Origin of the sequence: Ferrimonas futtsuensis DSM 18154, assembly GCF_000422645.1 — a bacterium.
In the GTDB taxonomy this organism is placed as follows: domain Bacteria; phylum Pseudomonadota; class Gammaproteobacteria; order Enterobacterales; family Shewanellaceae; genus Ferrimonas; species Ferrimonas futtsuensis.
Window position 1 is genome coordinate 1 of the sequence record NZ_AUGL01000016.1, and the last position, 111,713, is coordinate 111,713.

Annotated in this window: 105 protein-coding genes, 1 tRNA gene, 1 rRNA gene, 1 other RNA gene and 1 pseudogene (1 of these 109 running past the window's edge); 58 read left to right on the plus strand and 51 right to left on the minus strand. The window is 61.4% G+C overall.

Features of this window, described 5'->3' with window-relative positions; translation table 11 throughout:
• Positions 1-152 precede the first annotated feature (152 nt).
• From rrf to G505_RS0111280, 3 genes are all read left to right on the plus strand, one after another.
• A 5S ribosomal RNA gene (gene rrf / locus G505_RS0111270) occupies positions 153-267 on the plus strand.
• Positions 268-327: 60 nt separating this feature from the next.
• Positions 328-403, plus strand: a tRNA-Thr gene (locus G505_RS0111275).
• Between the two features lie 124 nt (positions 404-527).
• On the plus strand, positions 528-1,829 hold the full coding sequence (locus G505_RS0111280) for a CinA family nicotinamide mononucleotide deamidase-related protein (protein WP_028109644.1): 1,302 nt from the start codon (positions 528-530) through the stop codon (positions 1,827-1,829).
• Here the strand turns inward: G505_RS0111280 and G505_RS0111285 are convergent.
• The 3 genes from G505_RS0111285 to argE form a co-directional block, all read right to left on the minus strand.
• The gene (locus tag G505_RS0111285) at positions 1,826-2,386 is read right to left on the minus strand and encodes a YceB family lipoprotein (RefSeq protein WP_028109645.1); all 561 of its coding nucleotides are present in this window, start codon (positions 2,384-2,386) and stop codon (positions 1,826-1,828) included. The genes G505_RS0111280 and G505_RS0111285 overlap by 4 nt on opposite strands.
• A gap of 43 nt (positions 2,387-2,429) precedes the next feature.
• Positions 2,430-5,072 carry a phosphoenolpyruvate carboxylase gene (gene ppc, locus G505_RS0111290; protein WP_028109646.1) on the minus strand — a complete coding sequence of 881 codons (2,643 nt, stop codon included), beginning with the start codon at positions 5,070-5,072 and terminating at the stop codon, positions 2,430-2,432.
• A 99-nt stretch (positions 5,073-5,171) separates the two neighbouring features.
• Positions 5,172-6,332 carry an acetylornithine deacetylase gene (gene argE, locus G505_RS0111295; protein ID WP_028109647.1) on the minus strand — a complete coding sequence of 387 codons (1,161 nt, stop codon included), beginning with the start codon at positions 6,330-6,332 and terminating at the stop codon, positions 5,172-5,174.
• 205 nt (positions 6,333-6,537) lie between these two features.
• On the opposite strand from argE, the gene argC reads away from it, so the two are divergent.
• The 5 genes from argC to argH are packed head-to-tail and all read left to right on the plus strand — an operon-like array spanning position 6,538 to position 12,332.
• The gene (gene argC / locus G505_RS0111300) at positions 6,538-7,545 is read left to right on the plus strand and encodes an N-acetyl-gamma-glutamyl-phosphate reductase (protein WP_028109648.1); all 1,008 of its coding nucleotides are present in this window, start codon (positions 6,538-6,540) and stop codon (positions 7,543-7,545) included.
• Positions 7,542-8,321, plus strand: a complete 780-nt coding sequence (argB, locus tag G505_RS0111305; RefSeq protein WP_028109649.1) for an acetylglutamate kinase — start codon at positions 7,542-7,544, stop codon at positions 8,319-8,321. Before argC ends, argB begins: the two co-directional genes overlap by 4 nt.
• A 1-nt stretch (position 8,322) precedes the next feature.
• Complete coding sequence (locus tag G505_RS0111310; protein WP_028109650.1) at positions 8,323-9,225, plus strand: ornithine carbamoyltransferase; 903 nt, start codon at positions 8,323-8,325, stop codon at positions 9,223-9,225.
• A gap of 10 nt (positions 9,226-9,235) precedes the next feature.
• Complete coding sequence (locus G505_RS0111315) at positions 9,236-10,444, plus strand: argininosuccinate synthase (protein WP_028109651.1); 1,209 nt, start codon at positions 9,236-9,238, stop codon at positions 10,442-10,444.
• A gap of 1 nt (position 10,445) precedes the next feature.
• Positions 10,446-12,332 (plus strand): argininosuccinate lyase, encoded by a 1,887-nt coding sequence (argH, locus tag G505_RS0111320; RefSeq protein WP_028109652.1) that lies wholly within the window; start codon positions 10,446-10,448, stop codon positions 12,330-12,332.
• 64 nt (positions 12,333-12,396) lie between these two features.
• Here the strand turns inward: argH and G505_RS0111325 are convergent, their stop codons facing one another.
• Positions 12,397-14,949, minus strand: a complete 2,553-nt coding sequence (locus G505_RS0111325) for a penicillin-binding protein 1A (RefSeq protein WP_028109653.1) — start codon at positions 14,947-14,949, stop codon at positions 12,397-12,399.
• 163 nt (positions 14,950-15,112) lie between these two features.
• Here G505_RS0111325 and pilM point away from each other — a divergent pair, with 163 nt between their 5' ends.
• The 9 genes from pilM to G505_RS0111370 all read left to right on the plus strand — a co-directional run bounded on the left by pilM (position 15,113) and on the right by G505_RS0111370 (position 23,745).
• Positions 15,113-16,006 carry a type IV pilus biogenesis protein PilM gene (pilM, locus tag G505_RS21370; protein ID WP_051216112.1) on the plus strand — a complete coding sequence of 298 codons (894 nt, stop codon included), beginning with the start codon at positions 15,113-15,115 and terminating at the stop codon, positions 16,004-16,006.
• Positions 16,003-16,554: a PilN domain-containing protein gene (locus G505_RS21375; protein WP_035385344.1), complete on the plus strand. Its 552-nt coding sequence runs from the start codon at positions 16,003-16,005 to the stop codon at positions 16,552-16,554. The genes pilM and G505_RS21375 overlap by 4 nt, the downstream gene beginning before the upstream one ends.
• Positions 16,551-17,141, plus strand: coding sequence for a type IV pilus inner membrane component PilO (locus G505_RS0111340; RefSeq protein WP_028109654.1), 591 nt, complete (start codon positions 16,551-16,553; stop codon positions 17,139-17,141). The genes G505_RS21375 and G505_RS0111340 overlap by 4 nt, the downstream gene beginning before the upstream one ends.
• Positions 17,138-17,653, plus strand: coding sequence for a pilus assembly protein PilP (locus G505_RS0111345; RefSeq protein WP_028109655.1), 516 nt, complete (start codon positions 17,138-17,140; stop codon positions 17,651-17,653). Before G505_RS0111340 ends, G505_RS0111345 begins: the two co-directional genes overlap by 4 nt.
• Positions 17,650-19,650 carry a type IV pilus secretin PilQ gene (locus G505_RS21380; RefSeq protein WP_035385345.1) on the plus strand — a complete coding sequence of 667 codons (2,001 nt, stop codon included), beginning with the start codon at positions 17,650-17,652 and terminating at the stop codon, positions 19,648-19,650. Before G505_RS0111345 ends, G505_RS21380 begins: the two co-directional genes overlap by 4 nt.
• A 147-nt stretch (positions 19,651-19,797) precedes the next feature.
• A complete protein-coding gene (gene aroK, locus G505_RS0111355) occupies positions 19,798-20,313 on the plus strand; it encodes a shikimate kinase AroK (protein WP_028109656.1) in 516 nt (171 codons plus the stop codon).
• Between the two features lie 23 nt (positions 20,314-20,336).
• Positions 20,337-21,419 (plus strand): 3-dehydroquinate synthase, encoded by a 1,083-nt coding sequence (aroB, locus tag G505_RS0111360; RefSeq protein ID WP_028109657.1) that lies wholly within the window; start codon positions 20,337-20,339, stop codon positions 21,417-21,419.
• Positions 21,412-22,881: an SPOR domain-containing protein gene (locus tag G505_RS0111365; RefSeq protein WP_028109658.1), complete on the plus strand. Its 1,470-nt coding sequence runs from the start codon at positions 21,412-21,414 to the stop codon at positions 22,879-22,881. The genes aroB and G505_RS0111365 overlap by 8 nt, the downstream gene beginning before the upstream one ends.
• Positions 22,882-22,920: 39 nt before the next feature.
• Positions 22,921-23,745, plus strand: coding sequence for a Dam family site-specific DNA-(adenine-N6)-methyltransferase (locus G505_RS0111370; protein ID WP_028109659.1), 825 nt, complete (start codon positions 22,921-22,923; stop codon positions 23,743-23,745).
• A gap of 40 nt (positions 23,746-23,785) precedes the next feature.
• Here the strand turns inward: G505_RS0111370 and G505_RS22750 are convergent, their stop codons facing one another.
• The 3 genes from G505_RS22750 to G505_RS22470 form a co-directional block, all read right to left on the minus strand.
• Positions 23,786-23,959, minus strand: coding sequence for a DUF2970 domain-containing protein (locus G505_RS22750; protein ID WP_084643960.1), 174 nt, complete (start codon positions 23,957-23,959; stop codon positions 23,786-23,788).
• A 5-nt stretch (positions 23,960-23,964) separates the two neighbouring features.
• On the minus strand, positions 23,965-24,219 hold the full coding sequence (locus G505_RS21385; protein ID WP_035385346.1) for a hypothetical protein: 255 nt from the start codon (positions 24,217-24,219) through the stop codon (positions 23,965-23,967).
• 151 nt (positions 24,220-24,370) lie between these two features.
• The gene (locus tag G505_RS22470) at positions 24,371-25,012 is read right to left on the minus strand and encodes a TorF family putative porin (RefSeq protein WP_051216114.1); all 642 of its coding nucleotides are present in this window, start codon (positions 25,010-25,012) and stop codon (positions 24,371-24,373) included.
• A gap of 190 nt (positions 25,013-25,202) precedes the next feature.
• Between G505_RS22470 and rpe the strand changes: the two genes are divergently transcribed.
• From rpe to trpS, 3 genes are read left to right on the plus strand one after another with little or no spacing between them, the layout of a single operon-like run.
• On the plus strand, positions 25,203-25,877 hold the full coding sequence (gene rpe / locus G505_RS0111390; RefSeq protein WP_028109661.1) for a ribulose-phosphate 3-epimerase: 675 nt from the start codon (positions 25,203-25,205) through the stop codon (positions 25,875-25,877).
• On the plus strand, positions 25,877-26,581 hold the full coding sequence (locus G505_RS0111395) for a phosphoglycolate phosphatase (protein ID WP_028109662.1): 705 nt from the start codon (positions 25,877-25,879) through the stop codon (positions 26,579-26,581). Before rpe ends, G505_RS0111395 begins: the two co-directional genes overlap by 1 nt.
• Positions 26,574-27,575, plus strand: a complete 1,002-nt coding sequence (gene trpS / locus G505_RS0111400) for a tryptophan--tRNA ligase (RefSeq protein WP_028109663.1) — start codon at positions 26,574-26,576, stop codon at positions 27,573-27,575. Before G505_RS0111395 ends, trpS begins: the two co-directional genes overlap by 8 nt.
• 58 nt (positions 27,576-27,633) lie before the next feature.
• Here trpS and dolP read toward each other — a convergent pair whose 3' ends face one another.
• Genes dolP through G505_RS0111420 form a run of 4 tightly spaced genes read right to left on the minus strand, consistent with a single transcriptional unit; the run spans position 27,634 to position 30,955 of the window.
• Complete coding sequence (dolP, locus tag G505_RS0111405; RefSeq protein ID WP_028109664.1) at positions 27,634-28,194, minus strand: division/outer membrane stress-associated lipid-binding lipoprotein; 561 nt, start codon at positions 28,192-28,194, stop codon at positions 27,634-27,636.
• Position 28,195: 1 nt separating this feature from the next.
• Positions 28,196-28,786 carry a phosphoheptose isomerase gene (locus G505_RS0111410; RefSeq protein WP_028109665.1) on the minus strand — a complete coding sequence of 197 codons (591 nt, stop codon included), beginning with the start codon at positions 28,784-28,786 and terminating at the stop codon, positions 28,196-28,198.
• 10 nt (positions 28,787-28,796) lie between these two features.
• On the minus strand, positions 28,797-29,132 hold the full coding sequence (locus tag G505_RS0111415) for a YraN family protein (protein WP_028109666.1): 336 nt from the start codon (positions 29,130-29,132) through the stop codon (positions 28,797-28,799).
• Positions 29,129-30,955 carry a penicillin-binding protein activator gene (locus tag G505_RS0111420; protein WP_051216116.1) on the minus strand — a complete coding sequence of 609 codons (1,827 nt, stop codon included), beginning with the start codon at positions 30,953-30,955 and terminating at the stop codon, positions 29,129-29,131. Before G505_RS0111420 ends, G505_RS0111415 begins: the two co-directional genes overlap by 4 nt.
• Before the next feature lie 87 nt (positions 30,956-31,042).
• Between G505_RS0111420 and rsmI the strand changes: the two genes are divergently transcribed.
• Together rsmI and rnpB are read left to right on the plus strand one after the other, a co-directional pair.
• Positions 31,043-31,882, plus strand: coding sequence for a 16S rRNA (cytidine(1402)-2'-O)-methyltransferase (gene rsmI / locus G505_RS0111425; RefSeq protein ID WP_028109668.1), 840 nt, complete (start codon positions 31,043-31,045; stop codon positions 31,880-31,882).
• A 19-nt stretch (positions 31,883-31,901) separates the two neighbouring features.
• An RNA gene (rnpB, locus tag G505_RS22475) (RNase P RNA component class A) lies at positions 31,902-32,279 on the plus strand.
• A 267-nt stretch (positions 32,280-32,546) separates the two neighbouring features.
• On the opposite strand, the gene G505_RS0111430 is transcribed toward rnpB, so the two are convergent.
• The 3 genes from G505_RS0111430 to G505_RS0111440 form a co-directional block, all read right to left on the minus strand.
• Positions 32,547-35,009, minus strand: coding sequence for a S9 family peptidase (locus tag G505_RS0111430; RefSeq protein WP_028109669.1), 2,463 nt, complete (start codon positions 35,007-35,009; stop codon positions 32,547-32,549).
• A gap of 86 nt (positions 35,010-35,095) precedes the next feature.
• The gene (locus tag G505_RS0111435) at positions 35,096-35,674 is read right to left on the minus strand and encodes an anthranilate synthase component II (protein ID WP_028109670.1); all 579 of its coding nucleotides are present in this window, start codon (positions 35,672-35,674) and stop codon (positions 35,096-35,098) included.
• 324 nt (positions 35,675-35,998) lie between these two features.
• The gene (locus tag G505_RS0111440) at positions 35,999-36,430 is read right to left on the minus strand and encodes an autonomous glycyl radical cofactor GrcA (protein ID WP_028109671.1); all 432 of its coding nucleotides are present in this window, start codon (positions 36,428-36,430) and stop codon (positions 35,999-36,001) included.
• Positions 36,431-36,705: 275 nt separating this feature from the next.
• Here G505_RS0111440 and G505_RS0111445 point away from each other — a divergent pair, with 275 nt between their 5' ends.
• From G505_RS0111445 to G505_RS0111465, 5 genes are all read left to right on the plus strand, one after another.
• Positions 36,706-37,791: an HDOD domain-containing protein gene (locus tag G505_RS0111445; protein WP_157509181.1), complete on the plus strand. Its 1,086-nt coding sequence runs from the start codon at positions 36,706-36,708 to the stop codon at positions 37,789-37,791.
• Positions 37,792-38,129: 338 nt separating this feature from the next.
• The gene (locus G505_RS0111450) at positions 38,130-39,341 is read left to right on the plus strand and encodes an aspartate aminotransferase family protein (RefSeq protein ID WP_425402182.1); all 1,212 of its coding nucleotides are present in this window, start codon (positions 38,130-38,132) and stop codon (positions 39,339-39,341) included.
• A 39-nt stretch (positions 39,342-39,380) separates the two neighbouring features.
• Complete coding sequence (astA, locus tag G505_RS0111455) at positions 39,381-40,403, plus strand: arginine N-succinyltransferase (RefSeq protein ID WP_028109674.1); 1,023 nt, start codon at positions 39,381-39,383, stop codon at positions 40,401-40,403.
• Positions 40,404-40,413: 10 nt separating this feature from the next.
• Positions 40,414-41,874, plus strand: a complete 1,461-nt coding sequence (gene astD / locus G505_RS0111460; RefSeq protein WP_028109675.1) for a succinylglutamate-semialdehyde dehydrogenase — start codon at positions 40,414-40,416, stop codon at positions 41,872-41,874.
• A 9-nt stretch (positions 41,875-41,883) separates the two neighbouring features.
• Positions 41,884-42,681, plus strand: a complete 798-nt coding sequence (locus tag G505_RS0111465; protein ID WP_028109676.1) for a DUF1338 domain-containing protein — start codon at positions 41,884-41,886, stop codon at positions 42,679-42,681.
• 112 nt (positions 42,682-42,793) lie between these two features.
• Here the strand turns inward: G505_RS0111465 and crp are convergent, their stop codons facing one another.
• The 7 genes from crp to G505_RS0111500 form a co-directional block, all read right to left on the minus strand.
• Entirely contained in the window at positions 42,794-43,429 is a 636-nt protein-coding gene (gene crp / locus G505_RS0111470) for a cAMP-activated global transcriptional regulator CRP (protein WP_028109677.1), read from the minus strand.
• A 211-nt stretch (positions 43,430-43,640) separates the two neighbouring features.
• The gene (locus G505_RS0111475) at positions 43,641-44,555 is read right to left on the minus strand and encodes a phosphoribulokinase (RefSeq protein WP_028109678.1); all 915 of its coding nucleotides are present in this window, start codon (positions 44,553-44,555) and stop codon (positions 43,641-43,643) included.
• 73 nt (positions 44,556-44,628) lie between these two features.
• Complete coding sequence (locus G505_RS0111480; protein ID WP_028109679.1) at positions 44,629-44,880, minus strand: YheU family protein; 252 nt, start codon at positions 44,878-44,880, stop codon at positions 44,629-44,631.
• A gap of 2 nt (positions 44,881-44,882) precedes the next feature.
• Positions 44,883-45,830 carry a DUF3187 family protein gene (locus tag G505_RS0111485; protein WP_028109680.1) on the minus strand — a complete coding sequence of 316 codons (948 nt, stop codon included), beginning with the start codon at positions 45,828-45,830 and terminating at the stop codon, positions 44,883-44,885.
• A gap of 63 nt (positions 45,831-45,893) precedes the next feature.
• On the minus strand, positions 45,894-46,865 hold the full coding sequence (locus G505_RS0111490) for a hydrolase (RefSeq protein WP_342662887.1): 972 nt from the start codon (positions 46,863-46,865) through the stop codon (positions 45,894-45,896).
• A gap of 102 nt (positions 46,866-46,967) precedes the next feature.
• Positions 46,968-47,468, minus strand: a complete 501-nt coding sequence (locus G505_RS21395; RefSeq protein WP_051216118.1) for a TIGR02444 family protein — start codon at positions 47,466-47,468, stop codon at positions 46,968-46,970.
• Positions 47,469-47,471: 3 nt separating this feature from the next.
• Positions 47,472-49,373, minus strand: a complete 1,902-nt coding sequence (locus G505_RS0111500; protein WP_028109682.1) for an ATP-binding cassette domain-containing protein — start codon at positions 49,371-49,373, stop codon at positions 47,472-47,474.
• A gap of 67 nt (positions 49,374-49,440) precedes the next feature.
• Between G505_RS0111500 and G505_RS0111505 the strand changes: the two genes are divergently transcribed.
• Positions 49,441-49,650 carry a YheV family putative zinc ribbon protein gene (locus tag G505_RS0111505; RefSeq protein ID WP_245568367.1) on the plus strand — a complete coding sequence of 70 codons (210 nt, stop codon included), beginning with the start codon at positions 49,441-49,443 and terminating at the stop codon, positions 49,648-49,650.
• 51 nt (positions 49,651-49,701) lie between these two features.
• Here G505_RS0111505 and lpoB read toward each other — a convergent pair whose 3' ends face one another.
• Genes lpoB through G505_RS0111525 form a run of 4 tightly spaced genes read right to left on the minus strand, consistent with a single transcriptional unit; the run spans position 49,702 to position 52,412 of the window.
• On the minus strand, positions 49,702-50,295 hold the full coding sequence (gene lpoB, locus G505_RS0111510; RefSeq protein WP_028109684.1) for a penicillin-binding protein activator LpoB: 594 nt from the start codon (positions 50,293-50,295) through the stop codon (positions 49,702-49,704).
• 14 nt (positions 50,296-50,309) lie between these two features.
• The gene (locus G505_RS0111515) at positions 50,310-51,659 is read right to left on the minus strand and encodes a COG3014 family protein (RefSeq protein ID WP_028109685.1); all 1,350 of its coding nucleotides are present in this window, start codon (positions 51,657-51,659) and stop codon (positions 50,310-50,312) included.
• On the minus strand, positions 51,656-52,198 hold the full coding sequence (def, locus tag G505_RS0111520) for a peptide deformylase (protein ID WP_028109686.1): 543 nt from the start codon (positions 52,196-52,198) through the stop codon (positions 51,656-51,658). Before def ends, G505_RS0111515 begins: the two co-directional genes overlap by 4 nt.
• Before the next feature lies 1 nt (position 52,199).
• Positions 52,200-52,412, minus strand: a complete 213-nt coding sequence (locus tag G505_RS0111525) for a SlyX family protein (protein WP_028109687.1) — start codon at positions 52,410-52,412, stop codon at positions 52,200-52,202.
• A 142-nt stretch (positions 52,413-52,554) separates the two neighbouring features.
• Here G505_RS0111525 and G505_RS0111530 point away from each other — a divergent pair, with 142 nt between their 5' ends.
• Positions 52,555-52,911 (plus strand): YacL family protein, encoded by a 357-nt coding sequence (locus tag G505_RS0111530; protein ID WP_028109688.1) that lies wholly within the window; start codon positions 52,555-52,557, stop codon positions 52,909-52,911.
• 58 nt (positions 52,912-52,969) lie between these two features.
• Here G505_RS0111530 and G505_RS0111535 read toward each other — a convergent pair whose 3' ends face one another.
• Complete coding sequence (locus tag G505_RS0111535) at positions 52,970-53,593, minus strand: response regulator (RefSeq protein ID WP_028109689.1); 624 nt, start codon at positions 53,591-53,593, stop codon at positions 52,970-52,972.
• On the minus strand, positions 53,586-55,286 hold the full coding sequence (gene narQ / locus G505_RS0111540) for a nitrate/nitrite two-component system sensor histidine kinase NarQ (RefSeq protein ID WP_028109690.1): 1,701 nt from the start codon (positions 55,284-55,286) through the stop codon (positions 53,586-53,588). The genes G505_RS0111535 and narQ overlap by 8 nt, the downstream gene beginning before the upstream one ends.
• A gap of 406 nt (positions 55,287-55,692) precedes the next feature.
• Between narQ and nrfA the strand changes: the two genes are divergently transcribed.
• The 4 genes from nrfA to G505_RS0111560 all read left to right on the plus strand — a co-directional run bounded on the left by nrfA (position 55,693) and on the right by G505_RS0111560 (position 60,024).
• A complete protein-coding gene (nrfA, locus tag G505_RS0111545; RefSeq protein WP_051216120.1) occupies positions 55,693-57,042 on the plus strand; it encodes an ammonia-forming cytochrome c nitrite reductase in 1,350 nt (449 codons plus the stop codon).
• A gap of 224 nt (positions 57,043-57,266) precedes the next feature.
• Entirely contained in the window at positions 57,267-57,605 is a 339-nt protein-coding gene (gene glnK / locus G505_RS0111550) for a P-II family nitrogen regulator (protein WP_028109692.1), read from the plus strand.
• 12 nt (positions 57,606-57,617) lie between these two features.
• Positions 57,618-58,868: an ammonium transporter gene (locus tag G505_RS0111555; protein WP_028109693.1), complete on the plus strand. Its 1,251-nt coding sequence runs from the start codon at positions 57,618-57,620 to the stop codon at positions 58,866-58,868.
• A gap of 211 nt (positions 58,869-59,079) precedes the next feature.
• The gene (locus tag G505_RS0111560) at positions 59,080-60,024 is read left to right on the plus strand and encodes a Dyp-type peroxidase (RefSeq protein ID WP_035385348.1); all 945 of its coding nucleotides are present in this window, start codon (positions 59,080-59,082) and stop codon (positions 60,022-60,024) included.
• A gap of 61 nt (positions 60,025-60,085) precedes the next feature.
• Here the strand turns inward: G505_RS0111560 and argR are convergent, their stop codons facing one another.
• Positions 60,086-60,556, minus strand: a complete 471-nt coding sequence (gene argR, locus G505_RS0111565; protein WP_028109695.1) for a transcriptional regulator ArgR — start codon at positions 60,554-60,556, stop codon at positions 60,086-60,088.
• Between the two features lie 211 nt (positions 60,557-60,767).
• On the opposite strand from argR, the gene mdh reads away from it, so the two are divergent.
• Positions 60,768-61,706: a malate dehydrogenase gene (mdh, locus tag G505_RS0111570; protein WP_028109696.1), complete on the plus strand. Its 939-nt coding sequence runs from the start codon at positions 60,768-60,770 to the stop codon at positions 61,704-61,706.
• 92 nt (positions 61,707-61,798) lie between these two features.
• On the opposite strand, the gene ispB is transcribed toward mdh, so the two are convergent.
• Positions 61,799-62,767 carry an octaprenyl diphosphate synthase gene (gene ispB / locus G505_RS0111575; RefSeq protein ID WP_028109697.1) on the minus strand — a complete coding sequence of 323 codons (969 nt, stop codon included), beginning with the start codon at positions 62,765-62,767 and terminating at the stop codon, positions 61,799-61,801.
• A 276-nt stretch (positions 62,768-63,043) separates the two neighbouring features.
• Here ispB and rplU point away from each other — a divergent pair, with 276 nt between their 5' ends.
• From rplU to G505_RS0111610, 7 genes are all read left to right on the plus strand, one after another.
• On the plus strand, positions 63,044-63,355 hold the full coding sequence (gene rplU / locus G505_RS0111580) for a 50S ribosomal protein L21 (RefSeq protein WP_028109698.1): 312 nt from the start codon (positions 63,044-63,046) through the stop codon (positions 63,353-63,355).
• 17 nt (positions 63,356-63,372) lie between these two features.
• Positions 63,373-63,630, plus strand: coding sequence for a 50S ribosomal protein L27 (gene rpmA, locus G505_RS0111585; protein WP_028109699.1), 258 nt, complete (start codon positions 63,373-63,375; stop codon positions 63,628-63,630).
• Between the two features lie 125 nt (positions 63,631-63,755).
• Positions 63,756-64,922: an Obg family GTPase CgtA gene (gene cgtA / locus G505_RS0111590; protein ID WP_028109700.1), complete on the plus strand. Its 1,167-nt coding sequence runs from the start codon at positions 63,756-63,758 to the stop codon at positions 64,920-64,922.
• Between the two features lie 174 nt (positions 64,923-65,096).
• Positions 65,097-65,804 (plus strand): threonine/serine exporter family protein, encoded by a 708-nt coding sequence (locus tag G505_RS0111595; RefSeq protein ID WP_245568369.1) that lies wholly within the window; start codon positions 65,097-65,099, stop codon positions 65,802-65,804.
• Positions 65,801-66,262 carry a threonine/serine exporter family protein gene (locus G505_RS0111600; protein ID WP_028109702.1) on the plus strand — a complete coding sequence of 154 codons (462 nt, stop codon included), beginning with the start codon at positions 65,801-65,803 and terminating at the stop codon, positions 66,260-66,262. The genes G505_RS0111595 and G505_RS0111600 overlap by 4 nt, the downstream gene beginning before the upstream one ends.
• Positions 66,263-66,423: 161 nt before the next feature.
• The gene (gene folA, locus G505_RS0111605; RefSeq protein WP_028109703.1) at positions 66,424-66,915 is read left to right on the plus strand and encodes a type 3 dihydrofolate reductase; all 492 of its coding nucleotides are present in this window, start codon (positions 66,424-66,426) and stop codon (positions 66,913-66,915) included.
• A gap of 127 nt (positions 66,916-67,042) precedes the next feature.
• Entirely contained in the window at positions 67,043-67,432 is a 390-nt protein-coding gene (locus G505_RS0111610) for a DUF3718 domain-containing protein (RefSeq protein ID WP_028109704.1), read from the plus strand.
• A gap of 62 nt (positions 67,433-67,494) precedes the next feature.
• On the opposite strand, the gene G505_RS0111615 is transcribed toward G505_RS0111610, so the two are convergent.
• The 7 genes from G505_RS0111615 to lptD all read right to left on the minus strand — a co-directional run bounded on the left by G505_RS0111615 (position 67,495) and on the right by lptD (position 76,316).
• Complete coding sequence (locus G505_RS0111615; RefSeq protein WP_028109705.1) at positions 67,495-69,519, minus strand: methyl-accepting chemotaxis protein; 2,025 nt, start codon at positions 69,517-69,519, stop codon at positions 67,495-67,497.
• A 119-nt stretch (positions 69,520-69,638) separates the two neighbouring features.
• On the minus strand, positions 69,639-70,457 hold the full coding sequence (locus G505_RS0111620) for a symmetrical bis(5'-nucleosyl)-tetraphosphatase (RefSeq protein WP_028109706.1): 819 nt from the start codon (positions 70,455-70,457) through the stop codon (positions 69,639-69,641).
• Between the two features lie 2 nt (positions 70,458-70,459).
• Positions 70,460-70,834 (minus strand): Co2+/Mg2+ efflux protein ApaG, encoded by a 375-nt coding sequence (apaG, locus tag G505_RS0111625; protein ID WP_028109707.1) that lies wholly within the window; start codon positions 70,832-70,834, stop codon positions 70,460-70,462.
• Positions 70,835-70,841: 7 nt separating this feature from the next.
• Positions 70,842-71,642, minus strand: a complete 801-nt coding sequence (rsmA, locus tag G505_RS0111630) for a 16S rRNA (adenine(1518)-N(6)/adenine(1519)-N(6))-dimethyltransferase RsmA (protein ID WP_028109708.1) — start codon at positions 71,640-71,642, stop codon at positions 70,842-70,844.
• Positions 71,639-72,625: a 4-hydroxythreonine-4-phosphate dehydrogenase PdxA gene (gene pdxA, locus G505_RS0111635; RefSeq protein WP_028109709.1), complete on the minus strand. Its 987-nt coding sequence runs from the start codon at positions 72,623-72,625 to the stop codon at positions 71,639-71,641. Before pdxA ends, rsmA begins: the two co-directional genes overlap by 4 nt.
• Positions 72,622-73,911, minus strand: a complete 1,290-nt coding sequence (gene surA, locus G505_RS0111640) for a peptidylprolyl isomerase SurA (RefSeq protein ID WP_028109710.1) — start codon at positions 73,909-73,911, stop codon at positions 72,622-72,624. The genes pdxA and surA overlap by 4 nt, the downstream gene beginning before the upstream one ends.
• A gap of 83 nt (positions 73,912-73,994) precedes the next feature.
• Positions 73,995-76,316: an LPS assembly protein LptD gene (gene lptD, locus G505_RS0111645; RefSeq protein WP_028109711.1), complete on the minus strand. Its 2,322-nt coding sequence runs from the start codon at positions 76,314-76,316 to the stop codon at positions 73,995-73,997.
• 278 nt (positions 76,317-76,594) lie between these two features.
• Here lptD and G505_RS21400 point away from each other — a divergent pair, with 278 nt between their 5' ends.
• The 6 genes from G505_RS21400 (at position 76,595) to G505_RS0111675 (ending at position 83,246) form a co-directional block, all read left to right on the plus strand.
• Positions 76,595-77,590, plus strand: coding sequence for an aminoglycoside phosphotransferase family protein (locus G505_RS21400; protein WP_051216121.1), 996 nt, complete (start codon positions 76,595-76,597; stop codon positions 77,588-77,590).
• Positions 77,587-78,258: an N-acetylmuramate alpha-1-phosphate uridylyltransferase MurU gene (gene murU, locus G505_RS0111655; RefSeq protein ID WP_028109712.1), complete on the plus strand. Its 672-nt coding sequence runs from the start codon at positions 77,587-77,589 to the stop codon at positions 78,256-78,258. The genes G505_RS21400 and murU overlap by 4 nt, the downstream gene beginning before the upstream one ends.
• Complete coding sequence (gene djlA / locus G505_RS0111660) at positions 78,242-79,003, plus strand: co-chaperone DjlA (protein ID WP_028109713.1); 762 nt, start codon at positions 78,242-78,244, stop codon at positions 79,001-79,003. The genes murU and djlA overlap by 17 nt, the downstream gene beginning before the upstream one ends.
• A 4-nt stretch (positions 79,004-79,007) precedes the next feature.
• Complete coding sequence (locus G505_RS0111665; RefSeq protein ID WP_028109714.1) at positions 79,008-80,042, plus strand: hypothetical protein; 1,035 nt, start codon at positions 79,008-79,010, stop codon at positions 80,040-80,042.
• Positions 80,043-80,248: 206 nt separating this feature from the next.
• Positions 80,249-81,202 carry a D-2-hydroxyacid dehydrogenase gene (locus tag G505_RS0111670; RefSeq protein WP_028109715.1) on the plus strand — a complete coding sequence of 318 codons (954 nt, stop codon included), beginning with the start codon at positions 80,249-80,251 and terminating at the stop codon, positions 81,200-81,202.
• A 103-nt stretch (positions 81,203-81,305) separates the two neighbouring features.
• The gene (locus tag G505_RS0111675; protein ID WP_028109716.1) at positions 81,306-83,246 is read left to right on the plus strand and encodes an exoribonuclease II; all 1,941 of its coding nucleotides are present in this window, start codon (positions 81,306-81,308) and stop codon (positions 83,244-83,246) included.
• A 69-nt stretch (positions 83,247-83,315) separates the two neighbouring features.
• Here G505_RS0111675 and G505_RS0111680 read toward each other — a convergent pair whose 3' ends face one another.
• Both G505_RS0111680 and G505_RS21405 read right to left on the minus strand, forming a co-directional pair.
• Positions 83,316-85,649 (minus strand): zinc-dependent metalloprotease, encoded by a 2,334-nt coding sequence (locus G505_RS0111680; protein WP_028109717.1) that lies wholly within the window; start codon positions 85,647-85,649, stop codon positions 83,316-83,318.
• Between the two features lie 73 nt (positions 85,650-85,722).
• Positions 85,723-86,106, minus strand: a complete 384-nt coding sequence (locus tag G505_RS21405; protein WP_169628213.1) for a YbaN family protein — start codon at positions 86,104-86,106, stop codon at positions 85,723-85,725.
• A 171-nt stretch (positions 86,107-86,277) separates the two neighbouring features.
• Here G505_RS21405 and G505_RS22755 point away from each other — a divergent pair, with 171 nt between their 5' ends.
• Positions 86,278-86,421: a DUF3149 domain-containing protein gene (locus G505_RS22755; protein ID WP_084643962.1), complete on the plus strand. Its 144-nt coding sequence runs from the start codon at positions 86,278-86,280 to the stop codon at positions 86,419-86,421.
• A gap of 90 nt (positions 86,422-86,511) precedes the next feature.
• Here G505_RS22755 and G505_RS0111695 read toward each other — a convergent pair whose 3' ends face one another.
• The 3 genes from G505_RS0111695 to G505_RS0111705 form a co-directional block, all read right to left on the minus strand.
• On the minus strand, positions 86,512-86,931 hold the full coding sequence (locus G505_RS0111695; protein ID WP_051216124.1) for a YbaN family protein: 420 nt from the start codon (positions 86,929-86,931) through the stop codon (positions 86,512-86,514).
• Entirely contained in the window at positions 86,928-90,599 is a 3,672-nt protein-coding gene (locus tag G505_RS0111700) for a response regulator (RefSeq protein ID WP_028109720.1), read from the minus strand. Before G505_RS0111700 ends, G505_RS0111695 begins: the two co-directional genes overlap by 4 nt.
• Before the next feature lie 123 nt (positions 90,600-90,722).
• Positions 90,723-92,114: a PhoH family protein gene (locus tag G505_RS0111705; protein ID WP_028109721.1), complete on the minus strand. Its 1,392-nt coding sequence runs from the start codon at positions 92,112-92,114 to the stop codon at positions 90,723-90,725.
• Between the two features lie 193 nt (positions 92,115-92,307).
• On the opposite strand from G505_RS0111705, the gene rapA reads away from it, so the two are divergent.
• Positions 92,308-95,214 (plus strand): RNA polymerase-associated protein RapA, encoded by a 2,907-nt coding sequence (gene rapA / locus G505_RS0111710; protein WP_028109722.1) that lies wholly within the window; start codon positions 92,308-92,310, stop codon positions 95,212-95,214.
• Between the two features lie 50 nt (positions 95,215-95,264).
• On the opposite strand, the gene G505_RS0111715 is transcribed toward rapA, so the two are convergent.
• A complete protein-coding gene (locus tag G505_RS0111715; protein WP_028109723.1) occupies positions 95,265-95,537 on the minus strand; it encodes a hypothetical protein in 273 nt (90 codons plus the stop codon).
• A 140-nt stretch (positions 95,538-95,677) separates the two neighbouring features.
• Between G505_RS0111715 and G505_RS0111720 the strand changes: the two genes are divergently transcribed.
• Positions 95,678-96,274, plus strand: a complete 597-nt coding sequence (locus tag G505_RS0111720) for a DUF3530 family protein (RefSeq protein WP_028109724.1) — start codon at positions 95,678-95,680, stop codon at positions 96,272-96,274.
• Positions 96,275-96,479: 205 nt separating this feature from the next.
• Positions 96,480-97,823, plus strand: coding sequence for a magnesium transporter (gene mgtE / locus G505_RS0111725; RefSeq protein WP_028109725.1), 1,344 nt, complete (start codon positions 96,480-96,482; stop codon positions 97,821-97,823).
• Between the two features lie 47 nt (positions 97,824-97,870).
• On the opposite strand, the gene G505_RS0111730 is transcribed toward mgtE, so the two are convergent.
• A complete protein-coding gene (locus G505_RS0111730; protein WP_028109726.1) occupies positions 97,871-99,691 on the minus strand; it encodes a serine/threonine protein kinase in 1,821 nt (606 codons plus the stop codon).
• A gap of 175 nt (positions 99,692-99,866) precedes the next feature.
• Here G505_RS0111730 and G505_RS0111735 point away from each other — a divergent pair, with 175 nt between their 5' ends.
• Together G505_RS0111735 and G505_RS0111740 are read left to right on the plus strand one after the other, a co-directional pair.
• Positions 99,867-100,226, plus strand: a complete 360-nt coding sequence (locus G505_RS0111735; RefSeq protein WP_028109727.1) for a hypothetical protein — start codon at positions 99,867-99,869, stop codon at positions 100,224-100,226.
• 60 nt (positions 100,227-100,286) lie between these two features.
• The gene (locus G505_RS0111740) at positions 100,287-100,940 is read left to right on the plus strand and encodes a thiopurine S-methyltransferase (RefSeq protein ID WP_028109728.1); all 654 of its coding nucleotides are present in this window, start codon (positions 100,287-100,289) and stop codon (positions 100,938-100,940) included.
• A 16-nt stretch (positions 100,941-100,956) separates the two neighbouring features.
• Here the strand turns inward: G505_RS0111740 and G505_RS0111745 are convergent, their stop codons facing one another.
• Positions 100,957-101,859 (minus strand): LysO family transporter, encoded by a 903-nt coding sequence (locus tag G505_RS0111745; RefSeq protein WP_028109729.1) that lies wholly within the window; start codon positions 101,857-101,859, stop codon positions 100,957-100,959.
• A gap of 242 nt (positions 101,860-102,101) precedes the next feature.
• Here G505_RS0111745 and G505_RS0111750 point away from each other — a divergent pair, with 242 nt between their 5' ends.
• Positions 102,102-103,421, plus strand: a complete 1,320-nt coding sequence (locus G505_RS0111750) for a DEAD/DEAH box helicase (protein ID WP_028109730.1) — start codon at positions 102,102-102,104, stop codon at positions 103,419-103,421.
• Between the two features lie 48 nt (positions 103,422-103,469).
• Here G505_RS0111750 and G505_RS0111755 read toward each other — a convergent pair whose 3' ends face one another.
• The 6 genes and pseudogenes from G505_RS0111755 to prmA all read right to left on the minus strand — a co-directional run bounded on the left by G505_RS0111755 (position 103,470) and on the right by prmA (position 107,371).
• Positions 103,470-103,826, minus strand: a complete 357-nt coding sequence (locus G505_RS0111755; RefSeq protein WP_028109731.1) for a ribonuclease E inhibitor RraB — start codon at positions 103,824-103,826, stop codon at positions 103,470-103,472.
• Between the two features lie 102 nt (positions 103,827-103,928).
• A pseudogene (locus G505_RS21410) lies at positions 103,929-104,138 on the minus strand (RNA-binding S4 domain-containing protein); the annotation flags it as partial.
• A gap of 106 nt (positions 104,139-104,244) precedes the next feature.
• Positions 104,245-104,664 carry a glutaredoxin family protein gene (locus G505_RS0111765; RefSeq protein WP_028109732.1) on the minus strand — a complete coding sequence of 140 codons (420 nt, stop codon included), beginning with the start codon at positions 104,662-104,664 and terminating at the stop codon, positions 104,245-104,247.
• A gap of 334 nt (positions 104,665-104,998) precedes the next feature.
• Complete coding sequence (gene fis, locus G505_RS0111770) at positions 104,999-105,304, minus strand: DNA-binding transcriptional regulator Fis (RefSeq protein ID WP_028109733.1); 306 nt, start codon at positions 105,302-105,304, stop codon at positions 104,999-105,001.
• Between the two features lie 25 nt (positions 105,305-105,329).
• The gene (dusB, locus tag G505_RS0111775; RefSeq protein WP_028109734.1) at positions 105,330-106,289 is read right to left on the minus strand and encodes a tRNA dihydrouridine synthase DusB; all 960 of its coding nucleotides are present in this window, start codon (positions 106,287-106,289) and stop codon (positions 105,330-105,332) included.
• A gap of 197 nt (positions 106,290-106,486) precedes the next feature.
• A complete protein-coding gene (gene prmA / locus G505_RS0111780; RefSeq protein ID WP_028109735.1) occupies positions 106,487-107,371 on the minus strand; it encodes a 50S ribosomal protein L11 methyltransferase in 885 nt (294 codons plus the stop codon).
• A gap of 256 nt (positions 107,372-107,627) precedes the next feature.
• On the opposite strand from prmA, the gene G505_RS0111785 reads away from it, so the two are divergent.
• From G505_RS0111785 to G505_RS0111795, 3 genes are read left to right on the plus strand one after another with little or no spacing between them, the layout of a single operon-like run.
• Positions 107,628-108,326 (plus strand): fumarate reductase cytochrome b subunit, encoded by a 699-nt coding sequence (locus G505_RS0111785; RefSeq protein WP_028109736.1) that lies wholly within the window; start codon positions 107,628-107,630, stop codon positions 108,324-108,326.
• A gap of 11 nt (positions 108,327-108,337) precedes the next feature.
• Complete coding sequence (locus G505_RS0111790) at positions 108,338-110,287, plus strand: fumarate reductase flavoprotein subunit (protein WP_028109737.1); 1,950 nt, start codon at positions 108,338-108,340, stop codon at positions 110,285-110,287.
• Positions 110,284-111,015, plus strand: coding sequence for a fumarate reductase iron-sulfur subunit (locus G505_RS0111795; RefSeq protein WP_028109738.1), 732 nt, complete (start codon positions 110,284-110,286; stop codon positions 111,013-111,015). Before G505_RS0111790 ends, G505_RS0111795 begins: the two co-directional genes overlap by 4 nt.
• A gap of 52 nt (positions 111,016-111,067) precedes the next feature.
• On the opposite strand, the gene G505_RS0111800 is transcribed toward G505_RS0111795, so the two are convergent.
• A complete protein-coding gene (locus G505_RS0111800; protein ID WP_028109739.1) occupies positions 111,068-111,448 on the minus strand; it encodes a MaoP family protein in 381 nt (126 codons plus the stop codon).
• A gap of 205 nt (positions 111,449-111,653) precedes the next feature.
• Between G505_RS0111800 and G505_RS0111805 the strand changes: the two genes are divergently transcribed.
• On the plus strand, positions 111,654-111,713 hold the beginning of the coding sequence (locus G505_RS0111805) for a DUF3302 domain-containing protein (protein ID WP_028109740.1). The gene runs 279 nt beyond the window's last position; only the first 60 of its 339 coding nucleotides appear in the window; it begins with the start codon at positions 111,654-111,656; its stop codon lies off the right edge, out of view.

The following is a 111,713-nucleotide window of genomic DNA, read 5'->3' on the forward strand; positions in this document are numbered from 1 at the left end:
GGCTTAACCATACAACACCCAATGGGTTTTGAAGTCCCAGATATAGAAAGCGCTTGCGAAAATGCAAACGAGAAACAGCTTGTGCGAATTGGTCTGATTTGTTCCATACAAATCCAGACATTTCCTCCATCCTTGGAGGTCATCCAAATTCGTCTGACGACCATAGCGCTGTGGTCCCACCTGATCCCATGCCGAACTCAGCAGTGAAACACAGTAGCGCCGATGGTAGTGTGGGAGTTCCCATGTGAGAGTAGGTCATCGTCAGGCACCAATTCCTTGATGTGAGAGCGCCAATCAGGCTCTTGCGTCAGGCACCAAATACAGCGTGCTGATATAGCTCAGTTGGTAGAGCGCACCCTTGGTAAGGGTGAGGTCCCCAGTTCGACTCTGGGTATTAGCACCAGATAAAGCACACACCGAAAGATCGGGGCTTTTTTGGTTTTTACGCACCTATCTTTCTGATTCACAGCCAGTCTATTGCCATCCCCCTGTGGCTGCTCTAGTGTGAGTCTCACAAGGAGGAGCCTATGAAGATTGAGATGATCTGCACCGGTGAAGAGGTGCTGTCCGGCCAAATTGTTGATACCAATGCTGCCTGGGTGGCCAACACCCTGATGGAGAGTGGCTATGAACTCAGCCGTAAAACGACGGTCGGCGACAGGCTCGATGACCTGGTGGGGGCGTTCAGAGAGAGCGCTGCCCGGGCGGATCTGGTGATCGTCAACGGTGGCCTGGGGCCAACCAGCGATGATTTGAGTGCCGCCGCCGCGGCCCAGGCCCTGGGAGAACCTCTGGTGATGTTCGATCAGTGGCGCACGGTGATGGAGCAGATGTTTGCTGCCCGGGGCCGCACCATGACCTCAAGCAATCTGAAGCAGGCGATGCTGCCCGCCTCTGCGGTGGTGGTGGATAACCCGGTGGGCACCGCCTGCGGCTTCAGAGTGAAGTTGGACGGCGCCTGGCTGTTCTTCACCCCTGGGGTTCCCCACGAGCTGTTCCGCATGATTAAGGAGCAGTTGCTGCCTTTCCTGGTCGATCTGGACCCCCTAAATGGGGGCACGGTCAGTGTGCATAAACTGCTGACCCTGGGGCAGGCAGAATCTGCCATGGCCAACGACATTGACGATATCCCCATGGCCTGCCCCGATGGCGTGACCATTGGCTATCGCGCCTCCATGCCTCATATCGAGGTGAAGCTGTTCCACCGGGCGCGGGTAGATGAGCCGCAGTGGCAGGCGTATCTTTCTCAGGTGAAGGCGACTCTGGGGGACTCCCTGGTGGGGGAGAATCAGAAGAACATGGGGGAGATCGTCCATCGGCTGATGGTTGAGCGGGGTGAGACCCTGGCCCTGGCCGAATCCTGCACCGGGGGCATGGTGGCGGATCAGCTGGTGACTCTGGCGGGAAGCTCAGCCTATCTGCTGGGCTCTCTGGTGACCTACAGCAACAGTGCCAAGCGCTCACAGTGTGGCGTGAAGACGCAGACCCTCGACCAGTTCGGGGCGGTGTCTCTGGAGACGGTGGTGGAGATGGCTCAGGGGGCCCGCCGGGCGCTTGGCAGCGACTTTGGGATCAGCATCAGTGGCATCGCTGGCCCAGACGGGGGCACAGAGGAGAAACCTGTGGGTACTGTCTGTTTCTGTGTCTGCAGCGATCAGGGCCATTGGAGCCAGACCCTGGCGTTTGGCAGTGGTGGAAACCGCTCCCGTACCCTGGTGCGTAAGCTGTCATCCGCGGTAGCCCTGGATATGCTCAGACGCCACCTTCTGGGGCTCGACCCCATCGCCGACTACCCATTCCTCACACGGGTCGAAGCCCGCCACTCCTAGTTGGTGCCACCCTCCAGGTGGAAGCGAATGATGCCGGGTTCTATGGTGATCTCCCGGCCAAAGCGGCCCAGCAGATCCTGGGCCCAGTCACTCTCATCCAGGGTGTAGATCGGCTGGTTGGCCAGGAACAGTTTCACGGCTGCCAGGCTCTCCTTACCTAAGCGCTCCAGGGGCAGAGTCAGGTCATCTGGATAGGCTTTCACCTCCACCAGAGTCAGATCCTTCAGGTAGATCCCCCGATCTTCCGGCCGGTACCAGGGGGTGGCGGCCAGAGTTGCGGTCAGGGAGGCCCTCAATGGCAGCAGCGGTGTACGGATGACAAACTCCGACAGGGTCGTCACCCGAATCTGCTGCTGATCGTGGCGCCCAATCTCCACATCGATGCGGTTGAGGTTGATTTCGGTATCCAGTGCCGGGATGGGGGAGTGGCGCTCCTCTATGGTGAGTTTCTCCTGGAGATACCCCTCCACCTCCCGCTCATTGAGGGTATAGCTGGTGGCACAGCCGGCCAGGGCCAGGGCCAGCCCCACGGCCGGGACGTATCGCAAATGCCTCATGACTCTCTCCCATAAAAAAGCGGGCCGCAGCCCGCTTGTTTCGTTACCCGGTATTGCGCATACCGGCGGCGATGCCGGCGATGGTGACCATCAGCGCCTGTTTGATGTCGTCCAGCTCCTCCTCCTTGCCTCGACAGCGGCGCAGCAGCTCCGCCTGCAGGAAGTTAAGGGGGTCGATGTAGGGGTGGCGCAGTTCAACGGACTCCCGATTCCAGGGGGTGTGCTCCATCAGAGTCTGCTCCTGGGTCAGTTGCAGCACGGTACGGATGTCCTGCTCCAGCTGGCTGCGCAGTTGATGACCCAGACCATGGAGCTCCTGTGGCACCAGGACCCGGTCGTAGTAGGCGGCCAGGTGGGGCTCCGCCTTGGCGTACACCATCTCCAGCATGGAGAGACGGGTTCGGAAGAAGGGCCAGGACTGGAACATGGCGGTCAGCGTCGGTTGTTCACCGGCGTCGATCGCCTCCTTGAGGCCGGCGCCGGCACCCAGCCAGGCGGGCAACATCAGCCGGTTCTGAGTCCAGGCAAAGATCCACGGGATGGCACGCAGAGATTCCACACCGCCGTCGGCGCGGCGCTTGGCGGGGCGGCTGCCAAGGGGCAGATCCGACAGCTCCTGCTCCGGCGTGGCAGCACGGAAGTAGGGCACAAACTGTGGCTCTTCCCGAACGATGTTGCGATAGGCGGTCACCGAGGTGTCGGCAATGCGATCCATCAGGTCACGCCAGGCCTGCTTGGGCTGCGGCGGGGGCAACAGGGTGGCTTCCAGCACCGCAGAGGTGTAGAGCGCCAGGCTCTGCACCGCCACCTTGGGCAGGCCGAACTTAAAGCGGATCATCTCACCCTGCTCGGTGACTCGCAGTCGACCGTCCACCGAACCAGGGGGCTGAGACAGGATCGCTTCGTGAGCGGGGCCGCCGCCACGACCGATGCTGCCGCCGCGACCGTGGAACAGGGTCAGGGCCACATTCGCTTCCTTACACACCTCGACCAGGGCTTCCTGGGCGCGGTACTGCGCCCAGGAGGCGGCCATTACGCCGGCGTCTTTGGCGGAGTCGGAGTACCCGATCATCACCTGCTGCTTGCCGCGGATGTAACCCAGGTACCAGTCGATGGCCAGCAGCTGCTCGACACAGTTGGCGGCATTTTGCAGATCATCCAGGGTTTCGAACAGGGGGACGATGGGCATGGCAAACTGACAGCCACACTCCTTGAGCAGCAGCGCAACCGCCAACACGTCGGACGGGGCACTGGCCATGGAGATGACGTAGGAACCCAGGGCTTCCGGATGCTGCTGGGCAATAAGCTTGCAGGTGTCCAGCACCTCCCTGGTGTCCTCGGTCGGTGACCAACTGCTGGGCAGCAGAGGGCGACGATTGGCCAGCTCTCTGAGCAGGAACGCCTGTTTCTCCTCCTCCTGCCAGTGCTCGTAGTCGCCGAGGCCCAGATAGCGGGTGATCTCGGCCAGGGCACTGGTGTGGCGGGCGGAGTCCTGACGAATGTCCAGGCGGATCAGGCCAACACCGAAGCAATGCAGGCGGCGCAGGGTGTCCAACAGCAGGCCGTTGGCGATCAGGCGCATTCTGGATTGCAGCAGGCTGTCGTAGATGAGTTGCAGTGGTTCAAGCAACTCGGCCTTGCTGGTGATCTTCTGCTCAGGCTCCAGGTAGGGGGGGTAACCGTCGAGACAGGCGTGTACCTCTTCCAGGTTGATGACCAGCTTGTCTCTCAGCTGTCTCAGGGCAACTCGGTAGGGCTCGTTGGTCTCCCCCGCCAGTTGGCGCAGTTCGTCGGAACACTCCTCCATGGAGAGCTCACTGATCAGGGTTTTGATGTCGGCCAGGTACAGGTTCAGGGCGATTTTGCGATTTTTCAGCAGAACCCTGGAGGTGACCTTGGCGGTAACATTGGGGTTGCCGTCCCGGTCGCCACCCATCCAGCTGGAGAACTTCACCGGTACGGTGTCCGGTGGCAGTTGCACGCCAGCATGGGCTTCCAGGCGATCGTTCACCTGACGCAGGAAATCGGGTACCGCCTGCCACAGGCTGTCTTCAACGGCGGCCCAGCCCCAGCTCGCCTCATCCTCAGGGGTGGGGCGCTGGGTACGAATTTCGTTGGTGTGCCAGATTTGGGCGATCAGCTGGCGCAGGCGAAGCCGCTGCTGCTGAAGTTCCCGTTCGCTGAGCTGGGGGTTTTCCAGTTCGGCCAGACACTCGATGATGGCACTGTATTTGGTGATCAGGGTACGACGGGTCACCTCGGTGGGGTGAGCGGTCAGTACCAGATCGATCTCCAGACGACCCAGCTCTTCCAGCAGCTTCTCGGGCTCAAGCTGGGCCTTGCCGTTGAGCAGTCGACCCAACAGCATGTCCACCGGATCGGGGACGCACACCAGCTGATCGCAATTGCGGGAGATGGTGTGGAACTGTTCCGCCAGGTTGGCCAGGTTCAGAAACTGGTTGAAGGCACGAACAAAGGGAACAAGCTCTTGATCGCTCAGTTGGTCCAATAGCTCCAGCATCTTATGACGTGCACCGGATTCGCGTTTCCTGGAGGCCTTGGAGAGCTGACGAATGGTCTCCACTTTGTCGACGAAACCCTCACCCAAATGGTCGCCGATGGTCTCCCCCAGCAACTGTCCCAACATGCTGATGTTGGCCTTGAGTGGTGCGTTGATGTCGCTCATGGTGATGTTTCCCCTCTGCATAAATACCGCACTGCAATCGATCAAAGTATCACGAATGACCGGGCTCAGATAGTCCGGCCAGTTAGATTAAACAGACGTTTACTCCCCTGATAAGCAAAATTTATTAATGAAGTGGCCAAGCAACCTGGGTGTTGAGGTGAGATATTCCATGGATAGATATTCATCAGGCTGGTGGGCCTGCTCGATGCTTCCCGGCCCCAGTACCAGGGTCTGACAACCCAGTTGGTTGATGTAGGGCGCCTCGGTGGCGTAGTTCACCGCCCGGGCTTCCTCTCCGCACAACTGGCCAGCCAGCTTGAGCAGGGTGTCTTCACCCCGATAGGCAAAGGGTTCTGAGCCTGGGTAGAGGTGGCTGAGGGCGACTGCGTCAGGATAGCGATCGGTAACCGGTTTGAGCGCCTGACGCAGCAGTTGCTCCAGCCGTTCCAGGCTCATCCCTGGCAGGGGGCGCAGATCCAGATTGAGGGTGCAGCAGCCGCAGATGCGATTCACCGCGTCGCCGCCGTGGATGTGTCCCAGGTTGAGGGTGGGATAGGGTACGGAGAACTCCTCCTGACGGAAACTCTGCGCCAGGGTCTGTTTCAGCTGGATAAGCTGAGTAATGATCAGGTTCATTACCTCGATGGCGTTGAGCCCTTTGTCCGGATCCGAGGAGTGGCCACTGCGGCCGGTGACCCGAATGCCCAGGGCGGCATGCCCCTTGTGCATGTGTACCGGCTTGAGTCCTGTGGGTTCGCCAATCAGGGCGTACTCCGGGGAGATGCCGGCACCGGCGGCAAAGGCCTTGGCGCCTGCCATGGTGGTCTCCTCGTCGGCGGTGGCCAGTATATAGAGCGGGCGGGTGAGATTGCCCAGCTCCACAGAGACTGCGGCTTCCAGCACCAGGGCAAAGAACCCCTTCATGTCACAGGTCCCCAGGCCATACCAGCGGTTGTCCCTCTCCTCCAGGGTGAAGGGGTCACGGCTCCAGCGCCCCTCATCGAAGGGCACGGTGTCCGTGTGGCCAGCCAGCAGCAGCCCGCCGGGCAGGTTTGGGCCGATGCGGGCCAGCAGGTTGGCTTTGCCTGGTTGACCCGGCAGGGGCAGCACCTCACATTGAAATCCCAGTTGGCTGAACCAGCCGTGCAGCAACTCGATGACCGGCAGGTTGCTCTGGTCCCATTTGGCGTCCAATGCGCTGATGGAGGGCGTGGCGATCAGTTGCTGGAATCTCTGCTTCAGTTCTGGAATCTTTTTCATAATTAATAATTCAAAAAGGTTGCATAACTATGTCGGGGTGGTAGTCTATCAAGGTCGCAGCCGTTAGACGATAGCCAAGGTTATGAAAATTCAAATCAGGACAGTACATCCCCACCTCCTACGACGACGATAAATTCAGATCGTCGCCGCCCCTGCTGGCGCCTCTTCGCTACCCTTATATTTGCTAGTTAACGGACACAACCTCATGACCACTATAGCTGTAATCGGCGCCACCGGGTATGCCGGTGCCACCCTGGCCAAACTGATTGCCCTGTCGCCAGCCCTGACCCTGGGCGGCCTATATGTTTCTGAAAACAGCCTGGATGCGGGCAAACCGCTGAGTCAGCTCTATCCCGAGATGTTGGGTCTGGTGGACGAGACGGTTCTGGGATTGGGGGCCGAGGCCCTGGCGGACCTGTGCAGCCAATGCGATGGCGTCGCCCTGGCCACCGAACACCTGGTGTCGGCCTCGCTGGTGCCACAACTGCTGCAGGCGGGCTTGTCGGTGTTTGATCTCTCCGGTGGTCACAGGTTCAAGGACGCCAGCATCTATCCCAGCTATTACGGATTCGAGCACCCCCATCCTCAATTGCTGCTGGAGGCGGAGTATGGCCTGGTGGACTGGTACCCTCACACTCTCAAGGGCAGCAAGCTGATTGCCGTGCCCGGTTGTTATCCCACCGCTTCGTTGCTGGGGCTCAAGCCTTTGAAACAATCAGGTTTGTTGCAGGAGTCCTCGATGCCGGTGATCAACGCGGTCAGTGGCGTCAGTGGTGCCGGTCGCAAGGCCCAGCTGACTACCCATCTGTGTGAGGTGAGCCTGACGCCCTACGGCGTCCTGGGCCACAGGCACCAGCCTGAGATTGAGACCTACCTGGGGCAGCAGGTGGTGTTTACCCCCCACCTGGGGAATTTCAAGCGAGGCATCCTGGCCACCATCACCTGCCAGATGAAGCCGGGCACCACAGAGGCGGATGTTGCCCAAGCCTTTGATGTTTATCAGGGCAGTGACAAGGTGAAGCTGATGCCTGCCGGCAGCTGGCCTAAAATCGATGATGTGGCGGGCAGCGATCGCTGTCTGCTGGCGTGGAAGCTGGATCCCCTGCGCAACGTTCTGGTGGTGGCCAGTGCCATCGACAATTTGATGAAGGGGGCTGCCAGTCAGGCCCTTGAGTGCATAAACATTCATTTTGGTCATGAGGTGTATTCATGAAGTTGATGGTGATCAAGGTAGGGGGCGCCCTACTGGAGTGTGATAAGGGGATGACCCGGCTGTTTGACACCCTGACCAAGCTGACCGCTCAGGGCTGGCAGCCCGTGCTGGTGCACGGTGGCGGGGTACTGGTGGAGCAGCAGCTCAGTGCCAATGGCATGGTCTCCACCAAGCATCAGGGACTGCGGGTCACGCCGGAGGAGCAGATGCCCATCGTCGCCGGCGCCCTGGCGGGCATTGCCAACACCAAGCTGGTGGCGGCGGCCAAAGCGTCCGGACTGACCCCTGTAGGGCTGACCCTGGGCGACGGTGACATGGTGACGGCTCAGGTGCTGGATCCCAAGTTGGGGTTCGTTGGCCAGGTGGTGCCCAAGAGCGACGCCCTGCTGTCGGCACTGCTGACTTGCGGCATGTTGCCCATCATCAGTTCCATTGCCGCGGATGACCAGGGGCAGCTGCTTAACGTCAACGCCGACCAGGCGGCCACCGCCGTCTGCCAGCTGCTCAAGGCGCCGCTGACCCTGCTCTCCGATGTGTCCGGTGTGTTGGATGGCAAGGGGCAGTTGATTCCCGAACTGACGCCGGAACTGGCCCAGGAGCTGGTGCGCAGCGGCGTCATCGAGGGCGGAATGAAGGTCAAGGTGGAAGCGGCCCAGGCGGCGGCCCAGACCATTAACAACAAGGTGACGGTGGCCAGTTGGCGCCACCCGGAACAGCTGGCCGGTCTGGTGGATGGCCACAGTGTCGGCACTCAGATCTATCCCAAAGGAGCATAGGATGCAGCATCTGTTAACTCTGAAACATTGGAGCAGCGCCCAGATTGAGGCGGTGCTGGAGAAGGCCCTGACCCTGAAGGCGGACTACACCCCTCACCATGAAGCGCTGAAGGGGAAGAGTGTGGCCACCCTGTTTGAGAAGCCCTCCCTGCGTACCCGGGTGAGTTTCGATGTGGGGATCAATAAGCTGGGTGGCCACGCGGTCTACCTGGATCAGCAGAACGGCGCCCTGGGGCAGCGGGAGTCGGTAAAGGACTTCGCCCAGAACCTGTCGCGCTGGTGCGACGCCATCGTCGCCCGGGTGTTTGATCATGCCACCCTGGAGGAGCTGGCGGCCCACGCCACGGTGCCGGTGGTGAACTCCCTGTGCAACCTCTATCACCCCTGTCAGGCGATGGCGGACATGCTGACCCTGAAGGAGCAGTATGGAAACCTTCAGGGCAAAACCCTGGCCTATGTGGGGGATGGCAACAACGTCACCCATTCGCTGATGATCATCAGCGCCAAGCTGGGAGTGAACATGGTGGTGGTCTGCCCACCCGGCCATTTCCCCGATGGTCAGCAGGTAGTGGAGGCCCAGGCCCTGGCGGCGGAACACGGCACCACCCTGACCCTGAGCAGCGATTTGGCCGCCCTGAAGGGGGTGGATGCCATCTATGCCGATACCTGGATCTCCATGGGGGACAGCACCCCCATCGAGCAGATCAAAGCCAAGTTCGCCCACTACCAGGTGAACGCCAAGATGATGGCCGACAGTGGCGCAAGCTACTTCCTCCACTGTCAGCCAGCCCACCGCGAGGTGGAAGTGACTTCAGAGGTGATGGATTCGGAACAATCCCTGGTGATGGACCAGGCGGAAAACCGGATGCATGCCCAAAACGCCATACTTCTGACCCTGATTTGAGGACCCCCCTATGACAAGTATTAAAAAAGTCGTGCTGGCCTACTCCGGCGGCCTGGACACCTCCGCCATCATCCCCTACCTGAAGGAGCAGTATGACTGCGAGGTGGTCGCCTTCGTGGCCGATGTGGGCCAGGGGGCTGACGAGCTGGAAGGGGTGGAGGAGAAGGCCCTGGCCTCCGGTGCCTCCAGTTGCCACGTGGTGGACCTCAAGGATGAGTTTGTGGCCGACTACATCAACCCCATTCTCAAGACCGGCGCCCTGTATGAGGGCACCTACCTGCTGGGCACCGCCATGGCCCGGCCCATCATCGCCAAGGCCCAGGTGGAGCTGGCGCTGCAAGTGGGGGCCGATGCGGTGTCCCACGGCTGTACCGGCAAGGGCAATGACCAGGTGCGCTTCGAGTCCACCTACGCCGCCCTGGCGCCTCAGCTGAAGGTGATCGCCCCCTGGCGCGACTGGACCATGAAGTCCCGGACCGATCTGCTGAACTACCTGGCCAGCAAGAACATCCCCACCACCGCCAGTGCCGAGAAGATCTACAGCCGGGATGCCAACTGCTGGCACATCTCCCACGAGGGGGGCGAGTTGGAGGATCCTGCCTGTGAGCCTACCGAGCAGGTGTGGACCTGGAGCGTCTCCCCGGAGCAGGCCCCGGATAAGGCTGAGTACGTCACCCTGGCGTTCGAGGCCGGTGTGCTGACCCAGGTCAACGGCGAGGCGATGACCCCCTACAACGCCCTGGTGCTGTTGAACGAGCTGGGTGCCAAGAATGGCGTCGGCCGCATCGACATCGTCGAGAACCGGCTGGTGGGGATGAAGTCCCGTGGCTGCTATGAAACTCCCGGGGGCACCATAGTCAATGCCGCCCTGCGTGGCCTGGAGACCCTGGTGCTGGACAAGTCCGCCTTTAAGTTCCGTGAGCAGGTGGGCCTGGAGTTCTCCCATGTCCTCTATGACGGCCGCTGGTTTACCCCGGTGTCCAAGGCGCTGCTGGCGGCGGCCACCAGCCTGGCCGAGCCCCTGACCGGTGAGATCACCGTCAAGCTGTACAAGGGCCAGGCGGTGGTGGTGAAGCGCTCCAGCCCCAACAGCCTCTACTCCGAAGCCTTCTCCACCTTCGAGGAGGATGAGGTGTACAACCAGAAGCATGCCGAAGGCTTTATCCGGCTGTTCTCCCTCTCCAGCCGGATCTCGGCCCTGCATAAGGAGCAAAACTGATATGGCGCTATGGGGTGGACGGTTCAGCGGCGCAGCAGACAGCCGCTTCAAGCAGTTTAATGACTCCCTGCCGGTGGATTACCGCCTGGTGCAGCAAGACATCACCGGGTCCATCGCCTGGGCCGGTGCCCTGGTGCAGGTGGGAGTGCTCGATGAGTTGGAGCACGGTCAGCTGATCCGTGCCCTGCACCAACTGGCCGAGGAGGTGACCGATGAGCAGATCCTGGCGTCCGGTGCCGAGGATATCCACAGCTTTGTGGAGCAACAGCTGATCGCCAAGGTGGGCGATCTGGGCAAGAAACTGCATACCGGCCGCTCCCGTAACGACCAGGTGGCCACGGATCTCAAGCTGTGGTGCAAGGACCAGGGCCAGGAACTGGTTGAAGCCCTGGTCAAGGCCCAGCAGCAGTTGCTGACCCTGGCAGAGCGGGAAGCGCAGACCGTGTTGCCCGGCTACACCCACCTGCAGCGGGCTCAGCCCATCACCTTCGGCCACTGGTGCCTGTGCTATGTGGAGATGCTGGAGCGGGACCTGACCCGGCTTAAGGACGCCCTGACCCGGCTGGACACCTGCCCCCTGGGCTGTGGCGCCCTGGCGGGCACCGCCTACCCGGTGGATCGTTTCGCCCTGGCGGCGGAGCTGGGGTTCCGGGGGCCGGTGACCAACAGCCTGGACGCGGTCTCCGACCGGGATCACGTGGTGGAGCTGTGCAGCGCCGCCGCCACCTCCATGATGCACCTGTCGCGGATGGCGGAGGACCTGATCTTCTACAACAGCGGTGAAGCGGGCTTCATCGAACTGTCCGACGCGGTGACCTCAGGTTCCTCGCTGATGCCTCAGAAGAAGAACCCTGATGCCCTGGAGCTGATCCGCGGTAAGGCGGGCCGGGTCTACGGTGCGCTGATGGGGATCCTGACCACCATGAAGGCCCTGCCCATGGCGTATAACAAGGATATGCAGGAGGACAAGGAGGGGCTGTTCGACGCCATCGACTCCTGGCTGATGTGTCTGGATATGCTGACCCTGGTGCTGGAAGGGGTGAAGGTGAACAGCCAGCGCACCCTGGCGGCGGCGCAGCAGGGGTATGCCAATGCCACCGAGCTGGCGGACTATCTGGTGGCCAAAGGGATCCCCTTCCGGGAGGCCCACCACATCGTTGGCGAGGTGGTGCTGGGGGCCATCGCCCAGGGCAAGGCCCTGGAAGATTTCACCCTGCAGGAGCTGCAGGAGTACAGCGACACCATCGAATCCGATGTCTACCAGCACCTGACCATCGAGGCGACCCTGGCCAAGCGGGAAGCCCTGGGCGGCACCTCCATCAAGCAGGTGCAGCAGGCCCTGGCGCTGCAGACCGTGTCTCAGATCGAGGTGCCCGCCATCGAGGAGGCCCTGGGAGCCAGTCAGCAGCGGCTCAATGCCCACGTGGCGGAGATGCTGATGGTTCGTCCCGCCCGGCTCTCCGATGTGGACGCCATCACCGGCATCAACGATCACTGGGCGGAGAAGGGGGAAACCCTGCCGCGCAGCCGGGATCAGGTGCTGCGGGACATTCTCGACTTTGCCGTGGCGGAAACCGACGGCCAGGTGGTGGGGTGTGCCTCTCTCTACATCTACGAAACCGGGTTGGCGGAGATGCGCTCCCTGGGGGTCTCCAATGAGCACCAGGGGCATGGTCAGGGCAAGGCCCTGGTGGATTACATGCTGCAACGGGCGCGCGAGCTCGAGTTGCAGCGGGTGATTGTCCTCACCCGGGTGCCCAAGTTCTTTGCCAAGTCCGGCTTCCAGCTGACCGAGATGGAGAGTCTGCCGGAGAAGGTGATGAAGGATTGCGAGCTGTGTCCGCGCAAACACGCCTGTGATGAGGTGGCGATGGAGTACACCTTCTGATTCCGCACCGGATACACAGAAAAGGGGACGCCAATGCGTCCCCTTTTTTATGGCTTAATCCGGATCAGAACAGTTCTTCGGTTTCCTGCTCGAACACCGGCTGCTCGCTCTGCTGAGACTCGGCGTACTCTGTCGGCTCGGTGCCGGCGATGAAGAACTCGAACATGGAGCTGTAGTCGTTACGCCGTGACAGCTTGCCGCTGTCCAGATCGATGCGGGCGGTGACCACCCCTTCCGGCGGCGTGCGGCTCTCGCCGGGAACCCCCTCGAGGTAATGGTACATAAACTGGTTCCAGGCAGGACCCGCGGTCTTGGCGCCGGACTCGGCGCCGGTGATCTGGCCCCGTGGGCCGTAGTTGTCCCAGGCGGTGCGGCCCAGTTCGCGGCTGTGATCGTCGAAGCCCACCCAGGCGGTGGCGACGATGCCCGGGCCGTAGCCGGAGAACCAGGTGTCCCTGGACTCGTTGGTGGTGCCGGTCTTGCCGCCGATGTCCCGGCGCTTGATCAGTTGGGATGCCCGCCAGGCCGTGCCGTTCCAGCCGGTGCCCTTGCTCCAGTCGCCGCCGCCCCAGACCACGCTGCGCAGGGTGTCTTTGATCAGGAAGGCCACCTGGGGTGAGAGGATCGCTGGCGCCAGCTGTCCCTCTGGGATGGGGCAGATCGCCGCCAGGCTGTTCTCCTCGAGCTGGGCGGGGTGCGCCAGGGCCTTCTGACAGTCGCCGCAGGCAATTCTGGGTTGGGACTGATAGAGCACCTGATCCAGGGCGGAGTCCACCCGCTCAATGATGTAGGGGTCCACCTTGAAGCCACCGTTGGCGAAGGTGGCGAAGCCCCGTACCACCTCGAGGGGGGTGGCCACGGCACTGCCCAGGGCCAGGGACTCGTTGCGGGGCAGGTCGTTGCGGCTGAAACCGAACTTCTGCAGCTGGTCGATGGCGCCGTCGATGCCCACATGGCGCAGGGTGCGCACCGCCATGACGTTGACCGACTGGCCCAGCCCCTTGCGTACCCGGGTCGGACCGGTGTAGACGTCTGGCGAGTTCTTCGGGCGCCAGGCGGTGCCCTGGCTGCGATCCCACTGGTTGATGGGGGCGTTGTTCACCAGAGTGGCCAGGGTGTAGCCATTTTCCAGGGCCGCCGAGTAGATGAAGGGCTTGATGTTGGAGCCCAGCTGCCGCTTGGCCTGGGTCACCCGGTTGTACTGGTTGTTGCGAAAATCATAGCCACCGACCAGGGCCTTGATCGCCCCTGAGCCCGGATGCATCGCCACCAGGGCGCTGCTCACTTCCGGCACCTGGGCCAGCGCCAGGTGGTCAGACAGTTGCCTTACCCAGATCAGATCGCCGCGGCTGAGCACCTCAGTGGCGCTCTTGATCGCCGGCCCCTGGCGGGTATCGCTGATGAACTCGCGGGCCCAGTTCAGTCCCTTCCAGGGGATGAGCTTGTGCTGGCCGTCGCCGGTCATCACCCAGGCCTGCTTCTCCTCCACGCCGGTGACCACCGCCGGCAGCAGGTCTTCCACCGGGGTCACGCTGGCCAGCTTCTCCAGGATCTGTTCCCGGGTCCAGGTGGGGTCTGCGGTCCCAGCAGCCTGTGGCTGTGCCTCTGCGCCCTCTTCGTCTGCGGGGGCATCTGGCATCTGCCACAGGGAGGCGATGGGGCCCCGGTAGCCGTGGCGTCGATCGTAGGCGTAGAGGTTATCCCGCACGGACTGCTGAGCCATGCCCTGTGCCTTGGCGCTGATGGTGGTGTACACCTTGTAGCCGCCGGTGTAGGCCTCCTCTTCGCCGTAACGCTGGACCATGAAGTCTCTGGCCATCTCGGCCACATAGGGGGCGCTCAGCTCGATCTCCGCACCATGATAACGGGCGGTGACCGGCTCCAGCCGGGCCAGCTCATACTCCTCTTCGGTGATGGAGCCCACCTCCAGCATCCGTCCCAGCACCACGTTTCGGCGCTTGGTGGCTCGTTGGGGGTTGCGGATGGGATTGGCGGCAGAGGGGGCCTGGGGCAGACCGGCGATCATCGCCATCTGGGCCAGGTCCAGTTCGCCCACCTCCTTGCCGTAGTACACCTGGGCGGCGGCGCCGACCCCATAGGCCCGGTTCCCCAGGAAGCTGCGGTTGAGGTAGAGCTCGAGAATCTGTTCCTTGCTCAGCAGTTGCTCAATCTTCAGGGCGAGGAAGATCTCCTTCACCTTACGGATGTAGGTCTTCTCGCGGGTCAGGAAGAAGTTTCGGGCCACCTGCATGGTGATGGTACTGGCGCCCTGGGCTTTACGCCCGGTGGTGATCAGCACCACGGCGGCGCGGACCACGCCGATGGGGTCCACCCCCTTGTGCTCGAAGAAGCGGGCATCCTCGGTGGCCAGGATGGCATTCACCAGCTGGGCAGGGACATCCTCGTAGCGGACCGGGATGCGGCGCTTTTCACCGAACTGGGAGATCAGCTTGCCATCGACGCTGTAGATGCGCATCGGGGTCTGCAACTGCACCGTTTTCAGGCTGGCGACATCGGGCAGGGTGGGCGCCACCCAGAAGTAGAGTCCGGCGATCCCCGCCACACCCAGGAGTCCACAAACCAGGAATATCCAGAAAATTCGCTTTAACCAGCTCACCAGCCACCTACATCAGGGTTAATTTAAGCCCACCAGTATAACGGCTCGGAGCCGATGCTCAAAAAACAACTAGAGGGAAAATCTGGGCTGAAGCTCAAATATTCGCCGCTGTGCTACGCTCAAGGTACGCAAACGGATTTGCGAAGCAACAGGATAAGCACGGATGTTTTCTCTGTTTTCCCGGTCGACCTCCTCACTGGTGGGGGTCGACATCGGTTCCACACACCTTAAGGCGGTGATGCTGCAGCAGGATGGCAGCGGTTATCGCCTTTCCCTGGCCCACGCCATTCCCATGGAGTCGGACTCCCCTCTGGTGGCCATGTCCCGGCTCAAATCTCTGCTGCCCAAAGGGGCGACCCGGGCGGCGGCTGCAGTCAGCGGCGCCACGGTGATGACCAAGGTGATCACCATGGATGCCACCCTCTCCGATGAGGAGCTGGAGACCCAGATAGAGATCGAGGCGGACAACCTGATTCCCTACCCCCTGGATGAGGTCAACCTGGACTTCGAGCCCGTGGCCAATGCTGCCGAGGCAGGGCCGATGGAGGTGCTGCTCAGTGCCTGTCGCCGGGAGGATGTTCAGTCGCGGGTGGATGCCTTGGCGGAAGCGGGCCTGGTGACCGAGGTGGTGGATGTGGAGGGGTACGCCCTTGGGCGGGCACAGGCCCTGTTGGAGGACGGTCAGCAGGGCGATGTGGCCCTGGTGGAGGTGGGCGCCTGCAAAAGCCTGCTGGCGATCAATCAGGGTGGGGAGACCCGGTTTGTCCGGGAGGTCTCCCTGGCCAGGGGCGGGGCCGATGGGCAGATGCCCTGGGTGGACCAGTTGGCTCAGCAGCTGCAGCGCAGCATCCAGATCTATCTGGGCGGGGCAGAGGGGCGCCGGGTCGAGAGGGTGGTGGTCTGCGGCCACCAGCCAGAGCCGTTGGCTCCTTTGCTGCAGGTGCGCCTGGGGCTGCCCTGTGAATGCGCCCGGGTAAAGTGCATGGAAGGGATGGATCTGATTGAGCCGGCCCAGTTTCTGCTGGCGGCCGGATTGGCGATGCGGGAGGCCCCATGAGCCGCATCAACCTGCTGCCCTGGCGGGAAACCCTGCGCCAGCGCCAGAAGCGCGACTACCTGATGTTGTTGGCCCTGGTGGCCGGCGCCGCCGCAACCCTGGTGTTGGGGGTTCATCTGCTGGTTTCCGTTCAGGTGGAGGCTCAACTGGCCCGGAACCACTATCTGCAGCAGGAGATCGCCAGAGTTGAGGCCAGGATCCGGCAGATGAGTGAGATTGAGCAGCAGAAGAGCGAACTGAATCAGAGGATGGGGTTGATCGTTCGGCTGCAGCAGGAGCGTAATCTGCCGGTGCACTTGCTCAATGAGCTCCACCGGGTGGTGGTGCCCGGAGTGATGTTGACCCGGCTGAGGTTGGAGGGCGGACAGCTGCATCTGTCCGGATATTGTGAGTCCAACAATCAACTGGCGGAGCTGCTGAGAAGAATGGAGGCCTCGCCCTGGCTGATCCGTCCCCGGGTACAACGGGTGCAGGCGGCCGACCAGCAGGCGGTGCGTCGCCACAGCTTCGAGCTGACCCTGGCGATGAAGCGGGAGGTGTCGGGATGACCCTGGAGGAACTGAAGTACCTGGATCTGGAGGGGATAGGTCAATGGCCGCGCCAGGTCAAATGGGCGGTGGCGCTGACTCTGGCCTTCATTGTGGGGGGCCTGGGGGGGCATTTTCTGGTGGGGGAGGATCTCAGCCGGCTCAGGGCTGAACAGCAGCAGGAGCAGCAGCTCAGGCAGGTATTCCGGGACAAGTTTCTGTTTTCCGCCCATCTGGAGCGTCATCAGCAACAGCTGGTGCAGGCCCAGTTGGCCCTGGAGGAGATGCTGGGGATGCTGCCCAAACAGGATGAGATGCCTGGGCTGCTGGATGACATCACCTACCTGGCGACCAGAACCGACCTCAGGATCCTCAGTATCGGCTGGTTGCCGGAGCAGCCCGGCGAACTCTACGTCACCCTGCCGCTCAAGGTGGAGCTCTCCGGCCACTATCCCCAGTTTGGGGAGTTTGCCGCCAGCCTGGCGGCGCTGCCGAGGATCGTCAACCTGCAGGACCTGTCCCTGAGCCGGGGAGAGGCCGGGTTGGCCATTGAACTGGTGGCACGAACCTACAGGCTGGCACCGGATTCCCGGGAGGAGGAGCCATGAAGCGAGGGGTGCTGCTCTGTCTCGGATTGCTGGCGGGCTGTGGGGGTGACCTGACCGATCTGGAAGCCTATGTGCGCCAGGTCCAGGCCAATCCGCCCCCCTTCCAGGGGCAATCCCCCACCATGCCCAGCTTCCATCGGGTGAATTATGAGCCGGGGGGACGCCCCAGCCCCTTCGTGGATGTCGCCCGCCCGGGGTCCGAGGCCAGGGCCGGCCGTCCGGGGTGCCTGGGGCCGCTGCCCGGGCCGGTGCCCCCTCTGGCTCGGGTGGCGTTGGATTCCCTGTCGATGCGCGGCACCCTGATGGAGGATGAGCAGCGCTGGGCCCTGATTCAGAGCAGCGACGGCCGCATTCACAGAGTCAAGGTCGGAGACCGGCTGGGCCTGTTCGGGGGCCGGGTGGAGCGCATCGGTGAGGCCAGTATCGAGCTGACGGAGCGGGTTGAGCAGGGGATGGGATGTTATGTGGAGCGGCAGGCCAGCCTAAGCCTGCCTGAGGGAGAGAGTCTATGAGTCGTGCGGGTGTCTGGCTGATGGGGTTGTGGCTGTGGGTGCTGCCGGTGCAGGGGGCGGAGTTGCTGGAGGTGCGGGCATCAGACCTGCCGGGGAGCCGGTTGTCGCTGTATCTGGTGTTTGACCAGCCTGGCCCGGCACCGCAGATGGTCCTGTCTGAGGAGGGGGCCAGCCTCAGTCTGTGGTTTCCCCAGAGCCGGACGCAACTGACCTCTCAACCGATCCCGGTGGCGGCCCCGGAGGTGACATCCCTGACCGCCCGTAATCAAGGCGAGGGGGTGATGGTGACCCTGGCGCTGGAGCGCAGCGGGCCTTATCGGGGACAGTGGCAGGGCAGTGACTATCTGCTTACCTTTGCCGACCGCTCCATGGTGGCCGCAGCCCTGAAGCAGGAGACGGAGCAGGCGCTGCCGCTGGCCCGGGTTGAGTCGGTCCGTTTCCAGCCCAGGGGCAAGGGGGGGGAGCTGATCCTCAGCCTGGATCGCCCGGCGGGCAAGGCCCAGGTGGCTCAGCAGCCCGGGCGCCTGTCCCTGATTCTGCCTCACAGTCAGCTTCCGCCACAGGCCCAGCGGGTGATGGACCTGTCGGAGCTGGGCACCCTGGTGCGCAGCTTTGAAACCTTCAGTGAGCCGATGCAGACCCGGGTGGTGCTGCAACTGGATGGGGATCTGGCCAGCAGTGAACAGCGCCGGGGGAACCAGCTGGTGCTGTCTCTGACTCCGACAACCTCGTCCAAGGCTCCCCGGGGGTTTCGTGGCGATCGCATCTCCCTCAATTTCCAGGATGTCCCGGTGCGCAGTGTGCTGCAGATCCTGGCGGAACATAAACAGCTCAATCTGATCACCAGCGATTCGGTGGATGGCAACCTGACCCTGAGGCTGGACTCGGTGCCCTGGGATCAGGCTCTGGCGTTGGTGCTCAAGGTCCGGAGTCTGGCCAGCCGCCGTGAAGGCAATGTGCTGTTGGTGGCGCCCCGGGAGGAACTGGCAGCCCAGAAGCAGGCGGAGCTGCAACTGCAGCAGGAGGCCCAGCAACTGGCATCGCTGGTTTCCCGTCATTACAAGATCAACTACGCCAAGGCCGACGATATCGCCAATCTGCTTCGCGGAGAGTCGGGCAGCAACCGCCTGCTCAGTGATCGCGGTTCGGCCACCGTGGATGAACGCACCAACATTTTGTTGCTGCAGGACACGCCCCGCCGGCTGGCAGAGGTGGAAGCCCTGATTCAGGTGCTGGATGTGCCAGTTCGTCAGGTGGTGATTGAATCCAGGATGGTGAACGTCCGCGACAATGTGGACAGTGAGCTGGGGATCCGCTGGGGGGTCTCCTCCGGCCAGAGTGACGGCTCGGTGTCCGGCTCCATCGAAGGCAACGACAGCATCAGGCAGGGGGTGGTGCCGGCCATCGGTGATCGCCTCAACATCAACCTGCCTGCTGTGAGCAGCAACGCCTCCAGCTTCGCCTTCCAGGTGGCCAATCTGGGTGATGAGTTCATCCTGGACCTGGAGTTGTCCGCCCTGGAGGCGGAGGATAAGGGGGAGATCATCGCCAGTCCGCGCCTGACCACTTCCAACCAGTACACCGCCTTTATCGAGCAGGGGGAGGAGATCCCCTACGAGGAGAGCACCTCCAGCGGCGCCACCTCCATCGCCTTCAAGAAGGCGGTGCTCAGTTTGACCGTCACCCCCAGAATCACTTCCGACGACAAGGTGGTGCTGGACCTGCTGGTCACCCAGGACACCCGGGGGCGGGAGAGTTCCACCGGGGAGGTGGGGATCAATACCCAGAGAATCTCCACCCAGGTGCTGGCAAAAAATGGTGAAACCGTGGTCCTGGGCGGGATTTTTCAGCAACAGGAGCTGAAGACAGTCAGCAAGGTTCCGGTGCTGGGAGACATCCCCTACGCGGGCTGGTTGTTCCGCAATACCCGCAATACCGCCATCAAGTCTGAGCTGCTGATTTTCGTCACTCCGAGGATAGTAGTGGAGAGCTTTTAACCTGAGCCGCCACCATAGCGGGCACCTCTATTGCCTTCACCGGGCCTTCCTTGCGATAATCGTCCACCAAATTTATGTCACAGTGGTGTTTTAAAGCCATCTGCTGATGGTCGACTAATTGAAGATTTGAGTATTTAGACGTAGAAAATGGCTGAAAAAAGAAACATTTTCCTTGTGGGACCCATGGGTGCAGGCAAGAGTACTATTGGCCGTCACCTGGCCGGAATGCTGCATCTGGACTTCTATGACTCCGATCAGGAGATCGAGGCACGCAGTGGCGCCGACATCGCCTGGGTGTTCGATGTAGAAGGCGAAGAGGGCTTCCGCGTCCGTGAAGCACGTGTTATCGAAGAGCTGACCGAGAAGCAGGGCATTGTCCTGGCGACCGGTGGCGGCTCCGTAAACAGTAAGGAAATCCGCAACCGCCTGTCCGCCCGTGGTATTGTGGTCTATCTGGAGACCACCATCGACAAGCAGGTTGCCCGTACCCAGCGTGATAAGCGCCGTCCTCTGCTGCAAGTGGACGATCCACGTCAGGTGCTGGAAGATCTGGCGGAAGAGCGCAACCCCCTGTACCAGGAGATTGCCGACATCGTTATCCGCACCGATGACCAGAGTGCCAAAGTGGTGGCCAGCCAGATCGTAGAGAAGCTCGGCTTCTAAGGTTTGCTTATTTCGGGGGATGCATGGAACAGATTCAGGTTGACCTGGGGGCGCGTAGCTACCCCATTATGATCGCCGAGGGGGTGCTGACTCAGCCCGCCCTGTTCCAGCCCTACGTCGAAGGCCGCCGCCTGTTGGTGGTCAGCAACGATGTGGTGGGCCCCCTCTACCTCTCTGTCCTGACTGAGACTCTCGGTCAGGCCGGTGCCCAGGTGGAATCTCTGGTGCTGCCCGACGGTGAGCAGCACAAGAACCTGGAGCACCTGAACGCCATCTTTACCCGCCTGCTGGAGGCCAATTTTGGCCGGGACACCCTGCTGGTGGCCCTGGGGGGCGGTGTGATCGGCGATATGGTGGGCTTTGCCGCCGCCTGTTACCAGCGCGGTGTGCCCTTCCTGCAGGTGCCCACCACCCTGCTGTCGCAGGTGGACTCCTCCGTGGGCGGCAAGACGGCCATCAACCACACTCTTGCCAAGAATATGATCGGTGCCTTCCACCAGCCCCAGGCGGTGTTCATCGACACCCGGTGTCTCTCCACTCTGCCGGAGCGGGAGTTTGCTGCCGGGATGGCGGAGGTGATCAAGTACGGCATCATCTGGGATACCCCCTTCTTCGACGAGCTGGAGCAGAATGTGGACGCCTTGCGTGCCCTGGCGCCAACCGGGATAGCCCGCATCATTGCCCGCTGCTGCGAAATCAAAGCGGAGGTGGTGGCCGAGGATGAGACCGAGCGTGGGGTGCGTGCCCTGCTCAATCTGGGACACACCTTTGGCCACGCCATCGAAGCGGATCAGGGCTATGGCGTCTGGTTGCACGGTGAGGCGGTGGCCGCCGGTACCGTCATGGCCGCCAGGCTGGCCCACAGCCGCAATCAGATGACCGCCGAGGAGCTGGATCGCATCATCGCCATCCACCAGGCCTATGGTCTGCCGGTGGTGCCCCCTGCCGAGATGACCCTGGAGCGTTTCCTGGCCCCGATGCAGAAGGACAAAAAGGTGGTGGCGGGTACCCTGAGATTTGTGCTGCCTCGCCATATCGGTGAGGCGGAGCTGGTGGCGGACGTCACCCAGGACGAACTTGCCGCCCTTATCGCCGCCGATGAGTGATACCGCCCCCTCTCTGCTTCCCAGCCAGCAGGTGCTGCTGGAGCGATTGAAGTACCTGATTGAATACGGTGATCACGCCATCCTGCTTCACGGTAAGCCGGGTGTGGGCAAGAGTACCCTGGCCCAGGCGTTGCTGGGCACCAGCGAAGGTTTTAACCAGGGGATGGTGCTCTGTCCTGTCCAGGCGGATCCCGCCCAGTTGCGGGTGGATATCCTCCATCAGCTGTTTACCGATCCCCTGTTTGACCCCCATGAGCCACTGATCGACAGCTTCGAGCGTCTGCTGAAAGAGAGCGAGCAGCGGCTGTTGCTGGTGATCGATGATGCCCACTGCCTGCCCCAGGTGATTTTGGCGGAACTGCTGGCGATGTTGCTGGAGCAGGGGGAGCGACGCTGGCGGCTGACGCTGATCCTGGTGTCCCAGCCTAAGCTGGTGCAGCACCTGCTGGCGGAGCTGCCGACCGAGTGTCAGCAGCACCTGCTGCCGATCACCATTGATCCCCTCTCATTGAGCGAGCAGAAACAGCTCTATCGGGCCCTGACCGCCGATCGTCCCCTGTCCCGTTTTATCAACCAGCTGGGCATCGAGCCTCTGTTGCAGAAATCCGACGGCAGTGCCCAGGCGGTGGTGGACCTGGTGACGGGCAAGGGTGAGGAGACCCCGGCCAAGGCCGGTCTGCTGCGGCACCGAAGCTTGATCCTGGCCCTGCTGGGTGTGGTGGCTGCCCTGGCGGTGTGGATTGCGGTGGACCCGCTTGGGCCTGAGTTGCAGCAGGACGCCCAGGGGCGCTCCGACAGCGTGCGCCTGGTGGAGGTGGCGCCAGGGCTGGCCGGGCCGGAATCGGCTCAGCCGGAGGCGGTAACCGAGACTCGGCCCGACTCGCCACGGGACAATGGCGACGAGTTGGGGCTGGCCGGTGAGTGGCAGGCGATCAACACGCCTCAACCCAGGCCGGCGCCCCAGCCCGAGGATCCCCTGCTGCGATCCGCCCGGGAGGGGCTGGTGGACCTCGAGCAGCAACTGGCGGCCAAGCAGGCGGTGGAGAACCCGCCGCAACAGCCGCCAGAGCCCCAGGCGGAGCCAGCCGAGCCACAACCTGAGCGTAAAACCAGGTCGGCGCCTGAGGCAAAACCGCTGCCACTGGCGGAGCAACCTCTGATGGCACGCCCCGGAGACAGCTACACGCTGCAGTTGGCGGTTTACTCCTACCCCAGCCTGGCGGCTCAGTATCTGAAGCAACTGCCTCTGAAGCAGGGCCTGGCCCTCTACGTCAACAACCGCCAGCCCCGCCCCTGGCATGTGGTGGTCTACGGCGGTTTCGAGAGCAAGGCGGCGGCTCAGGCGGCGGTCTCCTCCCTACCGGACGCGATCCGAAACAACAGTCCCTATGTCAAACCGATGCAAGACGTGCAAAAGGAGTTGGTAGAGCAACTCGATTTAGCTGCGTTTTTATCGGAGTGACGGTAGAATCCTATCTTTTCCACGGTGGTCGGCGAGCCAATGACAAAGAAAACAAGGGCTTTTTTGAAATGGGCAGGGGGCAAGTTTGCCCTGGTCGAGGAGATCGCCCGCCGTCTGCCGGATGCCGACAGACTGGTAGAGCCCTTTGTGGGAGCCGGCTCGGTGTTCATCAACACCGATTACCCCTCCTACCTGCTGAGCGACATCAACCCGGATCTGATCAACCTGTATCAGACCCTCAAGCACGATGCGGATCACTACATCCGTGAGTCCAGGAAGATGTTTGTACCCGAGTGGAACGACAAGGAGGCCTACTACAAGGCCCGTCAGAGGTTTAACGACACCAACGATCAGTTCGAGCGGGCGGTGCTGTTTCTCTACATGAACCGCCATGGCTATAACGGTCTGTGTCGTTACAACAAGAAGGGCGGGTTTAATGTGCCCTTTGGCTCCTACAAGCGCCCCTACTTCCCTCAGAAGGAGATGGAGTTCTTTGCCGAAAAGGCCCAGCGCGCCACCTTCCTGTGTGCGGATTACCACACCACCTTCGCCCAGGTTCAGACCGGGGACGCGGTCTACTGCGATCCTCCGTATCTGCCTCTCTCCAGCACGGCCAGCTTCACCAGCTACGCCAGTGGCGGCTTCAATATGGAGGCCCAGCATACCCTGGCCGAGTGCGCCAGAGAGGCGGCATTCAAAGGGGCCAGCGTACTGATCAGCAACCACGACACCCAGGATGCCCGTAAGATCTACCATCAGGCGGATCGCCAGGAGTTCCTGATGGTCAAGCGCACCATCAGCCAGAAGGGCAACGGTCGTAAGAAGGTCAATGAGATCTTCGCCGGCTATGGGGCCAGTCGCTGAAGCCGCGTCTGGCGGGTCAGCCCCAAGGGAGACACCGGTCTTAGAGGGCCAGCACCCAGTTCACCAGGGCGATCAGCCCCAGCACAAACAGACTCACCAGCAGGATACCGGTCAGGATAAAGGGCAGGGGAGAGGAGTGACTGAAGTCCCGCTGACGGTTGGCTTCACTCTGAACGCCGAACAGGGCCGCCAGGACGCTGGCGACCACCTTCATCGGGCTCACTGTTGGTCCATGAAGGCGTTTTGTTTCTCCTGCTTGTCATCGTGGGTGGCACGATACAGCAGTTCCAGAAGATCGATGAAGTGATACTGGCTTGAGCCGCTGCTGCCCACCAGCCAGGTACGCCACTTAATGGAGGCGATCTCGGTGTGGTCGCAGTCTAGGCCACATTGATGCAGGTTCCAGGCAACCGTGCCTCCCAGCGGAAGCGACAGGGCCAACGCGAACAGCCAAATTTTCCTTTTTTTCAGCATGATGACGTATTCCTGGAACACACAAGTTTCTTGAGTATAACAGTGAGATGAGAAATTGAACAGCCCCGCAACAAGCGGGGCTGTGATCTCCATCGCTGAGACCAAATGCGCTAAAAAACTCGACCAATTCTGCCGTTTAGCGCAGTCGCTATCAGAAGTAGACCGACACACCCACCAGGTAGGCCTCGTCCTCCTCTTCGTGGTGGGCAATGCCACCGTAGAGATCGACGTTGTCGTTGAGGCTGTAGTTCAGGGTGGCCATCAGGTCGTAGGCACCGTCACCTTTGTCGGGCTCGGCGTAGCCGCCGTGCAGGCTCAGGGTCAGTGGCTCGGTCAGGCTGATGTCGTAGTTGGCTTCACCGTACCAGGACTCCAGAGTCTGGTCGTAGTGCAGGGCAGTGCCGATGCCGTAGAGATCCAGGCCCAGGTGCCACTCGGTAGTGTGGCCGCCCACATCGGCGTAGTAGTAGCGCACGCCGCCAATGTCGACACTGACGTCGTCACTCAGGTTGAAGCTGTAACCGGCGTACCAGTCTACCTCGATCTCGGAGTCGCCGCCGTTGTCGTAACTGGACGCCCAGATACCTGCGTAGAGGCCGCTATTGTGGGCATAATCCACACCGCCCTGGATCGCCGGATCGTCATCGGACAGGGTGACGCCACGGAAGATGTAGTTGCTCACCAGGCTGGCGTTAAAGCTCACCTCATGGCCACCTTCGAACTCAGCAGCGGATACGGAAGTTGAAGCCAGAACCAGTGCGGCAATGGCGGAAGTTTTGAACAGAGTTTTCATGTGTCCAGACCCTTATTAATTAACCGGCGGATTTTGCCATATAAAACGTAAAAAGGAGTCGGACCTGGGGGGGTCTTTTTGAAACTAATCACTTTTGGCGCCCTTGGCAAGGTATTTGCCGCTTGGGTCGCGTCCCTATAGGGGCTAAAATATGCGCCAGTTATCTGACTATACCGAATAAGGAATGGTGATGAGTAAGTTTCTGATTGCGCCCTCTATCCTCTCTGCCGATTTTGCCCGCCTGGGTGAAGAGGTGGAAAATGTCCTGGCTGCCGGTGCCGACGTAGTCCATTTTGATGTGATGGACAACCACTACGTGCCCAACCTGACCATAGGTCCCATGGTGTGCCAGGCCCTGCGTGACTATGGCATCCAGGCCCCCATTGATGTGCACCTGATGGTGAAGCCGGTGGATCGTATCATCCCCGACTTTGCCAAGGCCGGCGCCTCCATCATCACCTTCCACCCCGAGGCGTCCGAGCACGTGGATCGCTCCCTGCAGTTGATCAAGGACCACGGTTGCCAGGCTGGTCTGGTGTTCAACCCGGCCACTCCGCTGCACTACCTGGATTATGTGATGGACAAGGTGGACGTGATTCTGCTGATGAGTGTCAACCCTGGCTTTGGCGGTCAGTCCTTCATTCCGGCCACCCTGGATAAGATCCGCGAAGTGCGTCGCCGCATCGAAGCCAGCGGCCGAGATATCCGCCTGGAGATCGACGGTGGCGTGAAGGTGGATAACATCGCCGAGATCGCCGAAGCCGGTGCCGACATGTTTGTGGCCGGTTCAGCCATCTTTGCCAAGGACGATTACAAGGCGGAGATCGACAAGATGCGCGCCGAACTGGCTAAGGCTGCCGGCTAATGAGTGATCTCTCCGCCATTCGCGCCATCGCCTTCGATCTGGACGGCACCCTGGTCGACAGTGTGCCGGATCTGGCCGTGGCCTGTGACCGAGCCTTGACGCAGCTGGGACATGCCGGCTGCGATGAGACCCAGGTACGCAACTGGGTCGGCAACGGTGCCCGGGTGCTGATGCAGCGGGCCCTGGCTTCGGTGGGCATCGACGCCGATGAGGCTCAGTCCGATGAGGCCCTGGCGGCCTTTCAGCATCACTATCGGCAACATTTGAGCGGCGGCAGTCGCCTTTACCCCGGAGTGTCTGATACCTTAGCCTGTCTGGCCCGGCGCGGTTACCGAATGGCGGTGATCACCAACAAGCCGATGGAGTTTGTTCCCGGACTGCTCCAGGCTCTGGAGATTGACGGTTACTTCGACCACTGTTTCGGTGGTGACTCCCTGGCCCAGAAGAAGCCGTCGCCCCTGCCCCTGAACCATGTGCTGGGCCTGTGGCAACTGGCCCCGGAGCAGATGCTGATGGTGGGGGACAGCCGCAATGACATCCAGGCTGCCCAGGCCGCCGGTGTGGCCAGTGTTGGCCTGAGTTATGGCTACAACTACGGAGAAGATATCCGCGACAGCGATCCGACCCTGGCCATAGACCAATTTGAAACCCTGCTGGCGCACCTGCCGGCACTGAACCAAGAAGAGACCACTGAACATGAGTAAACCTGTAGTATTGAGCGGCGCCCAGCCCTCCGGCGAACTGACCATCGGCAACTACATGGGTGCCCTGCGCCAGTGGGTCAAGCTGCAGGAAACCCATGACTGTCTGTTCTGCATCGTGGATCAGCACGCCATCACAGTGCGTCAGGATCCCGAAGCCCTGCGCAAGGCCTGCCTGGACACCCTGGCCCTCTACCTGGCGGTGGGCATCGACCCTCAGAAGAGCACCGTATTCGTCCAGTCCCACGTGCCTGAGCACGCTCAACTGGCCTGGGTGTTGAACTGCTACACCCAGATGGGTGAGCTGAACCGGATGACCCAGTTCAAGGACAAGTCCCAGAAGCACGCCAGCAACATCAACGTGGGCCTGTTCAGCTACCCCACCCTGATGGCGGCGGATATCCTGCTGTATCAAGCCGATGAGATCCCGGTGGGCAGCGACCAGAAGCAGCACCTGGAACTGACCCGGGACATCGCCACCCGCTTCAACAACGTCCACGGAGACATCTTTACCGTGCCAGAGCCCTTCATCCCGCCTGTGGGTGCCCGGGTGATGAGCCTGCAGGATCCCACCAAGAAGATGTCCAAGTCCGACGACAACAACGCCAACGTCATCGGCCTGCTGGAGGACCCCAAGAAGGTCACCAAGAAGATCAAGCGTGCGGTGACCGATTCCGACGAGCCGCCAGTGGTGCGTTTCGACGTGGACAACAAGCCCGGCGTGTCCAACCTGCTGAGCATCCTCTCCGGCGCGTCCGGCAAGAGCTTCGAGGAGCTGGAGAAGGAGTTCGAGGACAAGATGTACGGCCACCTGAAAGGGGCCACCGCCGAGGCCGTGGTGGCCATGCTGGAGCCGCTGCAGGAGCGCTACAACACCATCCGTAACGACCAGGAGTACCTGGAGAAGGTGATGCGTGACGGCGCCGCCGAGGCTCGAAAGCGTGCCGCCAAGACCCTGAAGCAGGTCTACCAGGCGATCGGTTTCCCTGTTCTCTAAGAGCAGAGTTCCATAAAAAAAGCCGGGCAACTGCCCGGCTTTTTTGTGCCTGATGCGATCAGAGCATCTCGAACACCTTGACCACCTTGCGCACGCCGCTGGTGTTGCGGGCGATCTCCACCGCCTGGGCGGCCTCTTCCCGGGTGACCAGCCCCAGCAGGAACACCTCGGCGTTCTCGGTGATCACCTTGACCCGGGTGCTGTCGAAATTGTCATCCGCCAGCATGCGGCTCTTCACCTTGGTGGTGATCCAGCTGTCGTTACTGATGGTACTGAAGCCCACCGGATTGCCGATGCGGATCTGGTTGTGCACCATGCGCACCCCGTCCACGGCCCGCGCCTTGGCCACGGCACGATCCCGCAGCATGGTGTTGGGGGCCTGGCCCACCAGCAGCACAGACTGGTTCATGCTGGTCACCGAGATGTGGGTCTGGTTCTTGATCCCCTCATCGTCGTCCATGGCACGACGAATCTGTACCTCCAGGGTCTGATCGTCAATCTGGCTGCCGACGCTGCGGCGGTCGTTGACCATCATGGCACCGCCGACGGTGCCCAGCATCACCGCACCGGCACAGCCGTTGAGGATAAGCAGAATCAAAGCGGTTACGGCCCAGCGCATATCAATCCTCCTGCTGAGGGAACAGAGTGCGATCGATGGCGTCGCACAGGCAGTGTATGGCCAGCAGGTGCACCTCCTGAATGCGGGCGGTGCGGTTGCTGGGCACGCGGATCTCCTCGTCACGGTCGGAGAGCAGCCCGGCCATGGCGCCGCCATCCTTGCCGGTGAGGGCGACGATGGTCATGTCGCGGTTTACCGCCGCTTCCATCGCCTTGATGACGTTGTCGGAGTTGCCACTGGTGGAGATCGCCAGCAGTACGTCGCCGGGCTGGCCCAGGGCACGCACCTGCTTGGAGAACACCTCGGAGTAGCTGTAATCGTTGGCGATGGAGGTCAGGGTTGAGGAGTCCGTGGTCAGGGCGATGGCGGGCAGGCTGGGGCGCTCAGTCTCGAAACGGTTCAGCAGCTCGGAGGAGAAGTGCTGGGCATCGCCGGCACTGCCTCCGTTGCCACAGGTCAGGATCTTGTTTCCGTTGAGCAGGCACTGAACCATGATGTAGGCGGCCTTCTCCAGACTCTCGGGCAACGCCTCCAGGGCATCGATCTTGGTCTGGATGCTCTCAGTAAAACTCTCTTTGATCCGCTCTAACATTGGAACCTCATTAAAATGCGTTTTGAATCCAGTCGATGTGTCCGTTTTCCACGGTGACCACATCGAAGCGGCAGGGGCGTTCGCTCCAGCCCTGCTGCTGCAGATAGAAGGCAGCGGCGCGCCGCAATTTCTGCTGTTTGTTTGGGGTGACGGCGGCGAGGGCGCCGCCATAACCTGGTGTTTGCCGGTATTTTACCTCAACAAACACCAGCTCGTTACCCTGGGTCATCACCAGGTCCAGTTCGCCAAAACGGCAATGGACGTTGCTGGCCAGGGGCGTCAGCCCCTGTTTGGCCAGCCAACCCTGGATCTGCTGCTCGACGATATGACCCTTGCTGCGGCTCATTGTTCTGCGCGCAGTCGTCCGCGGCGATACTGGGCCCAGCCCAGCTGTCGGCTCAGCACCCCATCATCGGCCACGGCCAATTGACCGGAGAGCCCCTGGATGCGGTAGCCGGAAAAGACCCGCATCTGCGCCAGGCGATCGATCAGGGCCCAGCTGTCGTGCCCCATGGCGTAGAGGCGCAGCTGACTGTCACTGCGTTCCGGCCACAGCTCACTGACCTTGCTGCGTACCGGGGTTTCCCCCAGCAGCCAGGGCATGTCACTGATGTAGAGCCGGTCCAGATCGCGTCGTTCCTGGCCATTGTCCGCCTTGGCGTTGGCCCGGCTGCTGGTATAGAGCTGGGGTGGCTGGGCGAACACCGAAATGTTTACATCGATGAAGGGCTTGAGCAGCCGGATCTCGCCGGAGTCGGCGATGATGAAGATCGCGTCCACATCGCCTCGGGAGCGGAAGTCTGCCTTGGTGGTTCGGCCGAATGCCTGCCTCACCGACTTGATTCGCTCCAGGCTGGCGTCCACCTGCAGGGCGCCGCGCACCGAGGCCTGCATGGTGTCGGTGCGGTCGAAGTAGTGTACCTCGGCAGGCTCCTCGGTCAGAGTCAGCCAGGTGGCCTCAAACTCCCGGGCCATGCGCCGTCCCAGGGAGGAGGCGGGAGCCAGCACCAGAGGGTGCTGACGACCGTCCTGATACAGCTTCTCGGCCACATGCATCGCCTCCTCCTCGGGGGAGAGGGCGAAGAAGTAGTGGTGCTCCTCGGCCTGTGGCAGGTTGGCCGGTTGATTCAGCAGCAGCATGGGCATCTGGGGGTCGGCCACGGCCACCACCTTGTCCACATTGCTCTTAAGCAGGGGACCGATGATGAACTCGGCACCCTCGGCCACCGCGGTCTGATAGGCCTCGGCCGCATCCAGGCTGCCGGTGTCATAGAAACGGATTTGCCGGCCACTGTCCTGCTCCAGGGCCCGGGAGAGCAGTCCATCCTGAATCGCCTTGGCCTGGGCGGCCACCCGGCCGGACAGGGGCAGCAGCACGGCCACCGACTGAGGTCGGTAGGGCTGCACCGTCAGGGCACGCTGGAGGTCCGCCGGCAGGTTTTGAGCGGCGGGGTGGGCGGGGTTGCTGCGCTGCCAGCGAGCCAGTTCGCCCACCAGGGTGGAGGGCTGGATGGCAAAGTGCTTCGCCAGCCAGGCGAGCTCAAGCCAGCCTCGCCACTGGGGATCCTGACTTTGGCTGACCGCCTCCAGCAGCGCCTGCTCATCCACCTGACCCAGGTTGTGCCACAGGGCCTCGAAGCTCAGTTGCTGATCGTCGGCACTCTGGTATTTTGACAGGGTGTAGAAGGCCGCAGATGCAGGCAGAGGGGCGGCGGAAAGCTGGTAGAGCTCGCCTTTCAGCCGGTAGTAGTGTTGCCATTGAGCGCGGTCCAGGGGCCAGTCCAGGGGCCAGTCCAGCAGGGCCAGGGCGTAACTGCGTTTCTGCTCCTCCTTGGCCTGTTCCGCCATCAGCAGCCGGTACTCCGCCTGCAGAGTCGGGGCCTCGGCCAGATTCTCTTCCAGAGAGCTGAGCAACTGGGCGGCAGAGGCCATATCACCCTGCTCGGTGTAGGCGCGGGCCGCCAGCAACAGCCATTGCTGACGCAGCTCACCCTCACTGGCGGAGGCCTGCTGCAGATACTGGGACGCACTCTGGGTGACCAGACCCATCTCGATTTTGGCCTTGGGCGCCTTGGGCGCCGGTGCCGGGCCGCTGGCACAGGCGGCCAGCAGGGCGGTCAACAGCAGAGGCACTGCCCTTTTGGTCAGTTTGCATGAGAAGTTTTTCAACAGCCAAACCCACTCTGATAAAATCACAGCCAATAGTGTAACCCCCTGTCGATGCTAAACCAATCAACAGACACCAAGAGATTTTCCATGGAATCCACTGCAACTCTCTATATTGTGCCCACCCCCATAGGCAACCTGGCGGACATCACCCAGCGGGCACTGACCGTGCTGGAGCAGGTGGATCTCATCGCCTGTGAAGACACCCGCCACAGCGGCAAGCTGCTCAGCCACTTCGGCATCGGCACCAAGACCGTGGCCATTCACGATCACAACGAGCGCCAGCGGGCCCAGTGGGTGATCAGCCGTCTGCAGCAGGGGGAGTCCATCGCCCTGGTCTCCGACGCCGGTACCCCGCTGATCTCCGACCCCGGCTATCATCTGGTGACCCAGGTGAGAGACGCGGGCCATCCTGTGGTGCCGCTTCCGGGGCCCTGTGCCGCCACCACCGCCCTGTGCGCCGCCGGTCTGCCGTCGGATCGCTTCAGTTTCGAAGGCTTTCTGCCCGCCAAGGGCAAGGGACGGATGGATCGCCTGAGTGCCCTGGCCAAGGAGCCGCGCACCATGATCTTCTATGAGTCCCCTCGCCGGGTGCTGGATACCATCGCCGACATCGTCGCGGTGATGGGGCCGGAGCGCCCGCTGGTGCTGGCCCGGGAGCTGACCAAGACCTTCGAAACCATCGAGGGTCAGCCGGCTGCCGAGCTGCTGGCCTGGCTCAAGGAGGATGACAACCGTACCCGGGGCGAGATGGTGCTGATGGTTCACGGCCATAAGCCTGTGGAGAATGAGCTGGATGGTCAGACAGTTAAGGCCCTGGAATTGCTGGCTAAGGAGCTGCCATTGAAGCGGGCGGCGGCGATCACCGCCGAGATCTTCGGTCATAAAAAGAACGCCCTGTACAAGTACGGCTTGGAGCAGGGCTGGTAGCGGGTTATACTCCGCCTCCGGAGTCGGCCAGACAATCGCTGCCTTGTCGTTGTGCAGGTTTACCTGCAGACGGGCAAGGGGGAGGAAAGTCCGGGCTCCACAGGGCAGGGTGCCAGGTAACGCCTGGGGGGTGAAAGCCTACGACCAGTGCAGCAGAGAGCAAACCGCCGATGGCTCCTTCGGGAGCACAGGTAAGGGTGAAAGGGTGCGGTAAGAGCGCACCGCGCGGCTGGTAACAGACCGTGGCACGGTAAACTCCACCCGGAGCAAGACCAAATAGGCCCCCATTGGCGTGGCCCGCGTTGGGGGCGGGTAGGTTGCTTGAGCCCAGGAGCGATCCTGGGCCTAGAGGAATGATTGTCCACGACAGAACCCGGCTTATCGGCCGACTCCGACCTACAGCATAGATAACCCGCATTGCCGAAAGGTGATGCGGGTTTTTCTTTATCTAAAGCATCGGTGCCCGCAGGTAACCGCTGTGGTGGGTTGGATGACGGGATGCTTCTTCCACCTCTGCTGGAAATAAAACGCCCCGCCAGTTCCGTGGCGGGGCGAAAAGGACGAACACAACCATTCAAGGTAGTCACATCGCAAGTGACTCTTTCAACTTAGCCTTGGGTGGTGAATTATTCAACAAATTTGAATAAATATTACTCGGCTTCGGTCAGGGGTTGAGGTTCTGCTCGAACAGGCGGTAGATGCGGCGGTACTCATCCAGCCAGCTGGAGGGCTGACGGAAGCCGTGGGGTTCGACCGGATAGATGGCGGTCTCAAACATCGGCTTCTCCAGTTCGATCAGCCTCTGCACCAGGCGCACACTGTCCTGGAAGAAGACGTTGTCATCCAGCACGCCACTCATGATCAGCAGGGGTTTCTGTAACCCCTGGGCAAACTCGATGGGGGAGCTGCGCTCATAGGCGATGGGATCCACATCCGGGGTATTGAGGATGTTGGAGGTGTAGCCGTAGTTGTAGTGGGCCCAGTCGGTCACCGGCCGCAGGGCGGCTCCGGCCTGGAAGCGTTCCGGCTCGGTGAACAGCGCCATAAAGGTGAGGAAGCCGCCGTAGGAGCCGCCGTAGGTGCCCACCCGCTGCGGGTCCACCCCCAGGGAGGCGGACATCCAGTCGATGCCGTCGAGCATATCCTCCACTTCGCTGTGGCCCATGTTGCGGTAGATGGCGGTGCGCCAGTCTCGGCCATAGCCCTTGGAGCCGCGGTAGTCGATGTCCATCACCACGTAGCCCTGTTGGGCCAGCAGGTTGTGGAACATGAATTCGCGGAAGTATCCGGACCAGCCGAAGTGGGCGTTCTGCAGGTAGCCGGCGCCATGGTTGAAGATCACCGCGGGGTATTGGCCATCGCGCTTCTTGCTGTCGTTCAGGGGGCGGAAGATGCGGGCGTAGACCGGCTTGGCCTGATGGCTGGAGGGGATCGCCACCACTTCAGGGGCCTGCCAGGGGTACTCCAGGAAGGCCTGGCTGGTGGTGTGGGTCAGCTGAGCGGGCTGAGCGCCCAGAGGCTGCAGGAACAGCTCCGGCGGCCTGCTGCGGCTGGAGGCGGTCAGCAGCAGCTGGGTTTCATCCGGGCTGAGGCGATACTCCAGGCCACCCTTGAGATCGGTTTCCTGACGCAGTTCGCCGCCGTCACTGGCGACGCTGAACACCTCATACTGGCCGGGGTGATGGCGGTTGGCCTTGAAGAAGAAGCGGCTGCCGTCGCGGCTCTGGGTCAGGTTGCTGACCACAAACTCGCCCCGGGTCAGCGCCCTGGCCTTGCCATTCAGTGGCTTGAGGTAGAGGTGGGAGTAGCCGCTCTCCTCGGAGAGGTAGTAGAGACTCTGGCCATCCCGGCTCCAGCCAAATTCGTTGTGGGTGTAGTTCACCCAGGCCTCATCGTGGAGGCGATGTTCGGTGGCGAGGCTGCCCTTGGCAAGGTCCACCCTTGCCAGCCAGCGATCCTTGTTGTCCGCCTGGGACTCCAGCATCACCGCCAGCTTGTCGCCCCGGGGAGACCACTGGATCGGGCTCTGCTTCCAGCCCCAGTCCTGCATCAGGGTGATCACCCGCAGCGCCTTTTCACTCTGGTAGGTGTCGCCGCGCTTCTCGGCGTTTTCCGCCTTGACCCTGGCCAGCACATCCTCATCGAAGCCGGTCAGTCCTTCCCAGCTGATGTGGGTCACGCTGCCGTTTTGGCTGTCCAGCAGCACCAGCCGGTGGGCCTTCACCTCGGCTTCGGCGACCCGGGCACGGGCGGGCTGGGCGGCCACATAGCCCTTCTTGTCCAGGTAGTTGGGCATGATGTCGTGATCTTTGCGCCAGCTGCCCTCCTTGTCGGTGACCACCGCCAGGATATGGCGACCGTCGGGGGAGGGGCTGAGGGTCACCAGTCGCTCACTGGCATTCAGGTAGAAAGGCGCCGGCGCCAGGCTGGCATCGGCCTGACGACGTTGTGCCTGACGGGCAGTCTGTTCGGCGGCGTCTTTGTACTGATTGTCCACGTACTGGATCAGCCGTTTTTGCTGCTTGGCCAGGTAGGTGTCGGCCACTTTGGCGCCGTCTGGCTTCTGACCAAACACCAGCTCGGCGTGCAGCAGGGTGCGGCCACTCTGGGGCTCGATGCGAAACAGCTTGTTGCCTCGTTGCACCAGCAACTGGTTGTCCAGGGTGAAGCTGAACTGGTCGATGGCACTGCTGTCCCGGGTCAGCTGACGAGGTTGGTCGCCGGGGCGGGCCACAAACAGGTTGCCCTCATACAACCAGGCGGCCAGGGTGCCGTCCGGGCTCAGGGTCTTCTCCTCGGCCAGGGCCCAGTCGCTGAAGGCCAGGGGCTGGGGGGGGCCCTTGGCGTCGACCTCGAAGGCACGGCTCAGCTTGGAACCCTGCTCCTTCTGCCAGTAGTAGACCCGCTGGCCATCCAGAGACCACAGGGGCTGCTGAGGCGCGTTCCCCATCCAGTCCGGGTCCGCCATGATCTGTTTCAGGGTCAGTGGCTGTGCCGCGTCAACTATGGGCAACGGGGCCATCAGCTGAGGTGGAGATTGGGTGACCGCGGTGGGGGCGTCGGGCGCGGTGACCGCGCAGGCGCTCAGCAGGCTGAGGGAGATGCCCAGACTCATCCATTTTTTCATTGTTGTAGGGATCCTTGGCGTGTGTTTGACCGTGATTTATATCACAGTGACTCCCCGGCATCAGCCAGCAGAGAGGCGTGGGGCGTTCAGTTTTGTTTCAAGAAGTTATCCAGCAGCGCCAGCCCCTGCTCGGTGAGCACGGACTCGGGGTGGAACTGTACGCCCTCCAGGGGCAGGGAGGTGTGGCGCAGGCCCATGATCTCCGGCTGCCCCAACTGGTTGTGGCACCAGGCGGTGACCTCCAGACAGTCGGGCAGGGTGTCCGGGTCCACCACCAGCGAGTGGTAGCGGGTGACCCTGAGGGGGTCCGGCAGTCCCTGAAACACGCCGAGGTTTCGGTGGCGAATGCTGGAGGTCTTGCCGTGCATCACCCGGTGGGCCCTCACCACCTGAGCGCCCAGGCTCTGGGCGATGGTCTGGTGGCCCAGGCAGACGCCGAGGATGGGCAGCCGGCCGCAGAAGTGCTTCACCAGTGACAGGGAGAGTCCCGCTTCGTTGGGGCTGCAGGGCCCGGGGGAGATCACCAGATAGTCGGGATTCAGCGCCTCGATCTCCGCCAGGCTGGTGGCGTCGTTTCGACGGACCACGACCTGTTCACCCAACTGCTGGAAATACTGCACCAGGTTGTAGGTAAAGGAGTCGTAGTTGTCGAGCATCAGCAGCATGGAGGGTCCCTGTCGGCTTAGGCGAAGCGCTGGCATTCTACCCCCATGGGCCGAAGAGATCATCCCGGATGGAGGGGATCTCCTGTGCGGGAGAGGGATCGCTGCGGTGAGGTGGGGCTATTCAGATGATTCTTCCAAGGTGAGAGCGGGTGTCTCTGTGGCTGGCGGTAACGGCGTCCCATGCCGGGACCTGAGACTGGTTTGCACCTTGGGTGGCTTTCGGAACATTTTGCCCGGCTCTCAATTGGGGGGTGTGCTTAATCCACAGAAACAACAACGCCGCTCAGGGAGCGGCGTTAACAGGCGAAGGGCGCGTTGGCGTCCTTACAGGCTGTCGGTGAAGGTCCGGGCCACAACGTCGCGCTGCTGTTCCAGGGTCAGGGAGTTGAAGCGAACGGCGTAACCGGAGACGCGGATGGTCAGTTGGGCGTTGTCGCTGATCAGAGCGTAGTCATCGTCGTTGGCGGAACCGGCTTCTACACGCTCACGGGCGTCCATCAGCTTCTGCAGGACGTCACGCTGCAGTACGTTCACGTTCAGGTGCTGACCGCCTTCGCGACCGGCAGGGTTGGCGGACTCAACAGGCAGTTCACGGGACTCGTACTCACCCAGGTCGGTCAGGGCAACAACCTGGTCGGCTTCATACTTCTCTTTCGCGGCAACACAGCGGGCTTCGCCAGCAGCCTTGTCAATCAGCCAGATGCTGCCTACCAGGGCGGTGTCGGCGGATTGAGTGATCTGAATTCCTGTTACCATCTTCGTACATCCTATTGTGATAGTGAGAACTGGCTTCAGATTACGCCATCCCAATCCCGTTGACACATGACTTATTTCATGGTGGTCAATGAAACCCGCTCATGCGGGGTGGTTTTCTGTGATCTGGATCTGTGGTAGGGCGGTAAAACTGCCGCGCGGAGTTGCACCCTAATGGTGCGTGTGAATTTCCTCTGAGGAAAAACTGCTTCCGCAGGGCGGAAATTCCCTAAGTGCTTGTGATATAAAAGTCAAAAAGGCACAACCATTAGATAACAGTGAATACCCAACTTCCAAAACCTCAGATGCTGGAGCAGCTCGAACAGCAGTTCTGGCAGTATCAGAGTCTCTCTGAACCTGTCCACGCTCCGATGACCACCATGGAGGACGAGGTCGCCTTCGTCTGGCGCCACAAGCTGGCGGTAGAACGGGCAGCGGAGTTCAAGCGGATCCAGAAGAACCTGAAGCGCAATGAGGAGCAGGAGAAACTGAAGCAGTTCTTCTGCCGCGCTTATGAGACGGAGCTGGGGCGTTTAATGGCTCAGCCCGAGGGGCTGCAGAGGGTGCTGGGCATCGAAGTGGCTCAGCTGGAGATGCTGGAGCTGCTGCTCAACCCCGATGGCGACGTTCGCCGGCTGACCCGGTTTATCGAAGCGGACCCTTGGCTCAGCCAGGCGCTGATCCGCCACATCAACTCCAATCGCTCCGAGTATCGCCGCGCCAGTGGCCTGCAGGATGTGCATCTGGCGATCAACTACCTGGGGTATGAAAAACTGGCTCAGCTGATTCCCGGTCTGGTGTTTGAACACTGGAGCTGGTCACCGGATCAGAGTCAGGGGCTGCATCAGCGTAAGTTGTGGCGCTGGTGCCGGTTGCTGAAATCCAAGGCGGAGCACTGGCTCAGGGAGGAGGGGGAGAACCCCGATCATGCCCGCATCTACGCCTGTCTGTTTGCCCTGGGCCCCATACTGATCCACCGTAAGGCGACGCACCTCTATCAGCGAATGAGGGGGGAGTGGATGAATCAGGCCAGGCTGGAGCCCGGCGGTGAGCTGTATGAGGCGCTGCGCTACCTGCGTTTGCCCTGCGAGCCTGTGGCGGAACACCTGCAACAGCACCTGGTCATAGGTCGTCGTTTCCTGGAGGGAATTGGCTATCAGGGGCGCCTGCTTGAGTTGATGGGCTCTCTGGAGCAACCCTGGTTGCGCGCCGAGCCGGCCGCCCGAGCCATGAGCCGCGCCTTTGGCGAGGTGGTCTATCTGACCCTGTCTGGCAGGGTAATGAAAGAGGTGGACGGACTGGAGGTGATCAGCGGCTATTACCAGATCCCGGAAGCCAGAGTGAAGGCCCAGAGCCGGCGTTAACAGGTTTTTTTCGGTGAATGGGGCGGCGATAATGCTGCATAGATAACGTAAAGAGGGGTTTGGTTGGTAAAAATCTTCAGAATGCGCAATTACTTAGTAAAACCCTAGGATACTATTAAATTACAATGGGTTAATTATTGTTTTGCCACTATATATGGATGTATCAGTGTCTTTAATGGTGAATAATTACCCTATTTTTGCGCTTTTGTCCGGCACTCCACCATTTTGACTGCAAAGCGACAATTTTATATGGTTGGTTGTTATCAGAATGATAATTAGGTCACATTTGTGCCTCACACTCGGGGGACACAAAGAGTAAGACCAAGGAGAACATGACAATGCAATCACAGCTCAACCGCGCCCTGTTTGACCAGGTAATGGTCCCCAACTACAACCCCTCCAGTGTTATCCCTGTTCGTGGCGAAGGCGCCCGGGTGTGGGACCAGGAGGGGCGCGAGTTTATCGACTTCGCCGGCGGCATCGCCGTTAACTGCCTCGGTCATTGCCATCCCGCGCTGGTCGGCGCCCTGAAGGAGCAGGGGGAGAAGCTGTGGCACCTCTCCAACGTGATGACCAACGAGCCCGCTCTGCAGCTGGCCAAGACCCTCTCCGACAGCACCTTCGCCGATCGGGTCTACTTCGCCAACTCCGGTGCCGAAGCCAACGAAGCGGCTCTGAAGCTGGCCCGTCGCTGGGCCCTGGAGAACGGTGGCGAAGAGAAGAACCAGATCATCGCCTTCACCAAGGCGTTCCACGGCCGCACCTTCTTTACCGTGACCGTGGGGGGGCAGCCCGCCTACTCCGATGGCTTCGGCCCCAAGCCACAAGGTGTTGATCACATTGAGTTCAATGACCTGGCTGCTCTGGAAGCGGTGATCTCCGACAAGACCTGCGCCGTGATGATGGAACCCATTCAGGGCGAGGGCGGCATCATCCCCGCCACCCAGGAGTTCATGGATGGCGTGCGCGCCCTGTGCGATAAGCACAACGCCTTGCTGATTTTCGATGAGGTTCAGACCGGTGTTGGCCGTACCGGCGCCCTGTACGCCTACCAGCATTATGGTGTGGCGCCCGATATCCTGACCACCGCTAAGGCGCTGGGCGGCGGTTTCCCCATCGCAGCCATGTTGACCAAGGCCGAGATCGCCTCCAGCCTGAAGGTGGGCACCCACGGATCCACTTACGGTGGTAACCCACTGGCCTGTGCCGTTGCCAATGCGGTTCTGGGGGTCGTGAATACCCCGGATGTGCTGGAAGGGGTGACCATCAAACACCGCAAGTTTGTTGACGGCCTTAACGCCATCAACGACAAGTACCAGGTGTTCTCCGAAGTGCGCGGACAGGGCCTGCTGATCGGCGCCGTACTGAATGACGAGTTCCAGGGCCGTGCCCGTGACTTCCTGGTGGCCTCTGCCGAAGCCGGGCTGATGTGCCTGGTAGCCGGTGCCAACGTGGTGCGTTTCACCCCATCTCTGGTGATCACCGACGAAGAGATTGAACTGGGTCTGGCCCGCTTCGAGGAAGCGGTTGCCAAGGTAAAACAGGGCTAACTCCCTCCCCGCCAGGGCGAGTAGGAGAGGAGACCGGCCATGCTTAGAGTACGACCGATCGCCGAGCGGGATTATCCCGCTCTGCTTCAGATTGCCGAGGATTCCGGCCACGGATTCACCTCGTTGCCAATCGATGAAAAACTGCTGAAGAGTAAGATCCAGCGCTCTGTCCGCAGCTTCGCCAAAGAGGTGGAGCAGCCGGGAGACGAGCTCTACCTGATGGTGCTGGAGGAGACGGAAACCAATGAGGTGGTGGGCACCTGCGCCATCGAGGCGGCGGTGGGCATCGAAGATGCGTTCTACCACTACCGCCTGGGCAAGGATGTGCACGTCTCGCCTCAGCTGGGAATCCGCCGGGAAGTGAACACCCTGACCCTGTGTAACGATTACACCGGGGCGGCGGAGCTGTGTACCCTTTATCTTAAGCCTGAATGGCGTAAGGGGGACAACGGCCGCTTCCTGTCCATGTGCCGCTTCCTGCTGCTGGCGGCCTTTCCCGAACGTTTCGGTGACAAGGTGATCGCCGAGATGCGCGGGGTCAGTGACGCCAGTGGGGCCTCCCCCTTCTGGCAGTGGCTGGAAGATCACTTCTTCGGCATCGACTTCCCCACCGCAGACTACCTGACCGGTATCGGGGACAAGGTGTTTGTGGCGGAGCTGATGCCCCGTCACCCCATCTACGTCAACCTGCTGAGTCCAGAGGCGCAAGCGGTGGTGGGTGAGGTGCACGAGAACACCCAGCCCGCCCTTAGGCTGCTGCAGAGCCAAGGATTCCGTTGTCAGGGCTATGTGGACATCTTCGATGCCGGTCCGACGGTGGAGTGCCAGCGCAGCGAGATCAAGGCGGTTCGCGAGTCCGTCAGCCTGACCCTCAAGGTGGGTGAACACGACGGTGACGACAAGGTGATCGTCACCAACGCCAACCTCAAGGATCTGACCATCATCAGAGCCAGTGCCAAGGTAGACAGGGAGGCCGGAGAGATCTTCCTGAGCCGGGCTGATGCCAATGCACTGGCCCGAGACCCCGGGGCCACTGTGTGGGTCCTGGGCATGAATCGATAAGGAAGCAGTGATGAGCCATTTGATTAACGGCCAGTGGGTCCAGGGCCTGGGTCACCAGATGCACTCGGTGAACCCGGCCAGCAACGAGGTGATCTGGCAGGGCCAGAGTGCCACCCCAGAGCAGGTGGATGCGGCTCTGAAGGCGGCCCGTGCCGCCCAGTTCCCCTGGTTCAGCCAGGGCCTGGAAGGGCGACTGGCGGTCATCAACGCCTACAAGGCGCAGTTGGAAGCCAACAAGGAACGGATGGCCCTGACCATCGCCGAGGAGACCGGCAAGCCCCTGTGGGAGACCCGCACCGAGGCCGCCGCCATGATTGGCAAGGTGGGTTTGTCCATCACCGCCTACAACGAGCGCACCGGCTCCAAGGAGAGCCAGGCGCCCGCGGGTCGTGCCGTATTGCGCCACAAGCCCCATGGCGTGGTGGCGGTGTTTGGCCCCTACAATTTCCCCGGCCACCTGCCGAATGGCCACATCGTGCCGGCGCTGATCGCCGGCAACACCGTGGTCCTCAAGCCATCGGAGCAGACCCCCAAAGTGGCGGAGCTGATGCTGACCCTCTGGCTGGAAGCCGGCCTGCCCGCCGGTGTCATCAACCTGGTGCAGGGTGAGCTGGAAACCGGCAAGGCGCTGGCCTCCCACCAGGAGATTGACGGACTGTTCTTCACCGGCAGCTCCCGTACCGGTCACCTGCTGCATCAGCAGTTTGGTGGTGAGCCTGGCAAGATTCTGGCTCTGGAGATGGGGGGCAACAACCCGCTGATCGTTCGCCAGGTGGCGGATGAAGCGGCGGCGGTGCACGACATCATCCAGTCCGCCTTCATCTCCTCCGGCCAGCGCTGTACCTGTGCCCGTCGGCTCTACTTGCCCCGCACCGAGCAGGGCGAGGCGATCCTGGCCCGCCTGCTGGAGGCCACCCACAAGATCCGTGTCGGCAAGTTCGACGCCGAGCCCCAGCCCTTCATGGGGTCGATGATCTCCGCCGCGGCTGCCCAGGGGATGGTGGAGGCCCAGACCAAGCTGCGTGAACTGGGCGGCGAATCCCTGGTGGAGCTGCGTCAGCTGGAGGCGGAGACCGGCCTGGTGAGTCCTGGCATCATCGATGTCACCGCCATCGGTCAGTTGCCTGACGAGGAGTACTTCGGTCCGCTGCTGCAGGTGATCCGTTACGACGAGTTTGATCAGGCTATTGAGCTGGCCAACCGCACCCGTTACGGCCTTTCCGCTGGCCTGCTGTCCGACAGCCGGGACGAGTGGGAGTACTTCCTGGCGCGCAGCCGCGCCGGCATCGTCAACTGGAACAAGCAGATCACCGGCGCTGCCGGCTCCGCCCCCTTCGGTGGCATCGGCGCCAGCGGTAATCACCGGGCCAGTGCCTACTACGCGGCGGATTACTGCGCCTACCCGGTCGCTTCCGTGGAAGCGGATCAGGTCGCCATGCCCGCCACCCTGGCCCCAGGCCTGGAGATCTAAAGGAGTAAGATGGAAATGGATATTCAAAACCTGTTTGGCCAGCTTTGGCAGGATTACCTGAAGCAGTGCCCCAGCGCCGACAAGGTGCACCAGCTGCTGAGCAGTGGTGAAGCGATCATCAACGACCACGTGGCGTTTCGCACCTTCCGCGCCCCGGGCCTGGGGATCGACAACCTGGCCCAGCACTTCCTGGCCCTGGGCTATGAGCAGAAGGGGGAGTACCAGTTCGACGCCAAGAAACTGTATGCCCGTCACTACGAGCACCCGGACAGCACACAGCCCAAGGTGTTTATCTCTGAGTTGAAGCTGGAGGAGTGCAGTGAGCAGCTGCAGCAGATCGTGGCGTCTCTGGTGGCACAGATGCCCCAGGGGCTGACCCAGGACGTGGCCCACGCCTATGGTGGCGCGCCCTGGAAGGCGACTCAGGCGCAGTACCACACCCTGCTGGAGGAGAGTGAATACGCAGCCTGGCTGGCGGCCTTCGGATTCCGCGCCAACCACTTTACCGTCAGCGTCAACCACCTGAGCGAGTTCGGTACCCTGGAAAGCGTCAATCAGGCGCTGAAGGCGGCTGGTTTCGAACTCAACAGCGCCGGCGGAGAGATCAAGGGCAGCCCGGAAGTGCTGCTGGAGCAGTCCTCCACCCTGGCGGATAAGGTGGCGGTGAGCTTCGCCGACGGTGAGATGATCATCCCCGCCTGCTTCTATGAGTTTGCCCTGCGCTACCCCATGGCCGACGGCGAGCTCTACTCCGGCTTTGTGGCGGCTTCGGCGGACAAGATCTTCGAGTCCACCAACGTTCGCTAACGGGCGAGACTCGGTACGAGAAAAGGGCGCCCAGGCGCCCTTTTTTATTGCTCAACGCTCAGCCATTAAAAAACCCCGCATCGGCGGGGTTTTTCGATTCTGAGCTCGGTCCTTAACGGGTGCCGTAGACCACGATGGTCTTACCGTGCGCCTGGATCAGATTTTGCTCTTCCAGCATCTTCAGGATGCGGCCGACAGTCTCACGGGAACAGCCAACAATCTGACCGATCTCCTGACGGGTGATCTTGATCTGCATGCCGTCCGGGTGAGTCATGGCATCGGGCTGACGGGCCAGGCTCAGCAGAGTCTGGGCGATGCGGCCAGCCACATCCAGGAAGGCCAGGTCGCCCACCTTCTGAGAGGTGTTTTGCAGGCGGTTGGCCATCTGAGCGGACAGCTTCATCAGAATGTCAGGGTTTACCTGGATCAACTGGCGGAATTTCTTGTAGGAGATCTCGGCGATTTCACAAGGAGACTTGGCACGAACCCATGCGGTCCGCTCAGGCTGCTCTTCGAACAGGCCCAGCTCTCCAATGAAGTCACCTTGATTCAGGTAGGACAGGATCATCTCCTTGCCCTCTTCATCCTTGATCAGTACCGCAACGGAACCCTTAACGATGTAGTACAGGGTATCGGACTCTTCACCGGCGTGGATCAGAGTGCTCTTGGCAGGATACTTGTGGATGTGGCAATGGGAGAGGAACCACTCTAGAGTTGGATCCGGTTTTGGCTTGCCGATTAGCGCCATAAGTGCTGTCCCTCAGTTTGGTAAGGAAAAGATAAACAACTCAGAATTCTAGGTTCAAATGTTAAATAGGTCTAGCCCAAAGCACTATGACCTTGATCCAAGTTTTTTATATCCGCTGAAAAAAAAGCTCGGATTAAGAAGATGATCTGCCCGAAAAGACCCAATTTGGTCAAACAAAATTACTGATGACGGGATCCTGGGTTATTTCAGGTTAGCTCAGCTCTCCATTATTCCCCTGTTCAAATTGTTCCTTGATCAGGGTTTGTTTACGCTGCTGTATCAATTTTTTGATCACCGGCGTCAGAATCAGCTCCATGGCCAGGCCCATTTTGCCGCCGGGCACCACCAGGGTGTTGATCCTGGACATAAAACTACCTTGAATCATCTGCAGATAGTAGGAAAAATCCACGTCTTTTACACCCCGGAAACGGATCACCACGAAACTTTCGTCGTCGCTGGGGATATCCTTGGCGCTGAAGGGGTTGGAGGTATCCACCGTGGGGACCCGCTGGAAATTGATGTGGGTGCGGGAGAACTGCGGGGTCATGTGATTCACATAGTCGTCCATGGAGCGGACGATGCTGCCCATCACCTTCTCACGGCTGTGGCCCCGGTCTCCGGTATCGCGGATGATCTTCTGAATCCACTCCAGGTTGACGATGGGCACCATGCCGATCAGCAGGTCCACCTTCTCCGCCACGTTCACCTCATCGATCACCACGCCACCGTGCAGCCCTTCGTAATAGAGCAGGTCGGTATCTGTCTCCAGGGGCTGATAGGGGGTGAAGGTGCCGGGCATCTGGTTGAACGGCACCGCCTCATCGAAGGTGTGCAGGTACTGTCTGACCTGGCCCTGGCCGGACTGGCCATAGGTTTCAAACAGCTCACCCAGGGCGGGGAAGTCGTTGGCTTCGGGGCCAAAATAGCTGATGCTCTTGTTCTCTTCCCTGGCCTTACGGATCGCCAGTTCCATCTCCGCCCTGGTGTAGCGGTGGAAGCTGTCCCCCTCCACCAGCGCCGCCTTCACACCCAGCTGACGAAAGATGTGTTTAAAGGCTTTGGTGGTGGTGGTGGTGCCGGCACCACTGCTGCCGGTAACCGCGATGATCGGGTGTTTGGCTGACATATCCTTTGGCCCCTCCCTGTAATTGGTCTTTTGTTATAAAAGTGTTGCCCCTGCCGGGTCAAGAAGCTTTGCCTCAGAGCGGCATGGCGGAGGTCACCTGATCCGCCGGGCGGATCGCCACCGACTCCTCCTCTTCGCTGAACTCTACCACCAGCTCGCCCCGCTTCAGGGCTGCCTCCACTTTGGGCAATGCCTGGGACAGGGCCTGGCTGTCGGTCTGGTCAAACCCCTGGTCGGTGATCTGCTGCAGCAGAAACTCCCGCATCAGGTTGGTCAGGGCCTCGGTCGAGAGACTCTGTTTCAATTGCTCGTAGGGGATCAGCATGGTCAGAACTTATATCGGATCTTGGCCACCAGAGCCACGTCGGCGCTGTTGTCCGGGTGTTTGAAGTTCTCCATGATAACCCCTTCCAAGGCCAGATTGCGAACCTGGTAGCGGTAGCCCAGGCTGATCTCGTGGACCGGCTTGGCGAACTCACCCAGGTCGGGCAGTATGCCGTCGGCGGCGTTGTACTCCAGCAGCAGTTGATGACGGTCGCCGAACTGGCGGCGGTAGCCCATGCCCCAGTGCCAGCTTGAGGTCTCCAGTTCGAAACCGAACAGGGCGTCGCCGTCGGTCCAGGCCACGGCCCCCATCAGGTAGGCGGTGTTGTTGCGCCAGGCATATTGGTAATCCAGCTGGATACTGCCGTCCCAGCCGCCGCCGCTGCGGGGGTTGGTGTCATCCTCGTAGGCCAGAACCACAGTGCTGCTCAGGTCATGGCGGCGATGACGATAGAGGGCGTAGCCCAGGGACAGCTCCAACTGACGGCCGATGGCCTGACCGCTGAAGTCTTCAATGAGCAGGTCCGCCTTGGGGATCTCCAGGTAGCTGCGATGCTTGGGGACGTCAGTCCGGCCATTCTGGTCGATGCCGAACAACTTGTGGAAGGAGAGAGTCAGCTGATCCAGATGGGCGTCGTCTGTAGTGTGGCTGGCGATGGAGGCCCCCAGTTGCCAGCGGTCCGACGGACTCCACAGCAGGCTGAAACGGTACTGAATGGTGTAGTAGTCCATCACATACTCATCGTCGATGGCCCAGATGCTGGCAGCGTAGATGGCGGCATCGGCGATAAGGTCGCCCTGGGTGTAGCGGGCAGGGCGGAAGATGGGGCTGAGAACCAGGGACTTCAGGGGCGCCTGGGAGCGCACCATCATGGGCCCGTCTGCCCAGTAACGGCCATAGGCCGGGGCTACGGCAACCACCAGTCCCCCGAGGATCCAGACAGCTTTCATCTCCACCTCCCACACACCCTCTCTGAGATTCAGTGTAGGAGGCGAATATGGGAAGTGCCGGATTTATAAGGGCTCGTTCAGGTAGTTGAGCGCTCGAGGCTCCAAATAGAAGGCCGGTCGCCACAGGGGGCCGCCGCTGATGAATCCCACATGACCGCCATAGGGGCACAGCTCCAGAGTGACGCTGTGGGCCAGCTCGTGGGGGGCGGGAATCACCGCCTGAGTCATGAAGGGGTCATCGGCGGCGTGCAGCACCAGCAGGGGACGGCGTACTCCCTTGAGAAACTGCTTGCCGCTGGCTCGACGGTAGTAGTCGTCGGCGCCATCGAAGCCGTGCAGCGGGGCGGTGACCCTGTGGTCAAACTGGTAGAAGGTGGTGAGCTTATTGCATTCCCCGGGTCCCACGGGCATGGCGCCAGCGTGGGGACCGGCCAGCTTCTGATGGATCTTGCCCCTCAGCCGGGTCAGCAGGTGACGTTGATAGACCCTGGAGAAACCGCGCTCCATCCGCTGGGCACAGGCGGCCAGATCCAGGGGAGGAGAGACCGCCACGCCCCGCTGAATCAGACTGATGTCTCCCTGTTCCCCCAGGTACTTGCACAGCACATTGCCCCCCAGTGAGTAACCGATGGCCAGGATGGAGCGGCCGGGGAAGCGCTTGGACAATTTGGTGAGCAGCTGGCCCAGATCGGCGGTTTCGCCGCTGTGGTAGGTGCGGGGCAGGGCGTTCATCTCGCCGCCGCAACTGCGCTGATGCATCACCACTGCCGCCGCCCCCTGCTGGTTGAGCCGATGCAGCATGCGACGCACATAGTGGGAGTCAGAGCCTCCCTCCAGGCCATGAAGCAGCAGGTAGAGGGGGCCGTCACCCTCCGGGTTCAGCCAGTCCAGCTGCAGCTGATCGCCATCGCTGAGGGAGAATCTCTCCCTGTGCAGGGGCAGGGCGGCGGGCTTGACCATCAGCGGCCAGATGGTCTGCAGGTGGGGGTTACGCCACCAGCGGCTGGGGGAAAAGCGGGTCGTCATCCGTGTCATCAATGTCCGTGGGAATGAGGCTTCAGGGTAGCGGAACTTCTACCCTTGGGGAAAGGAAAAGGGAAAGAGAAAGGGCCCCGAGGGGCCCTGTGTGACTCATAATTACTGCACCGCCCTGAGTTGGGGCTGGTTGATCATCTGGCTGGCCAGGTCGAACAGCTCCGACAGCTGACCCAGAAGCTCAGAGGGCAGGTCCCCGGGATTGAGATCATGGGCCTGTAGGCAGGCGGTGAGGTTGTCTCCCTCCGCCTCCACCTTCAGGTGTTGCAGGGCCTTGACCATCAGGCGCTGGCTGCGTTTCTCCATCACCAGTTCCACCTCCAGCATCTGCCGGTAGCTGTCTTCCGGCAGGCTGGTTTTGGCCAATTTACGCAGCTGGCGGTAGGGGCCTACCATGCGCTCTTCCCACTCATCTTTGGCCTTGCGCAGCGTGGTAAAGCGCGCGCCATCCAGGAACATGTGTTCATGCTCCATCAGGATGGCCAACAGCAGCAGGTTGGGGTCGATGCTGTACTGATCCTGCATCAGCAAACAGATCTGGCGGGCTTGTTCCTGCTGCCAGATTTTGTCGCCGAACTGCCACAGGCTCTCGTGACTGATCATCTATTATTGCTCCTTCGCGGCGTCCCGAATGGCTTCCATCTGCTCCTGGATATCCAACCACTCCAGCTCAAACTCTTCAAGCTGGGATTGCAGATCGCCTCGTTCCATCAGCAGGCCACTCAGTTCTGATTTGCACTCATCGGAGTAGAGGCGACTGTCTGATAGGGACTCTTCAATGGTGGTCAAACGAGTGTGCAACTTTGACATCCGTTTATCGATGTCAGTTTCGATTTTTTTGAGGGGCGACAGCTTTTGGCGAAGTTCCGCCTCCAGGCGCTTGCGGTTTCGCTTCTGTTCTGACTGGGAGGGACCATTCTCCTGGGTGTCGCTGGTTCTGGCCTGTTGAATCAGCCATTGGTGGTAGTCCTCCAGATCCCCTTCGAAGTCGTTCACCCGGCCGCCATCCACCAGGTAAAATTCGCTGCAGGTCGCCCGGAGCAGGTGGCGATCGTGAGAGACCACCACCATGGCGCCATCGAACTGCTGCAGGGCCAGGGTCAGGGCTTCCCTCAACTCCAGATCCAGGTGGTTGGTGGGTTCATCCAGCAACAGCAGATTGGGGCGTTGCCAGATCAGCAGGGCCAGCACCAGCCGTGCTTTCTCCCCGCCGGAGAAGGGGGCCACCGGCTCCTTGGCCTTGTCGCCGCTGAAGCCATATCCGCCCAGGTAGTCCCGCAGTTGTTGCTCGGTCGCGTCCGGGGCGATCAGGGTCAGGTGCTGCAGCGGACTCTGTTCCGGATGCAGGGTCTCCAACTGGTGCTGGGCAAAGTAACCGATCTGCAGGGCCGGATTGGGGGCCAGCTCGCCACTCATCGGCTTGAGTTCCCCCGCCAGCAGTTTGATCAGGGTGGACTTACCGGCGCCATTACGCCCCAGCAGGCCGATGCGGCTGCCGGGCACCAGGTTGAGTTTGATCTGCTCCAGCACCGTCTTGTCACCGTATCCACCCTGTACCTGGTCCATCTGGATCAGCGGGTTGGGCAGGGCTTGGGGGTCGCGGAACTGGATGTTGAAACTGTTCTGGGCATGCAGGGGCGCCAGTTCGGTGAGTTTCTCCAGGGCCTTGAGCCGGCTCTGTGCCTGACGGGCCTTGCTGGCCTTGTAGCGGAAGCGATCCACGAAGGACTGCATATGAGCCCGCTGGCGCTGCTGCTTTTCAAACTGGGCCTGCTGCTGGGCCAGTTGTTCGGCGCGCTGGCGTTCAAACTGGCTGTAGTTGCCCTTGTAGTGGTTCAGTTTCTGGTGCTCGATGTGCACCACCTCACCGGCCACCTGGTCCAGGAAGTCGCGGTCGTGACTGATGAGGATCAGGGTGCCTGGATAACGCTTGAGCCACCCCTCCAGCCAGATCAGGGTGTCCAGATCCAGGTGGTTGGTGGGCTCATCCAGCAGCAGCAGGTCCGAGGGCACCAACAGGGCCCGGGCCAGGTTGAGGCGCATCCGCCAGCCACCGGAGAAGCTCTTGACCGGTTGTCCCTGAGCGCTCTGATCGAACCCGAGACCGTCCAGCAACTCGGCGGCGCGGGCGGGTATCTGGTAGCCATGATAGGCCTCGAAGGCGTCGTGGGCGGCGGCGATCGCCCGGCCTTCGCCGGACTCCTGGGCACGGCCCAGCTCCTGCTCCAGGGCGCGGAAGTGGCGATCGCCGTCCAGCACGTAATCCAGGGCACTGGCTGTCAGCGCCGGGGTCTCCTGGTCTACGGTGGCCATACGCCACCCCTTGGGCAGGCTCAGGTCCCCCGCATCCGGGCTGACCTGGCCGGTGAGCATCGCCAGCAGGCTGGACTTGCCACTGCCGTTGGCCCCCACCAGGGCCACCTTGTGGCCGGGATAGATGGTGAGTGAGGTGTTATCCAGCAGCCGCTTGGCGCCGCGGATGAGTTGCACCTGATTTAGCGTTATCATGGGTTCGATAGTCAGATAGGAAGTGGCCGAAGTGTACCACAACGGACCCTAGGGCCTGAGGAGAAAGATGATCATGGAAGCAACCCGCAAGAAGCGATTTATTGCCGGCGCCAGCTGCCCAGAATGTCAGGCGATGGACAGCATCATGCTGTTTGCCGAGAACGGGGTGGAGGTGATGGAGTGCGTGGAGTGCGGCCATCAGCAGCGGCAGGCGGACGCACCGGCCCAGAAGCAGGCCGGCGCCGGCCAGATCATCGGGGTGTTCACCCCGGAATAGAGCCGGCAACAGGGCGTGCTGCGCGTGTCAGTACGCCCTCAGAAGCCGGTTTTACAGCCCCAGGAAGGAGCGGTTCTTCTGTTTGCGGATCTCTTTCTCATCCGCCCACTCGATCAGGCCACTCTCCAGATCCATCAGTCGCATGGTCATCTTGTAATAGACATCCTTGGTGGACCCGTCCTGCTTGACGATGCTGGAGAGGTTGCCGTACAGCATGTACTGGGCACCGATCTGGCGGCCGAACTGGATGGCGGTCGCGGGGTTCACCAGGCCGCCGTTGTTCTGAAAGTCCAGTTGTTTGCGTACCGACTCCACCTTGGTCATGTCCACGAAGCGGAACTGACCGCTGCGCAGCAGGCGGGTGCTGATGGTATCGGTGATGGACTCGGTATCGATGTGCTCCGAGGTCTTGTTCTTGATCTTGTCAACGAACACCACGGGACGGCTGTCGCCGGTGAGCCGGATCACCGAGGGGGTGGTCAGCATGGAGTCCACCATCTTGGCGGCCACGGACTGCAGATCCGAAGAGCCAAAATCTACGGTGACGGTCTCGGTTTCTGTGGCATCCCGGTACTCCACCTTGGACTGACAGCCGCCGAGCAGGGCGATGGCCGCAACGGCCACGATCAGTTTTACGCTTTTCATCTTGGGTCTTCCTCTTACAAAATCACTGAGTGCATCCGGATCCCCGGGCCGGTCTTCACCGCCCAGACCAGGGTGGTTCGTCCCGCTTTGACTTCCACCGGTTGCGGGGTACCGTCGATGGCCAGCTGATACTGGCCGGGAGTGACCGCCTTGGGCCACATCCACGCCTGGCGGGGCAGGGTCAGCCAGCTGCGCCGGTCCGCCTGTTCCGTCAGGGCGTTGAAAATCTGCATGGCGATGGCGCCAACGTCACCGCCCTTCTTTTCCGCCCACTGGTTGGTGCCGGCCTTGGCGGCCACCCGCAAGGCCTGGCGCAGGACGATGGCGGGGTACTGCTCCTGCAGGGCCCGCACCGCCAGAGTGTCGATCTCACCGATCAACTGGGCCTCCCCCTGGTAGGATTCTGTTCCCTCCAGGCTCAGATTGACCCTTGGGTTGGGCGTTGACAAGCTCCTATAGGTGGGCAGGGAGACCTGCTGGTAGTAGCCGTCGATGGTAAAGGGGATGGTGACCGACTCCCTGGCCGGCACATAGCCGGTCTCCAGCAACACCACCACCCGCCCCTGATCCGGGGCAAACTCCGCCGGGGCGCCAAACTGGCGGCGGGCGCCGTCGCAGTCGATGTCCAGTTCACAGGAGAGGCGCACATACTCGGCACCCAGCAGGCGGTTGTCCGGGTAGGCCTGCAGCGCCTTGCGCAGGTCGATGAGGGCGTCGTTGTCTTCCCCCTGGGCTTCAAACAGAATGGCGTTCTGATACAGGGTGTAGCTGTTGAGAAAGGAGTTGGTGGCGTTGCCGCCCAAGGCGTCCAGCTTGGCCAGCTCCCGGTTGAGGCTGGCGCTGCGCAGGGTCTTCACCTCATCTCTGTCTTCGTAGGCCCTCAGTGCCAGGGTCTGGGCCTGATCGGCCCGCCGCGCCTCCACCGTGGCCCCGGTGAGGTCGCCACTGAGCAGGTAGTTGAGGGATTGATACTGGTGCACCAGCACCCGCTCGTAGGCCTGGCCCCGGTAGGGGATCAGGTTGTCGGACAGGGTGGCCGCTGCGGCCTGGCTGGTGAGATCGCTCAGGCTGACCAGGGCCTTCCAGTCGCGCTGGTCATACTGGCTCAGGGCCTGTTCAAAGTAGCGGCGGCTGGCGTCAAAGTTGCCCTGAAGCTGGGCAATCCGCCCCGCCTCCTGGGCGTAGAGCAGCCGGTCCTGCCCCTGCAACCCGGCCTCCAGGGGTTTCAATGCCTGGCCTTTGCCGTTGTCCAGCTGGGCTTTCACCTCGCCCATCTGCGCCGGATAGGGCAGGAACAGCGAGTTGGAGGCGCAGCCCGACAACGCCAGGCTGGCGAGGGCCGCCAAGGTGATGGGTTTCATCATGACAGCCCCTTCCTGAGCCACACCTCGGTGGCCATCAACTGGCGGTTGTCCTCCACTCTGTCGAGGAAGGTGAGGCCGCACAGGTGATCAAATTCGTGGCAGAAGATGCGCGCCACAAACCCTTCCAGGCGAGTGTGGTGTCGCTGGCCACTGAGGTCATCAAAGCGGACGTCAACCCATAAGGGGCGCGATACCCGTCCGCGGATGCCGGGTACCGACAGGCAACCCTCCCATCCCTTCTCCTGCTCGCTGGACTGAGCCTCGATGCCGGGGTTGGCCATCACCACCGGATCCATCTGCGGCGCGTCCGGGTAACGGGCGTTGGGGCGTGAAGCGATGATCATCAGCGCCAGGCTGTGGTGCACCTGAGGGGCGGCGATGCCGACCCCGCCCTGCTCCTCCATCTTCTGGTGCATCTGCTGTGCCAGTCTGTCCACCAGTGGGTCCGGCAGCGGGACCGGCCTGGCTTGCTGGCGCAGCACCGCCTCGCCCAGCAGGGCGATGGTGAGAGGGGTCGGGGAGAGGGTGGTCTGGCTCATATCAATAATGGGGTGGTGGGGTCTCTTCCGCCTGGGTCGCGATCTGGCTGGGGCCGGTGGCCATCACCTTGTCTGCCAGCTGTTTGATCTGGCGCTGCATTAGATCCAGCCGCTGGTTCAGTTCCACCACAGTCTGGTTGAGGCTGTCGATGGTTTCCTCCTGGAAGGCCACCTTGGTCTCCAGCTCGCTGATTCTTTGTTCGGTTAGGGACATACTGCTGTGCTCAATAAGAGATGACTCACTATCATAGAGGAATGCCCCCTGGGTTTCATGTGTGGATGCGCGTTGATTGAGCAGCGGCCGCGGCGCCCCTGGGTTAAACTTTAGTTCGCGACAATATTGATAAGACCCTGATATGGAATATGAGTTCAAACACGGCCTCACCGGAGAGCGGGAGGCAAGGTTGTCCATGGGCCACGAGGCCTTTGGCCAGTTGCTGACGGAGGAGCTGGGCCGGCGTGAGCTGGTAGACCGGTTGCTGGGCCAGTTGCGTCAGGTGAATGGGCTGGCGGAGCGGCGTTTCGGCCTGGGAGAGTGGACCCTGGTTCTGGAGCAGGGTGAGGTGATGCTGAGCCACAACGCCCTGGGCATGGAGCAGGAGCAGGAACTGGATCCGGACGTGGAGCTCTACGATCAGGAGAGTGAGTCCAGCTGTGGACTGGAGGACCTGTGCCAGCTGCTGGAGAGCTGGCACCAGTTTCTGGGGCGTTAGGGCGTGGTAAACCCTTACACGCCTTAAGGTGGCCCAGCGGGGCTGGGCGCCCCCCTGATTACTTCTGCAACACCTTCACCGCCAGCTCCACCCGGGAGCGGCAATCGGTCTTTCTCAGCAGGTTCTTCACGTGCACCTTGACGGTGCCCTCACTGATGAACAGCTTTTCCGCCAACAGCTTGTTGCTCATCCCCTCGGCGATCAGCCGGGCGATCTCCTGCTCCCTGGGGGTGAGCTCCTGCCACCAGGAGTCATCTTCCCCTCCCGAACCCTGCAGGTAGGACTGCAGACGCTCGGTGATCACCTGTTTGCCGGTAATGACCTGCTCCACCTGATCCAGAATCTGCTCGGGTTCGCTGTCCTTGAGCAGGTAGCCGTCGGCGCCGGCCTGGATCAGGGTGCGCACATCTTCGGCGGCGTCAGACACGGTCAGGATGACGATGTGGCTGGTGACCTCCTCCTGGCGCAGTGCGTTAAGGGTATCCAGACCCGACATCCCCTTCATATTCAGATCCAGCAGGATCAGGTCAGGCTCATCCTCGGCCACCGCCGCCAGGGCATCCACCCCTGAGCCAACTTCGGCAAACAGGTCGTAGCGCTCGTCCAGGGTCAGCAGCTGACAGATGCCTCGTCGCAGCAGGGGATGGTCATCCACGACCATCACGCTCCAGGGCTTACTCATGCTTATCGTCCTCTTGTGGTCTGAATATTACCTTCACGCACAGGCCGCCGCCGGGATTGGAGATGAACTTCAGCTCTCCGCCCAGCTTGCGTGCACGTTCATGCATGATACCAATTCCAAAATGGTTTTCTCTCTCTTTCACATTTTCGATGCCGATGCCGGTATCGCACACACTGAGCTCTATCTGGTCATCCTCCAGGGAGAGGGCACTCAGGGTGATGCTGTCCGCGCCGGAATGTTTGATGGCGTTGAGTACCGCCTCCCGGCTCAGCTGCAGCAGGTGTACGTGCTGCTGAGGAGAGAGCGCCGGGGTAGTGAGATGATAATTGAGCACCAGTTCGCTCTCCGAACGCGACTCCAGCTGTTCCAGCATCTGCTCCAGGCTGGCCTTGAGATCCTGCTCGGAGATGGTGAGACGGAAGGTGGAGAGCAGCTCCCTCAGCTGCTGGTAGGCCTGGTTGGTGCCTGAGACGATCTCCTCCATCGCCTGGTCCCTCAGCTCCTGGTTGTTGGCGGCGATGGCCCGCTTGAGCAGCGACGTCTGGATCTTCATGTAGGCCAGTACCTGGCCCATGGAATCGTGCAGTTCCCGGGCGATGGTGCCCCGCTCCTCCATCAGCGTCAGCCGTTCCCGCTGTTGGCTGGCGCGATTGAGCAGCACCGCCCGGGCCACAATGATGGCGAAGTTGTGCAGCATCTGCGGTGGCAGGGGGCCGTGGCCAATCAGCGACAGGGTGCCCAGACGTTCATGTTCAAACACCAGCGGTTCGGCGGTGGAGATGGGGGTGTTGCGGCTGGGATCCCCCAGGGTCATGGTCAGGTCCTGGCGATCGTCGATGGTCAGGGTGACCCCATTGGCGCCGGTGTGTTTCTGCAGGCGCTCCAGAGCCTGCTGCATGGTGTCCGCGCCCAGGCGATCCCGGTGGAACCACAGGGAGGTCTGGTAGAGCAGCATCAGACCGGCGTTGGCCTGCTCCAGCTCCCGGGTTTTTTCCTCCACCTGCTGCTCCAGGTTGCTGTAGAGAGCTTCCAGCTCGGCGGCGGTCTCTTTGAAGGTGTCACTCAGGGTCTGCAGTTCGTGGTATTCACTCTCGGGCAGGTCCAGGTCGAACTTGCGCCGGCTGATGGAGAGGGCGGCTTCTTCCAGCAGGTGCAGGGGGCGCAGCACCCGGCCTCCCACCGCCCGCATCAGCAAAAAGCCCATGGCCATCACCGTCAGCAGACCAAGCAACTGGGTGGCCAGCAACAACATGGTTTTCTTCTCCGCCTGACTCTCCAACATGTCCACCAGCATGTCGATCTCATCCACAAACTGACGCACCTCGTTGACGTAGGCGCGGGAGTTGCCGTTGAGGGCGTAGAGTTTCATCTGATGCCAGCTGGCGATCACCTGATCGTATTGCTCGTGGGTGGAGCCAGGGTTGTACCAGCTGCGTGCCTTGCCCAGTTCGTCGGAGTAGAGGATCTCCTCAAATTCGGCAATCTTACGATCCACCACGGTGCTGCCGGCGTTGGCCAGGAAGATCAGCTGGTAGGAGCGCATTCGCAGGGAGCCGGATGCGTTGATCGCCTTGGCATCATCCACGCTGTACATCAGGGTGATCACCGAGAAGACCGCCAGGCCGCCAAAGATGAAAATCACACTGACAATCAGTGACAACACTGTGGTGGAGAGGCTTTTGTTGCGGCGCATGACGGGCCCTGTTTCTGAGGTTTGCTGCAAGCCTATCGCCAAGCTCCGGTGAATGACAAGAGAAGTGAGTGATTCACGGGCGAAATTGGTCAAGTTATCTATCCTTAGATGGCAGCCTTAGGGCGTGCTGACCTTGAGTGGGAGACATTTGGCCGAGGGTGACGGCGCCATGTTTGGCGTTCGGTTGTTCGCACAGAATCCTGTGCCCAAATCGAACGCGACTCGTGGACATCGTCAGCCCGGTCCTGGTCGGCGCCAACTCCTTCAGGAAACCGGACCCATTGCACTCAGAGAACACTGGGTCGGTGGGCATCAACTCCCAAATTGGCGTGATTGCTTTCACCCAGGGTCGACATCGCCGGGTTGCCATCTAAAACAGCAATAATGGAGCGCAATCGTGAACAGGATGAAACTCATTGCAGCACTGTTGTGTCTGGCCGCGCCTTTGGCCACTGCCAAAGAGGTGACCGAAGCGGACAGCAGTAAATTCGCTAAATTCAAGAAACAGCATGCCAGTTGGCAACAGACCGAGGAGAGTAAGGAGCTGGTGGATGCTCTGGCCGAGGATCCCAGGCTGGTGGTGCTCTGGGCCGGCTACGGCTTCGCCAAGGATTACAACAAGGCCCGGGGCCACCACTACACCATCACCGACCTGCGCAACACCCTGCGCACCGGTGCGCCCACGGGCAAAGAGGATGGTCCCATGCCCATGGCCTGCTGGTCCTGTAAGAGTCCGGATGTGCCCAGACTGATCGATACCCTGGGTGAGAAGGAGTATTTCCACGGTAAGTGGGCCAAACGGGGTGACCAGATCACCAATGAGATCGGCTGTGGTAACTGCCACACCAACAAGGGCAAGCTGAGGATGTCTGTCCCCTTCGCCGAGCGTGGCTTCGCCGCCATCGGCATGGACTGGGAGTCTGCCTCCAAGTCGGATCGTCAGAACATGGTCTGTGCCCAGTGTCACGTGGAGTATTACTTCTCCAAGCCCGACATCATGGTGACCTTCCCCTGGAACAACGGCACCTCGGTGGAGGATATGGAAGCCTATTATGATGCCCTGGAATTCAAGGACTGGACCCACGGTGTGTCCAAGGCACCGATGCTCAAGGCGCAGCACCCAGGATTCGAGACCGCCCGCACCGGCCCTCACGGTCGCAATGATGTCTCCTGTACCGATTGCCATATGCCCCGGGTGACCAACGCCGAAGGTAAGAAGTTCACCGACCATAATGTGGGTAACCCCTTCGATCGTTTCGAGTTTACCTGTGGCAAGTGTCATGAGCAGGGGAAAGAGGAGCTGGAGAAGGTGGTGGCTGACTACAAGAAGATGGTCACCGATCTGAAGATCCAGGCGGAAGACCAGCTGGTCAAAGCCCACTTCGAAGCCAAGGCTGCCTGGGATGCCGGGGCCACCGAGGCGCAGATGAAGGACGCCCTGACCGCCATCCGCCACGCCCAGTGGCGCTGGGACTACGCCATCGCGTCCCACGGGGTTCACGCTCACAACCCGGCAGAGGCGATGCGGGTACTGGGGACCTCTCTGGAGCGCAGTGCCGAAGCGCGCGCCATGCTGGCCCGCATCCTGGCGGTAAATGGCGTGACCGCCGAGGTGAAGGTGCCGGACATCTCCACCAAGGCCAAGGCTCAGGCGGTGGTTGGACTGGACATGGATAAACTCCGTGCCGACAAGGAAACCTTTAAGAAGACCCTGGTGCCCGAGTGGGACAAGAACTACCCGGGTAAGACCGAGTAGGCCATTTCGCGTCGTTCAAGCCCCGCCCTGTGCGGGGCTTTTTTTGTGCTGTTTTTTTGTGCACCAAAACTGGGCGAAGTCAGAATAAACGTGCACCTAATGGTGCATGGTTAGTCAATCCCAAGGGGGCGGATTCAGCTAAGTGAATGATTTTAGTCGATAATAAAAATTGGCACGGGAGTTGAAATAGCTATGCCATCAGCACTGGATGAGGGATTGGGAAGATGAAATTGGTAAGCGTCATTATCAAGCCGTTCAAACTGGACGATGTCCGGGAAGCGATCGCAGATCTGGGGGTCGATGGACTGACGGTCACCGAGGTGAAGGGCTTCGGCCGTCAGAAGGGCCACACCGAACTCTACCGCGGCGCCGAGTACCAGGTGGACTTCCTGCCCAAGGTGAAGCTGGAGATCGCCACGGCGGCGGACAAGGTGGATCACCTGATTGAGGTGATCAGCCAGGCGGCCCATACCGGCAAGATCGGCGACGGAAAAATCTTTGTATACGACCTCGAGCGAGCGGTGCGGATTCGTACCGGCGAGCTCGACGCAGAAGCGATTTAAGGGGGACGAGAGATGGAAGAGTTAACCAAACTTGGCACCACGGTGTCTGAACTGAGATTTGCCCTGGATACCTTTTATTTCCTGATGTCCGGTGCCCTGGTAATGTGGATGGCGGCAGGGTTCGCCATGCTGGAGGCGGGCCTGGTCCGCTCCAAGAACACCACGGAGATCCTCACCAAGAACATCTGCCTCTACGCCATCGCCTGCGCCATGTTCCTGCTGGTGGGTTACAACATCATGTATGTGGACAACGCCGAAGCGGGCTGGCTGCCCAGCCTGGGCGGGCTGATTGGCACTCAGGCTTCCGATGCGGACCACGCCCTGGAGTCCGACTTCTTCTTCCAGGTGGTCTTTGTGGCCACCGCCATGTCCATCGTCTCTGGTGCCGTGGCGGAACGTATGAAATTGTGGGCATTTCTGGCTTTTGCTGTTGTCCTTACCGGCTTCATCTATCCAGTTGAGGGATATTGGACCTGGGGGGGTGGCTTTGTTTCTGAGCTGGGTTTTGTGGACTTCGCCGGTTCCGGCATCGTTCACATGGCCGGTGCGGCAGCAGCAATCGCCGGGGTGCTCCTCTTAGGCGCCCGTAAGGGCAAGTACGGTGCCGATGGCAGCGTGCATCCCATCCCTGGCTCCAACATGCCCATGGCGACCCTGGGAACCTTCATCTTGTGGCTCGGCTGGTTCGGCTTCAACGGCGGCTCGCAGTTGATGGTGTCTGACGCCGAGAACGCCACCGCCGTGGCCAAGATCTTCGTCAACACCAACTCCGCGGCCGCCTTCGGTGCCATTGCCGCCCTGATTGTGTGCAAGCTGATGTGGGGCAAGGCGGATCTCACCATGATCCTCAACGGCGCCCTGGCAGGGCTGGTGGCCATCACCGCCGACCCGCTGTCGCCCTCTCTGGCTCTGGCCGGCGTCATCGGCCTGGTGTCCGGCGGCCTGGTGGTGTTCTCCATCGTTGCCATGGACAAGGTGAAGATCGACGATCCCGTGGGGGCGATTTCGGTACACGGAGTGTGTGGCTTCTTTGGACTGATGGCTGTGCCCCTGTCCAACGGTGACGCCAGCTTCGGCACTCAGGCCCTGGGGGCCCTGATCATCTTTGCCTGGGTCTTCGCCACCAGCCTGGGGGTGTGGTACCTGCTGAACAAGACCATGGGCATCCGGGTCAGCGAAGAGGAGGAGTACCGCGGCATGGACATTGCGGACTGTGGCATCGATGCCTACCCTGAGTTTGTCACCGTCAAGGGAACGAACTGAACTCCATAATAACGACAACAACTCTCTCTACTGCAGTTGCGCCCTCCCTTGGAGGGCGCTTTTTTATGAGTGGCTGATATTCATCCTTTTTCACTCAAGGCATGAGGCAGAGCAAGATCTGTGGCTGTGCCATGGGGCAGACTGTTGGGCGGCGATTGCACCATAGGTCATCGCCGGGTATTTTGTATTGTTATCGGAGTTCGGAGTCATCATGACCACAGACACAGGGAGCGCTATGCCTCGGGAGCAAGCAGGGGTATGTGCAGAGGGCAACCTTCACGGGTTGTATCTGCTGTTTAACGCAGAGGAGCAGGCGGAGCCCGCCCTGAGAGGGGTGCTGGCGGAGATCGCCGGCTGGTTGCAGGCCTCGGTGGATCAAAATGCAGACAGTGCCTTCAACGGCTTTGTGGCCGTCGGCGCCAACTACTGGGATACCCTCTACCCCGATGCCCGCCCCGCCAAGCTGCGCCCCTTCCCCAGTTTCGAGCAGGATGACCGCAAGGCGCCGGTGCAGCCGGTGGACCTGTTTATCCACATTCGCTCTGACCGGGTAGACATCAACCATGTGGCCGCGATGGAGGTGTGTCACCGCCTCAGGGGTCTGGTTCAGCTAGTGGAGGAGGTGCGCAGTTTCCGCTACCTGGACAATCGCGACCTGACCGGTTTTGTGGATGGGACCGAGAACCCTCAGGGGGTGCATCGCCGTGAGGTGGCCCTGGTGGGGGATGAGGATACCCCATTCCGCGGTGGCAGCTACATTCACGTCCAGCGTTATCAGCACAATATGGACCGCTGGAGCGGCATCAGCCTGAAGCAGCAGGAGGACACCATTGGCCGTACCAAGATGGAGAACGTCGAGTACGCCAGCCAGGACAAGCCCCTGACCTGCCACATCAAGCGCACCAACCTGAAGGATGACCAGGGCAACTCCATGGAGATCCTGCGTCAGAGCATGCCTTACGGCACCATGAAGGAGCAGGGCCTGTTCTTCATCAGCTGCTGCAGCACCCCGGTGAACTTCGAGGCCCAGCTGAAGTCGATGATCCACGGCGATGGTCATGGTCACTATGATCACCTGCTGAACTTCACCCAGGCGGTCACCGGCGCGGCCTTCTTTGCCCCCTCCCTGGACTTCATGGAGTCCGCCGCAGGCTAAACCGACCCCCATGAAAAAGGCCCGCACTGTGCGGGCCTTTCTATTTCTCTGCTACTGGGTATCAGCCCTTGTAGTTGAACAGGTCCTTGACCGTCTGCAGCGCCTTATCGATGTTGTCCGCCTTGGTGGGGGCAATAAAGATGGTGTCGTCACCGGCGATGGTGCCCAGGATCCCCTCGGGCTTGCCGATGGAGTCCAGCAGGCGGGCGATCAGCTGGGCGGCGCCCGGGCTGGCCTTCACCACGATCATGGCGCCGTTGTGGTCCACGTCCAGCACCAGGTTCTTCAGCGGGCTGGTGGCGGTCGGCACACCCAGCTCGGCGGGTAGGCAGTAGACCATCTCCTGCTTGGCGTTGCGGGTTCGGACGGCGCCGAACTTGCTCAGCATGCGTGACACCTTGGACTGGTTGATGGTGCTGAATCCGGCAGCCTGCAGGGCATTGACGATCTCGCCCTGGGAGCCAAAACGCTCCTCTTTCAGCAGGGATTTGAAAACGCGGATTAGCTCATCCTGATTGCGGGTCGACTTCATTCTGGCAGCTCGTTGTTTCTAGAGGGTTATTCATATTTTGCCCATTTGCCTCTGGATAGGCAACCACAGGCCCAGAAGGGCAGTGGAGCAGAGCTGGAGTTAAGGGTCAATAAGAGATTGGTAAAATTGCCTTTAAACCCGTGTTTGGGTATGGTGAGCCCAGACATTCAAACGCGATCCATGTCACATCAAAGGATAGATGGAGAACCCCATGAAAGTAGCAGTACTCGGCGCGGCCGGCGGGATTGGCCAGGCTCTGGCACTTCTGTTGAAACTGAACCTGCCCAAGGGCAGCGACCTGGCTCTGTATGACATCGCCCCGGTAACTCCTGGCGTTGCCGTGGACATCAGCCACATCCCTACCGCAGTGAACGCCAAGGGCTATGCGGGCGAAGATCCCACCCCAGCCCTGGAAGGTGCCGACGTGGTGCTGATCTCCGCCGGTGTGGCTCGTAAGCCCGGCATGGATCGTGCGGACCTGTTCAATGTGAACGCCGGCATCATCCGTAATCTGGTGGCCAAGGTGGCCGAAGTGGCGCCCAAGGCCTGCATCGGCGTGATCACCAACCCGGTGAACACCACTGTCGCCATCGCCGCCGAGGTGTTGAAGAACGCCGGCGTCTACGACAAGCGCCGTCTGTTCGGTGTGACCACCCTGGACGTGATCCGCTCCGAGACCTTCATTGCCGAAGCCAAGGGCCTGAGTCCTGAGCAGGTGAAGATCAACGTCATCGGCGGCCACAGCGGCGTGACCATCCTGCCTCTGCTGTCTCAGGTTGAGGGGGTGACCTTCTCCGAAGAGGAGATCGCTTCCCTGACCCACCGCATCCAGAATGCCGGCACCGAGGTGGTGGAAGCCAAGGCCGGTGGCGGCAGTGCCACCCTGTCCATGGCACAGGCGGCCTGTCGTTTCGGTACCTCTCTGGTTCGCGCCCTTCAGGGGGAGCAGGGTGTGGTGGAGTGCGCCTACGTAGAGGGCAATGGTGAGCACAGTCGCTTCTTCGCTCAGCCGGTGCTGCTGGGCAGCGAGGGTGTGGCCGAGGTGCAGAGCTACGGCGCCCTGAGCGAGTTTGAACAGAAGGCCCTGGACGGCATGATGGAGACCCTGGTGGGCGACATCGACAAGGGCGAGGCCTTTGTCAACGGCTAAGCCGTCAGCCAGACAGAGAAAAGGCCCCGATTGGGGCCTTTTTTGTCTCTGACGCCTGGCGCCGTGAGCTTGGCTGATACCAGTTTGATCTGTTAGCTGCGGCGGTCCACGGCGATGCGGGCCAGGGACTGCAGGGCCACCTTGGCGTCGCTGTCCGGCAGCGGGGCCAGGGCGGCGATCGCCTTGTCCGCTTCCTCGTTGGCGCGGTCCATGGTGTATTCCAGCGCGCCACAATGGTTGAGGGCCGCCAGAATGGGATCGATCTCCTCGGTGCCGCCGTTCTCGATGGCGGCGCGGATCAGCTGACGCTCCTCCTCGCTGCCTTTACCCATGGTATAGATCAGCGGCAGGGTAGGCTTGCCCTCGGCCAGGTCATCGCCGATGTTCTTGCCCAGTTCGTCCGCTTCGGCGGTGTAATCCAGTACGTCATCCACCAGCTGGAAGGCGGTGCCCAGATAGCGACCGTAATCGGACAGCGCCTTCACAATCACCTCATCCTGATCGGCCACCACTGCCGCCAGACCGGTGGCCGCTTCAAACAGCTTGGCGGTCTTGCAGTAGATCACCTGCATGTAGCTCTCTTCGGTGGTGTCGGGGTCGTTGCAGTTCATCAGCTGCATCACTTCACCCTCGGCCAGCACGTTGGTGGCCTCCGCCAGGCCTTCCATCACCTCATGATTCTTCATGTCGGTCATCATCTGGAACGAGCGGGTATAGAGGAAGTCACCCACCAGCACGCTGGCCTGGTTGCCGAACAGGGCGTTGGCGGTCTCCCGGCCACGGCGCATGGTGGACTCGTCCACCACATCGTCGTGAAGCAGGGTGGAGGTGTGGATGAATTCGATGATGGCAGCCAGGCGGATATGGTTGTCCCCCTGGTAGCCTACGGATTGAGCGGCCAACAGAGTCAGCAACGGACGCATCCGTTTTCCGCCACCGTTGATGATATAGAAGGAGAGCTGGTTGATCAGGACAACATCAGAGTGAAGTTGCTCGTAGATCATCTGGTTGACCAACTTCATGTTGTTGTCGGCCAAGTCTCGGATGGCGTTCAGGTCCATAATATATCCGGCTGTAGGCTGCCAAACTCGGCAGCTGTAAGTATAATGTGCACAGTATGGAAGCGAATTCTACCCAAATTCCACGCGCATAACAGCCGCATTTGCCCATTGATTGAGGTGCCGCTCAATTCGGTCAGATCCTTTCGCGATCTTTTTTATCGTGGGTCTTGCCTGTTTTGTGTCCTTGGCGTAGAATGCCCGGCCATTGTCAACAAGTTTTAAGCCACACCCTGACCCCAACATGGCGCGGTCGGCGTGTGAAGCGGAGTTTTTACTATGTACGCGGTTTTCCAAAGTGGTGGTAAGCAACACCGTGTTAGCGAAGGCCAGACTGTTCGTCTGGAGAAGCTAGACGTTGAAACCGGTAGCACCATTGAGTTCGATAAAGTTCTTCTGGTTGCTAACGGCGAAGACGTGAAGGTCGGTGTTCCTTACGTAGATGGCGGCAAGATTGTTGCTGAAGTTGTGACCCACGGTCGTGGCGATAAAGTTAAGATCGTCAAGTTCCGTCGTCGCAAGCACCACCGTAAGCAGATGGGCCACCGTCAGTGGTTCACTGAAGTTAAGATTACTGGCATCAACGCCTAATTACGGAGTAACGAGAAATGGCACATAAAAAAGCTGGCGGTTCTACTCGTAACGGCCGTGATTCAGAAAGCAAACGCCTTGGTGTTAAGCGCTACGGCGGCGAGTCTGTTCTGGCAGGCAACATCATCGTTCGTCAGCGTGGCACCAAGTTCCACGCCGGTGACAACGTAGGCGTAGGCCGCGATCACACTCTGTTCGCTACCGCGAACGGCAAGGTGAAGTTCGAAGTGAAAGGCAAGCAAAACCGTAAATTCGTGAGCATCGTTGCCGAGTAATTCGTTCACCGAACGATCTGCAAGCCCCGCCATCGGCGGGGCTTTTTGCGTCCAAGGGGGAGAGGCGATCCCTGATGATCCCATCCTTGGTATACTATTAGCTGATTTCCTGACGGGTTAGAGCGATGAAATTTGTAGATGAGGTGCTGATCCGGGTTGAAGCCGGAGACGGCGGCAGCGGCGTGGTGAGTTTCCGCCGTGAAAAGTACATCCCCAAGGGGGGCCCGGACGGCGGTGATGGCGGCGATGGTGGCGATGTCTACCTGATCGCCGATGAGAACCTGAACACCCTCATCGACTACCGCTTTGAGCGTTGCCACCGTGCCACCCGGGGTTCCAATGGCGCCAGCGCCAACTGCACCGGTAGGCGTGGAGAGGACAAGGTGTTGTCTGTGCCCGTGGGCACCCGAGCGGTGGATTCCGATACCCAGGAGCTGATCGGCGACCTGACCAAGCATGGTCAGAAACTGCTGGTGGCCAAGGGCGGCTACCACGGCCTGGGCAACACCAGGTTCAAGAGTTCGGTCAACCGCACCCCAAGGCAGAAGACCCTGGGTACCCCGGGCGAGCACCGCGAACTGAAGCTGGAGCTGCTGCTGCTGGCGGATGTGGGGATGCTGGGTCTGCCCAACGCCGGCAAGTCCACCTTTATCCGCGCGGTGTCTGCCGCCAAGCCGAAGGTCGCCGACTACCCCTTTACCACCCTGGTGCCCAACCTGGGTGTGGTCCGGGCCAACGCCTCCGAGAGTTTCGTGGTGGCGGACATCCCCGGCCTGATCGAAGGGGCCGCCGACGGCGCCGGCCTGGGGGTTCGCTTCCTCAAGCACCTGGAGCGTTGTCGTGCCCTGGTGCACCTGGTCGATGTGGCGCCCATTGATGAGAGTGACCCTGTGGAAGGGGCCAAGGCGATCATCAAGGAGCTGGAAACCTACTCGCCCAAGCTGGCCGACAAACCCAGAATCCTGGTGCTGAACAAGCTGGATCTGGTGCTGGACGAAGAGAAGGATGAGCTGGTGCAGCGCATTGTCGATGGCCTGGAGTGGGAAGGTGATGTGCGCACCATCAGTGCCCTGTCCCGCACCGGCACCGACGATCTGATTCAGGAGCTGATGGCGATGCTGCGCGATATGCCTCGCGATGAGGAGCAGCAGAGCGACGAGGATGAGGTGGAGTTCAAGTGGGAGCACCACCATAAAGAACAGATGGATCAGGCCGTTGTCGAAGAGGACGACGATGATTGGGACGACTGGGATGACGACGACTACGACGTCGAAGTGGTCTACCAGCGTTAATCTGAACAGTGAAAAAAGGGGCTTCGTGCCCCTTTTTGTTAAGCAAAAAAGAGTATGATTCGAAGGTGTGGTGAAAAACCCACCTCATTGTGAGACGTTTTTTTGGGGAGTCTGGGGTTGGAACTCGCTCAGCAGAATGAGATCACCCGGCTGGCGGTCAGAGCCGCTCAGCTGATGTTGGCCTGGGGAGCCGAAAGTGAACTGGTGGAAGACGTGGGCCAGCGCCTCGGGGTGGCCCTGGGCGTCGAGAGTGTGGAGCTGTCCATCTCCTCCACCTCCCTGGTGCTGACCACCCTCTACCGGCAGCGCTGTGTCACCACTACCCGTCGACTGCGGGATCATGGCCTGAACATGGACATGGTGTGTGAAGTGCAGCGCATCTGCGTCATGGCAGAGAAGGGCCTGCTGGATCTGGACCAGGTGGGCCGCAAGCTGCGTCAGCTCAAGCCCAAGACCTGGAATCGCTGGCTGGTGGTGGCGATCATCGGCCCCTCCTGCGGCAGTTTTGCCTACCTGTTCGGTGCCGACGACACCGCGGTCATGTTGACGGTGCTGGCTTCCTGCATCGGCATGGTGGTGCGCCAGCATTTGGCCAAGGGCCACTTCAACCTGTTGATCAACTGGGCCGCCACCGCCTTTGTCACCACCCTGGTGGCGCGACTGGCGGCCATGGTCTGGCCCACCCCGGACGCCGAGGTGGCGATGGCGGCGGCGGTGCTGATGCTGGTGCCCGGATTTCCCCTGCTCAATGCCATCGCCGATATGGTCAAGGGCCACTATAACGTCGGCCTGGCCCGCTGGGGGCAGGCGACCCTGATGACCGCCTCCGCCGCCATCGGCATCACCCTGGCGATGCAACTGACCGGGATGGGGTGGATATGAACCTGCTGCAGCTGCTGATCAACGGCGCCATCGCCGCCATCCCGGCGGTGGGCTTCGCCATGGTGTTCAACGTGCCCGGCCGTTTCCTGTGGCGCTGTGGCCTGGCCGGTGCCGTCGGTCATATGGTCCGCGGCCTGTGCATGACCTGGGGGGCCCCGATAGAGTGGGCCACCTTCGCCGCCTCCATGACCGTCGGTTTTATGTCGGTGCGCTGGTCCAGGGAGACCCTGGCGCCCATGCAGCTGTTTGGGGTGGCCGCCATCATCCCCATGATCCCCGGCACCTTTGCCTTTAACACCGTCATCGGCCTGGTGGAGATGAGCGCCTTGGGGGTGACCGCGGAGAGTTTGATGCCCGTGGTCTACAACGCCCTGAAGACCCTGTTTATTCTCGGTGCCCTGAGTGTGGGGCTGGCGATGCCCGGCCTCATCTGGTACCGGAACAAACCCATTATCTAGGGCATGTTGACCTTCGCTGATTGTTTTTGCTTAAGTCTCCGGCACTTGTGGCATTAAGATGCTTGGAGTCCGCTGCTACAGAGTCGTCACTCTGGAAGATGGAAGTGCCCTTTTGGGTCAAACACTAAACACCAAAGATAAACACGCCCTAGGAACTACGGATGCGCCTATCCATGATCGCCTGTATGGCCCACGACAGGGTCATTGGCAAAGAGAACCAGATGCCCTGGCATCTGCCTGCCGACCTGAAACACTTCAAAGCCATCACCCTGGGCAAACCTGTGGTGATGGGGCGCCGTACCTTCGACTCCATTGGCCGTCCGCTGCCCGGTCGCCACAATGTGGTGATCTCCCGCAATCCGGACTACCAACCCGAGGGGGTGACCCGGGTGGCCAGCATCGACGAGGCCCTTACTCTGCTGGCCGATGAGGAGGAGGTGATGATCATCGGCGGCGGTCAGCTCTACGCCAGCCTGCTGCCGAAGGCGGACCGGCTCTACCTGACCCTGGCCCAGCTGCAGGTGGAGGGGGACACCCGCTTTCCCGATTATCAGCAGCTGCAATGGCGCGAGCTGGAGCGGCAGGTCAGGCCCGCCGACGAGGCCAACGCCTGTGATCTCCATTTCGTCACCCTGGAGCGGGTTCGCGACTGAGTCACGCTTCTAACTGCTTGTTATGGTTCCATATGCTCCCGGTTTGCATCGTTAAGCATCTGGGGTAAGCTGTCGCTGTTACCCTATGTAAATCTTTTAATAACGATAAGTAACAAGGAGTGGTGCGATGAAGACCCATCTGAGTCTGGCGGTGGCTGCGGCCCTGGTAATCAACCTGGCCTGGACACCGCAGGTTCAGGCGAACGACCAACTGATCGCCAACATCTGCCAGTACGTACACGACGATAACAAAAGTCGGCTGCGTAAGAAGCTGAAAGAGTCCAATGTTAAGGTGCGCAACATCTACGACGGCATTCGCTGCAACGGCGAAACCATGATCCGCAGTGCCATCACCAACAACGCCAACGACGTGGGGGTGTTCCTGGTGAAACGTCTGTCGGCCAAGAGCCTGAAGGAGCCTGAGTTCGACGGCAAGACCGTGCTGGACTGGGCCACCTCCAATGGCCATGACGGCTCTCAGATCGTCGGTGCCATCCGCGAGCGTACCGGCAGCTAGTGCCGGATTGAATAAAAAAAGGCGACCCTGGGGTCGCCTTTTTTGTTGGAGGTGCGTCAGACTTAGACGACTTTGAATCGGCGCACCTGCTGCTGCAGCTCTTCAGCCAGTTGGGCCACCTGCTGGCTGGAGGAGGCGGTCTGGATGGCACCGGAGGAGGTTTGCTCGGAGATGGTGGCGATCTGCTCCAGCTTCTCGGAGATGGTCTGGGAGACGGTATTCTGCTCTGCGGCCGCCTGGGAGATCTGATTGCCGGCACTGACCACACCGGCCACGGAGCGGGTAATCGCTTCCAGGGCGGTGTTGGCTTCCTCGGTGGTGGTCACGCTGCGACGGGCCTGTTCCTGGCTCTTCTGCATCACCTCTTCCGCTTCCTGAGCCCCGGCCTGAACCACCTCGATCATCTGCTGAATCTCTGTGGTGGACTCCTGGGTGCGGGACGCGAGGGAGCGAACCTCGTCTGCCACCACGGCGAAGCCGCGACCCTGCTCACCGGCCCGGGCTGCCTCGATGGCGGCATTCAGGGCCAGCAGGTTGGTCTGCTCGGCGATGCCGCGGATCACATCCAGGATGCTGCCGATGGCGGCGGTGTCGCTGTTGAGCTTGTTGATCACCTGGGCGGTGCGCTCCACCTCGTCCGCCAGGTTCTGGATGATGACGCCGTTGTTCTCCGACAGGCTGCGGGCCTGGCGAGTCTCATCGTCCGCCTGCTGGGTTTCGCCCAGGGCATCGTTGGCGTTTGTGGCCACCTGGTTGGCGGAGCTGGAGAGCTGGTTGGTGGCACTGGCCACCTGCTCAATCTGACTGGTTTGCTCCTGGATGCCTGAGGTGGTTTGGGCGGTGACGGCGGAGGTCTCCTCGGCGGCGGCGGCCAGCTGGTCGGCGCGCTCGGTGATGGAACGAATCAGTTCTCTCAGAGAGTCGGAGAGGGCGTTGATGTTACCCGCCAGCTTACCGAACTCGTCGTGGGCGGGCAGATCCAGCCGCTTGGTGAGGTCGCCGCTGGCCAGTACCGCCAGCACCTCGTTGACGTGGTCCAGAGGCTGGGTGATCGACTTGCGGGTGCGCAGGCTGATCAGGGTGGCCACCAGGATCGAGCCCAGCATCACTGCCATGGTGAGGCTGCGGGTGGACTCCAGGGAGTCCATCGCCAGGTTGCCGGTGTCGTCACTGATGGCAGCCAGCTGCTGCTGCAGGGTCTGGGTCTGGGCGATCAGAGCGTCGTAGTGGCTGCGGGCCTCACCCAGTTGGGTATCCACCAGCTGCGCCTGACGCAGGTTGCTGCCTTGCAGGTCAATCAGGTTGCTGCTGCCGCGCAGGAAGCCGGTGAGGGTCTCCAGATTGTCGGTCAGCTCCTGCACCAGCTCCTGCTGGCCGGTGGCCTCACCGTCGGCAACCATCGCCTCCATGCGGTAATCCAGGCTGCGCAGCAGAAACTCGGTTTCGCTGCGTAAGGTTTCCAGGTCCGTCAGGGAGCCGATCTTGCTCAGTTCCAGGCCGATGGCCACCATGCTGGCCACGGCGCTGTCCATGTTATTGGCTTCGCCGGCCATCTGCCGCTCGGTGGCGTTGTCGGAGACTTCAAGGTCCATCAGGTCCAGCAGGATGGAGCTGGCATCGTCGCCGGCCATCTCCATGGTGTCGATCTGCTCTATCAGGGTCGCCTGACCCTCTCCCAATGCCTGTTTCGCCTGGAGCATGCCACTCCAGGCCTGGTGAAAGGCGCTGTTGTACCTGCTTGCGTCACCGGAGCTCAGTCCAAAGTCGGGACGGGTTTGCAGCAGGGTATCCAGGGTTTGTACCTGATTGTCCAGCCGGCCCTGCTGCAGCTGCAGCTGCTGTTGCAGAGGCGCTAGGGCGTCGGCCTGGTCCGCGTCGTGGGCGGACTGGATGGTGATGAACTGTTGGTTGAGCTCCAGGCTCAGCTCGTTGACCTTGTCCTTGGCCGGTACCGCAAACTGTTTATAGGTATTGGTGTGCTCTTCCACCGTGTTGATGCTGGACAGGGACAGGCCGCCCAGAATCAGCAGCAACAGGGTGACGAAGGTGAATCCTCCGATGATGCGGAGTGAGACGGTGAGTTTCATTATTAGTATGGTCCTTGGTGTGTGATCCCCCAACGCACACCATGTTATCAAGCTGGCAACCAGTTTGCAGCAGCCATCATGCCGATTTATCCAACAATAAAGGGGCGAAACGTGCCCCTCTAACCCCAGACTTTGTCTGCCTGCTGAGTAAATCTCAGACCCGTTTCCAGTTGCCAGAAAGTCAGCCAGTGACCCCAGCAGGCGCCGGTGTCCAGACTGATGGCGTTACGGGTTCGGGAAAGCCCCATCAGTGCCGCCCAGTGGCCAAACACCACACGGTACTCCTGAAGCAGGGGGTGGGGTAGGCGAAACCAGGGAAGCAGAGTGCCCTCACCGTCCGGGTTGCCCTTGGCGTAGAAATCCAGCCGGCCATCCGGGTAGAGCAGGCGCATCCGGGTCAGGCAGTTGATGGTGTAGGTCTGACGCCGGTACGGGCTGGCGTCCGGCTCATCCAGATCCGGTTTGTCGCCATACATCTGGCCAACGAACTCCAGGTAGTGATCCGATTGCAGGGTGGCGCTGACCTCATCGCCCCGGCGGACCACCTCGTCGACGCCCCAATGAGGCGGGACTCCGGCATGGGTCAGGATCACTTTGTGTTCAGGCAGATGGCGGTAGAGGGGTTGGCGGCGCAGCCACTGGATCAGTTCGTCGCTGTCCGGGGCCTCGAGGAAGGCTGTCAGCCTGTCCTTGGGCTTGGCTTTCTTCAGGCCGGCGTGCACCGCCAGCAGATGCAGATCGTGATTGCCCAATACGGTGCGACCGGCGTCGCCCAGGTCGCGGAACAGCCTCAGCACCTCCAGGGAGCCCGGGCCCCGGGCCACCAGATCACCGGTGCACCAAAGCACATCCTCGGCGGGGTCGAAGCCCACCTGGTCCATCAGTTTTCGCAGTTCGTCGTAGCATCCCTGAATATCGCCGACAAAATAGTTGGCCATGCCTAGTGGAGGCTCCTGGGATTGTTCAGAGGGAAGCGGTCGATGGGGCTCTGCAGAACCTGGCCATCTTCGCTGAGCAGGGTATAGAAGCCCGCCATACTGCCCACCGGGGTGGCCAGGGTGACGGCGCTGGAGTAGCTGAAGCGTTCGCCGGGCGCCAGGGTGGGGGTCTGGCCCACCACCCCTTCACCGCTGACCTCATTGAGGCTGCCGTTGCCGTCGGTGATCTTCCAGTGCCTGTGGGTCAGGGTCAGGGTCTGATCGTGCCGGTTTTCCATGGTCACCGTGTATTGAAACAGGAACTGCTGTTTCTCCGGCGCGGACTGGTCGGCGACGTACTGACTTTCAACCTGAATCTGCAGGGGCGGAAGACGCATGATGGCCTCAGTGTCGGCAGAGGTAGTTGGCGATGTCGATAAAGCCGGACACCGGCAGCTGCTCGGGGCGCAGGCCGGGGTCGATGCCGAGCTCCTCGAAGGCGGCGGCATCCAGTTTGCCCTTGAAGCTGTTTCTCAGGGTCTTACGACGCATGTTGAAGGCGGTCAGACACACCTGGCTCAGCACCTCGACGCTGTCCGCAGGGTAGGGCTTCTCTTCATAAGGCACCAGGCGCACCACGGCGGAGTCTACCTTGGGCGGCGGTGTGAAGGCGCCAGGCCCCACTTCCAGTACCGGGACCGCTTTGCAGTAGTACTGAGCCATCACCGTCAGGCGGCCATAGTTCTTGTGGCCCGGGCCGGCACACAGACGCTCCACCACCTCTTTTTGCAGCATGAAGTGCATGTTTTCCACCTTGTCGGCGTACTCAAACAGGTGGAACATCAGCGGGGTGGAGATGTTGTAGGGCAGGTTGCCGAAGATCTTCATCTTCTTGCCCTCTTCCATCAGCGAGGTGAAGTCGAACTTCAGGGCATCGCCCTGATGGATCTTCAGCTTGGCGCCCCAGCCGGGTTGCTGGGTCAGGCGCTCGGCCAGATCCCGGTCCAGCTCCACCACGTTCAGGCAGTCTACCTGCTCGGCCACGGGCTGAGTCAGGGCGCCCAGACCGGGGCCAATCTCCACCAGGGTGTGTTCGTCGGTGGGGTGGATGGCGGCAACGATACGATCGATCACCGTCATGTCATGGAGGAAGTTTTGGCCGAAGCGCTTACGGGCACGGTGGCCCATATGAACATTGTTGCTCATCTATTCTGTTTACTTGTCAGTTCAATAGCTTTGTTTAGGGCGACCAGGAAGCTGCCGGGATCCGCCTGGCCGGAGCCAGCCAGGTCCAGGGCAGTGCCGTGGTCCACTGAAGTACGGATGAAGGGCAGTCCCAGAGTGATATTGAGGGACTTGCCGAACCCCTTGTATTTTAGCACCGGCAATCCCTGATCGTGGTACATCGCCAGCACCACATCACAGTTGTCCAGGTACTTGGGTTGGAACAGGGTGTCCGCCGGCAGGGGGCCGGTGAGATCCATCCCCTCGGCACGCAGGTGGCTCAGAGTGGGCTCGATCACCTCGATCTCCTCCTTGCCCAGGTGGCCACCTTCGCCGGCGTGGGGATTGAGGCCGCACACCAGGATGCGAGGCTTCTCCAGGCCGAACTTATCCTGCAGGTCCCGATTGAGGATGCGGATGATCTGCTCCAGACGCTGTGGGGTGATCGCCTTGGACACGTAGGCCAGGGGGATATGGGTGGTCACCAGGGCCACCTGCAGGCCTTCGGTGGCCAGCACCATCACCACATCCTGGCAGCCGGCCTGCTGAGCAAAGTACTCGGTGTGGCCGGAGAAGGGGATGCCCGCCTGGTTGATGATCCCCTTGTGTACGGGGCCGGTCACCACGGCGGCGAAATCGCCGCTCATGTTCTTTTCGCTGGAGAACCGCAGGGTTTCCACGACGTAGGCGCTGTTGGCGTCATTGAGCTCGCCGCACACCACCGGCGCGGCCAGAGAGAAGGGGGCGATGGTCAGGGTGCCCGCTTCCTGAGGCTGGGGTGCCTTGCCGGGCTGATAGGGTTGCAGCTTGATGGGCAACCCCAGCATCTTGGCGCGGTCGGTGATCAGCTGGGGATCGGCGCAGACCACCAGCTCTACAGGCCAGGCTTGCTGAGCCAGCATCACCACCAGATCGGGGCCGACGCCGGCCGGCTCCCCTGGCGTTACCGCGACACGGACCGTCATTTGGCTTCCACCATCTCGATGTAGGCCTTGGCGCGCATCTCCTGGGACCAGGCCGCCGCCTGCTCATTGAACTTACGGCGGAACAGCAGCTGGTAGGCGCGGTCGGTGTTCATCTTGTCGGTGGTGTCCGTGGTGCGGCGGTCGGTCAGCTGCACCACGTGCCAGCCGTGGGTGGAACGGAATGGCTTGCTGAATTCACCTTTCTTCAGCTTGGCCAGGGCGTTCTTGAACGCCGGCACATAGATTTCCGGGTCGGACCAGCCCAGATCGCCGCCCTTCAGGGCGCTGCCAGGATCCTCGGAGTGCTCCTTGGCCAGGTCGGCGAAGTCGGCGTCACCCTTCTCCACCTCGACCAGGAAGTTGTCCAGCATCTGCTTGGCCATGTCTTCGCTGAGGATGGGGGAGGGCTTCAGCAGGATGTGGCGGGCGCGTACCTCTTCCACTTCCTGCAGTTGCTGTCCGCGGGTTTCCTGAATCTTAACGATGTGGAAGCCGGCGCCACTCTTTACCGGGCCGATGATGTCGTCGGGCTTGGCGCCCTTGACCAGTTCGGCAAACAGAGTCGGCATCTCGTTGATGTTCATCCAGCCCCAGTCACCCCCTTCCAGGGCCTTGGGACCGGCAGAGGCGGCGATGGCGGTCTTGGCGAAATCCGCGCCGTCGTTCAGCAGGCCAAGCACCTTTTCGGCGCGGCCACGGGCCTCTTCTACGGTTTTGGGGTCGTTGTCGCGCACCTCGATCAGGATGTGGCCAACGTGGAACTCGGCGTCCTGCAGCCCCTGCTCCTCAATCATCTTCACCAGGGTGTCGATCTCCTGGGGGGAGATCTGAACCCGGCGTTGTACCTGGAAGCGCTGGACCTGGCCCAGGGTGATCTCGCGGCGAACCTGCTCACGATACTGGGCGTAGTTGTCGCCGGAGGCTTCCACGTCGCTCTTCAGCTGTTCCAGGGTCTGGCCCTGCTCCTGGGCCATGTTCTCCAGGGTCTGATCCAGTTGGATGTCGCTGATCACCAGGCCCATACGTTCGGCCATCTGCAGCTGCAGGCTTTCATTGATCAGGCGGTCAACCACCTGGGTGCGCAGGGCGGTATCCGAGGGCAGAGACTGCCCGGAGCGCAGGGCGCCACGCTTGATGTTGGCGATGCGGTCATCGATCTCGCTCTGCAAGATAATGCCGTTGTTTACCAGCACCGCTACCCGGTCGAGGGTCTGAGGCTGTGCCATCAGGGAGCCGGCCATGGCCAGGGAAGCCACAGCGCCAAAAAGAATATTGCGAACCTTCATCCTCTAATCCATTTCTATGGTGCAGTTATCGCTTAGAGCGTCAGGCTCGGCGACGGTTCCTGCACTGTAACACATTTGTTGCCTCAGTTTCTGAGGTAGTAGGGGCGGCGGTAGTTGAACAAGCCCTCATCCAGCAGGTCGCTGACCCCCAACGGTCCTGAGGATCCCAGCCCCTTCAGCTCGAAGGTGAGGGACCAGCTGGTGTCGAAGTCATTGCGCTGGCTGATGTTGGTAAAGCCGCTGTCGGTGTAGTTGGTGTTCAGGTGGCGATCGTAGCTGAGGCGAATGGCCCAGCAGCAGGATTCCCACTGGATGCCGGCAAAGGTCTCTACCGAACGGTTGAGGTTGGCATCGTAGTAGTAGTTCCCCACCAGGTAGGTGTTGTCGGTGATGGGCCAGGTGGCCCGCATGCCGAACTGGTTGATGTCCACCGACTCGCCGGTGTCGGCGTCGATGGCCAGTTCCGGCACGTAACGGTGGGAGAGTTGCAGCAGCTTGTCCCGGCCCGGACGGTAGTCCAGGGTCACTTCCGACTTGTTGGTGGTATTTGAGTTGGTGTCCAGCTGCAGGGAACCGGCCAGGAACCAGTTCTTGGTGGCCTGCATATCCAGCTCCATCGCCAGGGCGGAGCTGGACTGCTGAATCTGGTTGGACTGGTCCGGCAGGCTCACATCACTGTCGGACAGGTAGAAGATCTGGCCCAGGGCGAAGCGCAGCTTCTCGTTGTTGCTGTCGTCATACACCCGGGTGGCCACACCCAGGGTCAGCTGGTTGGCGTCGGCGATGCGATCCAGGCCGGAGAAGCGGCGGTCGCGGAACAGGCCCGAGTAGTCATCCTGCAGCAGGGCGGTATCGTAGACGCCGATGTCGCTCTGATCCTCATGGGGGATATAGAGGTACTGGGCCTGGGGCTCCAGAGTCTGGCGGAACGGCTGGCCCTGGAAGCTGAGCTGCCGCTCCAGGTTGATCTGTCCGTGCAGGCGCAGCTGGGGCAGGGTCCGGCTGACGAAGTCGTCCAGGTTCTGCTCCAGGGGATCCGTGGTGCCGGTGGGCACATCCTGCTGGTAGAAGGTCTGCATCAGCTTGACCTCACCCAGCAGGCTGGCTGCCGGGGTCTGATAGGGCAGACTCAGGGTGGGCTCCATGTGCCAGCGAATCGCTTCAAGCTGGTTGCTGCCCTGGCTGGCGAAGTGAGTCAGTTCGGTGTCGAAGGCGAAATCCAGGCCGCTGGAGACCTCCGGCCTGTGGTACTGGAAGCTCAGCTGTGGCAGCACCTGAAAGGGAGCGTCCTCTTCACCCAGTACCTTGATGTCCTGCACCTTGATGGCAAAGTTCCAGTCACGCTGGAAGAAGGCGGCTTCCCCTACCCGACTCAGCTGGTTGTCGGTGCTGGTGCTGATGGCGGAGTCGAAATCGTTGAAATAGTTGTCATCACTGATGTCGGCGATGTCGGCGTGCAGGCGCCAGCCGTTGTCCAGGCGGGCGGTGTGCTCCCAGGAGTAGGCCCAGCGATTGGGGTCTCCCTGGAGGCTGTTCAGACGATCGTTGCCGATGTACTCCAGGTTGACCAGTCCGGCGTTGTTTTCATGCAGGTAGCGCCCCTCGGTGCCCAGCCACAGTCCCCGAGAACTCATGAATTGCGGGGTCAGGGTCAGGTCGTAGTTGGGGGCGATGTTCCAGTAGAAGGGGGTGGTGATGTCCACGCCATTCTTGGTGCTGGTACTGATGGACGGAAACAGGAAGCCGGTTTTGCGCTTGTCTGAGACCGGGACGGTCATGTAGGGCACATAGAACACCGGGGTGTCGAACAGGCGCACCTGGGCTTTGTAGATGTGTCCCCACTCCTCGCTGGTGTCGATGACGATCTTTTCCGCCTTCAACTCCCAGTCCGGCACCTCGGCGGGGCAGGTGGTGAAGCTGCCACCACGAAGCACCAGATCGTTGTCATTGGTGATCTCCAGCTGGCCGGCGTCGCCGTGCACCTGCTGGCCATGCAGCCAGTACTGTGCCTGGTTCAGCGTGGCGCTGTACTGGGTCATGTCCGCATCGAGATCGTCGGCGGTGATGGTGATGCTGGGGTCCTGATAGATCAGGTTGCCTTTGGCCAGCACCTTCTGCTCCTGCTGGCGCACCTCGGCACTGTCGGCGGTGATGGCGCGATTGCCCTGCACCAGTTTGACGTCGCCGGTGAAGCGCGCCGCTTCACCGGCGATCGCTTCGCTGCGATCTGCCCGAACGGTCACCGGATCTTTGGAGGCGTCTTTCGACAGGGGAGCATTGGGATCCACCATCAGAGGCACAGGAAGCTTGATGGTACACTGGTTGTCCGGCACCACCACCTGTCCCTCCTGGCTCCAGGCGGCAAAAGGCAGGCAGCAGCACGCTAAGGCGAGTTGAAAACGCATTATTATCCTTTTGGATTGTTCACGGTCGCCGGGCGGATTGTTGCCGCCGCGACCGCTGCCGTCACCGTTCCCCAATGAGTGGTGCCCCTGCCGGTTATGGTCCGGCTTGCGGCGTGTCCGTTGACCCCATCATCGGTGGTGTGACCCCTGGTGAACAGAGACGGACTCGATTCGGTCTGAGAGCCTAATTTTCAACGCGCCGAACAAAACCATTTTTCGCTGGCGCAAAAGACGTATGATAAAGCAATTTTTCCGTTTGGGCTATGCGGAGGAGAGAGATGAGCGACAGCCGTCAGGCAGCGCTGCAACGATGGTTAAACCGGGTGTTTACCTCCCCTGTCGAGGGGCTGGTGTTGATCTTCGGCGACGCCAGTCACAGGCGCTATTTTCGCTGCTTTCATGAGGGAAGCAGCTACATTGCCGTGGATGCGCCGCCGGAGCTGGAGGACAGCGCCCCCTTCCTGGCGATGACCCAGGCCTATCAGCAGGCGGGTTTGCCGGTCCCTGAGGTGATCCATGCCAGTCTTGAGCTGGGGTTCATGTGCCAGAGCGATCTGGGGGACAGCCACCTCCAGGGCCATCTGACTGCGGAGCAGCTGCCCCTGTGGTATGGCCGGGCTCTGTCCCTGCTGCCAGCCATCGCCTCGGTGACAGAACGCGCTGGAGACCCCCTGCCTCCCTATGATGACGCCTTCCTGCGCCAGGAGCTGGCTTTGCTGCCACAGTGGTTCATCAAGGTGCATCTGGACAGAGATCCACAGGAACTGGCTGACTGGTGGCCTCCGCTGTGTGAGTTGCTGGTGGCCAATGCTCTGGAGCAGCCCCAGGTCGGGGTGCATCGGGACTTCCATTGTCGCAACCTGATGGTGGCCGACGGCGCCCTGGCCGTCATCGACTACCAGGGGGCCCTGCTGGGGCCGGTCACCTATGATCCGGTTTCCCTGCTCAAGGATTGTTACGTCAAATGGCCCTGGGCACAGCTTCAGCCTCTGCTGCTCGGTCATTTCCAGGCCCTCAAACAGCAGGGGCTCATCCCGGACACCACGGCCTGGGAGCGCTTCCTGCGTTGGTATCATTTCACCGGTCTGCAGCGCCACCTCAAGGTGCTGGGGATCTTCGCCCGGCTCAGTCACAGGGATGGCAAACACCACTACCTGGAGGATCTGCCTCGGGTGCTGGAGTATGTCATCGAGGCCGCCGAGCTCTATCCGGAGACCGCTGAGCTGGCCAGGGCGGCGCTTGGCTGGCGTCTGCAGCTGGAGGCGGGGCGATGAAGGCGATGATTCTGGCTGCCGGCCGCGGTGAGCGGATGCGGCCCTTGACCGACACCACCCCCAAGCCGTTGTTGCCCCTGCAGGGGCGGCCGATGATCGAGCACCATCTGCAGCGACTGGCCCAGGCCGGTTTTCGCGAGGTGCTGATCAACACCGCCTGGCTGGGCGATCAGTTTCCCAGGGTGCTGGGGGATGGCAGCCGCTTTGGCCTCTGCATCCACTACCAGCACGAAACCCAGGCCCTGGAGACCGGCGGCGGGATTCAGCGAGCCCTCCCCTGGCTTGGGCCTGATCCCTTTTTGGTGGTCAATGGGGATGTCTACTGTGAGCTGGCGTTCAGCGCGCTGCCCCAGCTGGGGCAGCAGGACCTGGCTCACTTGTGGCTGGTGGCCAACCCCGCCCACAACCCCCAGGGGGACTTCGCCCTGAGCGGGGGGCGGGTGCAGGCTCAGGGAGAGGCACGGCTCACCTTCAGTGGCATCGGACTCTACCGTCCAGAGCTGTTCGCCAATTGCACGCCGGGCCGTTTTCCCCTGGCGCCTCTGCTCAGGGAGGCGATGGCGCAACACCGGGTGGGGGGCACCGCCCTGGAGGGACACTGGTGTGACGTGGGCACAGAGCAAAGATTAAACGAACTGGAGCAAAGACTTAATGCAAATTTGGGGTAAGGTGTTCGGCGCACTTCTGGGCTTTTTCTTCGGCCGTTTCGCTGGGATGATCCTCGGCGCCTGGCTGGGCCATATCCTGGTGGACAAGCGTCGCACCCCGAAAGCCGGTCCCCGGCAGAACCTGTTTTTCCACACCACCTTTGCGGTGATGGGCCATGTGGCCAAGGCCTCGGGCCAGGTCACCTCGGCGGACATCGCCCTGGCTTCGGCGGTGATGGATCAGCTGCGCCTCTCCGGCGAGGCCCGCCGGGCCGCCCAGGAGGCGTTTCGTGAGGGGAAATCGTCCGACTACCCCCTGCGGGAGCGGCTGAAGCAGCTGAAGCTGGTGATGGCGTTTCGTCGGGACCTGGCGCGGATGTTCCTGGAGATCCAGATTCAGATCGCCCTGTCTGACGGCAGCATCGACAACCGCGAGCAGCTGATCCTGGCAGAGGTCGCCAATCAGCTGGGCTTCAGCCAGGAGGAGCTGGCGCAGATCATCTCCATGATCAAAGGGGGCAGCCACTACCACAGCAGTGGTGCCCAGGGCCCCAGCCTGGAGGACGCCTACAAGGTGCTTGGGGTCAAGGCCTCCGACGATGAACGCACCATCAAACGGGCGTACCGCAAGTTGATGGCGCAGCACCATCCGGACAAGCTGGCCAGCCAGGGTCTGCCCGATGAGATGATGACTCTGGCCCGGCAGAAGAGCCAGGATATCCAGGCAGCCTGGGAGCGGGTCCGCCAGGAAAGACAGATGAGGTAACCCCATGTGGAGTCGCAAGGAAGCCGAGACCATCCGACGTGCCCTTCAGGGCTGGCAACAGCAGGGGGAGCTGACCACAGAACAGGTACGGCGCCTGGAGCAGGGGTTGGAGGAGCGCCGTTTTGACTGGCTGAAACTGGCCAGGTACAGCTTCTATGTGGCGGTGGCCTCCCTGGTGCTGGCGGTGGCCAGCGTTTTGGTGGACCAGAGGGTGATCGACTGGATCACCGCCATGTTCAATGCCCCGGTGCTGGCCAGGGCCCTGGCCCTCACCCTGCTGGGCATCGGCCTGCTGGCGGTGGGCTTGTGGCGTCGGGGCGATGGGGCCCGGCCCTACCAGGTGGAAGCCCTGTTCCTGGGGTCGGTGCTGGCCTTCTCCGGCGCCCTGGCCTACCTGGGCGAGTATCTGCAGCCGGACAGCGACAGCTGGCGCTGGTACCTGCTGGCCGCCACTCTCCTCTATCTGTTGATGGGCTTGCTGCTGCGCTCTGTGCTGATCTGGGGCATCGCCCTGGCCACCCTGATGCTGTGGCTCTGTGTGCACAGCGTCGAGGTGGCCGGTTGGGAGGGACTGTGGTTTGGCATGAACCTGCCCCTGCGCCTGGCACTGCTGGGTGGGCTGATCGCCCTGGCGGGGCAGGGGATGCAGGCACGGGTGCCCCAACTGGTGCCGCTGACCCGACACTTTGGCTGGCTCAGCGGTTTGGGTTTCCTGTGGCTGGTGTCCATTTTTGGCAACCACGGTCACTGGGATCACTGGGCCGAGGTGGCTCAGTGGCAGCTTTGGCCCTGGGCCCTGGCCGCCATGCTGGTGTGCCTGGGGGCGATCTGGGCGGGCATCCGCTGGTCGATACCGGCACTGCGCCTTTACGGGCTGCTGTTTCTGATTCTCCACCTCTACAGCCGCTACTTCGAACAGCTGTGGGACAGCCTGCACAAGGGAGTGTTGTTTGCCATTGCCGGGCTGGGTTTCTGGTTGCTGGGGACCCAGGCGGAACGGATCTGGTCCAGGCAGCGGGGCGACACCGGAAATATGTAAATGCGAATTGTTTGCATTATCGCGGCTTTGGTGTAGACTAGCTCTTGGGTCAGTCAAAAGCGACCCTCTCTCATCATCTCCTGCACGACCTCTCCTTCGGGAGACCCCATGCCCTCCGCGCACCATCGGAGGGCATTTGCGTTTTTATGGCCTTGTCACCGCTTTTTGGTTTCTAATGACGTTGTGCACACGAGCGGAGAGCAGCGATGAAACAACTGGTGGTCCTGGACGGCTATACCCTCAATCCCGGCGATATCGACTGGCAACCCATAGAGCGTCTGGCCCAGTGCCGGGTGCATGACAGAACCGATGACGCCGACATCCTGGCCCGCGCCGCCGGCGTGCCGCTGCTGCTCACCAACAAGACCCCCCTGACCGCCGAGACCCTGGCCAGGCTGCCGGATCTCAAATACATCGGTGTGCTGGCCACCGGCGTGAATGTGGTGGACCTGGACGCGGCCCGAGGCCTGGGGATTACCGTCACCAATGTGCCCGCCTACGGTCCGGGCTCTGTGGCCCAGATGGCCATGGCCCACATTCTCCACCACGCCAGTCGGGTGGCGCATCACCACCAGCAGGTGACCGAAGGGCGCTGGAGTGACAGTGCGGATTTCTGTTTCTACGATGGCCCGCTGATCACCCTGGAGGGCAAGACCCTGGGGCTGGTGGGTTATGGCGAGATCGCCAGGAGGCTGGCGGCCATGGGGGAGGGGTTCGGCATGAAGGTGGTGGTCACCAGCGCCACACCAAAGCGAGACCTGCCCGAGGGGCGCCGCTGGCTGCCTCTGGAGCCGTTGCTGCAGGAGGCGGACGTTGTCAGCCTGCACTGCCCCCTGACCGACGACAACCACAGGATGATCAACGAGCGCACCCTGGCGCTGATGAAACCTGGGGCCTTGCTGATCAACACCGCCCGCGGCCCGCTGGTGGATGAGCAGGCCCTGGCCGAGGCGCTGATTCGGGGCCACCTGGGGGGGGCCGGACTGGATGTGCTCTCCAGTGAACCGCCGCAGGCGGACAACCCCCTGCTCACCGCCCCCAACTGCAGCATCACCCCCCACAACGCCTGGGCCACCCGCGAGGCCAGGACGCGGCTGATGCAAATCGCCGCCGACAATCTGCAGGCCTTCCTGGCGGGTAACCCGAAAAACAGGGTCTAAAGAGGGTTCAATGGCCGTGGTGATCACCGCCGTGATCTCTTACACTTGGGCCAACTCGCTGTCCCACGGACAGCCGCCTTTTTGATGATGATGGAATGGAGAGATGTTCCAGGACAATCCGCTGCTGCAGCAGCTTAAAGCACAGATTCGTGAAACCCTGCCCACGGTAGAGGGCCAGATCAAAGCCACAGAGCGGGGCTTTGGCTTCCTCGAGACCGACAAAGGGGGCAGTCACTTTATTCCGCCCAGTTACATGAGAAAGGTGGTTCACGGCGACCGGGTCACCGCGGTGCTGCGTACCGAGAAGGAGAAGGAGGTGGCCGAGCCCGACTCCCTGCTGGAGCCTGGTCTGGGCCGCTTTATTGCGCGGGTGAAGTTCATCAAGGAGCGCCTCAACGTCATTCCGGATCATCCCCTGATGAAAGATCCCCTGCGGGCCAAGTGCAACGGGGTCAAGGGCTCGGAACTCGGCAACGGTGACTATGTGGTGGCCCATCTGGTGAAGCACCCCCTGCGTGAAGGGGAACAGCACTTCCAGGTTGAGGTCACCCAGCTGGTGGCCAGCAACGATGACCCCCACATCCCCTGGTGGGTGATCCTGGCCAAGCACGATCTGGCCAAGGCGGAGCCGGCGGACCCCCAGGGCTGGCAAGCTCCGGCTGAGGTGGAGCGCCGTGACCTGACCCAGCTGCCCTTTGTCACCATTGATGCCGAGTCCACCAAGGATATGGACGATGCCCTCTATCTGGAGCCGACCGACTCCGGCTGGAAGCTGTGGGTGGCCATCGCCGATCCCACCGCCTACGTCAGTGCCGGCGACCCGGTGGACCAGGAGGCGCGCAAGCGCGCCTTTACCCAGTACCTGCCCGGCTTCAACGTCCCCATGCTGCCTCGTCAGCTGGCGGACGAGCTCTGCTCACTCCATGAAGGCGAAGTGCGCCCGGCGCTGGTGGCCACCATAGAGGTCAAGGCGGACGGTGAGGCTGGTGAGACCGAGTTCTGCCTGGCCAACATCCGCTCCCACGCCAAGCTGGCGTACGACAAGATCTCCGATTACCTGGAGCGCCAGGGTGACTGGCGCCCACAGAACGAGGTGATCGATGCTCAGGTGACGGGGTTACACCAGCTGGCTCTGGCCCGCATCGCCTGGCGTGAACAGCACGCTCTGGTGTTCCCGGACCGTCCCGACTTCCGTTTCGAAGTGGACGATGCCGGTAATGTGCTGGCGATTCATGTGGATCACCGGCGCATCGCCAATCGCATCGTCGAGGAGAGCATGATCCTGGCCAACACCTCAGCCGCCACTTTGCTGGCAGAGAAGGCGGGTCAGGGGGTGTTCAACGTCCACGCCGGCCTGGACAGCGAGCGCCTGGAGGGGGCCCGCGAGATGCTGGCGGAGAATGGGGTGGAGTTCACCAGCGATCAGCTGCAGACCCTGGAAGGTTACTGTCAGTTGCGCCGCGCACTGGATGCCCAGCCTGACGGCTATCTGGATGCCCGTCTGCGACGGATGCAGGCGTTTTCCGAAATGGCCGCGACACCGGGTCCCCACTTCGGCATGGGTCTGCAAGGCTACGCCACCTGGACCTCCCCCATTCGCAAGTATGGGGATATGGTCAACCACCGTCTGCTGAAGGCGATCATCGCTGGCGAGCAGGCCCCGGGGCCGGACGCAGAGCTGATCGATCATCTGGCGACCATGCGCAAACTGCACCGTATGTGCGAGCGAGACGTGGGTGACTGGCTGTACGCCCGCTTTATGGCGCCCCTGGCGGGAACCCCTCAACGCTTTACCGGGGAGATCATCGACATCAACCGTGGCGGGGTGCGTATGCGCCTGAAGGAGAACGGTGGCGTGGTGTTCATGCCTGCGCCCTTCATCACCGACCATAAGGAGCGCCTCAAGCTGAGTGCCGATCAGGGTCGCGCCCTGTTTGATGACCAGCCGGTGTTCCATCTGGCTCAGGAGCTGGAGGTGACCATCAATGAGGTGCGTGTCGCCAGTCGCAGCATCGTGGTGCAGCCGGTGATCAAGCTGGATTGAGTATCACTGTGAACGAGAAAAGGTCGCCCATGGGCGACCTTTTTTATGCCGGCAGGGAGGGTGTCAGCCCTATATTGGCGCGCCTGGCGGCATCGGCAGGGGCTGCGCTATCACCCGGATCGTCGGGTCGGTCAGCCCCAGTTTCAGGGCCTGGCCCAACTGACGATAGTGGCCGGCGGTCATGGCGTCGGAGCGACGGGCCCGGCGCTGCAGTTTGTCCTGCAGATCCAGCAGTTGCCGGCCCAGCAGGGCGCGCAGTTCCGGGTCGCTATGCTCACTGTGGGTCACGTCGAGCAGGGCATCCACCGCCACCGCATTGACCCGCATCCTCAGGCCAGCCATCTGGCCCTCATCCAGATCTTCCAGCAGCAGTCGCTCCTGAAGCTGTTCCACCAGCCCTTCCACACTCGGCAGTTCATCGTCTTCCCTGTGCTGCTGCATCATCCGGTTGAGCCTCTGCGGGGTCAGCATCCAGCTCAGGGTGTGACGGGCGGCCACCTCGGCCATCCCCAGGGGATCGGCCACCACCCCCTGCCGCGAACCGAAATACTCCCGGTCGGGCTGATGACCCAGAGCCGGTGGCAGCAGTTGCTCCTGCAACGAGGTGGGCAGGGCCAGGAACGCCGGCGTCAGTGTGGCCCACAGGGCCTCGAGGGCCTGACGCTGCTGGTCACCACTGACCCAGCGGCGCTCCGCCACCTCATTGCTGGCGTAGTGGTACTCCACGCCACCCAACTGGGCGGCGACCGCTTCCACCTGGTAGCGATGAAGCAGGTAGAGGGGCACCAGGGCACGGGTCAGCTCGCTGTTGGGCTCCCCCTCCAGCAGCATCTGTGGGCCCAGGCCGGCCAGGGCCTGGGAACGGATCTGCCGCAGTTGATTCAGCTGGGTAGCGGGGTCATCGCCGTTATCCCACAGGTGGGCACTGGGATGGGCACTGTGATTGCTGCGGGCATCCGGGTCGCCGATGAATCTGAGGCCCCGCTCCCTGGCCTGAGCGGCCAGGGCTGTCTGACGTTGGGGCTCGCCATAGCCGAACAGGATGGCGTGTTTGTCCCACTCTCCGAGGCCGGTGTCGTAGGCCTGGTCGATGCCTATGGTCTCGCCCTCCAGGGTTATCCTGGGGTGAGGGTAGTCCATCACCGAGCCTCCCTGGGTGGTTGAGGCGGCAAAGTTGTGGGCCAGTCCCAGAGTATGGCCGACCTCATGGGCCGCCAGTTGCTTGAGCCGGGCCAGGGCAAACAGCCGGGACTGGGCGTTGGCCTGGGCGCGGTCGGTCCAGCCTGAGGTCAGCCCCCGGGCGATCAGCAGGTCATGACGTACCCTCAGCGAGCCCAGTGAGACGTGCCCCTTGAGAATTTCACCACTGCGAGGATCGATCACCGCATCGCCAAAGGACCAGCCCCGGGTGGCCCGGTGTACCCACTGAATCAGGTTGTAGCGGCTGTCCTGGGGGTCGATCCCGTCGGGCAGCGGCTCCACCCGGAAGGCATCCAGGTAGCCCGCTTCCTCGAAGGCCCGGGTCCACCAATTGGCCCCCTCGAGCAGGGCCGAGCGCATGGGCTCGGGTACGGCGCTGTCCAGGTAGTAGACAATGGGTTTCACCACCGCAGAGGGCGATGGCCCCGGGGTGATCTTCTCCAGGCGGAACCTGGGCAGCCAACGTTGCACCAGCGGACGTTCCAGGGGTTGGCCATAGTCGTGGAACCGATAGTCAAAGAACCCCGATTCCGGATGATAGGGTGCGGGCTCCATGGGGCTGTCGGGCAGTGCCATAAAGGAGAAGCGCACCCGCAGGCTGAGCCGGTAGGGGTCGGCGGCCACCTGCCACAACTGCGCTCCGGGTCTCTGCCCGCGCAGGCTCAGCTCCATATCGATGTCGCTGTTGTTGGGAAAGCCTTTGAGGCCGTTATCCGGGATGAAGCTCAAGCCGGGCTCAACGGAGTACTGCCCCTGCTCGGTGTGCCCAAGGCGGGTGGCGATGCCGTGCAGGTCCTGGTGCAGCAAGGGGGTCAGGTCCGCCTTGCCATCATCAAGGACACCCCGCCACAAAATGGCCCCGGCGAAGGCTTCGGCGGCGGCGCGGCGCGCCTCTGGATTGGCCGAGGCCGCCCGGTAGATCGGGTTGAGCTGGCGCAGCACCAGGGCGTTGCCATGGCGCTCGAACTGCACCAGGCGTCGGTGACCCAGCTGCCCCCGGTCCAGACCCACGTCGTTGGAGCCCAGACCGGCCGGCAGGCTGGTCAGCAGCAGCATGGGGGTTTCCAGGGCGGGCTCAGTCAGCAGCAGCCGACCATCCCGCTCCAGGGTCAGGGGCAGCAGTGACGCGGTCTCGGCACGCAGGGGCAGGGCCAGGACCAGGGCGATCACCCAGAGGGCCAGGCGCAGAGAGGGTTTGAGCATGGGGCATCCTTGTCGCGATCAACATGGGGCTAAGCCCCGGATTTTCCCAGTCTATGTGGCTTTTGGGCGTGGCTCAACCCAGGGCGGCATCGCCGGGGGGCGACAGGCGTCGCCACAGGTGCAGGCTGACCCCGAGGCCGATGCCAGCCAGGGCCAGTTTGAACAGGACCAGCGGCGCCAGGGTGATCGCCAGAGCCATGCCCAGCCACAGGCTGGCCAGGGTCAGCGCAAGCTGCCTGGACGTCATCGGCCGACGGTTCAGGTAGGCATCCAGCGGCGGACCGAACCAGGGATGAGTCATCAGCCAGCGCTGACAGGCGGGGTGGGCCCGGCTGAAACAGACGCTGGCCAGCAGCAGGAAAGGTACCGTGGGCAACAGCGGCAGGGCGATGCCCAGCAGGGCCAGCGCCAGGCACACACTCCCGGGGATCAGCCAGGGCCAGTTGATCTGATGCACCAGCGCAACCGACTGTAACTTTGAGGTGGTTGCAGCAGTATCCACTGAAGTAACTGAGGTTTTACTTCCGCTCATCTTTTGCACAACGCTCCTTGATCCGGATCATGGGGGTCATTTTTTGACTGAGTTAGGGTGGATTTTGAACAACGTTGCCTCAACAAGGAGTTCCCTATGTCACACTGGCTCTCTCTGATCATGGAAAGTCCCATCGGATGGATGTCCCTTCTGGTGATTCTGGCCACCTGCGGTATCGTGGGTTTCATCGGCTGGATGTTCTGGAAAAAGTCCGAACTGCCGCCCACCTCGCATCAGTAACGATAATTATTCTCATTGATGGTGGTGAGATCAAGCCAGAGTGGGGCGGGAGTCCGCAGCGCGTGACCGTCGTCACTGTTCAGGAGGGCGTCAGTCGGTGAGCCTGGGCAATCGAGCCAGATGAATGGAGACCGCCAGGCCAATGGTGGCCAGAAGGATCTGTACTGCGGGCACCGGGGCCAGATAGATGGCCCCGGCCATGCCGATCCAGATGCTTACCAGGCTGCCCAGCAGCTGGCGCAGGGTCAGTCCGCGCCGCTCCAGGTAGTTGCGAATCACCGGCCCCAGCAGCCTGTGGTTGAACAGCCAGGCTTGCATCCGGGCGGATGAGCGGCTGAAGCAGGCGGCCGCCAGCAGCAGGAAGGGCACCGTGGGCAGCAGCGGCAGAAACATCCCCACCAATCCCAGCCCGGCACACAGGGTGCCGACCCCGATCAGCAGGTAGCGGGTCAGCGGCGCGCGCCGGTAGGTTTTTACCTTGGCCGGCGCGGTGTCGGATTGTTGTTTCATCCCCGCACCTCTTCACCCAGCCAGCGTTTCACCGTGGCGAACAGTTCCGGCAGGATGATCGGTTTGGTGATGTGGTCGTTCATCCCCGCCGCCAGACTCTTCTCCCGGTCGCCGGTCATGGCATGGGCGGTCATGGCGATCACCGGCAGGGTCTGAGCATCGGCGAACTGACGGATGGTCCTGGTGGCGGTGAGGCCATCCATTACCGGCATCTGGATATCCATCAGCACCAGATCGAAGGGCTGCTCTTTGGCCAGGTCCACGGCGATCTGACCGTTCTCCGCCACGGTGACCCGGTAGCCGGCGCTCTTCAGCAGTTCGGTGGCCACCTGCTGGTTGATCAGGTTGTCCTCCACCAGCAGGATGTGGGCCTGGGTCTCTGGCGTCTCCTCCTTCTCCTGTTCAACCTTGGGCTGGCTGGTGTCATCCGGACCCAGGGTCAGGGCCAGTTGATCATAGAGATAGGAGGCATCAAACGGTTTCTGCAATACCGCGTCGATGCGGCCATCCTCCACCAGGGCGGTGAGGGAGCTGCCGGTGTAGGCGGTCATGATCAGTATGATGGGGCGCTTCTCCAGAGTGCCGTCGGCCACCATCTCGTCGATGCGTTTCACCACCTCGATGCCATCCATGTCCGGCATCATCCAGTCCAGCAGCAGCAGGTCCGGCGCCTGTTTGGCCAGGCTGGTGACCGCCTGCTGGCCGTTCTGGGCCAGCTCCACATTGAACTGGAAGCCGCGCAGGTAGGTGGAGTAGATCTGCAGGGCGGTGGGGTTGTCGTCCACCACCAGGGCGGTGAACTGACCGCCATGGGGAGCCCGCAGCCGGGTGTCCTGGGGGGGCTGTTCCACCCGTTTGGCGTCGATGGTGAAGCTGAAGGTGGAGCCCTGTCCCGGGGTACTGCGTACCGACAGGTCGCCGCCCATCAGGTTCACCAGGTGCTTACTGATGGAGAGGCCCAGGCCGGTGCCGCCGAAACGACGGGTGGTGGAGCCGTCCGCCTGGTTGAAGGCGTCAAACAGGTGCTTCTGCTTCTCCTCCTCGATGCCGATGCCGGTATCCCGTACCCAGAACTTCAGGCGGATGCGGCCATTGTGCTCCTTGAGATCCTCACAGCCCAGCTCCACTTCGCCGTTCTCGGTGAACTTCACCGCGTTGGAGAGCAGGTTGATCAGCACCTGCCCCAGTCGCAGGGGATCGCCAATCAGATGCAGGTTGGCGCTGACCGAGGAGAACAGCTGCAGGTCGACCCCCTTCTCCTGGGCCTTGATGGCGTTGAGGCTGACCGCGTGTTCCAGCACCTGGTCCAGGCTGAAGCGGGTCTGCTCCAGCTCCAGCTTGCCCGCCTCGATCTTGGAAAAGTCGAGGATGTCGTTGATGATGCGCAGCAGGGACTCGGCGCTGTACTTGGCCTTCTCCAGGTAGTCCTTCTGCTTGGGGTTGAGCTCGGTGCGCAGGGCCAGGTGCATCATGCCGATGATGGCGTTCATCGGCGTGCGGATCTCGTGGCTCATGTTGGCCAGGAACTCACTCTTGGTGACGTTGGCCAGTTCCGCATCCTGCTTGGCTTCCAGCAGGATCACCTCGTGTTCTTTCTGCTGGGTGATGTCCTTGTGGGTGCCCAGCAGACGCACGGGTTCGTCCTCTTCATCCCGCTCCACCAGGCTGCCCCGGGAGAGGATCCAGCGGTAGTGGCCATCCTTGCCCTTCATCCGGAACTCGATATTGAACGGGGTGCTGGAGTCGTCCAGGTAGGCGTCGATGTAACTCTCCACCCGCTGACGGTCGTCCGGGTGCATCAGCCGGTAGTAGGTCTCAATAAGCAGCGGGAACTCGCCGGGCTCATAGCCGAGCATGGTGTAGTAGGCCGGGTTGCAGATCAGCTGGTTGGCATCCAGGTACCAGTCCCATACCCCATCTTCCACCGAGTCCATCGCCAGGTGGTAACGCTCCTCCGACTGCTTCAGCTTCTCCTGCTGCTCCGACTCGCGGGTGACGTCCCGCCAGACGATGATCAGCCCCAACAGTTCGCCGCGGCCGTTGTAGAAGGGCAGCTTGAGGATGTCCATCAACAGGGTTCGGCCGTTGTGTTCGCTCTGCTCGCGGTAGCGCAGGGGCACCCGGTCCCGCAGGATGCGGGCGTTCTCTTCGGCAATGCGTTTGCCCTCTTCCCCGCCGAGGATGTCGTTGACCGTCAGCCCCAGCAGTTCGCTCTCCTTGTGGCCCATCAGGGTCTCGGCGGAGCGGTTGCAGCCCAGGATCCGCCCCTCCACATCCTTGAACATGATCGCCTCAGGCATGGCATCGATCAGTGAGCGCATCAGGGAGAAGTCGCGCTCGCGCCGCTCGTTGGCTTCCCGCAGGCGGGCGGTGCGCTTGGCCACCAGTTTGTCCAGGCGTCGGTTCTGTGCCGCCAGGTGCTGGGTGTATTGCTGGTTCTCTTCGAAGGTGCGGGAGATCAGCTCGAACCAAGGCTCCCAACCCTGGATCACCCGCTCCGGGGGCGGGGTGGGCTGATGGGCACAATCCTCAAGGTGGTTCAGCAGCTTGGACGCCGGGCTGACGAAGGCGCGCCGGGTCAGCCAGTGGACCACAGTCACCAGCAGGGACAGGGCGATGATCACCATCAGGAAGGTGGACTCCAGCTTCTCCCAGGCGTCCGCCACCACCTCCTGCTCAGGCTGCAGGTAGAGCAGGGACCAGGGGGCGTTGCTCAGCTTCACCGCCCGCACATAGTAGCCGTTGATCAGCCGTGCCTGGCTGTCATCCAGCAGCTGCTCCAGAGGCACGTTGTGCAGCTGGGCGGGGATCCGCTGGCTCAGGTGATAGGTGCGGGGCAGCTCGTCCAGGTGCATGTCCGGGTAGGAGAGCACGTTGTTGGCGCGGTCCAGCAACAGCACGGTGCCCGGCAGGTCGAAGTAGCGCTCGATCTGCTCGGTCAGGGTGGAGAGCTTCAGCTCCATGTAGATGGCGGAGAGGAAGGTGTCCCCGACGTACACCGGGATCCCCACGGTGGTGGCCAGCTTGTCGTCGGTGGTGCGGTGGGCGTCGGACCAGAACACCTTGCGCTCCGGGTTGAGCTCAGGCCCTGCCATGTCGAACAGCGGGGTCTCCAGCATCTGGGGTTCGAACTGATGATCCGGTCCCGGCCAGGGGTAGATGGACATCATGTGCTGTTTGGACAGGTAGTAGATGTTGGCACTCTTGGGCGCCATCTGCTTGGTGACCGGCATGCTCAGGGACATCTGGTACAGGGTATCCAGTTCCCGGTAGAACAGGGGGGAGCGGCCATTCAGCGGGCCTTCACCGGAGATGTGGCCCTTCTCGGCGAAGGTGTGGCGGGCGTTGCGGTAATCGGGCCTCAGGGAGAAGCGCTCTCCCTCGAGAATAAACTGGTTGTGGGAGGAGATCTGGTTCAGCTGGGTGGCGTCGGAGTTGCGCATGTGGATGGCGGTAAATTCCTGCAGCGCCTGTACCGCACGGATGCTGGCATCCAGCAGCAGCTCTACTTGGTGGGAGTGCTGGGTCACCTGCTCCACCTTCTCCGCCAGCAGCTGCTCCTTCTGCTTGGTGAATACGCCAGCCGCCACCAACAGGGAGAGAACCACCACCCCCAGGTAGGTGTAGAACACGGCTTTGTTGTAGTTGTTGAGAATCGGCGTCTTCACTGTGCGCTTTCCAGGTGCGAACTTGCTGAGAAGGCATCAGTGTAACAGAGGTGAGGGCCAGTTCACCCCACCGAAGAAAATTGAGGCGCCTGCCGATACAGGCGCCATCCAGGGTGACTGCCGCTACATCTCCTGTTCGGCAAATTTGGCCAGCCGCGAGCGCACCACGCCGTTGAGGTAGACGTTGGCGCTGCCCTCGAAGTTCTTGAATCGCTCCACCACATAGGTGAGTCCCGAGGTCACCGCAGTCAGATAGTTGGAGTCGATCTGGGCCAGGTTACCGGAGCAGACCAGTTTGGTGCCTTCGCCCATGCGGGTGATGATGGTTTTCAGTTGCGAGGGGGTCAGGTTCTGGCACTCATCCAGCAGTACGAAGGCGTTCTGGATGGAGCGGCCACGCATAAAGTTGATCGATTTAAACTGGATATTGGCCTTATCCATGATGTATTGCAGGCTGCTGGCGGGACTCTCGTCCTGCTTGTGCAGCACCTCCAGGGTGTCGGTTACCGCCGCCAGCCAGGGGGCCATCTTCTCCTCTTCGGTCCCGGGCAAAAAGCCGATGGACTCGGCGATCTCCGGGGTATTCCGGGTGACGATCACCTTGTCATACAGCCGCTGTTCCACCACCTGTTCCAGGGCGGCGGCCAGGGAGAGCAGGGTTTTGCCCGAGCCGGCGGGGCCGGTGAGGATCACCATGTCGATCTCCGGGTCCATCAGCGCATGCAGCGCCATCCCCTGATAGATGTTCTTGGGATTGATGCCCCAGGCGTGATAACTCATCAGCCGGTCCTGGCTGAGATCCCGAATCACCACCTGGCGGTCATTGACCGATTTCACCTGGCCGCAGAAATCCTTGGTGTCGTCGATCAGGTACTGGTTGAGGTAGAGTGATTCCTCCTCCAGGGCTTCTCTGGGCAGGGTGTGGTACACCTCCCGGCCAAATTGCTCACTGGTGACCTCCTTGATCCTCTCCCACAGGCTACCTTTAAGTTCGGCAAAGCCCTTGGCCAGGAACTGGATGTCGTCCACCAGCTGGTCGGTGCGGTAGTCCTCCACTTTCTCCAGGCCAGCCCCCTTGGCCTTGAGACGCATGTTGATGTCCTTGGTGACCAGGACAATCTCGTCGTTGCCGCTCTGCTGCAGGTAGAGGGCGGAGTTGATGATCAGGTTGTCGTTGTTGTTTCCGGGCAGGGCCACGGGGTTGGTGAAGGTGATCTGATGGTCGGGGAAGATGGACAGGGTGCCCAGCTCCTCTTCCGGAGCGTTGGGGTGGTTGAGGGGCACGCCCTTGAGAATCTGTTCCGGGGAGGCGTCGCTCAGGCAATCTTCCAGGGTGCGGATGGCGACACGGGCGTCACGGCTGACATCTTTGCGGCGGTCTTTGATTTGGTCGAGTTCTTCGAGGACGGTCATGGGAATGACCACGTCGTGTTCTTTGAATGAGTATATGGCGAGGGGTTCGTGCAGCAATACATTGGTATCCAGCACAAAGCGTCTTTTGTTCTCTAAACCCATGGCACCTCCACTATGTCGTATGGAATTTAGGCTAGGCTCGACAGATAACAGTTGTACGACAGCTTCAACCCTAACATGGCAGATGGGCGGCCGTTTGACCAGTACAATTTGAGGGTGAATCACCGGCCGGCTTCCGGTAACATACGCCCCCTTTTCAGCCCACTAGCCGAAATAATTAGGAGTCAATTCATCCATGTCATTTGCTCTCGGACAACGTTGGATCAGCGACGCTGAATCTGACCTGGGCCTGGGTACCGTGGTCGCCATCGAAGGGCGTATGGTCACGGTTCTGTTCCCCGCTACCGGAGACAACCGCATGTTCGCCAGGGAGGACGCCCCGCTGACCAGGGTGGTGTTCAATCCCGGCGACGCCATCACCAGCCACGAGGGATGGACCCTGGAGGTGGAAGCGGTGCACGACAGGGATGGTCTGCTCTCCTACGAGGGCGTCCGCAGCGATACCGGCGAAAACGACAGCCTGCGTGAGACCATGCTGGACCACCAGATCCGCTTCAACAAGCCTCAGGATCGCCTGTTTGCCGGTCAGGTCGACCGCATGGAGTACTTCGTGACGCGCTACCTGAGTCAGCGTCAGCGCCACGCCATGCTGAAGAACCCCCTGCGTGCCCTGCAGGGGCCCCGTGCCGGTCTGATCCCCCACCAGCTCTACATCGCCAATGAAGTGGGCCGACGTCACGCCCCGCGGGTTCTGCTGGCGGACGAAGTGGGCCTGGGTAAAACCATCGAAGCCGGCCATATCCTGCATCAGCAACTGCTCTCCGGTAAGGCGCAGCGGGTGCTGATCCTGGTCCCCGAGACGCTTCAGCATCAGTGGCTGGTGGAGATGCTGCGTCGCTTCAGCCTGCGCTTCTCCCTGTTTGATGAGGAGCGCTGCATCGAGTCCCTGGCGGACTGCGACAACCCGTTTGAAACCGAACAGCTGGTGATCTGCTCTTTGGACCTGCTGCGCAAGAAGAGCCGTCTCCAGCAGGCCCTGGATGCCGACTGGGATCTGCTGGTGGTGGATGAAGCCCATCACCTGGAGTGGAGTGAGTCTGCTCCCAGCCGCGCCTACCAGGTGGTGGAGCAGCTGGCCCAGGCGGTCCCCGGGGTGCTGCTGCTGACCGCCACCCCGGACCAGCTGGGCCACCAGAGCCACTTCGCCCGTCTGCGCCTGCTGGATCCGGATCGCTTCTACGATTACGACGCCTTCACCCAGGAGGAGCAGAGCTACCAGCAGGTGGCCGACGCCGCCGACGCCCTGCTGGCCGAACGTCCCCTGTCCCAGGAGGAGCAGCTGGCCCTGACCGGGCTGCTCAAAGAGAGCGACATCTCCAGCGAACTGACCACCATCCAGAACGGTGAGGATGACGCGCGCAGCGCCGCCTGCCAGGCGTTGGTGAAGGAGCTGCTGGATCGCCACGGCACCAGCCGGGTGCTGTTCCGCAACACCCGCAGCGGTGTCTCCGGTTTTCAGGGGCGTGAGCTGAACCTACAGCCGATGGCGATGCCCAAGCAGTACGCCACCGCCATGCGGGTGAATGCCATGCTGGGCGGCGGCACCCCCAGCCAGAAGCTGATGAATCAGCTCTACCCGGAGAAGCTCTACCAGGAGTTTGAAGGGGCCAACGGCACCACCAGCTGGTGGCAGTTCGATCCCCGGGTCGACTGGATGATGGAGTTCCTCAAGACCAACCGCAGCAAGAAGGTGCTGGTGATCACCTCCAAGGCGGCCACCGCCCTGCAGCTGGAAGAGGCGATGCGCACCCGTGAGGGGATCCTGGCGTCGGTGTTCCACGAGGGGATGTCCATCCTTGAGCGCGATAAGGCCGCCGCCTTCTTCGCCCAGCAGGAGGGGGGCGCCCAGGTGCTGATCTGCTCCGAGATCGGTTCCGAGGGGCGTAACTTCCAGTTCGCCCATCAGCTGATCATGTTCGATCTGCCCCTGAACCCGGACCTGTTGGAGCAGCGCATCGGTCGTCTGGATCGCATCGGTCAGAACAGCACGGTACAGATCCACGTGCCCTACATCGAAGGCACCGCCCAGTACGCCCTGCTGCGCTGGTACCACGAGGGAATGAGCGCCTTCACCGAAACCTGCCCCAGTGGTCACCTGCTCCATGGCGAGTTTGGTGAGCGGATGCTGGATCTGCTCTCCGGCGAGCAGGATGAGGCGGCGCTGGGCGCCCTGATTCAGGCCACCGCCGAGCGCAACGCCGAGCATAAGGCCAAGGCGGAAGCGGGGCGGGACAAGCTGCTGGAGCTCAACTCCCACGGCGGCGCGGCGGCCGACGCCCTGGTGACCGCCCTGGAAGAGGCGGACGAAGACACTGACTTCATCAGTTTCATGCTGAAACTGTGGGATGTGATTGGCGTCGCCCAGGACGACAAGGGGGAGAACGCCGTGGTGCTGCAGCCCACGGAGCAGATGCTGTTCCCCAGCTACCCAGGCCTGCCGGAAGATGGCCTGTCGGTCACCTTCGATCGTGACACCGCCCTCTCCCGCGAGGATTTCCAGTTCCTGACACCGGCCCACCCTTTGGTGGCCTCCGGCATCGATCTGGTGACCTCCAGCGACACCGGCAGCACCAATGTGGCCCTGCTGAAGAACAAGGCACTGCCTGCGGGCACCCTGTTCCTGGAGATGATCTTCCTGGTGGAGGCGGTGGCCCCCAGCGAGGTGCAGATCGGTCGCTTCCTGCCCCCCACTCCGGTGCGGGTGTTGCTGGATAAGACCGGCAAGGACCTGGCGGTCAACGTCAGCTTCGACAGCTTCAACCGTCAGCTGACCCCGTTGAACCGTCACACTGCCACCAAGCTGGTGAGTGCCAGCCAGGCGCTGCTCCATGGCCTGATCAAGCAGGGTGACGAGCTGGCTCAGGCTCAGCTGAGCGCCCTGGTGGCCGAGGCGGAGCAGGAGATGACCCGTCAGTTGGGTGGCGAGCTGAACCGCCTGGAAGCCCTGAAACGGGTGAACCCCAACATCCGCGACAGTGAGCTGGATGCGGTGCGTGAGCAGATCAGCCTGGTCAGTGCCCATCTGGGGCGGGCCCAGGTACATCTGGACGCCCTGAGGATGATTGTGGTGACGCCGGAGTAATAACGAAAAAGGCAACCTTCACGGTTGCCTTTTTTGTATCCGGGGCAGGGTTAATCCTGCTTGGAGTTGACCACTTCACCTTCGATGACCACCCCGGAGGCATGATCCACGTCCGTGTCTCTGTGGGAGCCGGTGCGCCCGGGACGCTGGTAGCGCCACACCGCATTCATGGCCCAGAACACCAGACTGGCCAACAGCACCAGGGGCAGCATCAGCAGCAGCAGTGGGACCATCAGCAGCAGCAGAATCAGGCTGGCGCCTGAGGGCTTGATGATGCGGAACCTGTGTTGCCAACCTGCAATGCCGCTGGAGAACTGATTCATATTCCGTCCTATCTTTTTCATCTGTCGGAAAAACGTACACCTATATGTATTGTAAAGCCCCTTGGGCCGATGACAAGGGGGTAGGGCTTGTTGACGGGTGGTGGTACAGTGTGGGTCAAGTTGTATGTCCAAAACACCCCATGCTGTTACGAACTCTGCTGATTCTGTTGATTGCCGTTCATCCTGCCCTGCAGGCCGCCGAGCGCCTGACCCCGAGCCACACCGCCGGTACCCTGGGAGAGGTTCTGCTGGTCGCCCCTGTGGGGGCGCCGGGCTTCGCGGCCCTGGCCTCCGCCCTGGAAACTCAGCTGCCCGAGTATGGCTGGCAGGTCAGGCGGGTGGACGCCCTGCCCGAGAGTGCCCCGGACCCGGACAGCGTCTGGTTGGTGGAGGGGGCGACCGCCGGAACCCTGGCCAGCCGAATGGCCGAGCAACGCTGGCTGACGCCCCTGGCTCTGGTGCTGATTGGCGGCTACCAGACCGGTGAACCCGCCCTGGATCAGTTTCTGGTGGAGCTGCCGTCGGCGGTGCTGGATGTGGTCTCCGACTGGGACCACCCCCTGTCCCTGGCGGACCGGCTGGAGCGCAAGCGTCAGGCCAGGCGCAGCAATAAAACCAACTACCGTCAGTGGCGTAGCTACCTCAATTATCATGAGGGGGAGGACCATGATGAGCTGGTCAGTCGTATCCATGGCTGGTTAAAACGGCAGTTGCGCGCATCCAGAGGAATTCGTTGAGTATACTTCCTTGAGTTGATTGGGAATTAGCCCTACAATCGGCGCGCCAAATTTTTTGAGTGGATCAAAATGGACCCTAGCACGAGTAGTCCCAGTTGGGACATCACTAAAGACTCGAACACAAAGCTGATTGACGGCACCGAAGCCCGCCGCTGACAGGGATCCCTCCCTCCTGTGCATGCTTCGTTGTCAATGGAGATGAAGCATGCAAAAAGACACCCTTTTTGCCACCTTGGAAACCGCAGTGATTGCCGGCGACAAACAGTCTGCCCGGGCGACACTGGAGCTTGCCCATCCGGCGGACATTGCCGAAGCGATCTGTGAGTTCACCGCCCAGCAGGCGGTGCACTTCCTGTCCCTGTTGTCCCTGCCGGATCACGCGGTGCTCTTCGGTTACCTGGCCCCCCATGCCCAGGCGGAGATCGCCCGGGAGATGAGCCGCAACGATCTGGCGGCGCTGTTTTCCCAGATGGAAGCGGATGAACGGGCCGACCTGTTCAACCGCCTCAGTGAAGAGGACCAGCACACCCTGCTGCCCGGATTGGCCCAGGCGGAGCGGGAAGATGTGCGCCGATTGGCCAGCTACCCGGAGGAGACCGCCGGGGCCCTGATGACCTCGGATTACGCCACCCTGCGCGGTCACTGGCCGGTACGCAAGGCGCTGAAGAAGCTGCGCCTGGAAGCGCCGGACAAGGAGACCATCTACCAGACCTATGTGATTGACGCCAATCGTCACCTGATGGGGACCCTCTCCCTGCGTGAGCTGATCCTGGCCAATCCGGACCGTCTGGTGGAGGATCTGATGCGCACCGAGGTGGTGCACACCCGGGTGGACGAGGACCAGGAGGTGGTGGCCAAGAAGATTCGACACTACGACCTGCTGGCCCTGCCGGTGCTGGACGCCGAAGATCGCCTGGTGGGGATTGTGACCTACGATGACGCCATGGACGCGGCGGTGGAAGAGGCCACAGAGGATGCCCAGAAGAGTGCGTCGGTGGCCAAGCTGGACGCGCCCATGAACCAGGTGACCGGTTGGGAACTGTATCGTAAGCGGGTGTTCTGGCTGGTGCTGCTGGTGTTCGGCAGCCTGCTCTCCGGTGCCGGCATCGCCTACTTCGAGGACACCATCGCCAAGTACGTGGCCCTGGTGTTCTTCATGCCCCTGCTGGTGGGCAGCGGCGGCAACGCCGGCTCCCAGTCGGCGGCCCTGATGGTGCGGGCCCTGGCCACCGGAGAGGTGGCGATGAAGGACTGGGCCAAAGTACTGGGGCGGGAGTTCCTGGTGGCCGGTGCCCTGGGGCTGACCATGGCGGTGGCGGTGTTTGCCCTGGGCTGGTTCCGCGGCGGGGTGGAGATCGCCTGGGTGGTGGCCTTCGCCATGGTGTCGGTGGTGATGGCCGGCTCCCTGATTGGCCTGTGTCTGCCCTTTATCCTCAGCCGGGTGAAGCTGGACCCGGCCACGGCTTCGGGCCCCCTGGTCACCACCATAGTGGATGCCACCGGGGTGTTGATCTACTTCGGTTTTGCGACCACGATCCTCGGATTGTAATCACCCGATGAAAACCCCCAGCCCCGGCCCTGCGCCGGGGCTTTTGTTTAGGTCCGGGTTTCCCCCAGAGTTTGCCTCGGCGGCACCTGGTAGTTCACCGGGTGGCGCTCCCGGTGCACGAAGTGGCGGGTGTTCTTGTAGGGCAGCTTCATGAAACCGGAGATCCCCTGGTCGCGGATCTGCGGCACCTGAGTCAGAATCCGCCCCAGGCAGTCACGGAACTCCGCTTCCCGTTCGGGATCCAGCAATCTCAGGTAGGAGTGCAGCTTCATGTGAGTGGGCAGCACCTCGAAGATGATGCAGCCGGTGTGGTGGATGGCATTGAGTTCTCCCAGGGCGGCCATGATCCCCTCGGGCAGGCGCAGGTTCTCGTCCGGGTCCTGGCCATCTTCGAAGTAGCTGTGCAGCCGGGTCTTATCCTCCAGTTCGGGCACATCGGACAGGTCGAAGCGGATCTGCTGGTCCTGTGACGGTACAAACCCCTGCTGCGGCGTCTGCCGTTCGAAGTGCAGAGTATCCCGGGCATTGAAGAAGCAGGCCTTGAACACCCCCTGGTGAGGGATGGACTGGGCCAGTTTCACCAGATTGTTCACCGCGTGGGTAAAAGGAGCCTTGAGGGTGGGGTCGTACAGATTCAGGCTGGAGTCGATGGCCACTCCGGCGCCGTGCCAGTGCAGAGCCAGGCCCCCGAGAATGGGGAACTCCCCCAGCCGGCCCACGGCGGTGACAAAGGCCTTCTCCACATCCCCCATCCCCATCAGGTAGTCCCGGTAGTAGCGGTCGATCTGGATGTCGCCACTGGGCAGGGGGGCGTCCCCCTGATGTTGCTGCAGGAAGGATTTGCGCGAGCTGTAGGCCACGGTGTCGATCCCCTGACCAAACTGGTGCACCCACACCGGCAGTGTGGGGGTCAGACTGGGCTCGGGCATCGCCGGCGGCTGCCAGGCCGGTCCCTGGGTCAGGCGCCGGATAAAGTGGTCGCCTCCCTGGCGCTGCACCTGGGGGTCGTCACTGAGCATGGCGTCCAGGGTGTCGGCAAAGGCTTTGGGTAATCCCAAGCTGGCGGCGGGCAGTACGCTGCGACCGAAGCGGCTGGGCAGGCCTGAAGCCAGGGCATAGAGGGTGCCGGCCACCCCCTGCTCATCGAATCGGGGGGAGGAGGGGCGTCCGGCCAGCTGGTCGGCGCCGATAAAATAGAGGTCGCCCATGCGGGCATTGCTGTGCAGGGGCTCACCGCCCACCCCCAGTCCGGTGGCGGCGATGGGCTCGCCGTCGGCGTCCTGCTGGGCGAACACCGCCGAGCCCCAATCGATGAGAGACAGGGTCTGGGACAGGGGATCAAACACCAGGTTGGAGGGTTTGATGTCGCCGTGGACTATGGGGCGGGACAGGTCCTGCCTCAGGTAGCGCAGCAGCTCCGCCAATTGGCGGGCGATGGCCGCCAGCCAGGTCAGGGGCAGGGGGCCGCAGCGCAGGGCCAGCTGAGCCAGATCCCGGCCGGGGGCCAGGGTCATCACCATGATCCCCTGCAGTTTCAGCTGCTGGTAGCGGATCAACCTGGGGATGTTGGGGTGATTGACCTGATCCAGCATCCAGGCCTCCTCCTCCAGCCGCGCCTGCAGGTGCACCGGCAGGGTGATGCGGGAGAACTTGAACACCTGCTCCCCCTCGGTGGGGTGGCGGCCGGCGAAGACGAAGCCGTACACCCCCTTGCCGACGAAGCGGATCTGCCGATAACCCAGCCTGGCCAGCTGCTTTTCACACAGCCTCAGCCACTGTTTCAGCTTTTGAGCATCGTCATGTTTCAGAAGATAGATCGACTGCTCTTCAGCGATGTAAAAATGGTGTAGCGGCGCCGTGTCTTTCATGGAACTCCCTGTATTTCACAGCTTTGCAGGTGCTCACTGGCTAAAGTCGGACTTTTCTTTCCTGTTAAGCCCGGTTACCGCCATAGAAAAGCGTTCATTACCTTGATCAAAATCAAGGGTTTCGGGGCGGTTTATGTGATTATTGGATCCGCATTGTAACATGGGAGACCTAGAGATGGCCGAGGCTGCCGCTGCACCCACAGTCGCCGAGCTGGTTGAGTTGTTAAATTATCCGCGCAACAAGATGCGCGACAACATGGATGTGCGCTTCTGTCCCCACGCGGTATTCTATAACCCAGTGGATGAGCGATGCATCTATTGTCACCAGGGCATGGAGTGTAAGTGGCTGAATCATAACGACGAGCTGGTCGCCGTTGAACGAAAGTCCATGAAGGAGTTTCGTCGTGAGCTGACCCTGGCTTGTGATTACGTTGAGGCTCAGCTGACCCCCGCCCACCTGTCGCGTCGCGCCTGCAGTTGCGATAACTGTAAATGGCTGGAACGCGTGAGGGTGGTCCTGTCCAAAGAGTGGTAATGACATTCTTTCAGTGAGCAGGTAAGGTGCCAAGCCTGAATAGAGCAGGATTGGCACTTTATGGACGCATCATTCTGGCACGATAAGTGGGAAAACCAGCTTATCGGCTTTCATCAGGACGAGATCAACCCCTTCCTTAAATCCCACTGGTCGAGCATCGACCACGACAGTGGGCGCATCTTCGTTCCCCTGTGTGGCAAATCCCTGGATATGATCTGGCTGGCGGAGCACGGTGAAACCGTGGTGGGCTGTGAACTCAGTGAACTGGCGGTCTCCGGCTTCTTCGACGAACGTGGTCTGTCGCCACAGGTGGACAGTCACCCCCCGCTGACATGTTTTCGTGCCGGCCCCTTCGAGCTGTGGCAGGGGGACATGTTCCAGCTGGACAGTGAGCAACTGACCCCGCTCAGTGCCTTCTACGACCGGGCGGCGTTGATTGCCCTGCCCGAAGCGATGCGCGTCGCGTACTGGCACAAGCTGGCGAGCATGCTGACGCCAGGCACCCAGGGACTGCTGATCACCCTGGATTACCCTCAGCAGCAGCTCTCCGGCCCGCCCTTCTCGGTCAGCGAGGCGCAGGTGTTGGCACTCAGCGACGGGCTGTTCAAGGTGGAACTGCTGGAGCGCATCGATGTGCTGGCAGACAACCCCAGATTCCTCAACAAAGGGGTCGAACGCCTGGATGAACTGGTGTTCCGCCTGACCCGGCTGTAGTTCGTCTCAGGGCAACTTAGGCCAGCGACAGCAGGAAGGGGATCAGGATCGGGGTGGCCAGGCTCAGCAGGAAGCCGGAGACAATGGCCACCGGCACCACCTTGGGTCCCCCGGTCTGCTGCAGCACCGGCAGGGTGAAATCCATGGCGGTGGCGCCGCCGTAGCCGATGGCGCCGGCGGGGGAGACCCGCATCAGGGCGGGGATCAGCACGATGGCGATCAGCTCGCGGCTGAGATCCGCCAGGAAGGCCACCGAACCCAGCACCGGGCCCAGGCCATCGGTGATCAGAATCCCGGACAGGGAGTACCAGCCAAAGCCCGACGCGAGAATCACCCCGTGCAGCAGTGGCAGGTCGTGGATCAGCGCGGTCAGGGCGCCGGCCACCAGGGAGGTGAGGGCGACCAGGGCGGCAATGGCCAACCCCCTGGGGTTGAGCAGGATGCTGCGCAGCCCCAGGTTGGAGCCTCTCAACTGGATGCCGATGAGTGCCAGCAGCACCATCAGGGCGCCGTTGGCGGTCTGCTCAATCAGGCTGTGGGGCAGGGTTACCACCAGCCCCAGCACCACCCCGGCGGCCACCACCAGTGCCAGCTTCAGCGATTCCATCACCAGCTTGCCCAGAGGTTGCCTGCTCTCACCCAGATCCAGGGCCAGGGGCCAGCGCCTGTCCACCAGCGGCAGGGCCGCCAGGTTCAGCCCCAGGGTCAGGACAATCAGGGTGGCCAGCAGCACTCCGATGGTGCCCAGCTCCGACGCCAGGTTGTCTACCTGGGCCAAAGAGAGCCCCATCAGGGCCAGGATCAGATAGACGATGCCGCTGAGTACCCAATCGATGCGCGCCAGCAGGCGACGACTCTTTACGGGCACCAGGTAGCCGCCAAACAGCGGCAGGAGAATGATCAACGATTCCAGGGACATCAATACTAACCTCGGTTGGGGACACAGCAGGTTAGCAGGGCCGCCCCGGCTCTACAACTTCGACGCTCTGCCGCAACCGGCTGCTTCGAGTGGATGTGTCCAGGTTCAATGAGTTAGCGCCTGGCCTCATGGCATTGACGCACTCACCGTCGCCGATGAGGCGAAATCCTGTCGCCTGGAGAGGATTCGAGCGGTTTCGTGTATACTGTGCGCTTCGAATTTTTTGGGTTGGAGTATCACCTTTGCAATTTTCTGAACTGGGTCTCGACAAGCGATTGGTTGAACGCATGGATCACCAGGGCTTCCAGCAGGCCACGGACATCCAGCAGCAAGCCATTCCGGTCGCCATCGCCGGCAAGGACCTGCTGGCTTCCTCGAAGACGGGATCCGGTAAGACCCTGGCCTACCTGCTGCCGGCGGTTCAGAGAGTGATGAAGCAGAAGGCCCTGAGTAAGCGCGACCCGCGGGTGGTGGTGCTGGCCCCAACCCGGGAGCTGGCCAAGCAGGTCTATGGTCAGCTGCGCAGCCTGATCTCCAACACCAGCATCAAGGGTGTGTTGATTCTTGGTGGTGAAGACTTCAACCAGCAGAGTAAGGATCTGGCCAAAGATCCCCACTTCGTCATCGCCACTCCGGGGCGACTGGCGGACCACCTGGAACACGGTCACCTCTACCTCAACGGCCTGGAGCTGCTGATCCTGGATGAGGCGGACCGGATGCTGGACCTGGGTTTTGCCGACCAGCTCAATGCCATCCACAAGGCGGCGGACCACCGTCGTCGCCAGACCTTGATGTTCTCCGCCACCCTGGACAGTGCCGTGGTGAGCGAATTTGGCCAGGACCTGCTGAGTGCCCCGGCCCGGGTGCGCATCGACGCCGAGCAGCAGATGCACGCCAACATCCGCCACACCTTCATCCTGTCGGATCACCTGGATCATAAGCAGGCCCAGCTGATGAAGCTGCTGCAGGAGAAGCCGTTCAACCAGGCGATGCTGTTTACCGCCACCCGGGCAGACACCGATCGTCTGGCCCAGCTGCTGGCGGAGCAGGGGTACACCACCCTGGCCCTGTCCGGGGATCTCAGTCAGGCGGCCCGTAACCGCATCATGGATGAGTTTGCCGCCGGCAAGGCGCAGATTCTGGTGACCACCGATCTGGCCAGCCGTGGCCTGGACATCAGTCAGGTCTCCATGGTGATCAACTTCGACTTGCCCAAGCACTCCGAAGAGTACATCCACCGCAGTGGCCGAACCGGCCGTGCCGGCGCCACCGGGGAAGCCTATTCCCTGGTGGGCCCCAAGGACTGGAAGGCGGCGGAAGATCTGCAGCGATTCCTGGGCCAGAGTCTGAGCTTCGAAGCCATGGAGGGGATGGAGGCCAAGTTCAAGGGGTTCAAACCCAAGCCCAAGGCCAAGAGCGTCAGCAAGGACGACCAGGGGGGCCCGAAGAAGGCCGTGCCGAAGAAATCGGCCGCGCCCAGGAAGAAGCGCAAGACCGCCTTCGTCCTCAAGGACGCCGGCGAGCTGCCCTTCATCCCGAAGAAGCCCAGCTCAGAAGAATAAAAAAACGCGCCGAAAGGCGCGTTTTTCTGTTTCAGGGTGGAGTCACTATTACTCCAGGCCGTCGTCGACGTCGTCGTCCTCAGGCTCCAGCATGCCCCAGCCGTCGCTCTTACCCTTGTACTTCTTGCACAGGGCGGTCAGGGTCTTCTCAATGTCGCAGATGGGGCCATGCTCGGGCACCATCTCGGTCACCAGGCGCAGCTCCCACTCCTTGGCGGCCTCGTTGTAATTCAGGTAGAGGCCACAGCCGGGGTACTCCTTCTGCACCCGCTCGGCCGCCTGGCGGCCCTGCTCCTCGTCGGCAAACAGCACGTAGAAGTCCAGCATGTAGGGCTGGCTCAGATCGATGCCTTCACCCTGCATCAGTTCCAGCAGTTCGCCGGTGGGGTCGGAGGGAAATGTCATGGGTTCTCTCTATGGTTAAAACTCGATGGAGGGGCGGGCCCGTTTCTTCGGGGCACTGCTCTTGGCCTGGGCCTTGGGCTTGGCACCCTCCTGGGGGGGAGCGATGGTGACCTTCTCGCCGTTGAAGCTGACCCGGTCGCCGGCCACCAGCTTGCGCCGCTTGCGGGTTTCCAGCTCGTCGTTCACCTCGACCATGCCTTCGCTGATCACCAGCTTGGCATCGCTGCCGGAACCGACCCAGCCCTGAACCTTCAGCACTTTATACAGCTCAACGAAATCACATCCTGGCATCAGGGGCAGTTGCTCACTCATCAGTCTCTGTCCTGTTAAATCAACGGCGATAGTATAGCGGGAATCGTTGGGGAAGCGGGAGCGGGAAGAAAGGAAAAAAGGTGCAGACTGGGGTTGTGCTGCACCCTTAAGGTAAAACATTCTCTTTTGCCAGCTGCTGCTCTATCAGCTTGGGCTTGTTGCCATAGATCAAGGTGTCGCCAATGAGGAGGATGGGTACGCTGTCACAACCCAGGGGTACGTGTCCTTGATACCAGCTCGGGCTGGCGGTCAGGTCACGCTCCTCAAAATTCACCGCCCGGTTCGCAAGAAGTGAGTGGATCTCCCTGCTTGCTGGACACCAGCTGGCGTTATAGATAACCACCTGGGCCTTGCTGTCTCCGGAATAGGCCGAGAAGTCTCCTTGAAATTGAGCGGGGGGATGGGTCAGGGTCTCCAGGGCGACCACCAGCACCAGTGCCGAAAACGGCAACAGCAACAGTTGAGCCACATTGGTCAGCAAGGGCCAGAGAGAGGAGTTGGCTTGCTGGTCCCGGAGCGTCGACATGACGTACCTCCCGCAGGGATATCAGGAACTGTCCGTTGTGCAGCAAAAAAAGGGGAGAGGTTGTCTGGACCTATCACTCCCTTGACTGCTGCCCAGACGCCTACAGAATACCGATGGCACCGGGTGGCCGACAGTGGCGACTACCGCTCCTTCGTGTGAGAGATCAGCCATTTACAACGTAAAGGATTCGCCGAGTTGGCGAAAAAACAGTTCAGGATGGGCGGTCAGAGCCGGAAAATGAAAGGGCTGGTGAAGCGTGCTGGGGAGAGAAAACGAAAAAACCCTTAGCTCAGAGAGCTAAGGGTTTGAATTTTAAAACTTTAGAGCAGAGCTCTTAGTTCATGCCGTACTTCTTCAGCTTCTTGCGCAGAGTACCGCGGTTGATGCCCATGATGTTGGCAGCACGGGTCTGGTTACCACGGGTGTACTGCATGATGATGTCCAGCAGGGGCTGTTCCACTTCGCACAGGACCATCTCGTACACTTCAGAAGCTTCCTGGCCGTCCAGCTGAGCAAAGTAGTTGCTTACGGCGCGCTTCACGGAGTCGCGTAACAGCTGAGGCTTCACGGTGCCGTTGGGGGTTTCGATCTGGCCTACGGTCAGTTGTGCTTCTGGATGGGAGTTCTGCTGATCAAACATACTGCCTTGCTCTTAAATTAAATTGTTAAACCTGGTCAAAATAGCGCGTCAGCGCTTCGAGTTGCGCTGTGGCACTTTCCAAACGATTAAACTCGCGTCGTACCGAATCCTGCTGCTGGTGCGTCAGGTACCATCCCACATGCTTCCGGGCGATGCGAAGACCACGCTCTTCGCCGTAGAAACGGTGCAGGGTGTCCAGATGCTCCAGCATGATGCCCCGAATCTCTTCCTGGCTCGGGGCCGACAGTTTGGTGCCGGTACGAAGAAAGTGCTCAATTTCCCGAAACAGCCATGGCTGTCCCTGGGCGGCTCGACCAATCATGATCGCATCCGCCTGGGTAACTTCCAGGACATGACGCGCTTTCTCTGGGCTGTCGATATCCCCATTGGCGACAACCGGGATGGACACCGCCTGCTTGATGGCAGCGATGGTGTCGTATTCCGCCTCACCCTTGTACATGCACTGCCGGGTACGGCCATGCACGGCGAGGGAGGCGATCCCATGTTGTTCGGCAATCTGGGCAATCTCGATGCCATTTCGATGCTCTGGATCCCAACCGGTGCGGATCTTCAGGGTGACAGGCACGTCTACGGCGTTAACCACCGCATCCAGTATCTGTTTCACCCGGTCCGGTTCCCGCATCAGAGCGGACCCAGCCATCTTCTTATTCACTTTTTTTGCCGGACAGCCCATGTTGATGTCGATGATCTGGGCACCACGCTCCACATTGAAGCGCGCCGCCTGGGCCATTAACTCGGGCTCAGCGCCGGCGATCTGTACTGAACGAATTCCGTCTTCACCACCGTGGTCCATCCGCGAGCGCGACTTGTCCGAATCCCAAACTTTGGGATTGGAAGACAACATCTCAGACACGGCTAACCCAGCGCCTAAACGGCGACACAGTGTGCGGAAGGGGAGATCCGTTACCCCGGCCATGGGAGCCACGATCAGCCGGTTTTCCAGTTGATAGGGTCCTATGCGCATGATGACAAATCTCCTCGTACGTTCACGAGGGAGCGCATATTACTCTTTTTTATCAGTGGTGGGAAGGTCAATAAATGTACGAGAAGCAACTTTTTTTGCTTGACATTATTGGAGTTATTTCAATGAGGGCAGGGGGGTCAAAGTGAGTGGGCACTCACATACCCGACCACCCCTGAAATCGTTCGTTTTTTGAACGTTTACTTGCGAGTGCCGCTGATGCGACACCAATCTTCCATTACCGCGGTGTCGTCCAGCTCAAACCACTGGCTGTAAATTTTGCGAAGTTCGTCATTCTGTTCCTGCAGCAGACCGGACAGCGCCAGCCGTCCGCCCGGCTTCACCAGACCGGCAATCAGAGGCGCCAGCTCCCGCAGGGGACCGGCGAGAATGTTGGCGATCAGCACATCCGCCTGCAGGTTCTCGGGCTGATTCTTGGGCAGGTAGAGGTCGAAGCGGCTCTCTTCGATGCCGTTGCGGCCGGCGTTGTCCTGGCTGGCAGTCAGGGCCTGGGGATCGATGTCGATGCCGACGCAGTGCTGGGCGCCCAGTTTGAGAGCCGCCACCGCCAGGATGCCGGAACCACAGCCGAAGTCGATCACCTGCTTGCCGAACATATCCAGGCCATCGAGCCACTGCAGACACAGGGCGGTGGTGGGGTGGGTGCCGGTGCCGAAGGCCAGGCCGGGATCCAGCAATACATTGACCGCGTCCGGTTCCGGGGCCTCGTGCCAGCTGGGGCAGATCCACAGACGCTGGCCAAATTGCATCGGCTTGAAGTTGTCCATCCACTCCCGCTCCCAGTCCTTGTCCTCCAGGGCCTCTACCTTGTGGGTGAAGTCGGGGCCCAGTTCAGGTTGCGCTTCCAGCTCGGTCACCACCGACTTCATGTCGGTGATGGCGTCATACAGGCCGATGACGTCGGTGTCACCCCACAGGCGGGTCTCTCCGGGCAGGGGTTCAAACACCGGGGTGTCTTTGGCGTCCACGAAGGTCACGGAGACGGCGCCGGTTTCGGTCAGGTGATCGCCGATGGTCTCGGCCAGCTCACCATTGGTGTTAATGCGGATCTGAATCCAGGGCATAGTGCGCTCATAGTTAAGGAGGTTTGGTTGCCTCTATTGTATGCGACAACGTCTGCCGCTGCATCCGGCGTATATCAAAGGCAGACGACTGTTGCTATTTTGAACTGGGGTCAAATAGTGTGATTGATTTCACATGGGTGAAAATCCCATAGGTGATCTTGATCAATGACTGGTGTTTTGTCCCTTAACGAGGGGCGGGCGGAGCCGTATCGTTGATCTTCCTCTTCTAATCCCTACAACAATAATAGGTTTAACTATGACCCCTAATGGAGTAAGCGGTCGTACCGCAGCCAGGCTGGATCGATGGCAGGGGCTCTCCGGAGCCGCGCTGGCGATCTTCCTGCTGTTCCACCTGCACTTCGAATCCAGCATCCTGTTCGGTAAAGAGGCGTTCTACCGGGTGGTGCGGATCCTCGAAGCGGGCTTCCTGGATCCTCAAGGCCATGGCTTTCCCGCCCTGACCGTGCTGGTGGCCCTGACTCTGACCGTATTGCTGCTGATCCACGCCCTCACTGCCCTGCGCCGCTTCCCCCAGAAGTATCGCCAGTGGCGTGCCCTGAAACAGCAGGCGGGCCTGCGTCTGCCGGACACCCGCCTGTGGCTGCTGCAGCTGGCAACAGGTTTCGCCCTGTTCTTCCTGGTGCCGGTGCACCTGATTGGCATCCTGCTGGATCCCGCCGCCATCGGCCCCCACCAGTCTGCCTACCGCATCGTCGAGCAGGGCTTCGGCTGGCTCTACATGCTGCTGATGCCCCTGGTGGTGCTGCACGCGGTGATCGGTCTCTACCGCCTCAGCCTGAAATGGTTCGGCGATAAGGTGTCCCGCGCCAAGGCCCGCAAGCTGGCCCTGGGCGTCACGCTGTGGCTTCTGGTGCTGGGCAGCGCCAGCCTGGTGATGTGGCTGGCCGTGGGTCAGAGCCTGCCAGTTCCCCTGACTCCCTACAGCCCCAACTGAGGATAACAACAATGAAAACCATCTATACCGATGCCTTGGTGATAGGCGGTGGGCTGGCCGGCCTTAGGGTGGCCATCGCCTGCAAGGAGCGGGGCCTCAATACTCTGGTGTTGTCGCTGATCCCCGCCAAGCGCTCCCACTCCGCCGCCGCTCAGGGGGGCATGCAGGCCAGCCTGGGCAACAGCGTCAAAGGGGTGGGCGACAACGAAGATGTCCATTTCCAGGACACGGTGAAGGGCTCCGACTGGGGCTGTGACCAGAGAGTCGCGCGGATGTTTGCCCACGTGGCCCCCAAGGCGGTGCGCCAGGCGTCGGCCTGGGGCGTGCCCTGGAGCCGGGTAGCCAAGGGCGACCGCAAGGCCATTGTCAACGCCGAGGAGGTGACCATCACCGAGCCGGAGGAGGCCCATGGCCTGATCACCGCCCGGGATTTTGGTGGCACTAAGAAGTGGCGCACCTGCTACACCGCCGACGGTACCGGCCACTCCATGCTCTACGCCATGGACAACAAGGCGATCAGCCTGGGGATCCCGGTGCACGAGCGCAAGGAGGCGATCGCCCTGATCGAAGACGGTGAGCGCTGCCACGGCGCCATCGTCCGCGACCTGATTACCGGTGAGCTGGTGGCCTACCTGGCCCGCACCACCACCATTGCGACCGGCGGTTATGGCCGGCTGTGGTCGGTGTCCACCAACGCCATCATCTGTGAAGGCACCGGTCAGGGCATCGCCATGGAGACCGGCAAGGTGGCCCTGGGCAACCCGGAAGCGATCCAGTTTCACCCCACCGCCATCGTGCCCGTTGGCATCCTCACCACCGAAGGGTGTCGCGGTGACGGCGGCATCCTGCGGGACAAAGATGGCTACCGCTTCATGCCCGACTATGAGCCGGAGAAGAAGGAGCTGGCCTCCAGAGACGTGGTCTCCCGTCGCATGACCGAGCACATGCGTAAAGGCAAGGGGGTGGACAGCCCCTATGGTCCGCACCTGTGGCTGGACATCACCCTGCTGGGCCGGGAACACATTGAAAAGAATCTGCGGGAGGTGCAGGAGATCTGTCAGTACTTCCTCGGCATCGATCCCGCCGAGGACTGGATCCCGGTACGCCCCACCCAGCACTACTCCATGGGCGGCATCCGCACCGATGAGCAGGGTGAAGCGCCCAACCTCAAAGGGCTGTTCTCCGTGGGCGAGGCCGCCTGTTGGGACATGCACGGCTTCAACCGTCTCGGCGGCAACTCCCTGGCGGAGACCGTGGTGGCCGGGATGATCGTCGGCGAATACGTGGCCGACGCCTGTCAGCGTTACGACATGGGCAGCCAGGCCCTGGCGCAGCAGTGCCTCAACCGCGAACAGGCGGATCTCGACCGGCTGCTGGCCCGGGAGGAGGGGGAGAACCCCTTCATCCTGCGTCAGGAGATGGAAGCGATCATGATGGACAAGGTGGGGATCTTCCGCACCGGCGAGGAGCTGGGCAAGGCCGTGGCCGAACTCAAGTCCCTGGCGGAGCGCTGTGAGAATTTGGTGGTCAACAACAAGAAGCGTCACGCCAACCCCGAGCTGGTGGCCGCCATTCGTCTGCGTAAGATGATCAAGGTGGCACTGGCGGTGGCCATGGGCGCCGAGGCGCGCACCGAATCCCGTGGTGCCCACTCCCGCGAGGATTACCCCCAGCGCAACGACCGCGACTGGCTCAAGCGCACCCTGGCATTTTGGCGCGATCACGACATCAAGCTGGAGTACGAGGAGCTGGAGGTGAAAGAGATGGAGCTGCCACCGGGTTACCGGGGGTACGGCGAGGACAACGCCATCGCCCATCCGGACACCAAGCGTCGGCTGCAGGAGGTGGAGGCGATCGCTAAGGAGTTCGACGACCGCCATCAGCGTCAGCAGCAGACCATGGCCTTCGAGCTGCCCGTTAAGTTCAAACCGAAAAACCAGCGCCGTGGAGAGGATCTATGAGCCGTACCCTGACTTTCCGTATCTTCCGTTACGACCCTCAGCTGCCCGGCGACAAGCCGATGATGCAGGAGTACCAGCTGCAGGAAGCACCCGGGATGACGGTCTTCATCGCCCTTAACCTGCTGCGTGAGCAGCAGGACCCCACGCTGCAGTTCGACTTTGTCTGCCGCGCCGGCATCTGTGGCAGCTGTGCCATGGTGATCAACGGTCTGCCCACCCTGGCGTGTCGGACCCTGACCAGCAACTTCAGCAAAGGGGTGATCACCCTGATGCCGCTGCCGGGCTTCGAACTGATTGGGGATCTGTCGGTGAACACCGGCAAATTTATGCGCGCCCTGTCTGAGCGGCTGCAAGCCTGGTTGAGCCCCAAAGAGGTGAATCAGGACATGCACCGGTTGGAGCGGCCCATGGAGCCGGAGCTGGCCGACGCCATCTACGAGTCCGAGCGCTGCATCGAGTGCGGCTGCTGCGTCTCCGCCTGCGCCACCGCCCAGATGAGGGAAACCTTCGTTGGGGCCGTGGGCTTCAACAAGGTGGCCCGCTTCGCCCTGGACGATCGTGATGTCAGAGACGCCGAGGAGTTCTACCACATCATCGGTGACGAAGATGGTGTGTTTGGCTGCATGACCCTGCTGGGCTGCCAGGACACCTGCCCCAAGAACCTGGATCACCAGGGGCAGATCGCCTACCTGCGCCGTAAACTGGCCTGCCCGGAGCGGATCCTCTGATCCCAGCGGCAGTCACAACAAAAAAAGGCCAGCGTACGCTGGCCTTTCTCGTTTAACCCAGTTCCATGATGTCATCCTGGTCGCTGCTCAGATCTTCACCGCTGCTGTCATCGTCGGCATCGTCGTCAGCGGAGGGGGATTTGGAGCTCATGGTGAACAGCTTGCGCCTCTGGCTCTTAGCGATGTACTTGGTCCAGGCGTGCTCCAGAATCGATTCGGCCGGGCATTCGCCCCTGGCCATGGAGATAAATTGCGCCTCCTGAGGCGTGGCCGGGGGTTGGGTCCCTTCCGCCAGAGCCTTAAGCCTTCGGCCATACTGCTCAAGCAGGTCGGACTCTTTCATGGTGAAGTGGCCTGAACGGGCAAAGCCACGGGGAAAATGCGTGTCATCGAAGAAACGACCGGCTGGCTGAAATCCTTCAATTTGGCTCATGACATTCTCTCTCGGTGTACTGTCTGACTGTCCCCCCTTGTAGAGGGGTTTTGTGGAAGATTTGATGGCAAATATAGGACACTTTTATTACTTCGAGACCGTCATTTTGGCAAGGGCGCAGCGCACATTTGGGTGTGCAATAAAGTGCTATTTGTTTCGTGCGTTGTGTTATGTTTAAAAAACGTTAAGCAGCGCCAGGTGTCTTATGTTCTTAGATTATTTTGCTCTCGCTTTGCTCTTTTTTGTGGGGTTGGTCCTCTTCTAC

Excerpts from the sequence above, each read along its gene's own strand:
- prmA (WP_028109735.1), bottom strand. The coding sequence starts at position 107,371 with ATGCCCTGGATTCAGATCCGCATTAACACCAATGGTGAGCTGGCCGAG.
- G505_RS22750 (WP_084643960.1), bottom strand. The coding sequence starts at position 23,959 with ATGAAGGTGGTCGCCAGCGTCCTGGCGGCCCTGTTCGGCGTTCAGAGT.
- G505_RS0111705 (WP_028109721.1), bottom strand. The coding sequence starts at position 92,114 with ATGGGTTTAGAGAACAAAAGACGCTTTGTGCTGGATACCAATGTATTG.
- G505_RS0111755 (WP_028109731.1), bottom strand. The coding sequence starts at position 103,826 with ATGACATTTCCCTCCGACCCCACCGGCGAACTGCTGGAACTGATGCAG.
- G505_RS0111500 (WP_028109682.1), bottom strand. The coding sequence starts at position 49,373 with ATGATAACGCTAAATCAGGTGCAACTCATCCGCGGCGCCAAGCGGCTG.
- G505_RS0111670 (WP_028109715.1), top strand. The coding sequence starts at position 80,249 with ATGAAACAACTGGTGGTCCTGGACGGCTATACCCTCAATCCCGGCGAT.
- G505_RS0111745 (WP_028109729.1), bottom strand. The coding sequence starts at position 101,859 with ATGTCCCTGGAATCGTTGATCATTCTCCTGCCGCTGTTTGGCGGCTAC.
- rapA (WP_028109722.1), top strand. The coding sequence starts at position 92,308 with ATGTCATTTGCTCTCGGACAACGTTGGATCAGCGACGCTGAATCTGAC.
- glnK (WP_028109692.1), top strand. The coding sequence starts at position 57,267 with ATGAAATTGGTAAGCGTCATTATCAAGCCGTTCAAACTGGACGATGTC.
- rsmI (WP_028109668.1), top strand. The coding sequence starts at position 31,043 with ATGGAATCCACTGCAACTCTCTATATTGTGCCCACCCCCATAGGCAAC.
- G505_RS0111675 (WP_028109716.1), top strand. The coding sequence starts at position 81,306 with ATGTTCCAGGACAATCCGCTGCTGCAGCAGCTTAAAGCACAGATTCGT.
- G505_RS0111395 (WP_028109662.1), top strand. The coding sequence starts at position 25,877 with ATGAGTGATCTCTCCGCCATTCGCGCCATCGCCTTCGATCTGGACGGC.
- G505_RS0111785 (WP_028109736.1), top strand. The coding sequence starts at position 107,628 with ATGACCCCTAATGGAGTAAGCGGTCGTACCGCAGCCAGGCTGGATCGA.
- G505_RS0111665 (WP_028109714.1), top strand. The coding sequence starts at position 79,008 with ATGTGGAGTCGCAAGGAAGCCGAGACCATCCGACGTGCCCTTCAGGGC.
- G505_RS0111485 (WP_028109680.1), bottom strand. The coding sequence starts at position 45,830 with ATGAAAGCTGTCTGGATCCTCGGGGGACTGGTGGTTGCCGTAGCCCCG.
- G505_RS0111790 (WP_028109737.1), top strand. The coding sequence starts at position 108,338 with ATGAAAACCATCTATACCGATGCCTTGGTGATAGGCGGTGGGCTGGCC.
- G505_RS0111730 (WP_028109726.1), bottom strand. The coding sequence starts at position 99,691 with ATGAAAGACACGGCGCCGCTACACCATTTTTACATCGCTGAAGAGCAG.
- mdh (WP_028109696.1), top strand. The coding sequence starts at position 60,768 with ATGAAAGTAGCAGTACTCGGCGCGGCCGGCGGGATTGGCCAGGCTCTG.
- trpS (WP_028109663.1), top strand. The coding sequence starts at position 26,574 with ATGAGTAAACCTGTAGTATTGAGCGGCGCCCAGCCCTCCGGCGAACTG.
- G505_RS0111560 (WP_035385348.1), top strand. The coding sequence starts at position 59,080 with ATGACCACAGACACAGGGAGCGCTATGCCTCGGGAGCAAGCAGGGGTA.
- G505_RS0111435 (WP_028109670.1), bottom strand. The coding sequence starts at position 35,674 with ATGCTGCTGATGCTCGACAACTACGACTCCTTTACCTACAACCTGGTG.
- G505_RS0111410 (WP_028109665.1), bottom strand. The coding sequence starts at position 28,786 with ATGTTAGAGCGGATCAAAGAGAGTTTTACTGAGAGCATCCAGACCAAG.
- dolP (WP_028109664.1), bottom strand. The coding sequence starts at position 28,194 with ATGCGCTGGGCCGTAACCGCTTTGATTCTGCTTATCCTCAACGGCTGT.
- G505_RS0111680 (WP_028109717.1), bottom strand. The coding sequence starts at position 85,649 with ATGCTCAAACCCTCTCTGCGCCTGGCCCTCTGGGTGATCGCCCTGGTC.
- G505_RS0111695 (WP_051216124.1), bottom strand. The coding sequence starts at position 86,931 with ATGAAACAACAATCCGACACCGCGCCGGCCAAGGTAAAAACCTACCGG.
- rpe (WP_028109661.1), top strand. The coding sequence starts at position 25,203 with ATGAGTAAGTTTCTGATTGCGCCCTCTATCCTCTCTGCCGATTTTGCC.
- G505_RS21395 (WP_051216118.1), bottom strand. The coding sequence starts at position 47,468 with ATGATCAGTCACGAGAGCCTGTGGCAGTTCGGCGACAAAATCTGGCAG.
- G505_RS0111370 (WP_028109659.1), top strand. The coding sequence starts at position 22,921 with ATGACAAAGAAAACAAGGGCTTTTTTGAAATGGGCAGGGGGCAAGTTT.
- rplU (WP_028109698.1), top strand. The coding sequence starts at position 63,044 with ATGTACGCGGTTTTCCAAAGTGGTGGTAAGCAACACCGTGTTAGCGAA.
- G505_RS0111735 (WP_028109727.1), top strand. The coding sequence starts at position 99,867 with ATGGCCGAGGCTGCCGCTGCACCCACAGTCGCCGAGCTGGTTGAGTTG.
- apaG (WP_028109707.1), bottom strand. The coding sequence starts at position 70,834 with ATGCGTCTTCCGCCCCTGCAGATTCAGGTTGAAAGTCAGTACGTCGCC.
- G505_RS0111595 (WP_245568369.1), top strand. The coding sequence starts at position 65,097 with ATGTTGGCCTGGGGAGCCGAAAGTGAACTGGTGGAAGACGTGGGCCAG.
- surA (WP_028109710.1), bottom strand. The coding sequence starts at position 73,911 with ATGAAGGTTCGCAATATTCTTTTTGGCGCTGTGGCTTCCCTGGCCATG.
- G505_RS0111415 (WP_028109666.1), bottom strand. The coding sequence starts at position 29,132 with ATGAGCCGCAGCAAGGGTCATATCGTCGAGCAGCAGATCCAGGGTTGG.
- astA (WP_028109674.1), top strand. The coding sequence starts at position 39,381 with ATGCTTAGAGTACGACCGATCGCCGAGCGGGATTATCCCGCTCTGCTT.
- G505_RS0111715 (WP_028109723.1), bottom strand. The coding sequence starts at position 95,537 with ATGAATCAGTTCTCCAGCGGCATTGCAGGTTGGCAACACAGGTTCCGC.
- G505_RS0111720 (WP_028109724.1), top strand. The coding sequence starts at position 95,678 with ATGCTGTTACGAACTCTGCTGATTCTGTTGATTGCCGTTCATCCTGCC.
- def (WP_028109686.1), bottom strand. The coding sequence starts at position 52,198 with ATGAGCCAGACCACCCTCTCCCCGACCCCTCTCACCATCGCCCTGCTG.
- G505_RS0111285 (WP_028109645.1), bottom strand. The coding sequence starts at position 2,386 with ATGAGGCATTTGCGATACGTCCCGGCCGTGGGGCTGGCCCTGGCCCTG.
- ispB (WP_028109697.1), bottom strand. The coding sequence starts at position 62,767 with ATGGACCTGAACGCCATCCGAGACTTGGCCGACAACAACATGAAGTTG.
- astD (WP_028109675.1), top strand. The coding sequence starts at position 40,414 with ATGAGCCATTTGATTAACGGCCAGTGGGTCCAGGGCCTGGGTCACCAG.
- fis (WP_028109733.1), bottom strand. The coding sequence starts at position 105,304 with ATGTTTGATCAGCAGAACTCCCATCCAGAAGCACAACTGACCGTAGGC.
- lptD (WP_028109711.1), bottom strand. The coding sequence starts at position 76,316 with ATGCGTTTTCAACTCGCCTTAGCGTGCTGCTGCCTGCCTTTTGCCGCC.
- aroB (WP_028109657.1), top strand. The coding sequence starts at position 20,337 with ATGGAACAGATTCAGGTTGACCTGGGGGCGCGTAGCTACCCCATTATG.
- G505_RS0111555 (WP_028109693.1), top strand. The coding sequence starts at position 57,618 with ATGGAAGAGTTAACCAAACTTGGCACCACGGTGTCTGAACTGAGATTT.
- G505_RS21380 (WP_035385345.1), top strand. The coding sequence starts at position 17,650 with ATGAGTCGTGCGGGTGTCTGGCTGATGGGGTTGTGGCTGTGGGTGCTG.
- djlA (WP_028109713.1), top strand. The coding sequence starts at position 78,242 with ATGCAAATTTGGGGTAAGGTGTTCGGCGCACTTCTGGGCTTTTTCTTC.
- G505_RS0111280 (WP_028109644.1), top strand. The coding sequence starts at position 528 with ATGAAGATTGAGATGATCTGCACCGGTGAAGAGGTGCTGTCCGGCCAA.
- G505_RS0111315 (WP_028109651.1), top strand. The coding sequence starts at position 9,236 with ATGACAAGTATTAAAAAAGTCGTGCTGGCCTACTCCGGCGGCCTGGAC.
- crp (WP_028109677.1), bottom strand. The coding sequence starts at position 43,429 with ATGGCGCTAATCGGCAAGCCAAAACCGGATCCAACTCTAGAGTGGTTC.
- murU (WP_028109712.1), top strand. The coding sequence starts at position 77,587 with ATGAAGGCGATGATTCTGGCTGCCGGCCGCGGTGAGCGGATGCGGCCC.
- rsmA (WP_028109708.1), bottom strand. The coding sequence starts at position 71,642 with ATGAGCAACAATGTTCATATGGGCCACCGTGCCCGTAAGCGCTTCGGC.
- G505_RS0111365 (WP_028109658.1), top strand. The coding sequence starts at position 21,412 with ATGAGTGATACCGCCCCCTCTCTGCTTCCCAGCCAGCAGGTGCTGCTG.
- aroK (WP_028109656.1), top strand. The coding sequence starts at position 19,798 with ATGGCTGAAAAAAGAAACATTTTCCTTGTGGGACCCATGGGTGCAGGC.
- G505_RS0111450 (WP_425402182.1), top strand. The coding sequence starts at position 38,130 with ATGCAATCACAGCTCAACCGCGCCCTGTTTGACCAGGTAATGGTCCCC.
- pilM (WP_051216112.1), top strand. The coding sequence starts at position 15,113 with ATGTTTTCTCTGTTTTCCCGGTCGACCTCCTCACTGGTGGGGGTCGAC.
- G505_RS0111800 (WP_028109739.1), bottom strand. The coding sequence starts at position 111,448 with ATGAGCCAAATTGAAGGATTTCAGCCAGCCGGTCGTTTCTTCGATGAC.
- G505_RS0111525 (WP_028109687.1), bottom strand. The coding sequence starts at position 52,412 with ATGTCCCTAACCGAACAAAGAATCAGCGAGCTGGAGACCAAGGTGGCC.
- rpmA (WP_028109699.1), top strand. The coding sequence starts at position 63,373 with ATGGCACATAAAAAAGCTGGCGGTTCTACTCGTAACGGCCGTGATTCA.
- folA (WP_028109703.1), top strand. The coding sequence starts at position 66,424 with ATGCGCCTATCCATGATCGCCTGTATGGCCCACGACAGGGTCATTGGC.
- G505_RS0111440 (WP_028109671.1), bottom strand. The coding sequence starts at position 36,430 with ATGGTAACAGGAATTCAGATCACTCAATCCGCCGACACCGCCCTGGTA.
- G505_RS0111530 (WP_028109688.1), top strand. The coding sequence starts at position 52,555 with ATGGAATATGAGTTCAAACACGGCCTCACCGGAGAGCGGGAGGCAAGG.
- G505_RS21400 (WP_051216121.1), top strand. The coding sequence starts at position 76,595 with ATGAGCGACAGCCGTCAGGCAGCGCTGCAACGATGGTTAAACCGGGTG.
- G505_RS0111340 (WP_028109654.1), top strand. The coding sequence starts at position 16,551 with ATGACCCTGGAGGAACTGAAGTACCTGGATCTGGAGGGGATAGGTCAA.
- argC (WP_028109648.1), top strand. The coding sequence starts at position 6,538 with ATGACCACTATAGCTGTAATCGGCGCCACCGGGTATGCCGGTGCCACC.
- G505_RS22755 (WP_084643962.1), top strand. The coding sequence starts at position 86,278 with ATGTCACACTGGCTCTCTCTGATCATGGAAAGTCCCATCGGATGGATG.
- argE (WP_028109647.1), bottom strand. The coding sequence starts at position 6,332 with ATGAAAAAGATTCCAGAACTGAAGCAGAGATTCCAGCAACTGATCGCC.
- G505_RS0111465 (WP_028109676.1), top strand. The coding sequence starts at position 41,884 with ATGGAAATGGATATTCAAAACCTGTTTGGCCAGCTTTGGCAGGATTAC.
- argH (WP_028109652.1), top strand. The coding sequence starts at position 10,446 with ATGGCGCTATGGGGTGGACGGTTCAGCGGCGCAGCAGACAGCCGCTTC.
- G505_RS0111430 (WP_028109669.1), bottom strand. The coding sequence starts at position 35,009 with ATGAAAAAATGGATGAGTCTGGGCATCTCCCTCAGCCTGCTGAGCGCC.
- G505_RS0111475 (WP_028109678.1), bottom strand. The coding sequence starts at position 44,555 with ATGTCAGCCAAACACCCGATCATCGCGGTTACCGGCAGCAGTGGTGCC.
- argR (WP_028109695.1), bottom strand. The coding sequence starts at position 60,556 with ATGAAGTCGACCCGCAATCAGGATGAGCTAATCCGCGTTTTCAAATCC.
- lpoB (WP_028109684.1), bottom strand. The coding sequence starts at position 50,295 with ATGAAAAGCGTAAAACTGATCGTGGCCGTTGCGGCCATCGCCCTGCTC.
- G505_RS0111615 (WP_028109705.1), bottom strand. The coding sequence starts at position 69,519 with ATGAAACTCACCGTCTCACTCCGCATCATCGGAGGATTCACCTTCGTC.
- G505_RS21385 (WP_035385346.1), bottom strand. The coding sequence starts at position 24,219 with ATGCTGAAAAAAAGGAAAATTTGGCTGTTCGCGTTGGCCCTGTCGCTT.
- G505_RS0111535 (WP_028109689.1), bottom strand. The coding sequence starts at position 53,593 with ATGAGTAAGCCCTGGAGCGTGATGGTCGTGGATGACCATCCCCTGCTG.
- G505_RS0111610 (WP_028109704.1), top strand. The coding sequence starts at position 67,043 with ATGAAGACCCATCTGAGTCTGGCGGTGGCTGCGGCCCTGGTAATCAAC.
- G505_RS0111515 (WP_028109685.1), bottom strand. The coding sequence starts at position 51,659 with ATGATGAAACCCATCACCTTGGCGGCCCTCGCCAGCCTGGCGTTGTCG.
- G505_RS0111505 (WP_245568367.1), top strand. The coding sequence starts at position 49,441 with ATGATCATGGAAGCAACCCGCAAGAAGCGATTTATTGCCGGCGCCAGC.
- cgtA (WP_028109700.1), top strand. The coding sequence starts at position 63,756 with ATGAAATTTGTAGATGAGGTGCTGATCCGGGTTGAAGCCGGAGACGGC.
- G505_RS0111600 (WP_028109702.1), top strand. The coding sequence starts at position 65,801 with ATGAACCTGCTGCAGCTGCTGATCAACGGCGCCATCGCCGCCATCCCG.
- G505_RS22470 (WP_051216114.1), bottom strand. The coding sequence starts at position 25,012 with ATGAAAACTCTGTTCAAAACTTCCGCCATTGCCGCACTGGTTCTGGCT.
- nrfA (WP_051216120.1), top strand. The coding sequence starts at position 55,693 with ATGAAACTCATTGCAGCACTGTTGTGTCTGGCCGCGCCTTTGGCCACT.
- narQ (WP_028109690.1), bottom strand. The coding sequence starts at position 55,286 with ATGCGCCGCAACAAAAGCCTCTCCACCACAGTGTTGTCACTGATTGTC.
- G505_RS0111480 (WP_028109679.1), bottom strand. The coding sequence starts at position 44,880 with ATGCTGATCCCCTACGAGCAATTGAAACAGAGTCTCTCGACCGAGGCC.
- G505_RS0111490 (WP_342662887.1), bottom strand. The coding sequence starts at position 46,865 with ATGACACGGATGACGACCCGCTTTTCCCCCAGCCGCTGGTGGCGTAAC.
- G505_RS0111345 (WP_028109655.1), top strand. The coding sequence starts at position 17,138 with ATGAAGCGAGGGGTGCTGCTCTGTCTCGGATTGCTGGCGGGCTGTGGG.
- ppc (WP_028109646.1), bottom strand. The coding sequence starts at position 5,072 with ATGAGCGACATCAACGCACCACTCAAGGCCAACATCAGCATGTTGGGA.
- pdxA (WP_028109709.1), bottom strand. The coding sequence starts at position 72,625 with ATGACGGTCCGTGTCGCGGTAACGCCAGGGGAGCCGGCCGGCGTCGGC.
- dusB (WP_028109734.1), bottom strand. The coding sequence starts at position 106,289 with ATGCGCATAGGACCCTATCAACTGGAAAACCGGCTGATCGTGGCTCCC.
- mgtE (WP_028109725.1), top strand. The coding sequence starts at position 96,480 with ATGCAAAAAGACACCCTTTTTGCCACCTTGGAAACCGCAGTGATTGCC.
- G505_RS0111740 (WP_028109728.1), top strand. The coding sequence starts at position 100,287 with ATGGACGCATCATTCTGGCACGATAAGTGGGAAAACCAGCTTATCGGC.
- G505_RS0111795 (WP_028109738.1), top strand. The coding sequence starts at position 110,284 with ATGAGCCGTACCCTGACTTTCCGTATCTTCCGTTACGACCCTCAGCTG.
- argB (WP_028109649.1), top strand. The coding sequence starts at position 7,542 with ATGAAGTTGATGGTGATCAAGGTAGGGGGCGCCCTACTGGAGTGTGAT.
- G505_RS21375 (WP_035385344.1), top strand. The coding sequence starts at position 16,003 with ATGAGCCGCATCAACCTGCTGCCCTGGCGGGAAACCCTGCGCCAGCGC.
- G505_RS0111310 (WP_028109650.1), top strand. The coding sequence starts at position 8,323 with ATGCAGCATCTGTTAACTCTGAAACATTGGAGCAGCGCCCAGATTGAG.
- G505_RS0111765 (WP_028109732.1), bottom strand. The coding sequence starts at position 104,664 with ATGTCGACGCTCCGGGACCAGCAAGCCAACTCCTCTCTCTGGCCCTTG.
- G505_RS0111620 (WP_028109706.1), bottom strand. The coding sequence starts at position 70,457 with ATGGCCAACTATTTTGTCGGCGATATTCAGGGATGCTACGACGAACTG.